This is a genomic window from Pseudomonas sp. IzPS59 (assembly GCF_014863505.1).
GTDB classification, from domain to species: domain Bacteria; phylum Pseudomonadota; class Gammaproteobacteria; order Pseudomonadales; family Pseudomonadaceae; genus Aquipseudomonas; species Aquipseudomonas kribbensis.
In genome coordinates, this window is the sequence record NZ_CP062251.1 from 3499700 (window position 1) to 3615042 (window position 115343).

Genomic DNA, 115343 nt, shown 5'->3' on the forward strand with positions numbered 1-115343 from the left:
CGCCAACGGCGTCACCCTCGGCCCGGAAGACGCCTATGTGCTGGTCAACGAAACCGGCGCCTACCGCATCAGCCGCTACTGGCTGACCGGACCTAAGGCCGGCACCCACGACCTGTTCATCGACAACCTGCCGGGGCTGCCGGACAACCTCGCGTTCAATGGCCGGGACCGTTTCTGGGTGGCGCTGTACACGCCGCGTAATCCGCTGCTCGATGGCACCGCCGGACACCCGTTCGTGCGCAAGATGATCGTGCGGGCGATGACCGTCGTGCCCAAACCGGTGGAGAAACGAGGGTTTGTGCTGGGGCTGGATCTGGACGGCAAGGTGATCGCGAACTTGCAGGATGCGAGCGACGGCAATTACTCGCCGATCACCACAGCGCGCGAGTACGGCGACTGGTTGTATTTCGGCTCGCTGAAGGCGACGCATATGGCGCGGATGCCGCTGGATGCAGCCTTAAAATGAGGCTTTGGAATTCGTGCTGAATCGGCTGACGCCATCGCTGCGATGCGGCGGGCCGACAAGCCAGCTCCCACAATTACTGTGTTGGTCGCAGAGTCTGCAAACGACGACAAACCCTGTGGGAGCTGGCTTGCCAGCGATGGCAGTCGGTTAGTTGCTGGATCGATCAAATTTGTCCGGGTCTTCGTCTTCCGGCAATTCGTCTTCCGGCCTTTCAGCTTCAGGATTCGCGGTGGTATGCGCCGGACTGTTGGGCTCGGGATGGGTGGGAACCGGGTCGAATGCACCCTGCTCTTCACTGGGGAATTTGGGATCGCTCATAAGGCACCTCGCAAAGAGCCGCTGATTGAAGACTCTGTACATTCGAGGTGCCCGTCGTGGCTGTCGTTCCAGTCGTGCACCATCGAAGGTCGATGGCGCGACTGACGGTCAGGTTCGAGCCTGCAATTGCTCGACGATCTTGTCTTTGACCTGCAAGCGTTTCTCTTTGAGTTTCTTCAGTGCGTCATCACTGGGCGCGTCCGAAGCTGCCGTCTCGGCCTTGACGACCTCGGCGTCCGCCTGGGAATACTTGTTGATCAGTGCGTCCAGATGTGGATCCTCGGTGCGTCGTTGCTGGATCTCTTCCTTCGTAAGCTTCAAGTCCTGATACAGGTCATGGGTCACCGGCATGGAACACCTCCGTCAATTGATCGGCAGCCGACGCGACCGATTGCGTCAGCCATTACCAGAATGGCCTTGGTTGTACCCTTCTGTCGACCACCTGTCAGACCAGCGGTGGCCGTTCGTCGCCCTGAGGCAAATACGATAAAACCTTACGCCGCAGCCTTCCCTCCATTGAGTAACACCCCCAAAACATCTGCGTGGAGAAACACCAATGGACGGATTCAACCTGCGTCATCTCGCCCTGGCGATCGCCTTGAGTACCGGCATGGGCAGCGCCTTCGCCGCGACCTCCAACAGTTTTGTCGATAACGCGGCGGCCGGCGGCATCGCCGAAATCGAAACCAGCCGCCTCGCTTTGGAAAAGAGCCAGTCGGCGGACATCAAGGACTTCGCCAACATGATGATCACCGACCACGGCAAGGCCAACGATGAATTGGCGGCCATTGCCCAGGCCCACGACATCAAGGCTCCGGACTCCACCACTCTGGTGAAACAGGCCAAGGAGAAGATCCTCGACATGCGCGACGAGTCTTTCGACGCCGCCTACGCCAACAACCAGGTCAAGGCCCACGAAGAAGCCATCGAGCTGTTCAAGAAAGAAGCCAACACCGTGACCGACGACCAGGTCAAAGGCGCCACCGAACTCAAGGGCTTCGCCCAGAAAATGCTGCCCGGCCTGGAAAAGCACCTGGCAGCCGCCAAGGAGCTGCAGGCCAAACACCCCTCCAAATAACCGCAAGACAGGCAAAGAGGCCGCCTCCACTGGACGCGGCCTCTTTTTATTGGGCATTCAAAGGTGCGAAAGATCGGCGTCACCGGCCACGCCAACTAGAGTTAACGGGGCATTCCTTGCGCCGGATCAAAAATATCCTCACAGGAACGAACAACTATTTCGAACGGCCAGGGTCATTCACTTCGCGCCGGTCATTTTCCGAAGAACCGGCCCCCAATTCGCAATGGAGCACGACGCACATGGCAGCACTGCAGAACAGCACACTCGATGCGATCAAAAACAAACAGGCACAACTGCTGGGCGAATGGATCAACGGACTGCAGGCCAGCGGCGCCACCCGCAATCTCAAGGAACACGACATACAGCAGCAGACCAGCGAATTCTTGCAACTGGTGGTCACTGGCCTGGAAAACGACAACGGCACCAACATTGCCGCGCCGGGCTGGGAAAACACTCGCCAGTTCCTCGAAAAGCTCTCCCACAGCCGTGCCCTGCTCGGTCAGGACTCGCAACAGACCGCCAGCTTCATCTTCTCGCTCAAGGGCCCGTTGTTCGCCCTGCTGCAAAACCATTACCAGGATCAACCGGCCCTGCTCGCCGAACAGCTCTGGGAAATCTCCGAACTGCTCGACGCTTTCGGCCTGCACACCATCCGCACCTTCCAGAAATCCCGTGAAGCGGTGATCAAGCGTCAGCAGGAAGAGTTGCTGGAGCTGTCCACCCCGGTAGTCAAATTGTGGGACGGCGTACTGGCGCTGCCGATGATCGGCACCCTCGACTCGCAACGCACGCAGGTCGTGATGGAATCGCTGCTGCAACGCATCGTCGACACCGGTTCGGAAATCGCCATCATCGACATCACCGGCGTGCCGACCGTCGACACCCTCGTCGCCCAGCACCTGCTCAAGACCGTGACCGCAATCCGCCTGATGGGCGCTGACTGCATCATCAGCGGCGTGCGTCCGCAGATTGCCCAGACCATCGTGCACCTGGGCCTCGACCTGCAGGGCGTGGTGACCAAGGCCAACCTGGCCGACGCCTTGAAGCTGGCCCTGACCCGCCTGGGCATCACTCTCGCCAAGACGGTTTAAGCGATGGAACGTATCCCGATTCTCCAGATGGGCGACTTCCTGCTGGTGACCATTCAGGTCGACATGCATGACCAGCTCGCCCTCACCCTGCAGGACGATCTGTCCGAGCGCATCAGCAAGACCTCCGCCCGCGGGGTGTTGATCGACATTTCGGCGCTGGACATGGTCGATTCGTTCATCGGCCGGATGATCGGCACCATCTCCGGCCTGTCGAAAATCATGGATGCCGAAACCATGCTGGTGGGCATGCAACCGGCCGTGGCGATCACCCTGGTCGAACTTGGTCTCAACCTGCCCGGCGTCAGCACCGCGCTGAATGTCGAGCGCGGCATGAAACTGCTTCAGGAACGAGTACGCCAGCAATGACGGTGCGCAGCAGCGGTACGCAACCGATCAACATCGAGCAGGACGTCGTGCTCGCCCGGCAACTGGCGCGCAAACTGGCCACCGAGTGTGGCATGCGCCTGATCGACCTGACCAAACTGGTGACCGCCGTCAGCGAGCTGGCGCGCAACACCATGGTGTATGGCGGTGGCGGCGACATGGACTGGCAAATCCTCGACGACAACCACAAGGTCGGCCTGCGCCTGACCTTCCGCGATGAAGGCCCGGGCATTCCCGACATCAAACTCGCGATGACCGATGGCTGGACTTCCGGCAGCGGTCTGGGCCTGGGCCTGACCGGCGCCAAACGGCTGGTGGACGAGTTCGAACTGGACACCGCACCCGGCAAAGGCACTCGTATAACGATCACCCGATGGACATGAACATCAGCGGGTCGTTGACCCAGGTCTTGCTGATCGAAGACAGCAGTCAGATCGGCCATGCACGGCGCACCGCCCAGCAGCTCGCCGAATCTCACGGCTTCGATGAACGTGATGCCGGGCGGGTGGCGCTGGTGGCCACGGAACTGGCGAGCAACGTGCTCAAGCATGCCGGTGTCGGCGAATTGCACCTGCGCGCCCTGCCCCGCGCCAACGGTTTCGGCATCGAGATGCTGGCGGTGGACCGGGCCAAGGGCTTCGATCTGGAAGCCTGCATGATGGACGGCTTTTCCACCGGCGGCACCCAGGGCATCGGACTGGGCGCGGTGGCGCGGCAGACCGAGGTCTTCGACGTGCATGCCGATGCCCGTGGCGCGGTGCTGCTCGCGCGCCTTTATCCACGCAATGACCAGACGCCGGACCTGCGCTACGGCGTCAGCCAGCACTCATTGCACAACGACCCGGCGTGCGGTGATGTCTGGCATCTGGCGGTGGATCGCAACAGTATCAGCGCGCTGATCGTCGACGGTCTGGGCCACGGCGAGGACGCCGAACGCGCGGCCCGTGCCGGGGAGAAAGCCTTCGCCCTGGATCCCTTCGCCGCCCCGGCGATGCTGATGGAAGACCTGCACCGGGAAATGATCGGCACTCGCGGCGGTGCCGTGGCGTTTGCGCAGTTCCATGCCGAGCGCGACAGCCTGAGCTTCGCCGGTATCGGCAACATCGGCGCCAGCCTCGTCAGCGCCGACAAATCCCGTGGACTGGCCTCGCACCCGGGGATCGTCGGCGGCCAATACCGGAAAGCCCGGCCCTTTGACTATGCTCACGTGAATGGACATCTATTGATCATGTACAGCGACGGCTTGCAGTCCCGTTGGAACCTTCAAGACTACCCCGGCCTGGTGCATCGCCATCCCGCCGTGATAGCCACCGTCCTGCACCGCGATTTCTGTCGCGGTCGCGACGATGTAACGGTGCTGGTCGTTGCCCTGGAGGCCGCCCATGGCTGAGTCCCCGACTTTGAGCAGCGCAGAACAGACCGCGCTGATCGCCCAGTTGCAGAGCGAAACCGCCGCGCTGCGCGAAGAACTCGACGAGACCAATCAGGGCGTGCTGGCCCTGTATGCCGAGCTCGACACCCAGGCCGAACAACTGCGCCAGGCCTCGGACCTGAAAAGCCGCTTCCTGTCGTACATGAGCCACGAATTCCGCACCCCGCTGGGTTCGATCCTGAGCATCAACAGCCTGCTGGCCGACGAACTCGACGGCCCGCTCAGCCCGGAGCAACACAAGCAGGTAGCGTTTGTCAGCAGCGCCGCCCGTGAACTCAGCGATATGGTCGACGACCTGCTCGATCTGGCGAAGATCGAGGCCGGGCGCATCACCATTTCCCCGGCGTGGTTCGACATGTTCGACCTGTTCGCGGCGTTGCGCGGGATGTTCCGGCCGATTGTCGACGCCACGGCGGTGGACCTGATCTTCGAAGAACCGGTCGGCCTGCCGCGCCTGTACACCGACGACAAGAAGCTCGCGCAGATCCTGCGCAATTTCATTTCCAACTCGCTGAAGTTCACCACTCGCGGCGAAGTCCGGGTCTCGGCACGGCTTGAAGGCCAGGACAAGGTGCGTTTCGCCGTCAGCGACACCGGCATCGGCATCGCCGCCGAGTTGCACGGCACCCTGTTCGAAGACTTCTCCCAGGTCGATTCGCCGCTGCAAAAACGCCTGCGCGGCACCGGGCTCGGATTATCCCTGTGCAAGCGTTTTGCGGAGCTGCTGGGCGGCGAAGTCGGCGTGGAAAGCGCACCGGGAGTCGGCTCGACCTTTTTTGTGATCATCCCGTTGGCGATCGCTCTGGAGAACGTCGATGAAACATGACATCCGCCTGTTGATCGTCGACGACAACGTCGCCACCCGCTACGCCCTGCGCCGACGCCTGGAGCGCCACGGCTACGAAGTGCTGGAGGCCGGCACCGGCGGCGAAGGCCTGGCGCTGATCGCCAGCGAAGCACTGGATGCGCTGATTCTCGACGTCAACCTGCCGGACATGAGCGGCTTCGATATTGTCCGTGAACTGCGCGCCGACCCCGGCACCGCCCTGCTCCCGGTGATCCATGTGTCGGCGGCGTCGATCCAGACCGGCGACATCATCACCGGCCTCGACGCCGGGGCCGACGCCTATCTGATTCACCCGGTGGACCCGGACGTGCTGCTGGCAACCCTGCGCACCCTGCTGCGGGTGCGCGACACGGAAAATGCCCTGCGCGAAAGCGAGGCGCGCTTCCGGGAAATCTTCGTCAATGTCTCGGCGCCGATTGCGGTCATCGACGCAACCCTGAAAGTCCACGAGTGTAACCACGCCTTTGCCCAACTGATCCAGGACAACCGCGACGCGCAGATCCTCGACGAGTGCTTTGCCGAAGATCAGGGCGCAATCCTCAAGGAATTGCGTCTGCGACTGGTGGATGGCGAGCGCTGGAAAGGCACGCTGAACATGCGCGTGCAGGGTGAAATCCGCGAAACCCAGTGGCAGATTTCCCCGTACCGCACACCGGAACTGAGCCTGGTGTTCGTCGAAGACGTCACCGAACACCGTCACCGCGAGCGCTCGCACCTGGCGCGGCTGGACGACACCACCACGCAACTGGCCAAGGAAGTCGCCGACCGGGTACGCGCCGAAGCACAACTGCTGCAAGTGCAGAAAATGGACGCGCTGGGCAAGCTCACCGGCGGCATCGCCCATGACTTCAACAACCTGCTGACCGGGATCATCACCAGCCTGGAACTGATCCAGAAACGTGTCGCCGATGCCCGTCTCGACAAAGTCCAGTTCTACGCCGATGCCGCACTGAATTCGGCGATGAGCGCCGCGTCACTCACCCACCGCCTGTTGGCCTTCGCCCGGCAACAACCGCTGGACACCCGGCCGGTGGACATCAACGATCACGTGCGTTCGCTCGAAGAATTGCTGGTGCGCACCATTGGCGAACGCATCGCCCTCAAGCTTGAGCTGACCACCAAACCGGCCATTGCCCTGGTCGATCCGATTCAACTGGAAAGCGCCGTGCTCAACCTCGTCATCAATGCCCGGGATGCCTTGCCGCAGGGCGGCAATATCTGGGTCAGCACCTATGCGGCGTACTCCCACGGCGACCCGAACCTGACCGATGGCTCTTACGTAGCGCTGTCGGTACGCGACGACGGCACCGGCATCGAGCACAGCCTGATCGACAAGGTGTTCGACCCGTTTTTCACCACCAAGCCCCTTGGCCAAGGCACCGGTCTGGGGTTGTCGACGATTTACGGTTTCGCCCGTCAGTCCGGCGGCGATGCACACATCCGCAGCGTGGCCCGGCGCGGCACCGAAGTGACCATCATGCTACCGGCCACCAGCGACCCGACCGCCGCCGATCTGGTGCCACCAGCGGTGGATCCGCAAGGTTCCGGCGAGCATGTGCTGATCGTCGAGGACATGCCGTCGGTGCGGCTGTTCGTCACCGAAGTGCTGGAGGATGCCGGTTACCGCTGCACCCAGGCCGGCGATATTGAAACCGCCCTGGAGCGCCTGCAGAACGATCCGTCGATCAACCTGCTGCTGACCGACGTCGGCCTGCCGCGCATGAGCGGTCGCGAACTGGCGGACGTCGCCCGGGGCTGGCGCAACGGGTTACCGATCCTGTTCATGACCGGCTACGCGGAAACCGCGATCAACCGTCAGGTGTTTCTCGGCGCCGGCATGGAGATGCTGGTCAAACCGTTCCAGATCAGCGAACTGCTGGACAAGGTGCGCCGCACGCTCGACGGCGCCTGATACACCGCCATCGCGGGCAAGCCCGCTCCCACAGAGTCTGATGTGTTCACGAATTTGTGTACGGCACAAAAACCTGTGGGAGCGGGCTTGCCCGCGATGAGGCCGGCCCTGACGACGCAGTTAGCGGCTCAAGGCCCGGGCAAGAAACGGTGCAGTCCGGCTTTTCTTGCTCGCCGCCACTTTCTGCGGTGTACCGGCCACAACAATCCTGCCGCCCTGATCTCCAGCGCCCGGACCAATGTCGATCACCCAGTCGCTCTGCGCCACCACGCGCATTTCGTGCTCGACCACAATCACCGTGTGCCCTGCGCTCACCAGATTGTCCAGTTGCTCCAGCAAGCGGTCGACGTCTCGCGGGTGCAACCCGGTCGTGGGCTCGTCCAGCACATACAACGTCGCACCCCGGGCATTGCGTTGCAGTTCGGTGGCCAGTTTGATCCGCTGCGCTTCGCCTCCGGACAGCTCGGTCGCCGGTTGTCCGAGGCGCAGGTAACCGAGGCCGATATCGCGCAGCACTTCCAGTGAGCGGCGGATCGCCGGTTGTTCGGCAAACACTGTCACCGCCTCGTCCACGGTCAATTGCAGCACCTGAGCAATGCTCAACCCCTGCCACTGAATCGCAAGCGTCTCGGGGTTGTAACGTGCGCCATGGCAGGTCGGGCACGGCGCATACACGCTGGGCATAAACAGCAATTCGACACTGACAAAGCCCTCACCCTCGCAAGTCGGGCAACGGCCCTTGGCGACGTTGAAGGAAAACTGCCCGGCGTCGTAGCCCGCCTCTTGCGCCTGAGGGGTGGCGGCGAACAGCTTGCGCACGTTGTCGAACAGCCCGGTGTAGGTTGCCAGATTGGAACGCGGCGTGCGGCCGATGGGTTTCTGATCGACCTGCACCAGTCGCTTGATCGACTCCAGCCCGGCGCTGATCTGGCCGCTACTGGCTTGCGGCGTGTCATCTTCCAGATTGATTTCTTCCGGCTCGGCGTCGCTGCTGCGACCGAGCTGCGCCCCGACCAGCTCCAGCAGCGCCTGACTGACCAGGCTCGACTTGCCCGAACCCGAGACCCCGGTCACCGAGGTAAAGCAGCCCAGCGGAAACTCGACGCTGAGGTTGTTCAGGTTGTTGCGGGTGACACCGTCCAGCCTCAACCAGCCCGAAGGTTTGCGCGCAGTTCGCGCTGACCGCTGTTGCTCGGCGAACAGGTAGGCGCGGGTCTGGGATTGCTCGATGGCTGAAAGCCCGGCAGGCGGGCCGCTATAGAGAATCTGCCCGCCCTTTTCACCCGCCGCCGGGCCGACATCGATCAGCCAGTCGGCGCGGCGCATGGTTTCCAGATCGTGCTCGACCACAAATACACTGTTGCCGTCGGCCTTGAGCCGCTGCAAGGCTTCGAACAACGCCTCGCCGTCAGCCGGGTGCAAACCGGCGGAGGGTTCATCAAGCACGTAAATCACACCAAACAGTTGCGAGCCCAGTTGCGTGGCCAGGCGCAGACGCTGCAACTCCCCGGACGAGAGAGTCGGTGTACTACGTTCCAGCGACAGGTAACCGAGGCCGAGATCGGTCAGGGTTCTGACCCGCTCCAGCAAGTCCTCGGCAATGCGCTGCGCCGCCAGGCGTTTTTCCAGCGACAGGTTGGGCGTGTGGCGCACGTCCGGTGCCTTGGCGTGGCCACTGGCGCCATGGGCCACGCGCTGCTGTCGGGCTTCACGGGTCTGGTTGTGGGTCAGGGTTTCGCCGGTTTCATCGGCGTGTTCCAGCCAGCTCGCGTCAGCTACCGGTTTCAAGACTTCGGCGACTTGCAGCAGCGGCATCCGGGACAACTCGCCGATGTCATGCCCGGCAAACGTCACCGACAGCGCCTCGCGCTTGAGTCGCTTGCCATCGCACAACGGGCACAGGCTGCCGAGCATGAATTGCGATACGCGCTTCTTCATCAGCGCACTTTGCGAATGGGTGAAGGTGTGCAGGATGTAGCGCCGGGCGCCGGTGAAGGTGCCCTGATAGCTCGGCTCCATCTTGCGTTCGAGGGCGACGCGGGTTTCCTCCGGCGTCAGCCCGGCGTACACCGGCACCGTCGGCGTTTCCTCGGTGAAGAGGATCCAGTCGCGCTGCTTTTTCGGCAGCTTGCGCCAGGGTATGTCGACATCGATACCCATGGTGACCAGGATGTCGCGCAGGTTCTGTCCCTGCCAGGCCAGCGGCCAGGACGCCACGGCGCGCTGGCGGATGGTCAGCTCCGGATCGGGCACCATCAGGGCTTCGGTCACTTCATAGACCCGGCCGAGCCCGTGACAATCGGGGCAGGCACCTTGTGGCGTATTCGGCGAAAAGTCCTCGGCGTACAGCATCGGCTGGCCGGGCGGATAACTACCGGCACGGGAATAGAGCATGCGGATCAGGCTCGACAGCGTGGTCACGCTGCCCACCGACGAACGTGTACTGGGCGTGCCGCGTTGCTGTTGCAGCGCCACTGCCGGTGGCAGACCGTCGATGGCGTCGACGTCGGGCACGCCGACTTGATCGATCAGCCGTCGCGCGTAAGGCGCTACCGATTCGAAGTAGCGCCGCTGTGCTTCGGCATACAAGGTCGAAAACGCCAGTGATGACTTGCCCGAGCCGGACACGCCGGTAAACACCACCAGCGCATCCCGGGGGATGTCGACATCAACGTTCTTCAGGTTGTGTTCACGGGCGCCGCGCACGCGAACCATGCCGACGGCGGAATTTGAGCTGCGCTTGGAAGTCATTGGCCAGCCTTGGTCAGGGGATTCAAAGCTCAGGCACTGAGCACTGAACGGATCATCTGCAACAACGCCTCGGGCCCGTAAGGCTTGCCGAGCAAATGGGTGTCGGGGCTGAGCTGATGATTGCGCGAGATGATGTCGCGGGTGTGGCCGGAGGTAAACAGCACCGCCACCGGCGGCATTTGCACCTTGGCCCAGGCAGCGAGATCGGAGCTTTTGATCAGCCCGGGCATGACCACGTCGGTGAAGATCAGGTCGACCCGGGCGCCCTCCAGCAGCATCTGCATGGCCGCGTCGCCATTCCCGGCGATCAATACCCGATAGCCTTCTTCGCGCAACAGCTCCACCGCCGAAGTGCGCACGGCTTCGTTGTCCTCGACCACCAGAATGGTTTCGTTGCCACCGGCCTGCTGACGGCGCACGCCAGGGGTCTCATTGATCAGCGGCCGCAAACTGCGCGGGAAATACAACCGCACCCGCGTGCCCTCACCGATCTGGCTGTCGATCTCGACATGCCCGCCGCTCTGTTTGACGAAGCCGAACACCATGCTCAAGCCCAGCCCCGTGCCCTGGCCATCGGCCTTGGTGGTGAAGAACGGTTCGAAGACCTGCTCCAGCATGTGCGGCGCAATACCGACACCGCTGTCACTGACCGAGACCCGCACGAAATCCCCCGGCACGATGCCCTTGCCGGCACAAAACGCCCGGTCCAGCGACATGTTGGCGGCGCCGAGGACGATGGTGCCCTCGCCTTTCATGGCATCCCGGGCGTTGATCGCCAGATTGAGAATGGCGTTTTCCAGTTGATTGCGATCGACGTTGATGTGCCAAGGCTCTTCCGGCAACTGCACATCGATCTGAATGGTTTCCCCCAGTGCCCGTTGCAGCAATTCGCCGACGCCTTCGAAGATCTGCCGTGGATCGCACACCGCCGGCGACAGCGGCTGGCGCCGGGCAAACGCCAGCAGTTGCGAAGACAGCTTGGCACCGCGCTCCACCGCCGCCAGCGAGGCGCTGACCCGGCGTTGCACGTTGGCATTGTTCGGTTCGTGCCGCGCCAGCAAGTGCAGGTTGCCGGCGATCACTTGCAGCAGATTGTTGAAGTCGTGAGCCACGCCGCCGGTGAGACCGCCGATGGCTTCGAGTTTCTGCGACTGACGCAGTTGCTCTTCGGCGTTAAGGCGTGCTTCCACTTCATCAGCCACGCGCTGCTCAAGGTTGCGGGTGAATTTGAGCAAGGATTCTTCAGCGGTCTTGCGTTCATGGATGTCGATCAGTACCCCGGGGAAACGGTACGGCTGGCCTCGTTCATCGAACTCGCAACAGCCGCTGGCCAGCACCCACAGATGGCTGCCGTCAGCGCGGATCACCCGGTACTCGGCGTTGTAGGGCTCGCCGGTGCGCACCGAATTTTCGACGCACTCCTGCACCCAGGGACGGTCATCGGGATGAATGTGCGCTTCGGCAATGTGCTGCGGCAGGTTGGTCAGGTCCTGATCCGGCGGAAAGGAGAACGTGCGGGCGAATCGCTCGTCCGCCGACAGCACGTTGTTTCTCACGTCCCAGACAAACGAACCGAGCAATGCCCCGGCATTCAGCGCCAGACGCACTCGCTCGTTGTCGGCGCGATAGGCATCTTCGGCAGCCTGGCGCAGGCGTTCGGACAGCACCAGTTCGGTGGTTTCCACCACCATCGCCATCACGCCTGCCGGAACTCCGGCGTCGTTGGCCACCGGACTGTAATAAAGATCGAGCCACACGTCCTCGGGCACGCCGTCGCGCAGCAGTACCAGATCCTTGTTGCGATATTCCAGGGTGCCGCCCGCCAGGCAAGTGTCGACCACATGTCGATTGAAATCGGCGACTTCCGGCCAGCCCAGTTCCACCGGTACACCGAGCAGGTACGGGTGACGCCCGCCGGCAAACCGCGAATAGGCATCGTTGTAGATCATGTAACCGGCGTAGCCCCAAAGCATCACCATCGGCAACGGCGAGGCGAGCATCAGTTGTACCGTGTTGCACAGGCTGGCCGGCCAGGTTTCGAGGGGGCCCAGATCCGTGCCGCTCCAGTCGAACGCACGGATTCGCCCGGCCATCTCGCCTTGCCAGCCGTCACACCCATGGCTATCGGATAAAAACTGCATTGGCTGCTTCAACGCCTTGTGGTTGATCCGGTTCAATCGCTGCGCGGTCAAGCGTCGCGCCCGTCTGTTTCGAGCGCACCGGGCAACGATGGTTTCATTAGAGGTATAGCCGATTTCACCCTTACCCGACGCTCAGACTTCGATCAGGTGTTTGAGCGGGTGGTAGCCGGTCTTGAGCTTCGCAGCCACGTCGAGAATCGCCTTCTGAATGCCGTCCAGATGCATGCAAGTCAGTTCGATGGCGGCGCTCTGGTTACCGGCCTCGATGTACTCGATCAGCCGCAGGTGTTCGTCGTCGCGACAGGCTTCGTGGCTATCGTCATCCAGTGCGGCAGCATACAGCGAAGCGCGGGAAATCAGCTTCTGGAACCAGTCGAGCAGCACCGGGTTGTTCAGGCTGCGGGCCAGTTTGAGGTGGAACTCGCCGAGCAGGTGAATCAGCCGCTCGTGGTCACCGGCCGCATGGGCTTCATCTTCCAGCAGCAAATGCTCGCGCAGGTCCTGCATCGCGGCGGAGTCCTTGCGCCGGCACAGCTCGGTGACGATGCCGATCTCGATCAGACGCCGGGTTTCGAACAGCGAACGGATTTCTTCATCGCTGGGCAGCGACACCGACGCACCTTTATTGGGCTCGGTGGTGACCAGTCCGTCGGCCTCCAGTTGCTTGAGCGCGGCGCGAACCGACGTGCGGCTGACATTGAACAATTCCGCCAGCGACGCCTCGCCCAGTTTCATTCCCGGGCGCAGCGAACGCTTGCTGATCGCCTCGTAAACCCCTTGGTAGACGCGGTCGACCGTGGTTTCCGTTTTCTTTTCGGTCATTTGAAAGCTCCTTCGATGCTGGCAACGCGACCCGGCGAAAGACTCAGCCAGGGAAATGGGGGTTGCACAAGCAGATTAATCCGGGTATTTCTAAATTGCATTCAGATATTGCATACAATAATTAGAGGATTGCACCATTATGGGTCAACCAATAGCAATTGAAGTGCGTAATGTCTCCAAACGGTACTCCGACGATCCCGGCCTCGCACCAGCCCTCGACAATGTCTCGGTGAACATCGCCGACAATGAGTTTTTCACCCTGCTCGGCCCCTCGGGCTGCGGCAAAACCACCTTGCTGCGCACCATCGCCGGATTCGAACACGTCAGCGACGGCGAGATCCGTCTGGCGGGCGAAACCGTGAATCACCTGCCGCCGTTCAAGCGTCGGGTCAACACGGTATTCCAGAGTTACGCGCTGTTTCCGCACATGAGTGTCGCGCAGAATATCGCCTTCGGCCTCGAGATGCAGGGTCTTGATCGCAAGACGATCCCCGGACGGGTCGACGAGATGCTCGCGCTGGTGCAAATGGAGCACCTGGCCGGACGCAAACCGGCGGAATTGTCCGGCGGCCAGCAGCAGCGCGTGGCTCTGGCCCGGGCCTTGGCGCCAAAGCCGAAAGTGTTGTTGCTGGATGAGCCGCTGTCGGCGCTGGATCTGAAGCTGCGCAAGGAAATGCAGGTCGAACTCAAGCGCGTGCAGCAGGAAGCCGGGATCACCTTCATTTTCGTCACCCACGATCAGGAAGAAGCCCTGACCCTGTCCGACCGGATTGCGGTGATGTCCGCCGGCAAGATCCTGCAGATCGGCACCCCGACCGACATCTATGAACGCCCGCAGCACCGTTTCGTCGCCCAGTTCATCGGCGATATCAACTTCCTCCCCGGCCAGCTCAAGCGTGGCGACCACAACCAGAACCTCTTCGTGCCCAACGGCATGCCGGTGGAAATCCCCTGCCCGCCACAAGGCGTCAATGGCAGCAGCGTGCAACTGGCGTTCCGGCCCGAGCGTTCGCAACTGGTCACGGCGGATCAGCCCCATCATTTGCGCGGTGTGATCGAGGCCGTGCTGTATGTCGGCACCGCGACGCTGTACCAGTGCCGCTTGAACAACGACATCAAAGTCATGCTGCGGGAAAACAACGAAGGCCTGAACCGTGGTCGTGCGGTCGGCGAGCCCGTGGCGGTGCACCTGCCGCCCCAGGCCTGCCTGTTGATGGAGGCCTGAGATGAGCGTCAGTAGCACTTCCCCCTCCCTCAACCGTGCGCTGTTGCTCAGCCCGGTGGTGTTGACCCTGCTCGCCCTGATCGCCATTCCGCTGGGGATCATGGGTTACATCAGCCTGCTGCCGCGCAACACCTACGGCGGCGTCGACTGGCAGGCCCAATGGCAACTGCAGAGCTACGTGCAACTGTTTTTTCAGGAAGGTTTCGACGGTGAACTGGAACTGAACTGGGTCTACGCCCAGGCGTTGTTGCGCTCGGTGTTCCAGGCCGGTGGCACCACGCTGTTGTGTTTTCTGTTCGGCTTTCCGGTGGCATTGTGGATGTCGAGCCTGACTCCGCGCCGGCGCAACCTGATGGTGTTGCTCATCACCATTCCGTTCTGGACCAACCTGCTGATCCGCAACTACGCGTGGCTGATCATCCTGCGCGAACAGGGCTGGGTCGCCCAGAGCCTCAACGCGCTGTTCCCGAGCGCCGGCGGCATCACCCTGCTCTACAACGACTTTGCCGTCAGCGTGGGTCTGGTCTACAGCTTCCTGCCGTTCATGATCCTGCCGATCTACTCGACCCTGGAAAAACTCGACTGGCGTCTGGTGGAGGCCGCCTATGACCTGGGCGCCAACCGCTGGCACGCGCTGCGCCGGATCATCCTGCCGCTGTCGATGCCCGGGGTGATTGCCGGTGCGTTGCTGGTATTCGTGCCGAGCCTCGGCGCCTTCATCACCCCGGCGATTCTCGGTGGCGGCAAAACCCTGATGATCGGCAACCTGATCCAGCAGCAATTCGGCACCGCACGCAACTGGCCGCTGGGCAGTTCGCTGTCGTTCCTGCTGCTGGGGATTCTGCTGTTGTCGCTGGTGCTCTACGCCCTCTACAGCCGCAGCGCGGCGAAAACCCTGAACCGGGGAGCGAAAGCATGATCTCTCTGCACCTGAAAAAACTCCCGGCGACCCGGGAAATCAGCCTGCTGATCCTCGCCTACCTGTACGTGCCGATCCTGGTGCTGATCGTCTACAGCTTCAACGCCAACCGCTCGGCGACGGTGTGGACCGAGTTCTCGTTCGCCTGGTACGGGCGGATCCTGGCCAACCCGTCGATCCAGACGGCGGCGCTGAATTCGATCATCGTCGCGACCATCGCCACCGTGTGCGCCACGGCGATTGCGCTGCTGGCGGCGCTGGCGACTTACCGGCCGTTCTACGGGCAGAAAATGGTCGAGGGCGGGATCAACCTGCCGCTGATCCTGCCGGAGATCGTCACCGCCGTGGCCACCCTGCTGCTGTTCATGGCGCTGGGGATCAAGCTCGGCCTGATGACGGTGATCGTCGCGCACATCGGCTTCTGCATTCCGTTCGCCTACCTGCCGATCCGCGCACGGCTCAATGATCTGGACAAGAGCCTGCTGGAGGCCGCCAACGATCTGTACGCCAACCCGTGGCAAGTGTTCCGTCGCGTGACCTTGCCGCTGTTGTGGCCGGCGGTGTTGTCCGGTTCGGTGCTGGCGTTCGTGGTCAGCCTCGACGATTTCATCATGACCTTCTTCGTCGCCGGCCCCGGCTCGACCACGTTGCCGGTGTACATCTTCTCGGCAATCAAGGCCGGCGTAACGCCTGAGATCAACGCGATTTCGACCCTGATGCTGGTGATTTCCATCGTGCTGGTGGTGCTGGCCTTCTGGCTCGGCCAACGCGGCAAACAACAATAAACCTGGAGCGCTCTCATGAAAGTCAAAAACATGCGTCTGGCAGTATCCGGTCTGGCCCTGAGTTGTTTCACCGCGTTCGGCGCCCACGCCGCCGAGCCCAAGGAATTGTTCTTCTACAACTGGACCGATTACTACCCGGTGGACCTGCTGGCCAAGTTCGAAAAGGAGACCGGGATCAAGGTCACCATGGACGGCTACGACAGCAACGAAACCCTGCTCGCCAAGTTGCAGGCCGGCGGCGCCGCGTATGACGTGATCGTGCCGTCGCAGTCGATCATGCAGACGCTGATCAAGCAGGACCTGCTGCTGGAAATCGACACCCCGACCCTGAGCAACTTCCAGTACGTCAAAGGCCCGTTCCGCGATCCGAGCTTCGACCCGGGGCGCAAGTTTTCGGCGCCGTACCTGTGGGGCACCACCGGTTTTTCCTATGACAGCGCCCGCGTACCCGGCGGCAAACTCGACGATTCGTGGAAAGAGTTCTTCGAGCCGCGCAAGGAACTGCAAGGCCAGCTCGCCGCCCTCGACACCTCCAGCAGCGTGATCAACGCAGCCAGCCATTACCTGAACGTCGACGAATGCACGGAAAACCCGCAGGACGCCAAGCGCATCCTCGAACTGCTGCAAAAGCAGAAACCGTTTTTGAAGATGTACAGCTCGGACAACACCGTCGACCGCATGGCCTCGGGTGAAGTGATCATGATGCAGAACTGGAACGGCTCGACGGCCCGCGCCACCTTGCAGAAGAACACCATCAAGTACGTTTACCCGAAAGAAGGCGTGGCGATGTTCCAGGACAACTTCGCCGTACCGAAAAGCGCGCCGCATCCGGGCAACGCGAAGATCTTCATCGACTGGATGATGAAACCCGAGAACGCCGCTGCCGTGTCCAACGCGATTGCCTATGCCAACGGGATTCAGAGCGATCAGTTGCTGGATGCGAAATGGAAAGTCATGGACGCGATCAACATGCCCGAGGAATACGCCTCGCGGCTGCGGCCGGAGAAGGAATGCAGCAACAAGGCGCGGGAGCTGCAGGATCGGATCTGGTCGAAGCTCAAGGGTTGATTGCCTGACTTGAACCGGTGGCGCGGCCATCGCTGGCATGCCAGCGATGAGGCCCACCCAGACAACATAGAAACAGAGGTATGAAATGTCCCACCCCCGCTGGCTCAGAAACATCCGCCCCTACGGCGCCCCCGGCGAAGACCTGCTGATCGAAAACGGCCGGTTCAGCCAACGCCGCCCGGCCTCCAGCACCCCGCTGGCCGCCACCGACATCGACGGCCAGAACCAGTTGCTCACCGCGCCGCTGGTGGAAAGCCACGTCCACCTCGACAAGACCCTGTACGGCCAGCCCTGGCGCCCGAACAGCGCCGGCCCGACGCTCAAGGACTACATCAGCAACGAGCGCCGCGTGTTGCGCGAAGTCAAAGCGCCGATTGCCGAACGCGCCGGCGCGCTGCTGGAAAACTGCATCGCCCGGGGTTCGCTGACCATGCGTTGCCACGTCGACATCGACCCGGAATTCGGCCTGCGTCACGTCGAAGCCATGCAGCAACTGCGCGAACGCTACAAAGACCTGATCGACCTGCAACTGGTGGTGTTCCCGCAAACCGGCCTGATCAGCCGTCCCGGCACCGCCGAGCTGATGCGTGAAGCAATGGCCCTGGGCGTGGAAAACGTCGGCGGGCTCGACCCCTGCGGCATCGACAACGACCCGATTGCGCAACTGGATTTCGTGTTCAAACTGGCCAGCGAATTCCAGCGCGGCGTCGACATTCACCTGCACGACAAGGGTGAACTGGGCCTGTGGCAGATCGCCCGGATCGCGGATTACACCGAGCGTTTCAACCTGCAGAACCAGGTGATGATCAGCCACGCCTATTGCCTCGGCATGTTGCCGTGGAGCCAGGTCAAACCCGTCGCCGAACGCCTTGCTGCACTTGGCATTTCGCTGATGAGTTCGGCGCCGGCGGACTGCGCAGTGCCACCGTTTCTGGCGCTGCGTGAAACCGGGGTCAACGTGTGCCTCGGCTCCGACGGCATCCGCGATGCGTGGTCGCCGATGGGCAACGGCGACATGCTGGAACGGGCGATGCTGCTGGCGTTCCGTTTCGACCTGGGCAAGGACGATGAACTGGCGGCGGCGTTCGAGGCGGCGACGGTCAATGGTGCTCGGGCATTAGGGATCGAGTGTTACGGCTTCGACATCGGCAAGCCTGCGGACTTTCTGTTGATGCCGGTCGAAACCCTCGGTGAAGCCGTGGTCGCGAGGCCTGTTCGTCAGGTCTATCGCGGCGGTGAACTGATCGCCAGTGGCGGTCGTCTGCTGGGCAGCCGTCTGTGAAACGGATCGGCCTGAAGGCCGGTTGCGTGGTCGGTTTCGACGGTACGCGACATGTGCTGTGGCGCGACGGCGAAGTGGTGTTTGCCGGCTCGCGGATCGAGTTTGTCGGGCGCGGTTACCAAGGGCCGGTAGATCAGTGGATCGACTACGGCAATGCGCTGATCGGCCCCGGCTTCATCGACCTGGATGCCCTCGGCGATCTCGATTCCACGGTACTGACCCTGGACAACGGCGATGAACGCGCCATGGGCCGCATGTGGTCGGCGGAGTATCTGGCGGCCGGCCCGCGTGAGTCGTTCAACCCGGAAGAAGAAGTCTTTAAATACCGCTACGCCTTCACCCAGTTGATCCGCAACGGCATCACCACGGCGATGCCGATCACTTCGATGTATTACCGCGAATGGGCGGAGACCTACGACGAGTTTGCCGCCGTCGCCGACGTGGCGGGCGAACTCGGGCTGCGCACGTACCTCGGCCCCTGCTACATGAGCGGCATGAGTTACTGGCGCGCCGACGGCAGCCTCGCCCACCACTGGGATGAGACGCGGGGTCTGGCCGGGCTCGACGCGGCCGAACGGTTTTTCAAGGATTACGACGGTGCCCATGGCGGACGGATTCGCGGCGCACTGCTGCCGGATCGCATCCAGACCTGCACCCCGGCGCTGTTGCAACGTACCTCCGCCCTGAGCCGCGAACTGAATGCACCGATGCGTCTGCACTGCTGTCAGGCGTCCGGTGAAGTAACGATGGTCGAGCAATTGCGTGGCACCTCGCCGCTGGGCTGGTTGCAGCAACTCGACCTGCTCACCCCGCGCAGTCTCTTGCCCCACGGCATCTACACCTCGGGCGATGACGATCTGCAACGGGTCATCGACGGCGGCGCGAGTCTGGTGCACTGCCCGCTGGTGTTCGCCCGCGACGGCGAGGCGCTGAACTCGTTTGGTCGTTATCGGGCCAAAGGCATCAACTTCGCCCTCGGCACCGACACCTGGCCGGCGGACTTGCTGGCCAACATGCGCCACGGTTTGAACATCGCCCGATTGATGGAGGGCGGCCCATCGCTGACCAGCAGCCTCGACCTGTACAACGCCGCAACCCTCGGCGGCGCCAAGGCGCTGGGCCGTGACGACCTCGGTCGCCTGGCACCGGGGGCCAAAGCCGACATCACCGTATTCAGCCTGCGCGGCCTGCATCTGGGTCCGCTGTTCGACCCACTGAAAAACCTGCTGCTGGCCGGACGCGGCGATGACTGCATCGCCAGTTACATCGACGGTCGTTGCGTGATGCACGACGGTCAGGTCAACGGCGTCGACTACCCCACACTGCAACGCCAGGCCCAGCGCCAATACGAAAAACTGATGCGCAGCCACAGCGACCGGGCCTTTGGCCGACCAGACTGGAAAACCCTGTTCCGGCCAGCCATTCCGTTCGCCGATGACTACAGCGCCGAAGCGCCACTGAGCGCCATCGATCCACTTCATTAGAGAACACTGCCATGCACAGCTTCGACTTCAGCCAACTGAGCCCACGGGAAAAATACAAGATCCTGATCGGCAGCGTGGTGCCGCGTCCAATTGCTCTGGTCACCACCATCGACGGCGAAGGCCGGGTCAATGCGGCGCCGTTCAGCTTCTTCAACGCGTTGTCGGCGGACCCGCCCATTCTCGCGCTCGGTGTCGAGAACTACGGCGACCAGAGCCCCAAGGACACCACACGCAATATCCAGATGAACCAGGAATTCACCGTCAACATCGTCAACGATGCACTGGTGGAAGCCATGAACGTTTGCGCCGTGCCGTTCGCGCCGGGCTTCGATGAGTTGACCGCTGCCGGCCTGACGGCGATCCCCGGCACCTCGGTCAAATGCCCGCGAATCGGCGAAGCACCGGTGGCGCTGGAGTGCCGGCGGATGATGGCGCTGAACATCGGCCAGTCGCGAGAGATCATTTTTGGCGAGGTGTTGATGGCGCATGTGCGCGACGAGTTGATCGACCCGAAAACCCTGTACATCGATCAATTGGGGCTGGATGCGATCGGGCGCATGGGCGGGCATGGTTATGCGCGGACCCGGGATTACTTCGATTTGCCGACCCGCTCGTTGCAAGCGTGGACGGAGGCGCCGGGGGGTGGCGAGCGGTTCTGGCCTGGCAAATAAAAAAGCGGCCCACCGAGGTGGGCCGCCGTGACAGGTCGATCAGTCAGTGCCGTACTTCGGCGACCGTGGCCCGTACAGCAGGCCTGCCGGATGTCCGGCCGACAGCAGTCGATTGCTGGCTACACCGGCAATCGGGTAGCCGGCATCGGTGGAGCTGTTGACGATCTGTTTCACCGCAGCGGTGATCAGCGCGCCGATCAGGCCGCCGCCACTGTTGTTGCCACCCTCTTCGCTCGACGCCCGGGCCGCACCGGTCCACAGGGTGGCACCGGTTTTCAGGTCCACCAGTTTGGCGCTGGCGGTCACTGCGGTTTCGCTGCTGATCACCATGTAGCGCGTGCCGTACTCGCTGACGGTAATGTACAGCGCCGCGTCGGCACCGAAGATTTCCTGCAGTTTGTTGACCGGCGCCTGATGGATGTCATCCGGCGTGGTCAGGCCGTTCTGGCGGAACGTCTCGTCGACCAAGGTAATCGGCAGCACGTAGTAACCGGCCTCGGCCAGCGGGAACGTCACTTGCGACAACAGGCTGTAGGACGCCTTGACGTCCGGCGAGGTGTTCAGCGGCGGCAGCACCAGAATGGACTTCGGACGCGCTTGCTTGTACGCCGAATAGTCCACGGTTTTCGGTGCGACGCAGCCACCGAGAACGGTCAGCGCCAGGCCGGCGGCCAGCAGTTTCAAGGCACGGGAGATCATTTGGCGTCTCCGGTCTTGGCGTTCTTGAGCAAAAAGTCCATGTAGGTGCCGGACTCGGGGAACAGGGTTTTCTCGGTGCGCAATTGCTGCACCATCTGATCGTCCTTGCCCATGCTCAGGTACAGCAGACCGAGGTGTGCGTGGTAACCCGGCGGTACGGGCTTGCCACTGGCGCGAATCTTTTGCAGATCGGCTTCCAGCGCTTCGGCCTGGGCCTCTTTCGGCGTTTCGCTTTTGAAGTATTCGTAGACTTGTGGCTGGTAGCCTTCCCACTGGTACAGGGTTTGCGGGCTGCTGCAACCGGCCAGCAAGGCGCTGGCGGTCAGGGCCATCAGCGACCGAGACAGGGACAGATTCATGGTGTGTTGCTCCTTGCGATGGGCGTCTATCAGTTGCCCGGTTTCCAGGCACCGGCGTTCATGCCATCAACCAGGCGATTGATCGCCTCGCGCATGGCCAGATCGAGGACTTTGCCGTTGAGGGTGGAGTCGTAGGCAGCGGTGCCGCCGAAGCCGATGATTTCGCGGTTGGACAAGGCGTATTCGCCGGCGCCCTGGGTCGAATACACCACTTCGGAAGTGCTGATGTTGACGATGTTCAGGTTGACCTTGGCGTAGGCGACCTGGGTCTTGCCACGGCCGAGAATGCCGAACAGCTGATGATCGCCGGTCTCTTTGCGGCCGAACTCGGTGACGTCACCGGTGACCACGTAATCGGCGCCTTTCAGACGCTGGGCCTGGCCCTTGATCGCCGCTTCCTGCTGGATCTCGCCCATGTTGTCGCGGTCGAGCACGGAGAAACGGTTGGTCTGCTGCAAATGAGTGATCAGGATGGTCTTGGCCTGACCGCCGAGACGGTCGACGCCGTCGGAGAAGATCCCGCGCATGTAGCTCGAGCGGTTGTCGAACTTGCCCACGGCCATCGGGATGCGGACACCGGTCCAGGCTTGAGTGGCGCTTTCCACCTTGGCCACCGGCAGTGCGCGGGAGCTTTCGGTGGCGCAACCGGAAAGCGAGCCGGCCAGGGTGCCGAGGACGGCAATCGCAACACCCGAGACCAACATCCGGGAGATCATTCTCACTGTGCATTCCTTCTGAAAAATGATGTGTCCCGGCACGGCAAAAATCGTGGGGGATCGGGAAAGGGCCGGCATTATGCCAAAGTGCCATCAGTGAGGACAGGTTTTTTTGACGCCAGTGAATTGGCTTTCGAATCAGCAGGTTTGTCAGTGGAAATCGCGGCTTTGCACCCGAATCCCGTTGAGCAACGGGCTGAGATCGCTCAAGCGTCCGGCAATCAAGTGCCGCACCTCGCCTTCGCGCTCCCAGCGACCATCGACCTTGAGCAGTTGCGAGCCGACCAGCACCTGGCGCTGGCGCTCGGCCAGATCGCGCCAGACCACCACGTTGACGTTGCCGAACTCGTCCTCCAGGGTCACAAAGGTCACGCCGCTGGCGGTGGCCGGTCGCTGGCGGCCGGTCACCAGCCCCGCCACGCTGACCGGCCGGCCGTGCTCGACCTCCAGCAACTCCCGGGAACTGCGACAGCGCCGCGCCCGCAACTCGTCGCGCAACAACGTCAGCGGGTGCGGCCCCAGCGTGGTGCCGAGGGTAGCGTAGTCGGTGAACAGATCTTCGCTGACACTCGGTGTGGGCAGCCGCACATCCGGCTCTTCCTGACTCGGCAACCCGGCAAACAGCCCGAGCTGCTTCTGCACCCCGGCCACCTCCCAGCGTGCCCGATGGCGATGCCCGGCCAGGCCCCGCAGCGCTCCTGAGTCCGCCAGCAACGCCTGGGCCCGACTGTCGAGCCCGGCCCGGTCACCCAGATCGGCGACATCGGCGAACGCGCCCCTCGTCCGAGCCTTTTCAATGTTCCGCGCATCCTCTTCGCGAAAGCCCTTGATCATCCGCAACCCCATGCGAATCGCCGGTTGCGCGCCGGTGATCGGCTCCAGGCTGCAATCCCAGTCACTGGCGCGCACGTCCACCGGACGGATCTGCAAATGATGCCGGCGCGCGTCCTGAAGAATCTGATCCGGGCTGTAGAAACCCATCGGCCAGCTGTTGATCAGCGCACAGGCGAACGCCGCCGGTTCGTGGCACTTGAGCCAGCAACTGGCATAGGTCAGCAAGGCAAAACTGGCGGCGTGGGACTCGGGAAAACCGTAACTGCCGAAGCCCTTGATCTGCTCGAAGATCTGCGCGGCGAATTCCGGGGTGTAGCCGTTTTTCTTCATCCCGGCCGCCAGCCGTTCCTTGTGCGGTTCCAGCCCACCGTGACGTTTCCACGCCGCCATGGAGCGCCGCAACTGATCGGCCTCCCCGGGGCTGTAGTCGGCCGCGACAATAGCGATCTGCATCACCTGTTCCTGAAACAGCGGCACGCCGAGGGTGCGTTTGAGCACCACCTCCAGCTCCGGGGACGGATAGGTTTCCTTTTCTTCCTTGTTCCGGCGGCGCAGGTACGGATGCACCATCCCGCCCTGGATCGGCCCCGGCCGGACGATGGCCACCTCGATCACCAGATCGTAGAAGTTTTGCGGGCGCAGGCGCGGCAGCATCGACATCTGCGCCCGGGATTCGATCTGGAACACGCCGATGGTGTCGGCGCGGCTGATCATGTCGTAGGTCGGGCGATCGTCAGCCGGGATGGTGGCCAGGCTCAGATCCTGGTTGCGATGACGGCGCAGCAGGTCGAAACAGCGACGAATCGCGCTGAGCATGCCGAGGGCGAGGATATCCACCTTGAGCAGCCCGACCGCATCGAGGTCGTCCTTGTCCCACTGGATGATCGTGCGGTCGGCCATGGCGGCGTTTTCCACCGGCACCAGGGTGTCCAGCGGCTGCTCGGAAATCACGAAACCACCGGGGTGCTGCGACAGGTGCCGGGGAAAGCCGATCAGTTGCCCGGTCAGGCTCAGCACCCGGTGCAGGATCGGGCTGTCCGGGTCGAAGCCGCTTTCGCGCAGGCGTTCCACGGGCGGCGTTTCATCGCTCCAGTGGCCGCAGCAGTCGGCCAGCGCGTTGATCTGGTCCGGTGGCAAACCCAGCGCCTTGGCCACATCGCGCACCGCGCCGGCAGCGTGATAGGTGCTGACCACCGCCGTCAGCGCCGCACGACGGCGGCCATAACGACGAAACACGTATTGCAGGACTTCCTCCCGGCGTTCGTGCTCGAAATCCACGTCGATGTCCGGCGGTTCGTTGCGCTCCCTCGACATGAAACGCTCGAACAGCAGCGTGGTGCGATCCGGGTCGATCTCGGTGATGCCCAAGGCAAAACACACCGCCGAGTTGGCCGCCGAACCGCGACCCTGACAAAGGATTTTCTGCTCCCGGGCGTAACGCACTACGTCGTGAACGGTGAGGAAGTAGCTTTCGTAGCCGAGCTCGGCGATCAGCTCCAGCTCATCGTCGATCTGTTTGAGCACCTTGGGCTGTGCGCCTTTCGGCCAGCGCCAGGCGATGCCCTCTTCTGTCAGGTGCCGCAGCCAGGAACTGGCGTCGTGTTCCTCGGGCACCAGCTCTTTCGGATACTGATAACGCAACTCGCCGAGGTCGAACGTGCAGCGGCGGGCCAGCCTCACAGATTCGTCGAGCAGGTTCTGCGGATACAACTCGCGCAACACATCGAGGCTGCGCAAATGCCGTTCACCGTTGGGGTGCAGGCGCAACCCGGCTTCGGCCACCGGAACGTGATGACGGATCGCGGTCATGGTGTCCTGCAAGGCCCGCCGGCCACGGGCGTGCATGTGCACATCACCGCTGGCCACGGCCGGAATTTGCAGTTCATCCGCCAGACTCTGCAGTGCGGCAAGTCGTTGCTGATCGTTCTGCCCGCGATGCAACTGCACCGCCAGCCACAGACGCTCGCCGAAGGTCTGTTGCAGCCAGCGGCCCTCTTCCACGTCATCGACCGTATCCGGCACCCACAGCACCAGCAACCCCGGCAACGGTTCGCTGAAATCCTCGCGAAGCACTTGATACTGGCCTTTCTGGGTGCGCCGTCGAGCCTGGGTGATCAAGCCGCACAGCGCCTGATAACCCTCGATGTTCTCGACCAGCAACACCAGTTTCGGGCCGTTCTCGATGCGGATTTCGCTGCCGATGATCAGCGGTAGCTCCACGGACCTCGCCGCCTGCCAGGCACGGACGATCCCGGCGAGAGTGCACTCATCGGTGATCGCCAGCGCTTGATAGCCGTGCTTTTTCGCTCGCTGAAACAGCTCCAGCGCACTGGAGGCGCCGCGCTGAAAACTGAAATTCGACAGGCAGTGCAGCTCGGCATAACCCTCGTTCATGCGAACCAGCCCTGCAGCCACAACGGGCCGCCCTCACCCACTGCCCGATACGCCCAGCCTTGCTGGCCGGCGCGGTTCTGGATCAGGTAATAGTCGCGGCGCACGTCGTCACCGTCCCACCAGCCGGACTCGATGCGTTCCGGGCCCATGAGGATGCGCGCCGAACCTTCGGGCACGGACTGCGGTTCACCCAGCAACCAGCCCGGACGCTGCACGCCGGGTAACGCAGCACAAGGCTGTTTATCATCGGCGTTCTGCCACGCGCACTCCGGGCGATGATCGGCCTGGAAGCGCAGGCCCTGCACCGCCTCATCCCCCAGCCGTGCGCGCAGGCGCTCGCGCAGTTGCTCCCAGGGCAAGGTCTGCTGCGGACGGTCGTCGAACAGTTCCTGAAACTGCGGTACGAAACTCGGCAGATCCTCGGCTCGCAGACGAAAACCGCGCACCGGGGCTTCGACCTGCACCTGCTCCAGTCGGCCACGGGCCAGCTCGAAGAGCATCGCCGGGTCGCGCTCGGCACTGAGCAGGCCGACCTTGATCAGCGTGTCCGGCAACCCGGCGTGTTCCAGATGCAGATCGAAGCGCTGCACGCCGCTGTCGCGCCCGCACAAGAACGCCGACAGATCGGAAGTCAGGCGGCGCAACGGGAACAGCAGCGCCTGATGGGACTGCACGTCGAAATTGAGTTCGATGCGCACATCGAAGCGATCCGGCGGCAGGTAGAACGCCAGCGCCAGCGGCCGTGCGCCGAACAGCGTGTCCAGATGCTTGAGCATCGGCGCCTCGAAACGCCGGGCCAGGGCCTGACGCGGCAGGCTCTGCACCTGATGGAGGTGGCGCAGGCCCATGCGCGACAGCGCCGTGGCCACCCCCGGATCAAGTCCGACACGGTCGACCGGCAGTTGCCCGAGGTGATGGCGCAGGGCTTCACCATCCGGCACCACCAGCCCGTCATAGGCGTTGGCCAACACCCGCGCCGCCACCGGGTTGGGCGCGGCGACGATGCGGTGACGAAAGCCCAACTCCGTCAGCTCGGTGCGTAATCGCGCTTCGAACTGCGCCCAGGAACCGAACAGCCCGAGGCTCGATTCGATCTCAAACACCACGGTACGTGGGTAATGCACACTGACCTGCGCACTGAAGCGATAAGCCCAGGCGGCGAGAAACTGCTGCCAATGCTCGACCTCGGCCGCGTCGTAATCGACGGTGGCGAACCCTTTGCTCATGGCCTGCGCAGCGGTCATCGACTGCCCCGGTCGCAAGCCCAGTGCCCGCGCCGCCGGATTGACCGCTTGCAGCACCCGGCGCTGGGCCGGGCCGCTGAGCAGCGCCAAGGGTTGCTCGGGATCGGGGCGTTGACGCAGCACGGCGTCGAGGGCCAATTGCGGGAACAGAATGCAAACCCAGCGCATGGCGACCTCAATGCCCCACGGCGAAGGCAATCGGTGCAGTGCGCGCCAGACCGCCCCGGCATTTGAGCACGCGCAATTGCGCCGGACGGGCATCGATGGCAATACGCAGCGCGGCTGGCGACGGGTTGACCGCTTCGCTCAATGGCCGCCACGCGAACGCCAGGGTCTGGCCGGTTTCCGCCGCCACCTGCAAACGGCGCAAGGCACGGTCATCGGCCTTGTGCGGCCAGCACAGCACCGCGCCGCAACTGCCCGAGCGCAGGCATTGCTCCGCCGCCCACAAGGCATCGCGCTCACTGGCCTGGATCACCGACAACTGCCGCAGATCGACCCCGGCATTGGCCCAGGCCTGCGGGTACGGCACGAACGGCGGCGCCACCAGCACGATGCGCTCGCCCGCCGCCGACAACCGCGCCAACGTTGGCCACACCAGTTGCAATTCGCCCACACCGGGCCCGGCCAGGAGGATTTCGCTCAGCGCCGCTTCCGGCCAGCCACCGCTGGGCAAGGCGGCGTCCAGCGCCGCATGCCCGGTGGGTTGCGGGCTGGCGGTCGGTGGCGCAGGCCGGCCCTTCCAGACCTGGCCGCCATTGAACAGCGTATCCAGCGCAACGACGGCACCCATCAGCCTTGCCTCACCAGACCGCAGAACACGCCTTCGATGGCCAGGTCCTGGTCGTCACGCACCACAATCGGCTGGTACGCCGGGTTGCGCGGCAACAGGCGAACCTCATCGCCGACCCGCTCGAAGCGTTTGATGGTGACTTCACCGTCGAGCCGCGCCACCACGATCTGGCCGTTGAGTGCTTCAGAATTGCGCCGCACGCCGACCAGATCGCCGTCGAGAATGCCGTCCTCGATCATCGAATCGCCCTGCACCCGCAACATGTAGTCGGGCGTGCGGGAGAACAGTGCCGGGTCGAGCATCAGCCGATTGTGGATGTCGGCGTCGGCGCCGATGGGTGCACCGGCAGCCACCCGACCGAGTACCGGCACGTCGAGCAGTTCCGGTCGCGCCGGCTGCCCGAGCAGGCGAATGCCCCGGGCCTGATGCGGATTGACCTCGATAAACCCGGCTTCGGTAAGCGCCAGCACATGCTTACGCGCCACGCTGCGGGAGGCAAAACCAAAAGCCTCGCTGATTTCAGCGAGGCTTGGGGGCTGACCGTGTTCGGCGATGCGTTCGCGGATAAAGGTCAGGATGGCGGTACGGCGGGGAGTCAGAGTCGTCATGGAGTACATTTGTACTCTTGTGGGAATTTCCTGACAAGCACCGCCAGTCAGCTCAAACCGCGCTCCGCCAGAAACTCCGCGATGTAATCAATGAACGCCACAACCTTGGCCGTCGCCCGCCGATGGCTCGGGTACACCGCCAGAATGTGCGGGCCGAAGCTGTCCGGGTCGATCTCGTAATCTGCCATGACCCGCACCAGTCGCCCGTCGGCGATGTACGGCGCGGCGCTCCACAGCGGCGTGTGCAGCAAGCCGCGCCCGGCCAAAGCGCTGGCCAGCAGCAGGTCGTAATTGTCGCTGCGCAACAGCGGCGCTGCCGGTTGCGCCAGGCTCAGGCGCTGGCCGTCGCGCTCGGCCCACCAGAATTCGCGGCTGAGCAACGGATGCCGGTACAGCAGCCATTCATGTTGATCGAGGGTTTGCGGCGTCACCGGCAAGCCCTTGCGCGCCAGGTATTCGGGGCTACCGCAAAGTGCCAGGCGATTGCTGCCAACCACCCGGGCAATCAGCCCCGGCAAGTCGTCATGGCCCTCGCGCAGCGCCAGGTCGTAGCCGCTTTCCAGCAGATTGACGAATTCGTCGCACAAATCCACTTGCAGGCTGATCTGCGGGTATTGCTGCAAAAAGCCGTCACACACCTGATCGAGAAACGCCCGACCGTAGGCCAGCGGCGCAGTGATTTTCAGACTGCCGCGCAGGCCGTGCTGCAACTGCTCGATTTCCTCGCTGGCCTCGTCGAGCCGTTGCAGCACCTGGCGTGCGGTTTCCAGATAGAGCCGGCCGATTTCGGTCAGCAGAATCCGACGCGTGCTGCGCTCGAACAGCCGCGCACCAAGTTCAGCTTCCAGATGATTGACCGCTTTGGTCAGGGCCGACGGGGTCTTGCCCAGTTGCTCGGCGGCGCGGCTGAAACTGCCGAGCTGCGCGGTGACCACGAACATTTTCAGTGCACCCAGCTTGTCCATGCTTTTTCCATTCAGGCAAAAACGTTTTTCGTGAGGGAGGCGTTCTGTCGGGCGTTGGCAGCCACTAATCTGGCCATCAGACGCAATAACAAGGAAATGTTCAATGAAAAGATTCATCCCGCATTTCACAAAAAATGTGCTTATCGCCGCTATGAGTTTTGCCTCGATGGAAGCCATGGCAGCTACCGATCTGGTGCTGCTCAACGGCAAGATTTTCACCGCCGACCGCGCTCAACCGCAGGTTCAGGCGCTGGCCGTGGAGAACGGCAAGGTGCTGAAAGTCGGCAGCGATGCACAGATCAAAGCCTTGATCGAACCCGGCACCCAAGTGATCGACCTTCAAGGCAAGGCCATGATGCCCGGCCTGATCGACAGCCATTCCCACGCGATTTTCGGCGGACTGGAAATGGTCTCGGCGAACATGGAAGACGAGGTGGTCGAACTCGACGAACTGGAAAAACGCCTGCGCGGCTGGCGTGACGACGGCAAGGCCCGGCACGGCGATGTGTTGAGCGTGGCTGGCATGAGTTCGGCGTATTGGGCCAAGGCTGAAGCCCTGGGCAAAATCTTCAACCACGGCGAATGGGCCAACGTGCCGGTGGTGTTCACCGGCAGCGATCACCACACCGCCTGGGCCAACAACGTGATGCTCAAGCGTGCGGGCATCGACGCCGCGCTGCTGAAAACCCTGCCGGATGCGGAAAAAGACACCGTCGGCAAACTGGCCAACGGTGAGCCGAACGGCTTTGTGGTCGATGCCGGTTGGGATCGGGTCGCCTCGAAAATGCCGGTACCGAGCCCTGCCGACCTGCTGAAGGCTGCGCAATCGGCGGTGCGTTTCAACAACAGCCTTGGTATCACCGCGTGGATGGATCCCGCCGCCAACGCCGCGCCGGGCGAGCCGGTGTTCGCCCTCAAGCCCACAGAGAAAACCGTCGGCGTGTTGCCGGCCTATAAGGCCTTGTCGGACAGCGGCGGCATGACCGCCCACGTCGCCGCGTTGCTGGTGGCCAACCCGAAAAGCGTCCCGGCCGATCTCGACACCCTCGACAAGGTTCGCCAGCAGTTCCAGGGCATTCCCAACCTGACGCTGCCGGGGATCAAGATCTTCGCCGACGGTGTGATCGAGTACCCGGCCCAGAGCGCGGCGATGATCGATCCCTACAGCAACTCGCACAAACAGGGCGAACTGCTGATCGATCCGCAGCACTTCGGCGAACTGGTCAGCGCCATCGATCAGCGCGGCTGGCTGGTGCATATCCACGCCATCGGTGACCGCGCGGTGCGCGAATCACTGAACGGCATCGCCCAGGCGCGCAAGGATCGGCAGAGCGGCGTGACGCACTCGATCACCCACCTGCAAATGGTCAATCCGAAGGAGTTCGCCCGCTTCAAGCCGCTGAACGTGATTGCCTCGATGCAACTGCTCTGGGCCAGCGCCGACGATTACACCACGGACATGATCAAGCCGTACGTCAGCGCTCTCGCCTTTCGTTATCAATACCCGGCGCACTCGCTGCTCAAACAGGGCGCGACAATTGCCGGCGCCAGCGACTGGCCGGTGTCCTCGCCGAATCCGTTCAACGCCATCGCCCAGGCCATCACCCGCACCGGCCCGCAGGGGGTGCTCAACGCCGACGAACGCCTGGACCGCGAAACCATGTTCTACGCCTACACCGTCAACGCCGCGCGGACCATCGGCCTGGAACAACAGATCGGCTCGCTGAGCCCCGGCAAACAGGCCGATTTCATCGTGCTCGATCGCGACGTGTTCAGCGTCGATGACAAGGCGCTGCATGACACGAAGGTGCTGCAGACCTGGTTCGGTGGTCGTCAGGTCTACGCCCCTACCCTCTAAGAACAATCGCCGTCCCCCTGCCCGACCCCGCGCCAGCCGCCGGGGTTCGGCGCAGCCTTGCCCGCTTCCTGCCCATAACAATCACAACATCGGGACTTCACATGAAAGCCATGCCTCTGCTCGCCCTCACGTCCTTGAGCCTGCTGCCTTTGAGCAGCCACGCGATTCCCCTGAACGATGATTTCGCCGTGCTGGTCGACCTGACCCTGGCCAGCGACTACCGCACTCGCGGCATCTCCCAGACCCAGAACGATCCGGCGGTACAGGCCGGTTTGACCCTGACCCACAGCAGCGGTCTGTACCTCGGCGCGTGGAGTTCGAACGTCGACTTCGGCGGCGGCCTGAAAACCCGTCAGGAAGTCGATTACTACGCCGGCTGGCTGTGGCAGGCCACCGAGGATGTGAGCCTGGATCTCGGCACCATTCGCTACGTCTATCCCAAGGAAAGCCAGTTCAATCAGACCGAGGTCTACGGGATTCTCGGCGTCTACGGGGTAAAGCTTGCGGCGTACTACTCCAGCGACGCGCCGGGCATCGACAGCAAACAGAGCTCGCTCTACAGCTACATCGGCTATGAAACCGAACTGCCATTCGAATCAGGGCTGAAACTGCGCTACGGCATCATGGACTTCAAGGACCCGCATCTGTACTCGGCGTCCGGTCATGGCGAGGAGTCCTACCGTGAGTGGGAAGTCAAACTGACCCACAACCTGGCCGGCGTGGTGCTGGGCCTGAGCTACATCGACACTGACCTCTCGCAAAGCCAGTGCCTGAGCAACTGGGGCTTCAAGGATGTGTGCACGGCGACGGTTGTGGCCAGTGTCAGCAAATCCTTCTGAGCCCCGGTTGATTGCGGGGAGCCTAGGGTTTGAGCTGCGCCAGGTACTGCCACGGATAGATCCCGCGTTGATGACCATCGCTGAACACCAGTTGCAGTCCGTAGCCCTGGGAATTGAGTTCGATCACCCGCACTCGATCATCCACCAGCGGAGCCGAACCCCGCAGGCGAAACGCCCGGCACTGCGAGCACGGGCACTGGCGGCGCAGTTCGGCGTGGTCGAGCAACTGCTCGCGGCCGTCCGGCCAGCTCAGCCGCAACCGGTGTTCACTTTGGGAATTGCCGATCGCCAGCGGATTCATTGCAGCTGACTCAAGGCAATCCGCACGGCTTTGCGCACTTCCGGGTCGCCGTCGTCCTGCGCGGCCTGCAACGCCGCCACGGCGCCGCGATCATTCAACTCGCCCAGCGCCAGCGCGGCTTCCTTGCGCAGGTTGCTGATGCGATGGCCGAGGGTGTCGATCAGGGCGTCGAGGGCCGGCACGTAACGCAAACGGCCGAGGCTGCGGGTGGCGCGCAGGCGAACCTGCCAGTAGTCGTCGGCCAAGGCTTCGATCAGGGCCGGGCCCGCGTCGGTGTGGCCGACTTTGCCGAGGGTGGTTGCGGCCTCCTCGCGCACTTGCCAGGCGTTGTCCTGCAAGGCCTGACGCAAGGCCGGCAGCACATCTGCGCCACTCGCCAGGCCCAGGGCGCCGGTGGCGGCGCGGCGGACTTCGGTGTCCGAGTCATCACTCGCCAATCGGGCCAAGGCTGGCAGTGCGTCAAGTTGTTTGAGCCAGCCGAGCACGCCCACGGCTTCGCGGCGGACACTGGCGTCGGCATCGCTTAACGCCTGAATCGCGGCAGGCGCGGCGCCGGGGAAACGCAACTCGCGCAAGGCCCGAAACGCGGCAATCCGCACACTGGTTTCGGCATGAACGGTCCACGGCAGAATCACCCTGCCCGCCGCTTCGGTCTTGAGCAGGCTCAGGCTCTGCGCCGCAGCGGCTTGCACCGCTGGCGACGGATCCGTCAGCGCCTGGCACAGCGCTTCTACCACCGGTTCGTCTTCCCAGGCTTCCAGCAAACGCGCCGCTTCGGCACGCACCTCCTCGGCAGGGTCTTCAGCCAGTCGCTCGACCAGCCAGAGCAGGCCGTCCGGCTCTTCGAGGTCCGCCAGATCGATCAGGGCAATCCGGCGTACACCCGCGTCATCGGCCGTCAGACGTGGTTGCAAGGCGAGAATGTCGTCGTTATCGGTCACAGCAAAAAATGAGGTCACAGGGCAAATCTCGGCAAGGTGTTTTCAGGAGGCAAACCGAGCGGGTTGAGGCGCGGCAGCGGTCGATGGTTGTCGTGACGCAGCAGGTCGAGGCAGTGGCGCTTGAGGCGCGAGAACTCGTGGCTGGTGACCAGTCCGGTGGTGCGTGGGCGGGGGAAATCCAGGCGCAGGTCTTCGATGATCCGTCCCGGCCGTGCGCTCATCACCAGCAAACGGTCGGCGAGGAACAGCGCCTCGTCGATGTCATGGGTGACGAACACCACGGTGGTTCGAATCCGCGTCCAGATGTCCAGCAGCAGCTCCTGCATGTTCACTCGGGTCAACGCATCCAGCGCGCCAAAGGGTTCATCCATCAGCAACAGCCGGGGCCTGTTGACCAGCACCCGGGCGATTTCCACCCGTTGCTGCATGCCGCCGGAGAGTTGATCCGGCCAACGTTCGGCGAAACCTTCGAGGCCGACCAGTTTGAGGATGTCGTCGGCGGCGCGATGGCGTTCGGCCTTGCCGATGCCGCGCATTTTCAGGCCGAACGCGACGTTGTCGCGCACCGTGCGCCACGGGAACAGGGTGTGATGCTGGAACACCATGCCGCGCTGCGGTGACGGGCCTGACACTTCGGCGCCGTCGACTTTCAACTGCCCGCCATGGGGTTGCAGATGCCCGGCCAGCGCGCCGAGCAAGGTCGATTTGCCGCAACCGGACGGCCCGAGAATGCACACGAACTGGCCCGGCTCGATCTGACAATCCAGCCCCTGCACCGCTTCAAACGCTTGCCGGCCTTCGCCGAGGACAATGGACAACTGGCGGATGTCGATCCGCCCTTCCGGGGTTTGCATCACACTCATCAGGCTTTTCCTCGTGGTCGGTGCCAGGGTGTGAACAGCCCGCCCAGGCGTTTGATCAGCAGGCTGCTGCCCATGCCCAACACGCCGATCAGCAACATGCCGACCACGATGTCGGCGTAGTTCTGGATGGTGTAGGACTCCCAGGTGTAGTAACCGATGCCGAACTGGCCGGAGATCATTTCGGCGGTCACCAGACAGAACCATGAGGTGCCCATGCCGATCGCCAGCCCGGTGATGATGCTCGGCGCAGCGCCCGGCAGGATCACTTCCAGCAGGATCGCCCGGCGCCCGGCCCCGAGGCTTTTGGCCGAGGCGATCAACCGTGGATCGACGCCTTCGACGCCGTGCACGGTGTTGAGCAGGATCGGGAACAGCGCGCCGGTGAAGGTGATGAAGACCATCGACAGCTCCGAGGACGGGAACATCAGGATCGCCAGTGGAATCCATGCGACGGCGGGGATTGGGCGCAGCACTTCCAGTGGCGGCAGCAGCAGGTCTTCGGCCCACTTCGAGCGGCCGATGGCCAGGCCCAGGGCGATGCCGATGATCAGCGCAGCGAGGTAGCCGGCGAAGACCCGACCGAGACTGGCGCTCAGGTGCTGGATGAGCTTGCCGGAGTCGCCGAGGCCGAGGGCGGCTTCGATCACGGCCAACGGGGTCGGGACGTTGGCGAAGGTGACCAGGCCGAGGTTCCAGTGGTGGCTGGCGGCTAGTTGCCAGAAGAGCAGGCAGAGCAGCAGCGAGGCTGCTCTTGATATCCAGCGTCCTTTTGAGATTTTCATGATTAGCGACTGACCACGGCCTGCGCGGTGGCATCAGTGAAATCAAACACCTTCCCGCCCTGCGCCGAAGCAAACTGCTGCGCCTGCCCCTTGAGCAAAAACGCGCTGAGGCGCCCCTTCGCATCACTGGCAAACCACGCCTGCTCCGCCAGCAACTTGATCCCGCTGTCACTCGCCTGGGCATACACCGCCCGAATGTTCTTGCCTTCCGACTTCAGGCCGGCCAACGCCGTGAACGCCTCTTCAGCCGAAGAATAGCGACGAACCTTGTCCTCCCCCCGCACCCAGATTTCCGCGACATGGCTGAAATCGCTGATGGCTTTTCCAGTCACCGCATCAACAGACTTCAACGGCGTCTGCGCGTAGTTGGCCAGTTGCGCGGTGTAATCCAGATTCGAGGCCTTGAACGCTGCGCGGATGTACTGATCGTCGATAAAGGTATTCAGGTCGAGCCCGCGATCGGCCTTCTTCAGCAACTTCAGCGTGTCGATGGCCGTGCCCACGGCCTGGCGGTATTCCGGCTTCCAGCTCAGGTCGCGGGTCTGCACGCCGAGCGGGCCGTGGAACAGGTAATTGACCTCGGCATCGACGCCGGTGACTTTGGCGATCAGTTCGCTGTACTTCTCCGGTTCGGCGGCCAGCAGTTGATTGGCCTCGATGCTTGCGCGCAGGTAGGCGACGACGATTTCCGGGTACTTTTTCGCGTAGGCCTGATCCACCAGCGCACCGTGGAAGGTTGGCGCATTGGCCTGGGCGCCGTCGTAGATCTTGCGGGCGAAACCACGGCTCGGGAACAGTTCGGCAAAAGGCACGAAGTCGGCATGGGCGTCGATCTTGCCGGCCTGCAATGCCGAGCCTGCAACCTCTGGCGGCTGGGCGATGATGTTCACATCCTTTAGCGGATCCCAGCCCTGCTCGGCCACGGCGCGCAGCAACATGCCATGAGCTGTAGAAGCGAACGGTACGGAGATGGTCTTGCCCTTGAGCTCGCTCAACGACTGCACGCCGGACGCGCTAGGCACCACGATGCCGTTGCCGCTGCCCTTGATGCTGCCCGACAGCACGCTGATGAACAGGCTGTGCTTGCCAGCGGTTTCAAACGCCACGCCGTTGAATGCGCCGGGGAAATCGGCCATGGCGCCGAAGTCGAGTTTGCCCGCGACCATCTCGTTGGTCAGCGGTGCGCCGCTGGTGAAGTTCTTCCACTGCACGTCGTACCTGGCGTCCTTGTAGGCGCCGTCGTGAGGCAGGTATTTGTCGAGCAGGCCCAGCTCACGGATCAACAGCCCGCCGGCGGCGCAGTTGATGGTGGTGTCCTGGGTGCCGATGGCGATGCGGATGGTTTCGGCCGAGGCCGACAGGGTGAACGAAGCCAGTACCAGACCGGCGATTGCTGCACGCAACATGGTTGAATCCCCTCGAATCATTTATAGGATGTTCGTCTCCGCCGCGATCAGGGCGCGGTGGGAAACGAGGGGTGTCTTGAATCAGGCGTCCGGTGTTGCCGGATAGCGTTTTAGCGGAGCAGGTACGGGATTTCGACTTTGACGGCGCCGGTCGGGCAATCCTTTTCGCAAGGCATGCAGTACCAGCATTCATCGAAGGCCATGTAGGCCTTTTGGGTGGCCGGGTTGATCGCCAGCAGGTCCATCGGGCAGACGTCCACGCACACGGTGCAACCTTTTTCGGCGATGCATTTGTCCTCGTCCACGGTGACGGGGGCATTGGAGCGGAAGAAGATTTCCTGGGCTTGATAGGCCATGGTCCGGACTCTCTCTAGTGATGGCTCAAGCGGCAAAAGCGCCGACCCGAAGGCGATCGTAGGCCTGCATTTCCTCGGCATCGAGCGGAATGATGTAAGGCTCGACGGCTTTCTTGAAACTGGTCATGCGCCCGTCTTCGCCCTTCTTCAGGTGGCAGTGGCAGAACCATTCGCGGTCGTCCCGTTGCGGGTGATCGACGCGATAGTGGTACAAGCCCCAGCGGCTTTCGGCGCGGAACAGCGAAGCGCGGGCAGCCATTTCGGCGCAGTCGCGGATCACGCTGGTTTCCATCGCGCGCATCAGTTCGTGGGCGTTGTTGGCCTTCATCTCGTTGAGATCGCGTTCGATGTCGCTGAAACGTTGCAGGCCGATTTCCATCTTCTTCGTCACTTTCGGCGGTTGCAGGTAGTCGTTGACGAAGCGCCGCAGCTTGTACTCGACCTGGGCCGGCGGCAGGCCGTGTTCGCGATCCAGCGGTGCGTAGACCCGGGCCTTTTCCTTGTCGATCTGCTCGGCATCCAGTGCGGAAAACTCTCGCCCGGCGACAAACTCCGCCGCATTGTGACCCGCAAACCAGCCGTAGGTGAACGCGCCGAGCATGTAGTTGTGCGGTACGGCGGCCATGTCACCGGCCGAATACAAACCTTTCACCGAGGTTTCGGCGCGCTCGTTGACCCACACCCCGGACGCCGAATGGCCGCTGCAAAAGCCGATTTCCGAAATGTGCATCTCGACCATCTGCGTGCGGTAATCGGTGCCGCGATTGGCGTGAAACTGGCCACGGCTCGGGCGCTCGTTGCTGTGCAGGATTTCCTCGATGTTCTGGATGGTTTCCTCGGCCAGGTGATCGAGCTTGAGGAATACCGGGCCATTGCCGCTCTCCAGTTCCTGGTGGAATTCCCACATCATCTGCCCGCTCCAGTAGTCGCACTCGATGAAGCGTTCGCCCTTGTTGTTGGCGGTGTACCCACCGAGCGGGCCGGTGACGTAAGCGCAGGCCGGGCCGTTGTAATCCTTGATCAGCGGATTGATCTGGAAGCACTCGAGGTTCGCCAGTTCCGCCCCGGCGTGATACGCCATCGCGTAACCGTCGCCGGCATTGGTCGGGTTTTCGTAGGTGCCCATCAGGTAACCCGAGGACGGCAGACCGAGTCGCCCGGCAGCGCCGCAGGCAAGAATCACTGCCTTGGCCTTGATCACATGGAAGTCCGCGGTGCGGCAGTCGAACCCCATCACGCCGTTGACGGCGCCCTCCTCGTCGGTCAGCAAACGGGTGCAGACCAGTCGGTTGGTGATGCTCACCCGCGCCCGTTTCAACTGGCGATACAGGACTTTCTTGATGTCGTGACCTTCCGGCATCGGCAGCACGTAGGCGCCCATGTGGTGGACTTTCTTCACCGCGTAATCGCCGGTTTCGTCCTTCTCGAACTTCACGCCCCAGCGGTCGAGTTCTTCGATGGTTTCGAAACTGTGCGTCGCGTAGGCGTAGACCGCTGCCTGATTGACGATGCCGTCGTTGGCGATGGTGATTTCCTTGGTGTACTGCTCGGGCGTCGAGTGGCCGGGAATGATCGCGTTGTTCAGGCCGTCCATGCCCATGCTGATCGCGCCGCTGCGCTTGACGTTGGCCTTGTCCACCAGCAGCACGCGCAGTTCCTTGTTCTTTTCCTTGGCCTTGATCGCCGCCATCGGTCCGGCCGTGCCGCCGCCGATCACGACGATGTCGTATTCCTGTTCGAGTGTCGTTCGACTCATGCCTGCTCCCCTTTTTGCCGGTCGATCCGCAGGCGGTACTGGAACGCATCGCCACGGTAGTAAAGGTGTTCGAAATCCAGCGGCTGGCCGTGGGCGTCGTGGGTCAGACGCTCGATGCGCATGATCGGCGAGCCAGCCTCGACGCTCAGCGCCTGGGTCAGGTCGCTGTCGGCCAGCACAGCGTCGATGGCCAGATCGGCGTGGCCGAGGGCGATACCGCAGTCGTTTTCCAGGATCAGGAAGATGTCGCGGGTGACCAGATCAGCCTTCTCCAGCCGTTCGCCGGCGGCTTTGGGCAGGTAGGTGATTTCCAGCGAGATCGGCTCGCGGTTGATCAGGCGTACGCGTTTGATCTGGGCGACGATTTCGCCTTCGGCAACCTGCAAACGCTCGGCGACCAGTTTGTCGGCGGCGATGAATTTGAAACTGCGCAGGCGGTTGATCACCTCGTAGCCACGGCCGGTCATGGACTCGGCGAGGCCTTGCAGGGTGCTGACGTTCTGGAAGGTCTTGGGCTTGGCGACGAAGGTGCCTTTGCCGTGGATCTTGAAGATCAGCCCTTCTTTCTGCAGATCGCCCAGGGCCTGGCGCACGGTGATGCGGCTGACCTTGAACAGCGTGCCGAGCTCGCTTTCGGACGGCATCTGGCTGTCTTGCGGGTATTCGCCGTCGAGGATGCGGGCGCGCAGTACATCGCGCAGTTGGGTGTGCAGCGGGACGCTGCCCAGGGAGAGAACGTTATCGGTCATCACGGGATCACTTGTTATAACGAGTTATGACGTGATCTTAGAGACGTTATGACAAGCTTGAGAAATACCGAATGAGCATAAGGTTAGACAGGTGGCGCAATTTCCTAATGTGGGAGCGGGCTTGCTCGCGAATGCGTCGCGTCAGGCACTATTTTGGTAACTGACACTCCGACTTCGCGAGCAAGCCCGCTCCCACATTGGTATTGAGTGCGACCAGGAAGTCAGTGACGCTTGAGGATCCGGTCCATGACCCAATCGGTCTTCAGGGCCTCTGCCCCGGTCGCCGGATGCTGCGATTCGCCGCGAATCTGCGCGTTCATGCCCAGCACGTGATGCCACTGGATGTGTTCGTGATGGGGGATTTCCAGGCTGATGTCCTCATCGGCGTGCAGCTCGACCGGATGCTCGTCGAACACCGAAAAGCCGATCCGACCTTTGCTGCCAATGATCTCGACCCGATCCTCGCGCCGGTCCGCGACAAAGCTCCAGCAGCCCATGCCCAGCGCGCCCGAGGCGAATCGCCAACTGGCGCTGACCGCATCTTCCGCCGCGTACAACCCGGCCTGACGCGCCGTGAATCCGGCGACTTCAACGATGTCGCCGAGCAGGTACTGGAACAGGTCGAACCCGTGGCTGGCCAGATCCGCAAAGTATCCGCCACCGGCCACCGCCGGATCGGTGCGCCAGTTGGCGCTGCCATCCAGATCCTTCGGCGACGGCGCCTTGGTCAGCGTCCAGCTCAGGTGCCGCACCTCGCCGATACGCCCCTGCTCCAGCCATTGCCGAACCTGCTGGAAACGCGGCAACGAACGGCGGTAATAGGAGACGAACAAGTGCAGACCGGCGTCGGCAAACACCTGCTGCATTTCGCGGCTTTGCCCGGCGTTGAGGGCCATGGGTTTTTCCACGCAGCAATGCTTGCCGGCGGCGGCGACTTTCAGGCTGTAGGCGTGGTGACTGTCGGGTGGCGTGGCGATGTACACCGCGTCCACCTCGGGGTCGTTGATCAGCGCATCGACGTCGGTGTAAGTCCGGGCGATGCCGTGGCGCGCGGCGTAATCGGTCACGGCTTCGAGGCGTCGCCCCATCACCGCCACCAACGCAGAACCGGGCGCCTTGTAGAAGGCCGGCCCGCTCTTGCGTTCAGCGACACTGCCGCAACCGATCATGCCCCAGCGCACCACGTTCATCGTAACGCCTTAGCCGATGCGCAGTGCGCGCAGGTCGAGGTGGCCATTTTGCAGCGGCGGGCACCAGTAGTAACCGCCAGTAATTGGCCGGCTGATGCGATACAGACCGTCAGTGATGCCGTCTTCCAGACCACTCATGCGGCGCAGTTGCGCTTCAAAGGCATCAAGGGAGAAACCGAACGCCAGGAACATCAGACCGGCGCGCTCACCTTCGATCCACGGCATCGAACGGCGCACGACGAAGGCTTCCGGGGCGAAGCTTTCCTGGGCGGTGCGTTTGACGTGGGCGGACACCGGGGCGTCGTCGATCTCTTCGTTGTCGCTCAGGCGACGGCCCATGATGTTGTCCTTGTCTTCGGCGGACAGCGCATGAAAACCCTTGAGGTCGTGCTGCCACTGCTGGATCGCGGCAAAGCTGCCACCGACCAGACCGTCGGCGCCTTCACTTTGCAGTGCGGCGGCGATGGCTGCTTCGTCATGAGGGTTTTCGGTGCCGTCTTCATAACCGGTCAGGTCATGGCCGTCCTTGTGGCGGAAGGCTTCCTGCATCTGCACCAGACGCAGCGCCGGGGCCAGTGCGGCCTCAAGTGCAGTGCTGCGGTTGAGCAGATCACCACGGTCGACGCCGTGCAGCCAGACCCACAGGGCGTGCTGGGTCGACGGGTTTTCCACGCCGACACCGGTCAGCGCCGGGAAGCTGCGCAGGCCGTCGATGTTCACATTCAGGGCCTTGGCCAGGGATTCACCGAAACCGACCACCGCCGACTTGCCGTCCACCAGGTTCAGCAGGTTGTCGATCGCCTGCGGCAGTGCTTCAACCGACTCGAGGGCAAAGAACAGGTGACGTGCTTGCGGCGGAACTGGGGTGGCGAGGATGCCCGGCTGGTAGTAACTCATGTGAACTCCTTGGGAAAGAGCGCGGAGTTTAACTGTAGCCGGAGGGTTTGTGTGGGATCAGATGACGCACTCGTTGCGCCACGCACTCGGGCTTTTACCGGTCCAGCGCTTGAACGCCCGCCGAAAACTGCGCACGTCGCTGTAGCCGACTTCCTCGGTAATCCGCTCGATCGGCATGTCGGGATTGGCCAGCAGACTCATGGTTCGCGCCTGGCGAACTTGCTCCAGCAACGCTTCGAAGGTCAGCGAGTGCTCGGTCAGCCGCCGACGCAAAGTGCGGCTGCTCATGTTCAGGTCGCCGGCAATCTTTTCGATATGACTGCCCCGGCTCAGGTCCCGGGCAATGGCGCGCTCCACGGCCTGGATCAGATCGAGCTTCTGATGGACTTGCGCGGCTTCCAGCTCCAGCAACTTGACTGCCTGACGCAACGCCAGCGAATGATGATTGGGCAAATTCACATCCAGCCATTGCACGTCGATCAGCATGCGGTTGTGCAGGCAGCCGAAGCGCACGTCCGGCCCCAGCAGCCGCCGGTATTCATCAACGTAATCCGGCGCCGCATGGACGAACTCCACGGCAATCGGCTTGAACGTCTCGCCCACCAATGCCCGGCCGTAGACCAGCAGGCTGGCGTAAAACTCTTCGACGGCGAATATCTGCACTTCAGCGAACGGCAGGCGACATTCCACATCGACGTACACCTGCTCGCCCACCACATCCACGCTGATCACCACGATGCCGCCGGACGTGTGCTGATGGCGAATGCCCAGCTCGAACGCATCGCGCAGGTTCTTGCACAGCGACAGCACATGCCCGAGCAACCCCAGTGTGCCAAGCACATTTTGCGCGCCGACCCACAGTCCCAGCCCCTGATTGGGCAAGGCCTTGAGCGCCCGCTGGATCATGGCCACGGCCTGGCGATAGGAAATCCGCTGCGACGGGTCCTGCAGATCCTCGACGTCAAAGCCCAGGCCACGGCACAGGGTCTGCGGCTCGATGCCCTTGTTCGCGGCGACTTCGGCCAGGGTCTGCAGCAGAAATGGCGACACCAGCGCCAGATCGAAGGTGGGGTCTTGGAGTTTTGCGTTCATGGGGGCTGACATTCCGGATCACGCTGAATTGTTATTTTTGTTACCGGTTATGTCGAAGGAAGTTAGCACAGGGTTGATGAAGTGTCCGCAGAAGCCCCCTTCCGTGTCCGCCAATACCCTGCCCCGGCGTGCGCCAAGGGCTTATTTCTATAGTGGCCGGGCGTCCTGCGCGCCGGCGGTGCGCCCAAACACAATAATAATGAGGACGGACATGACCCCGAACCGCGCGACATTCCCTGTGCGACTGGCGCTGAGCCTGCTCGGCTGCGCCACCACCCTGCCGGCGCTGGCCACCGAAGCCGGCGTCGACAACATCGGTCCCGGCACCGATGGCTTCTTCATGCTGCCGCTGGAGGTCGACAGCCTTCCCGAGAACATGGTCGCCTTCAACCTCTACTACAACCATTACAAGGCGACGAAGCTGAACATCAGCTCGTTCGGCGGCAAGGTACCGAATGTCGAAATCGAATCCACGGCGGTCATCCCGCGCATCGACTACCTGAGCCCGGTGCGGGTGTTCGGCGGCCGCCTCGCCGGCTACATCGCGCAGCCGTGGCTGAAGCAGGAAGTCTCGGTATTCGGCCAGAGCGACACCCGCGAAGGCATGGGCGATACCACCATCGCCCCGATCATCCTGTGGGATATGGGCAAGAACCTGACCCTCGGCGCCGCTCTGGAAATCACCGTGCCCACCGGCGAATACAGCGTCGATCGCCTGGCCAACACCAGCAACAACTTCTACACCTACAAGCCGCTGTTCTCCTTCACCTGGCTGCCGACGGAAAAGACCGAAGTCTCGATGAAGACCACCTACAGCTTCAACGAGAAGAACAAGGACACCGACTACAAGTCCGGGCAGATCTTCCACTTCGATTACTCGGCCAGCTACAAGATCACCGACGACCTGATGCTCGGCGTCAATGGCTATTACCTCAAGCAGACCACCGACGACAAACAGTTCGGCCACACCGTGCAGTTCGCCGGCCAGGACGTTGATGACGGCGTGCGCGGCCAGGTGTTCGCCATCGGCCCGGCGCTGCACTTCACCTTCCTCAAGTACGCCAGTGCGGAAATTCGCTGGGCCAGGGAGTTCGACGTGGAGAACCGGCCGGAGGGCGATATGTTGTGGGCGAAGGTGAGTATTCCGTATGCGTTCTGAGTGCATTTGTAGGAAAGCACGCCTGAATCTGTAGCCGGAAAACCTTAATAACGCTGGAGTGGAATAGGCCTACAGCGGCGGTCGAGATTGCCGGACAACGGAGGGAAACGTCCGGCAGATTTGAAAGGGGGGACTTGCAGATACTGGGTCCCGCTACCTCATGGTTCCTCAAGGGCTCATGGGGTGCATCGTCTGCCAGTGACGACAATGGGCCCTTCCCCCCTTAGACTGCTGAAATTGATCACGGAGATCACTATGAGCATATTGCATTCCCCGTTTTACTCTGACTTCGACTCCGAAGAAGAGGCAGAGAGCTACGATCGCTGGTTTCGTGCCAAGGTGCAGGAGGCACTGGATGATCCTAATCCGGGCATTCCCCATGAAGAAGCCATGATGCGGCTCGACCAACTATTAGAAGAGAGACGCAAGAATCGACGCGCTGCCGCTTGAATGGAGCGAACAAGCTCTGGACGATCTGGCTGACATTATCGATTACGTTGAACAATACAACTCAAACGCTTCAACGGCTCTGCAGCACAAGGTTGGTGCAGCAACGCAAAGGCTTTCATCAATTCCTTATGGTTACCGGTCCGGTCGAGTGCCAGGCACTCGGGAAATGGTGGTCAATCCGAACTATCTGCTGGTCTATCGAGTGAACGGGCGCATCAAAATACTGACGTTAGTCCACACCCGACGACAATACCCACGAACCTCATCAACCTAAAAAAAAGGGCGGCCAAATGGCCGCCCGAAGCGTACTACACGAGAGTCCTTTACAACGTCAGCTGCCCCCGCTCCTCCTCGGTCAGCTGCTGTTTCGCCTGTTCATCCAGCACCCCGGCGCCCAGCACCTGCACCGGGCTGTTGGGGTTGTAGCCCGGCGTCGGTGCACGGCTGGCGCCGTCGCGAGTCGGGGCCAGTTGTTCGTTGCCGAAGCTCAGCACCTGCACGGTGAACACCGAGGCCTGGTTCTGGCGCGACGCGGCTTGTTGCTGACGGGCGACGTCTTCCGCCGCCTGAGTCGCCGACGACGCAGCCGAGCTGGCCGAGGTGATGGCCCCGGTGTTGACCGCCGAAACCACCGGCACACCGGTCGCCTTGCCCTGCACCGAGATGTTGGCGGCGTTGACCACCGTCAGCGCGGCGATGTTGACGTTGCCCGAGACGCGAATCCCCGCCTCGCCCGCATCGATGGTGCCCAGCGGCGCGATCAGGTCGATGTCCCCCGGGGCCACTTCGGCAATCGGGTTAAGCGTGGCGATACCGGCGCCGGTGCTAGGCACCGATGGCGACAGGGTCACGTTGCCCCAGGTGTCGTACACGCGTTTCGGCGGGGTGTAGACCACGGTGGTTTTCGAACCGCGACCGGCGTTGATATCGCCCTTGGCGGACCAGCCGAGAATCGAGCCACCAAACGTCGTCATGATCCGGCTCTGCCCCAGCAGAATGCTGCCCTCGGAGTAGAGCTGAATATTGCCCGAGCCCTGGGTGATGATCCCCGCCGTGGACGGCGGCGCCGCGCCTTCGATGCCGAACACCTGACCGCCGCCCGGCGTGAGCATCTGGATGTCGCCACCGAACAGGGTTTTCACCCCTGCTCCGCCGTACATCGTGATATCGCCGTCATAACGGACCGGATTGCCGGCCACATCGGTAGTCGGGAACAGCGCCGCGATGGCGTTGCGACCGCGCAGGTAACTGCCTTTGCGCGGGCCGCCAACCTGGTTGTACTCCAGGCCACCTGCACGCAGTTCGGCGAAGTACACCTGACGGGCGAAGATCGCTTGTTCGGCACTTGGCAGCGCGGCGAAGAAGGCCTTCGCCTGTTCTGCGTTGCCGCTGAAGCCGTAGCCGAGGGTCAGCCAGCTCTGCAGTTCGTCCAGATAGGTCTTGACCACTTTGCCCGGCTGCATGGCAAGGGACAGGTTCGCATCAGCGAGATTGTCCCGGCTCAGGTAACGGGCGATGAAACGTCCGTAATCCGCACCTTGTGCACCGATGCCGGCCTGCAACACGACGCTGGCGCCGGGTCGACTGTCGCCCTGCACTATCGGCCCGAGGCTGGTGATGCTCGCGCGATCTTCCATGAGGATATTGCGCCCGGCATTGATGTCGAGCAGGCCGGGGCCGGCGATGTCGAAGCTGCTGTAGAGAATGTCGCGCCCCGCCGAGACCCGCGAAACATCACGCGCACCGTTGTGGACGAACAGGTTGCCCGAAGAGGCAATGGTTTCGCCGTTCCAGCCCAGATCCGACGGCGCAGCAGTCGGTTTGCCCAGGTCGGTGCCGGCCGCGACGATATCGCGCCCGGCCAGCATCCACACGGGCGCAGCCGCGACATACCAGGTGCGCAGTGAATTGCTGAAGCGCAAGGTTTCACCGCTGCGCACACCGACCAGATCACCAGCCAATGCGTAAAAACGTGCCGGTGCCTGCACACCGCTGGTGCCCGAATACGTGTCGGCACCAAATGCAAACAACGGATAACTCAGGTTCTGACTCGGCGCCACGCCATCAACGCTGTAATTGCTCAGGAGCGGCTTACTGCTTCCGTATTGCGCATAGCCGCTGAACGCCGGCGCGAACGGCGTGGCGGTGGCCGCCCGGCTGGCGCCGGACTGATCGATGGCATAGCCGCCGGCGTAGATCGAGTCGCCGGCCAGCATCTCCAGTTGGCCAGCGGTTGAAGGTGCCAGTACCAGCGAATAAGCCGATGCAGCTGGATACGCGCTGGAGACAGACACCGCAGACGTGCCGGCATAGATCGACCCCTGACCGGCCACGGCGCGCAAGATCGACGGGTAGACAAAGCGCAGATCGCTCGGCGAGCTGTTGCGATTCGTCAACGGCCCCTGGGTGCTGGTCTCGGCCAACTGGGTGCTTGGAGTCAGATTGCCCCCGACTGAAAACAGATCGATGGCGGTGTGATCGGTCCACAGCGAGAAGCCCGCCAGCCCGCCTCCGCCATGCACGACGCCGGCGGCATCGGTGAACGGCGTGCTGTTTTGCAGACGCACGCGCCCCGGGTCCGCCGCGCCACCGAGCACCAGATCGCCACGGGTGCTCAGGCGCATGCCCGAGTCACCGGGGATCAATACCAGACCACCGGTAGCAACGCCCAAGGTCGAGGTGAACGGGTCGAAGGCCCGGGTTTCACGCGCATCCTGCAACGCCGGTGCCGCACCGTATTGCAGGTTGATCGCGCCGAGTGCCCCGCCTGACAACTGCGCCGCGCCGCGCAGGTTGATCAAGGCACCCTGCAAATCATGGTTCGGTGAGCCATTGCCGTTCTGCCCTGTGCTTGCTTGCCGTGACGGGTTGAGCGTGCCGCCGATGCGGATATCCATGTCGCCGCCACCGGTCAATTGCAGGCTGCCGTCGCTGTCGACCCGTCCGGTGCTGCCGACCGCAACGATCAAGCCTTGGCTGCGCGGGTTCAACCCGGTGTCGCCCAACGGCCGGAGCATGCCGCCGTCGCCGCCGGCGCGCAGGCTGACGTTGCCGCCACCCAGCGCACCAAAACCCGTGAAGCCGACCAGATAAGGGCCGCTATCGGTACCCTGATCCGGTAGGGGTTGGGTCGCATAGCTGCCAAAGTTGATCCACCAGGCGGTCGGCACATCGCTGTTGCCGGTGCCCTGGCGCCAGAGCCAGTTGCCCACCGAGACGCTGGCAACCTGCTCGCGAAGCTTGGCCAGGGGGTTGAGGCTGCGACGGCCCACGGCGTCGCCGGACACCGAGCCGCCGGCATTGATCGTCAGGTTGCCGCCACCCTGCGGATACCAGGCCTGATACAGGCTGTCGCTACCGCCGTTGACCCATTTTTCATAATCGGCGCCCTGGCTCCCCAGCACCGAACCGTTGTCGGTCAAGGTGCCACGGCGCAAGTTGTAGCGCGGATCGACGTCGCTCGATTGAGTGCCGGCGGTGTAAACCCCGAACGGCGAGTCCATGCTCAGGTTGCCGGCTGCCAACAGGTCGAGATCGCCGGTGCCGGTGCGCAACACGCTGAACATCTGCGAGTGAGTCGTGGTGCTGATGCCGCCCTTGTTCGCTGCACAGGAAAACGGATCCGCATCACACCACCACAGGTCGGCTTCGGCCACCGGGGTGCCCGCCGGCATCCCCGCAATGTTGCCCTCAACCCAGAGAAATTTGGCCGGCACCAGGCAGGCGCCGGGGAACACGTCACACAAATACAGTTCATCATCGCTGACCACCGTGCCTTCCGGATAACCCATTGGGTTGCCGTCGACCCAGGTCGTGTCGAGTTTTTTCTCGGTCACTTTCAAGCCGTAGTGGGTATCGGCCAGGCGCAGGTTGCCGTCACTGGTCAGCGGTTTCAGTGCGCGGCTGTCGGCGGCATCCAGGTCGGAGCCGGCCACCAGACGCATCGACCACGACGTGCTGCCCGCCGGCAACATGCTCGCCACGGCCCAGTTACGACCCTGCTGAGTGGTGTTGGTGTAACCGCGCAGTTCAATGAAAGCCGTACCGTCAGCCAGCACCACATCGGTCATCGACGGAATCAGCGAGCCACGCAGCAGCGCCAGCGCACCGCTCAATTTGACCCCGGCAAGTACGTTATCCGCACCGAGCGTTCCCGGCAGCGGCACGCCTTTGGGCCAGCGCATGGCTTGCAGTGCGGTGGCCGTGTTCAAGCGGGTGCCGGCGCCCAGGCGACTGCCGATCGGCAAGGTCACGTCCTGTGTGAGCAGAGTGCCGGCCGCGTACAGCAAATTACCCGCCGAGTCGTGGATGGCGGCGGACAATACGCTGCCGGCATTCAAGGTGTACGCACCGGCCAGAACCGCCTGGGTCGGCAACAGTGTGCCGCTGGCGAAGGTGGCCGCCTGAATCGGCAAGTCGTAGTTCAAGGTGGTGCCGCTCGGGAACAGCGTGCCCTCGGCCAGCGTCACGCCGCTGCCCGGCACGATCAGATCGCCGCCGAACGGCTGCACGCCCGGCAGCAGTTTCCAGCCGGCGTCATCCACGGTTTCCGGCGGCGGCGCGAAACCGTCGTTGATACTGCCGTAGATATCGAGGTTGCCACCGGCCCGCATCACCAGACTTGCCGACTCACCGGAGCCATACAGCGCAGTTCTTTGCGTGTGCGGGTTGAGGCTCGCGTAGCGATAGCGCGACAGGTCGATATCGCCTTCGACCAGCAGATCGCCGTCGGCGGTCTTGCTGACGATTTCCACGCCAGGGCGCAGATGGAAGGCATCGCGGTAGGTCGCGTTGTTCAACCCTGCCAGTTTGCGTTGCAGCAGGTCATTGTTACCCAGTGCCGCGTTGATGAAGGCGTCGCTGTCGCCATGAATCCGATCGAACAACGCCTGATCAATCACCTGATACGGGCGGCCGCTCGCTGCCGGATCAACGCCGTCGCGGGCATCCGTGTAGCGGCGCACGGCGTTGAGGCCGATGGAGCGAGCGCCTTGGATGCTCAGCGCGCCATTGGCATCAATCGCGATATCACCGGCACCCAGACGCGGCGCGTTCAGCTCCAGGGTGCCCCGCGCACGACCATCGTTTTGCCCGGGCAGATTGCCCAACGCGGCATCGGTGCCGTGGCGCAAATCGATCCGCGCGCCGGAGGCCAGCGTCAGCACGCCGGCACCGGAGTCGAGCTCTACCATCGCCCGGTTCGGCGCATCGATGATCTTGCCGTAGCTGTCGACCCGCAGCACTCGACCGTGAGCGTCGAGGACCGAACTGCCGCCCAGGGTCAAACCGTTTTTGCCGGACAGACGGATGCTGCCGACCCGCTCGCCACTGGCATCGATAGTACCGGCCACGCTCAGATGGCCATTGTCCAGAGAGACATTGACCTCGCCGGCGCGAAGGCCATCGCCGATCAGCAGATCGCCCTGTTTGAACTGGAAGCTGCGGCTGCCGAACACCTGGCCGTCGTTCAAGCGCTGGTTGAGCGCGGCAAATTGCTGATTCAGATCGCCGCCCAGTTGCTGCGCACGAATCTCCACGCCCCCGGCCTTGTACGGCACCCAGGTGCCACCGGCATCGTAATGACCGCTGCTGGCACCGAGGATCTGGCCTTGCAGATCGACCACCCCGGCGCTCGCTCCCAGCGCCACCGCGCTGAGATTGCCGGCCTGATTGTTCTGCGCCGACAGGTCGATGCGCGAACCGGCCGCCTGACGGATATTGCCGCTGTTGCTGAAGAGCGATACGTCGCCGCCCCAGCTGTATTTGTTGACGTCGTTGAACGGCAAGGTGCGCCCGGCCAGATCCAGTTGTGCATTGCCGGACAGGGTCAGGTCATTCTCGGCCTTGACCACCAGTTTGCCGCTGGCCAGCGCAATCCGGCTGTCGAGGACAACATTGCGTGCATCCAGAGTCAGCTCCGCGCCTAGCGCATCGGCTGCCGCGCCGGTGGCGCTGCCGGTCAGGGTCAGGTTATTGCCCGCCTTGAGCGCGTTGATCGAAGCCGCTTCACCGGTCAGCAACGGCGTGCGCAACGTGAGGTTGCCGCCGCTGTAGGCGTAGCCCTTGACCGGGTCGTATGCGCCCTGCTCCTGATACACCGCAAGACTGCCCTTGTGATTGGCGGTGATGCGCTCGCTGGCGCTGAGGTTGACGTTGGCAAAGCCAAGCGTCAGACGGTCGTTCTGATCCAGGCCGCTGGGCTGCGGATTCGGCCCGTAGCCGAGCTCGATGCGCTGCGCTTCAACCTGCAGGGTTCCCTGCCCGGTGCCGGCGCCACCGCTGACCACGGCTCCCGGCGCCTGAGTGGCACCGTTCCAGGTCAGATTGGCGGTGCGCAAGGTGGCTACATCCTGGCTGCCGCCCTGGCCGTAGATCGCCGGGGTCGTCAGGATCAGATTCTGCAGTTTGCTCTGGCCGGTTTGCGGGTCCAGCGTATCGAGCGTGGTGGTGCCAAAGAAGTTGAACGAGTCGCGGGCGGTCAGGTTCAGCGACTCCAGGGCCGGTGCCCCGAACTGAGTGTCGCCCTGCAGCAAGCGGTTGAGCACGTTCTGGCTGAGGGTCAGACCGACCGGCACGCGTCCCGCCGCATCGACCAGGGCCTGTGTATTGCCAATATTGACCGCGCCGACCGCCAGGGTCAGGTGGCGGGTGCCGAAACGCACCGCCTCATCAAGTTCGAAGTGGTTGTCGGTGGCGGCGCTGATACTGCCGTTGGAATACAGGGTCGCAGGGGTACTGCACGGCGCCAGCGAGCAGGTGCCGATATGGATACTGCCGGCACCGGTCAAGTCGACGGCTTTCTCCGGCGCCAGCACACTGTTCCAGCCATTGGAAACCAGCAACAGGCTGGCCTGCCCCGGCTGATAAACAAAGCCGTCGGTGGAGTCGAACGAGACCTCGCCGCGCCCCAGGGTATTGATCCCCGCCCCGGCCTCGACGGTAATGCCGCCGCGGGTGTTCTGAGTGCGCAACATGACTTCCGGCGCCGAGAGGATCGCGCCTTCACGCAAGAAGATGTCGGTGCTTGAGCCGCCGTTGACGAAGGTCACGATATTGCCGCCAGCGCCGTAGTCCACGCTCGGCGCCGAGCCGATGGCCAGACGTCCGGCATTCAGACGGTTGAGGCTGTCGGCATACAGCGAGGCACCTTGAAAACCCGGCGTCGGCTCATGGCCTGCGCCCAGCACTTCGAGAACGCCGAGGGACGGATCGCGTACCACGGCCGTGCCCGTAACCCCGCCCTCGGCGGGCTGAAACAACACCTGGCCGTTGAAATCCAGGGCAATGGCAGGCTTTTCACCATGCTCCAGATTCAGACTCAGGGTTTTGCCATCCATCGGTGCCAGTGCCCGTGGTATTCCACGCCGCGCCGCATCACTGGTGATGAACTGGCTGTAGCTGGTTTCGTTGTATTGCGAGTAGCGGCGCAGCACATCGGCCGACGTCAGCGTCAGCGTGCTCGGCAGACTGTCACGCACGCCGGTATTGGCAATCGACATCCGGCCGCTGCTGGTCCATGAACCATTGCGCATTTGCAGCGCGCCACCCGTGGCCGCCGGCGTCGCCTGGCCGTTGACCTCGACCCGGAATGCCCCGGGCAACAAGGCGAATGTCGAAGGCAGCAAGGTATAGGTGCCGGCCGGCAAACCCGGCACGCCCGCACCGATCGTGACCTGTTGACCGATGCGCGGATCGACCGCGCCAGCCTCGGCGACCACCGGGGCATAGACACTCTGATTGCCCGGCAGGATTGCGTAGACCGGGTTGCTCGCCAGGCCCGGCAGGCTGAACGTGCCGTCAGCGGCGTTGCGCACCAGCGGGTTGTAGCGGGCATCGGTGGAACCGCCACGCCCGGAAACGAAACCGGCGCCGCGCAGATCGCCACCGCCCGACAGGTCAATCACCGCGCCTTGCGCGACATTCAGGTACTGCGACTGCACGGTCACCCCGGCCGTGGTGCCGACGATGCCCTTCAACACCACCGGGCTGCCGTTATAGCGGTAATCGATGCCGTCGGTCGTGCCGCCGTAAGGCATGACCAGTCCGGCGGCGCTGACCGACGTGAGACTGCCGGGCAACAACGTAACCTCACGGGTCTGTACCGACTTGCTGCTTTCACCCAGGGTAATCAGGCCGAGCGGTGCCCGCACCACCCCGCCTTGTTCGATGTGGCTGGCGGCGAGGATCAACTCGCCGAATACCGAGTAAGGCAGTGCAGCCGGGACGCCACCCTGAGCGAAAATGCGCAAGGTGCCATCGCTCGGATCGGTCTGCTGATGGAAGCCGGCGCGTACTCGGGCGTGAATCCCGCTCACCGGATAAATCTGTGCGGCGCCGAGGTTCAAGTCACCCGCCGTCCACAGGTCGGCATAGGTTTGCGTGGAAGAGCCGATGAACCGCAGGTCGCCCTGACTGGCCAGCGTGACGTCGGCAAAGCTGCGGCGACCGACTTCAAGGGCCGGCGCACCGAGTTGCAGGATATTGCCCTTGGTCCCGAACGACAGGCTGTTACCAATATCCAGCAGGTCGGCGCTGGCGGTGAACTGCGCCGCCGAGACGTCGGGCGTCGGCGCATGCATGACCCGAGGGCGGATAAAGGCAACGGAGTCGTAATACGCGCCCGGCCCCAGTAACCGCAGGTAAGGTGCAGACAGATTGATCCGCGCATTGCCGCTCGAACCCTCGGCCAGGGAAATCGCGCCGGCGTACAGGCTCAAACTCTGATTCAGATGCAGGTTGACGTCGCCATCGAACGAAATCAGGCCATTGCTCAGCAGGCCCAGATGATCGAAGCCGCCGGCCATCAAGGCATCGGCACTCAGCCGGGCACTGCCGTAAGTCAGCATGGGCGCGGCTTCCCCGGGTGCAAGATCGGCCGACAGGGTGGTCTTGCCGGCGCCCTGGCCGATGATGATTTCCCGTGGCCGCCGGACCTCGTTGCTGGCGGTATTGATACGATACAGCGGCGTTTCCAGGGCGATGTCCAGCCGTCCGCCACTGGCGCCGGCACCACCGGCTGTGGCGCGCAGGTCGCCATCGATGAACAGGCCGTTGTAGGAACTCAGGGAAATCCGCCCGCCGTCGGTGGCAACCGTGGTCGGCCCCTGCCCGGCAATGTCCAGCATCGCCTGGGTGCCCGAGGCATCAAGACGCGCGCCCTGGCGCACGATCACATACGCGTCGGCCGATGTCGCGGTGGCCTTCTTCGAATCGATTTCACCGCCAATGATGATGCTGCCGCCCTTGCCGACCTGGCCGTACACCCTTCCCAAGGCATCGACAGCCGTGGCGGCGCGCGCCGCTACATCGAGCACCGCGTGCTCACCGATCCAGATTGAGCGGTTGTGCGCCTGTATCGGCGCTTCCTGCTGGCTCTGGGCCGGGTCAATGTTGCCGAACTGCTGCTGGCGAATATCGATCGTGCCGCCCCAGGCCTGCAGCGTACCGTCAACGGTGATCTGCCCCGCCCCGCGCAAATTGATGCGCTGCCCCGGATCGACGCTCAGGCGTGAACCCGTGCCGAGGGTCAGTGTGGCATTGCCCGGATCGATCAGCCCCACGAGGGTGGGACCGGCCTGCAGCGACAGGCTGGCGCCGGCACGTTGGGTCAACAGCGCTTTGGTCGGGTTCTCCTGGTACAGCGTCGGTGTCCATAGTTCCAGCGCCGTGCGCGGATCACCGCCACTGACCCGGTTCGCAGCATCGTCAGTAAAACGATAGACCGGTGTGGTCACATCGATCTGCGTGTCGCGGGCCACTTCGAGGCCGTTCAGGCCAATCACGCTGTAGGCCGAAAAGCCTTTGTTGAACAGGCTCGGCGCCAATTGCAGCGTCGACTTCGCCGGCGCTTCGTCAGCCGCACCGATCATCACTTTGCTGGCCTGCACCAACAACGTACCGCCACCCGTCACGCCGTAGCCGCGCAACTCGCCATCAAGATTGAGTTGCGAAGTGCCGGCGGCACTGTTGGCTGCCGACTCCAGCGTGACACTGCCGCCCTTGGCGCCACGGGTCTTGCCGTTGGCCAGGATCGCCCCGCCGGACGACACATCGAGCAGGCTGCCGCTCTGGATATCGATGTCGCCGCTGCTGCGGATCGAAATCAACCCACCATCCAGCCAGGCCAGACTGGCCGCGTCGTCGGGGTTGGTGCGTTGATTGCTCCACAGCCCGCGGGTATCGAGTTGCACGCCACGGGCCACGGTGACCCGTTCCGGATGGCCAGCGGTCGGGGTGATTCGGGTGTCGGTAACGCTGCTGGTCTGCAACTGATTGAGCACGTTGCCCAGGCGGATACTGCCGCCACGGGCACTCAGGTCGGCATTGACCTGGACATCCGGCCCGTACAGGGTGATCTCGCCACCGGCATCGACCTGCAACGCGGCGTCCAGGGTAATGCGATCCTTGGCCGCGACCTTCAAGGTCCCGAGCCTGAAGCCGTTGAGTTGCCCGGCGTCGAGGAACAGCTTGCCCTTGCGTGCGTCGGAGACCGCTGTCAGCAGATCCCGGTCAACGCCGGCGAGCATCGGTTCGCCACCGATCTGCACCTGATCGAGCAGCGGGTTCAGCCCGTACAACAGGCCGCCGGCCGCCGCCACATACGCCGGGTCATAGCTGCCGACGATCAGCTGTGCGCGACGCGCCAGCGCGGTCTGGCTCTGTGCATAACCGTCCAGAGGCGCGCGCGGCGCCTGGGTCTGGCGCTCGCCCTGATACACCTCGCCGAGCAACTGCCCGTCGAGCACCGCATTGGTCGTGCCGATCACCAGTTGCCCGGCATCGCGACCCACGGTATAGCCGGACTCACGGCGCGATCGCGGGGCAATCAACGGGCTGTAGTAATAACTGGTCTGCCCCCAGCGTTCGCTGTTGTCTTCATAGCCTTTGTACAGACCGGTGTAGAGCATGTCCCCCGGTGCCCGCGAGACTTCGTACAAGCGCCCGTCGGCGCCACGCAACCAGCTCTGGCGGATCTCGCCGCTCTGCACATCGAGCGTGCCGCCAGACAGATTGATCAACGAGCCCTTCTCGGTGACCACATCGTTGCCGGCAAAACTCACCGCGCCCCCCTGGGCCATCCACTCGCCGATACTGTGGCCCTGAGTGCCAAGATAACCACCGACCTCAAGCAAGCCACCGGCGGTGTACCAGCGATCCGTCGCATAGCCGTTGGTGCCCGCCGGTACATACACCAGCTCACGCACATCGACCCACACGTCATTGCTGTTGAGCGCGCCTTTTTCGCGGTTGACCGACGCGTCGCGCTGCTCATTGCCCTGGACGTTGATTTTGATGTTGTTGGATTCCATCGCGACTTTCACGCCGATGGCCCCGGACACATCGATCAGCGCCCCGTCGCGCACCAGACTGCGTCGCCCTGCCGCCACGGCCACCTGGCCGCCGGTCGCGAGGGTGATCGAGCCGTTCTGGAACTCGACACTGCCGCCGCTCTGAATCTCGATGCGCGACTGATCGCTGCGCACCTTGTTGTTGGGGCCGACGCCGGTCAGCGCGGCTTTTTGTTGGCTGTCGAGCGCGGTCAGATCACTGCTGTCGAGCATGATCGCCGTGGCACTGCCCTGCTCCAGCGTGACACTGCCGCTGGTATCGGTCGCCGGGTTGAGCAGGTGAATGGTGCCGCGCGTGGCCACCGAAGTACTGGCCAGCAGCACACCGTTCTGCACGACTTCGTGGCCGGTCAGAGTGATGTCGCCGGTGGCGGCCTGGATCAAGCCGTTGTTGCTGACCTTGCCGGCACTGCTGCCACTGTTGAAGCCGGGAACCACTTCGCTGCCGAAGGTCGTGGAGAAGCCGTTGCCCTCGGTGCCCGAGCCTTTGCGGATGTAGAAGCGGTCACCGGCACCGAGCACGGTCTGGCCCTTGGCGGTGCTGATGCTGCCGTCGTTCTGCACTTCGCTGCCGAGCAACAGTGCGTAGCCGCCGGCATCGGTGGACGTCGCGGGGCCGGCAGTCTGGATCGATGCGCCGCGCTCGACCAGCACCTTGCCGGCAGCATCGGTGAAGGTCGGCTGGCTGCCGCTGCTGTCGAAATACAGGCCCCGGTCACGGAACTGAATGTCGGTGATGTTCGCCGCGGCGGCCACCAGGTTGCGCACGTTGACCTGGCTGCTGCCGCTGAACACGATGCCGTTGCGGTTGATCAGCATCACCGTGCCGGCGCCCTTGATCTGGCCCTGGATCTGGCTCGGGCGCGCGGCCGGATCGTTGACCCGGTTGAGCACTGCCCAATTGGCCTGCTGGGCGAATTCCACAGTGGTGTTGCGCCCGACGTTGAAGGTTTCCCAGTTGAGAATCGCCTTGTCGGCGGTCTGCTCGATGCGCACGTTGGTCTTGCCGTCGGCCTGGGTCTGCTGCGGGCCTTTGGCGTTCTGCCAGCCTTGCGTGAGGCTGTTATCGACTTGCAGACCGCCGGCGCCCAGACCGTCCGGTACCACCTGCACCGAACCCAGCGCTGCTGCGCGACCGGCCGCCTGCGCGGCTTGTTGCGCGGCAATCGCCGCGACCGTGTTGTTCAAGGTCTGTATCGAACGCTGCAACTGTTGGTTGGCCCGCTGTTGCTGCGCCAGCGGCGGGGTCATGCCCGGCAGCCCGCCGCTGCTCGGGCGGGCTGCCGCCGCTTGCTGTGCAGCGCCCTTGGCCGCGAACCAGTTTGAACTGAACGCCGTCTGCGCCTGCGCACCGCCCGCCACCAGACACAACGCCACGGCCTGGGCCAATGGCTTGAGCAGCCACAGCGCCGGGTCTATGGCATCACGTTTTAACGACTGAACACGGGTACGGCGACGGGATGGGCGAGCAAGCATCACTACGAGTCCTTTTGATTGCCGCAGGTCGGCGACAACCTGCTGTTACGACATAGGCGGTTGGCGAGGGACGCGACCGAACCCATGTCACACAAACTTCATGATTGAGGTGTAATTGCCCGCCCCGGCCATCCGTGACGAGCAAAAAAAATGGCAGCCCCGAAGGGCTGCCATTCGTGTTGCGGGTTAACGCGAAGCTTACAAAGGACGACCGATAGCGTTGCACACGCTGGCGTTGTTGATGTCCAGGTTGTTGCCGCTGGTGTTGGTGATGAAGTTGGCAGTGACGGCGTTTTTCCAGTTGGTCGGAACAACGCTGAAGCCGTGGCTGATGGTCGCTGCAGCGTTGCCCGGCACGCTGTAGTGAGTGGTCAGGAAGGATTTGATGTCAGCAGCCACGGTTGCATCCTTGTAGCACTGGCCGAAGATCAGGTTGGTGTAGGCAGCGATCGGGTAACCGCTGGATGGGTTGGCGACAACTGGTGCCCACTCAGCTGGGTTCGACGGTGTGGTTGGCAATGCAACCGAAGACAGCGCGGTGGTCACGTTGCCCGGAGTCGGCTGCACGCCGTTGACGCGCGATACCACGGCGTTGCTGCTGGCGTTCACGCCGTCCGGACCGACGTAACCGATGGAACCGTCAACCGCGTTCACCGCAACAGCGACGTCAGCAGTGTTGGCAACGCCGACGAAGCTCGATGGCAACGCGGTGCCGGCTGGCAGCAGCGAGTTGGCGAAGGTCGAGTTGACCGAGAACTTGGTCTTGCAGACGTTGTTCAGGTGACGGGTGAGGATTTCCGAAGTGCCGCTGGAAGTGGTGCGGTAAACCACACGAACCGGGGTGGCATCGGAGTTGCCCAGCAGTTGACCCCAAGTGGTTGCAGTACCCGAGAACACGTCGCACAGCTGCTGGCTGGTCAGGTTCAGAGCAGTCTGGCCGGATTTTTTGTAAGGGATGGCGACCGAAGTGGCGACCGATGGCAGTTGGATCAGCGGGCCGTACGAAGCACCGAAGTTGGTGTTGTAGGTGCTGATTTCCGAGGCGCTGAGGATCGAGTCGCTACCGGCGAAGTGTACCGAACCGGTGGCGCTGAACAGAGCCGAGTTGTTGGTCAGGAAAGCGGTCTTGCCAGTGCCGCTACCGGTGCCGGCGTAGGTGAAGTTGGCTGGCAGGATGCTGTTGCTAGAGCCTTTGTACAGAGCGGCAGGCAGAGTCGCGCCACCACCGGTAACGTTGGCGGCCATGGCCTGGGCGGAAGCCAGGGCAGCGACGGTCAGGGAAGCTGCGATCAGAGTGCGCTTGAACATGAAGAATCTCCTTTTCAACTAGGTTGGGAACACAGGTTTTCGGATGGCTTGCATGACACTGGGAGGACTCACCGCTGACCTTCGCAAGCGGGGTCCGTGGTTAAGTCGCACTGAGAAATTCGCAGTTTCCGGTGACAGATAAAGGAAAAAACCTCGGGAGGTGCGAGGTGATTTTCGAGGGATTTTCTCGGGTGTTCTCGCGGTTGTGCGGAGTGTCTACGGCAAGCTTTTCGAGGGAATCGGCCACAGCCCTTGAAGGGCCATTGCAGATGACAGAAAGGAGAACCCGAGGACGGTTGTTTCCGCGCTCGGGTGATAGTTGGACGAGAGGAAAAAAGATTGGAAAAGTTTACTGCACCAGCTGATTGATCTCGATGATCGGCAGCAGCACCGCCATGACGATCACCAACACCACCCCGCCCATCACCACAATCATCAGCGGCTCCAGCAACGCGGTCATACCCATCGCCCGGCGCTCGATATCGCGGGACAAGGTTTGCGCAGCGCGTTCGAGCATCGGCGGCAGCGCACCGGTTTTCTCGCCGCTGGCGATCAGGTGAATCAGCACCGGCGGGAACACGTTCTCCACTTTCAGCGCCGCCGCCAGGTTGACGCCCTCGCGCACCTTGGCGGTGGCCTCATTGACGCTCAGGCTCAAGCGATCATTGGACAAGGTCTGCCGCGCCGCCTCCAGTGCCCGCAACAACGGCACCCCGGCGCCGCCGAGAATCGCCAGCGTCGAGGCAAACCGCGCCGTGTTCAGGCCCAGCACAAACCGCCCGATCAGCGGCAACTTCAGCACCCGATGATGCCAACTCAAGCGCGCCGCCGGATTGCGCAGATACAGGCGCCAACTCCAGAACGCACCGGCCATGACGCCCGCGCACAACCAGCCCCACGCGCGGATGAAATCACTGGCATTGAGCATCGCCAGCGTCAGCCCCGGCAGATCCTGCCGCGCCTGGGAAAACGCGCTGACCACCTGCGGCACCACGTAGCTGAGCAGGAAAATCACGATGCCGATCGACACCAGCCCGACCACGCCCGGATAGATGAACGCGGTGAGGATCTTGCCGCGCAGGTTGTTGCGTTCCTCGATGTAATCCGCCAGCCGCTCCATCACCTGGGCCAGGTCCCCGGACTCCTCGCCCGCCGCAATCAGCGCCCGGTAAATCTCCGGAAAATCCCGTGGCCGCGCTGCCAGCGCTTCCGCCAGGCGCATGCCGCTGCGCACGTCGGCGCGAACGGCGCTGAGGGTATGGGCGATGTGCTTTTTTTCGGCCTGTTCGACCGTGGCGCTCAGTGCAGCCTCCAGCGGCAGACTGGCGCCGAGCAGGCTCGACAGCTGCCGTGTGGCCCAGGCCAGATCGTTGTCCGACAGCTTGGCGCTGAACAAACCACCGCCGCCATGCTGGGAGACGTTGCTCTCCTTCTCCACCGACAACGCCGTCAAACCACGACCGCGCAGCGCGCCAAAAGCGGCACCCTGACTCTCCGCCTCCAGATGCCCGGATTCGATCTTGCCGCTGGCATCGGCGGCTTCAAAACGATAGCGATTCATCAGGCGTCCCGTGTCACACGAAGGATTTCTTCCGGCGCCGTGGCACCGCTGCGAATCCAGCGCTCGCCGTCCTCGCGCAGGCTGAACATCCCGGCCTTGCTCGCCGCCGCACGCAAGGCCTGCTCCCCTGCCCCTTGGTGAATCAGGGTGCGGATGTCGTCGTCGATGCAGAACAATTCATGAATGCCGGTACGGCCGCTGTAACCGGTGTGATTGCACGCCGCACAACCCACCGGGCGCCAGGTGCCGGGCGTCGCCGGGTCTTCCTGTTTGCACTGATTGCACAACCGTCGCACCAAGCGCTGGGCCAAAACCCCGAGCATCGACGAAGCCAGCAGAAACGGCTCGACGCCCATGTCAATCAGTCGGTTGACCGCCGACACCGCGTCGTTGGTATGCAGGGTCGCGAGCACCAAGTGACCGGTCAGCGAAGCCTGCACCGCGATCTGTGCGGTTTCGAGGTCGCGGATCTCGCCGATCATGATGATGTCCGGGTCTTGCCGCAGAATCGCACGCAAGGCCAGGGCAAACGTCATGTCGATCTTGGCGTTGACCTGAATCTGGCTGATGCCCGGCAAGTCGTATTCCACCGGGTCTTCCACGGTGAGGATATTGCTCGTGCTTGCATCGAGCCGAGCCAGCGCCGCGTAAAGGCTGGTGGTCTTGCCGCTACCGGTGGGGCCGGTGACCAGCACGATGCCGTGGGGCTGGCGGATCAGGTGATCGAGTTTGGCCAGCACTTGCGCGTCCATGCCCAGGGTTTCCAGATGCAGACGTCCGGCCTGCTTGTCGAGCAAACGCATCACCACCCGCTCGCCATGGCCGGTGGGCACGGTGGAAACACGAATATCGATGGGCCGCCCCGCTACGCGCAACGCAATGCGGCCGTCCTGCGGCAGGCGTTTTTCGGCGATATCGAGCTGGGCCATGATCTTGATCCGCGACACCAGCGCGCCGTGCAACGCCTTGCGCGGCGAGACCACGTCGCGCAGGGTGCCGTCGACCCGGTAGCGCACCACCGAATGGGTTTCGAACGGTTCGATGTGAATGTCGCTGGCCTCGTCCCGCGCCGCTTGCGTGAGCAAGGCGTTGATCATGCGGATCACCGGCGCGCCGTCCTGGGTGTCGAGCAGGTCGGTGATTTCCGGCATGTCCTGCATCAGGCGGTCGAGGTCGACTTCGTTTTCCGCCGCACCGACCACCGCCGCCGCGCTGCCGGTGTCGGCATAAGCCGTGGCGAGCAGGCCGTCGAGTTCGTCGTCGCGCACCCGCTCAAGCTTCGCCGCGCCGAACTGCCGCCGTACTTCGCTGATCGACCAGCCCGGCGTCGACGGGCACACCGTCAGCACGCCGTCGCGCAGCAGAATCCGCTGCGCCTTGGCCCAGGCGTACGGCAAGTTGCTCATAACCGCGGGCCTGCTTCAATCGGCACAGCCTTGATGACCGCGCGAGGGCCGGAAGTCGGAACGGCTGCGGGCACACCCTGCGCAGCGGTCGGCAATTGCGGCGCCTGCATGTCCGGCATCGCCCAGCTGCGTTCCGGTTGCAGACCGCCCTGAGCACGGCGCATGAAGTCGTAACGGTTAAGCGTGATGCTGCGCCCCGCCGCGCTGTCGCGAATGATGTACGGGCGCAGGAACACCATCAGGTTGGTCTTGGTGATCGAGCGGCGCTCGTTGCGAAACAGCGCGCCCAGCCCCGGAATGTTCGAGAGCCACGGCACCGCGTCGTTGCTCTGGCTGTAGCCGTCCTGCAGCAGACCGCCGAGCACCATGATCTGCCCGTCATCGAGCAGGATGCTGGTGTCGATGGCACGTTTGCTGGTGACGATCCCCGCCGAGGTGGAGGCAGCCGAGGCGCGCTCGTCGATGCTGCTGACTTCCTGATAGATGTCGAGCTTCACCGTGCCGCCCTCGGAAATCTGCGGCCGCACGTTGAGCTTCAAACCGACCTCTTCGCGGGTCACGGTCTGGAACGGGTTGTTGCTGGTGCCCCCGCCGCCGGTGACGTAGCTGCCGCTGACAAACGGAATGGTCTGGCCGACGAAAATGCTCGCCGCTTCGTTGTCCAGGGTCAGCAGGTTCGGCGTCGACAGCACGTTGGTACCGCCCTTGCTCTTCAGGGCCCGGGCCAGCACTTTCAGGTCGAGGATCTTGCCGATGCCGGGGATGTCGACGGTGCCGTTGACGTAGCCGAGGTTCAAACCTTTGGGCAACACGTCGACACTGGTCTTGCCGTTGACGTTGATCCCCGAGCCGCCAAGGTTGGCGCCGCCGATCACGCCATTACCGGCCAGATTACCGGTCTGCCATTGCACGCCGAATTCGCTGGCGTCGTCCTCGCCGACTTCGACGATCAGGCTTTCGATCACCACTTGTGCGCGGCGCTGGTCGAGCAGGTCGATGACTTCGCGCAGGTTGCGGTACAGCGGTTCCGGCGCGGAAATCAGCAAGGTGTTGGTGGTCGCGTCCGCCTGAATGGTAACGCCGCCAGCGCTGAAGGCCACGTTCTGCTCGCTGCTTTGCGCGTTGCTGCTGCCACTGCCAGTGCTGCTGCCTTGGGCGTAGCTGCCGCCAGTGCTGCCGTTGTTGGTGGTCGAAGTGCTGCCATTGGTTTGCGTGCCGCTCTGGCCGTTCTGCCCACCGTTCGAATTAGTGGAACTGCCCATGGCGCTGAGCACCGAGCGCGCACTGTCGCTGGTGCCGCTGTCGCTTTCGCCGGTCAACAATCCGCGCAGCGCTTGGGCCAGTTTGCCGGCCTGGGCGTTACGCAGATAAACCACATGCAGATTGCTCGGATTGCTCTGGGCGTTGTCGAGTTTGTAGATCAGGTTGCGCGCCAGCTCCGTGCGCTCGGGGCTGCCGGCGCGGATGATGATGGTGTTGGAGCGCGGGTCACCGATCACCGCGATTTTCTGCGTCGGATCATTGCCCGGCGCGTCGAGCAGGTCGGCGACCATCGGCGCGATGTCGGCGGCGATACCGTTCTGGATCTGCACCACGTCGGTGTCGATGGCGCTCGGGGTGTCGATGCCCTGAATCAACTGCGCAACCCGCGTGAGGTTCTCGGCGTAGTCGGTGACGACGATGGTGTTGTTGCCCGGGTAGGCGTTGATCGGGTTGTTCGGCGAGACGATCGGGCGCAGCACCGGGATCAGGTTGACCGCGTTCTCGTATTGCAGGCGGAACGTGCGGGTGAGCATGCCGTTGCCAGCCGGTTTGTCGGCGCTGTAGATCGGCCCGCCGAGCAACTTGGCGTCGGCCTCCGGCACCACCTGTGCCACGCCGCCGACATCCACCACGCTGAAACCCTGCATGCGCAACGCCGCCAGCAACATGTCGTAGGCCTGATGCGCCGGCACCTGGCCTTCGGAGACCAGCGTCAGGTTGCCCTTGACCCGAGGATCCACCAGAAACTGCTGGCCGGTGGAGCGCGACAACGCCCGCACCACCGCTTGAATATCGGCGTCGACGAAATTCAGCGTCACCGGTTGATCGCCTAACGGATTGGCCGGCAACGTCGTGCCCCGGGTCGAACCGCCGCTGCGAGCGCGTTCGGTGATGTTGTGCAATTGCTTCGGCGCAGGTCTTGCCTGGGCCTGCGCACGCTCGCGGTCGAGCACCGCGTCGCCACTGCGCTGGGTGTTGGCCAGCGGCCGGCCGAGTTCGCTGTCCACCAGCAGCGGCGGTTGATTCGGTGGTGTGGTGTTGCTGCACGCGCTCAATGCCATCAACAGCATCGGCAACGCCATGCGTTTGGACCCTGACCCCTTCATGAAGCTTCCTTAGCGCCCAGCGCCTGATCCATGCGTACGGTGCCCGACAGAGTGCCGGCCGTGTCATCGGTCGCGGCGTCGTCTGCGCGTTGCAGACGGGCCTCGACCACTTGCAGTGAAAAATTCCGGGGTTGGCTCAGCAGCCAGTCGAGCACGGCGTCGGCGGGTGCGGCTTCGAAGGTCAACTGCCAGCCGGCGGACGCGGCCGCCAATTGGTAATGGCCGCCCAGTCCGCTGGCCTGCAAGGTCTGCTGCATCGACTGCTCCAGATTCTTCCCGTCTGGGCGCACGCTGACGTCGCGCAACAGCACTTCCAGCGCTTCGGCCTGGGCGCGCAATTTCGGGGTTTCGACTTGCGAGGCGGCGATCTTCTTCAGCGGCGGCTGAACCAACGCCACCCACACAAACAGTCCAACTAACAGCGCTGCCATGCCAGCGACCATGCGTTTTTCCCGCAGCGCCAACGGCTGCCAACGGGCCTGCAACTGAGCATTGAAGCGCTGCCAACCGGCGCGGTATTTCGCAAACGATGGGCTATTCATCTTCGGCTCCGCTGCTGTCGTCGTTGTCGGTGGCGGCGGTCGCCTCGCCGGCCGGGCGCAGGACCCAGCCGTCATCATTCGGGCTGATACTGATGCCGGCCTGGGCCAGCGTGCCTTGCCAATCCTTGTCATTGCCCGAACGCCGGGCCTCGGGCAGCAGGCTCAATTGCAGCGCGCCGTCGACAAATTCCAGCCGCTGCACCGTGCCGGCCATGGACGGCATGCCACTGCCGGCCTGCAACACCAGCCGCGTGAAGTCCTGGCCGGGCGCATCCGTCGCGCCCTGTTGGCGCGCCGCGATTTGCTGACGGGCCTGTTGCAGCGGATTGAGGATCACCGGCAACTCGGGAAACGCCTGTTTCACCCGCTGCGCCATCTGCGCCTTGAGCTGCTGGCCCTGCCCGGCCTCGCGGGCGGCGTACAGGTTCAAACCGATCACCCACACCGCTAGTGCCAGCGCGCAGCAACCGAGCGCCCTGCCCCAACCACGATGTTCGGTGCCCGGTTGCTGAAGGCCGCCGTGCAGACCCCAATTCGGCAATGGGCCGGCGTTTCGCTGTGTGTCGGGCAATGTTGATTGCACTGCTTCCGGCGCGCCGTCACCGATCCAGTGCGCCGGCAGACCGGTTTCCAGTAGCCACGCTTCGTCGATCATCGGCTGCACCTGCGCCGCATTCGGGCCGTGGCGCAGCAACAGGTGATTGTCGTGCAGGCAGCCGACGCCGCCCGCCATCACCGGCAAACTGTAGGCCGCCGGGTACAGGCCTTTGAGGTTCAAACCGAATTGCACGAGGTGCTGCAACTCCTTGCGTGCTACCCAGGCGATCTGCACCTGGCCGCTTTCATTGCGAGCACTGTGGGCGATGTGCATCTCGGCGCTGTCGCCGAGCATCAAGGCCTGCGCCGCACATTGCACCGCCGCAGCGGTTTTATTCGCGGGCAGCGGCGGCAGATCGATGCTCGCCAGCAGGCTGTCCGACGGGTGCAGAAAGCACACCAGCGGTTGCTTCGGCAGCGCGCCAAGCCGCACACGCTCCTGCCGCGTGACCTGCCCCTGACGATCCAGCCACGCGCCCTCCACTTCACTGTCGAGACTCAGCTCCGCCAGCGGCGGCAAATTCACGCGCAACTGGCTCATACGCCCACCCGCGACCAGATCACTTGCGGCAAACGATCCTGGCTGCGATGCAGCAACGCATCGAGGCTCACCCGCCGCTGATCCCGCCGCGCCTGCCCGCGCAGCCGGAACCAGTCGCTGGTGATGCCGACCTTGACGCTGGTGATCTCGAGTTGCGGCAGTCGCAGGCGATTGACGAAATCCCCGCGATTGATGAACCAGCGCCCGGCATCACGTTCATTGATCAACGCCTGCGCCCGCTCCAGCGACAGCCCCGGCACATACGCCGCCAGCACCGGCGCGGTGGCCGTATTGCCGTTGAGCCAGGTGGTCGCCGGAATCACCGTCAGGTACGGCGCCAGTTTCGCCAAAACCGCATCGTTGACCCCGTCGACACTGCGCAAATCATCAAGCGTACGCAGCATCGGCAAGGTCGGCGATTGCGGTTTGCGCGACGCGGACGGCGACGTGGCGCGCCCGCTGTCGAAGGTGTTTTTCGCCACAGGCTTGTCCACCACTTGGGCATTCAACAGGTGCGGATAAGAGCCGATCGCCCGCTGACTGATGCGCCGGCTCAAGCCGCTGCTGACACCAATCAACTCGCACAAGCGCTCGAACGCCTGCACCTGCGCGTCATCGATCCGCTCGTTGGCCACCAGATTGCGCAGGTTGAACTTGCCCTGCTCGTCCTCCAGCCGCCCCTCGAAACCCTGGGTGTTCAACACCTGCGCCCACGGTTGATCGAGTCGGGTCAGCGGATCGCGCTGCCGCGCATCCCACAACAATTGCCGGCTGATCTCCAACCCGCCATGCAACAGCCAACGGCCTTGCACGCGCAGTTGTTCGGCTTCCAGCGCCCGGGTCGAAACGCTCTGGCGGGTCAGCATACCGGCGGCGATCACCGCGACCACCGCCGCAATCAGCAGCGCACTGATGATCGCCATCCCCTGCTGGTTCGATTGGCTGTTCATGACCGGCCTTACAACTGCCAGGAACCGATGTCGGCATTCACGCCATCGCCGTCAGGCTGGCCGTCGGCGCCGAGGGAAAAGATGTCGATCTCGCCGTTCGCACCGGGATTGAGGTACTGATAAGGACGACCCCACGGGTCATTCGGCAGGCGCTCCAGGTACGAGCGCCAGTTAGTGTTCTTCGCATCGGCCGGCCGCTCCACCAGCACCTTCAGGCCCTGGCTCTGGCTCGGATAAGTGCCGTGATCGAGGCGATACAGTTTCAACGCCTGCATCAACCCGCCGATGTCCTGCTTCGCCGCCGTGGCCCGCGCCTGATCCGGCCGGTCGAGCACCTTGGGCACCACCATCGCCGCCAGAATCCCGAGAATCACCACCACCACCATGATCTCGATCAGCGTGAAACCCTGCTGCCTACGGGGCATCCGGCTCGGTCGACTGGGCTGTTTGAATTGCGCGATATCCATCTCGTCATTCCCTGGCTTGATTCGATTCGACGCGCAGTGTTGCAAGAAGATATGTCAGGGATGTTGAAAATCCTCGGGTGTTTTCGTCGTCAAGCCGTCAAGCACGGGCGTTAGCGTCAAGGGCTGCCCGACTGCCCGAGCCCCCGATGCGCACCCCCTCCCCGCAAGCCGGATTCACCCTGATTGAAGTGCTCGTCGCGCTGGCGATCATCGCCGTCGCCATGTCCGCCGCCGTGCGCGTGGCGGGGTTGATGACGCAGAGCAGCGGGGTTTTGCGGGATCGTTCGATTGCGATGATTGCGGCGCAGAGTCGGATGGCGGAATTGCGGTTGGAGGGGCGATTGCCGATGGGGGTCAAGGCGATGGAGTGTGATCAAGGGAGGTTGTTGTTGCGGTGTGAGCAGGTGATTGGGGGGGCGGAGAATGGGCGGTTGCTCAAGGTTGGTGTGCAAGTGTTTGATCGCAGCCAGGAGGGGCCGGCGTTGGCGAGGCTTGAAACGTTATTGAACCGGCCTCAGGACTGATGCCCGCTTCCGTTTAACCGTTTACTTCAATTCCGTTTAAAGACGTCAGACGTTACTTGATCAAGGCTACAGCGGCTTGCGTCATTACCTACGACTACGCCAGAATCCGCCGGCTTGTGCGTCTAGTACGCGGGTCTTATCGTTCCATGGTCACTGAAAACCAGTGATCGGGTTTGGTAGCCCGCAGCGCTGACGCATTGCGTCACCTCATGCAGTTGCATTCGTGCGACTGGATTTATGGTGGCCATGCTCAGGGCTTCTTCGGAAGCGCCGGTTCCAGTGCTCCGGTCTACCAACCTGCGTATGGTCGCCACCCCCTCGTTTGGTAGCGAGAGTGGCTGACTCCAATTCAATCAGTACTGGAGTTACATCAATGATCAAACCAACACCCAACCCACCAGAAACCGATCCGGTTTCACCTTACAAATTCCCCGACTCCCGAACCCTCAACGAAGCCGCCGAACGCGCCCTCGACCACTATCTCACCCCACAACAACGCATCATGGGCAGCCACCACAAACACGACCCCATGTACCTGGCCAACCCGGCTTACAACACTGAATCCCTGTTGGCCAATGCTAGCGAATCACTGGGATCGGCGAGTGAGATGCTCAACAACTTTGCTGCCACCCTGGAGCCTGCCCATCGCAAGACTGCGATAGGGATTGCGCAGTTGGTGATGTTGAGTGAGTTGGCGGTGAATCAGGCGTTGGATCATGTTGAGGTGAAGGCGTAAGCCTTTGACCGCTATAGCTCAATAGGCGGAAAGAAAATGGCGGAGGTTGTCAGGTGCAACTGACAGCCCCCGCCAAAGGGACGGTGAGACTTTTCCGGCACGTTGCGACGACACACTGAGATATCACTCATTTCTACCAGGCACGGTCGGCCGCTTTCGGCCAAAATCGGCCCGAACATGATGCCGACAGCATCAAATAGCTATTACATAAGAGGCATGATTTGCCTGATACTGCGTGCCGCGAATTGGCCTTAATCAGGAACCTTCTCTCATGGAAGATTTTTTGCAAACCGTGGCTCTGCTACGCGCGAGATATCAGCGCCCTGCGAACTTCAACCTCTTTTCCATACTCCGCAGCGCGAGTGACGAAGTTCGGCTTCACTCGCGCTTCCTCGCCTTTTTGCTCGACCCAAAGGCAACCCACAATCAAGGAACAGCGCTGCTGAATCTCCTATTGAAGCGACTGGGCATCCAGAACTTCGATTCAGAGAATGCGATTGTCGAAGTCGAGTACCAGAACATCGACATCTTGGTCCGCAACCAGTCCAAGCAGGCAGTGATCATCGAGAACAAGATCTACGCCGGCGATCAGGACGAGCAGCTCTGGCGCTACCACCAGCGAATGCAGGCAGAAGGCTATGGCGAGATTTGGACCACCTATCTGACCTTGGATGGCTCCGAGCCCAGTGAACAAAGTCGCAAGTCGCTGCCTGTAGTCCTTCTCAGCTACGAAGCTGAGATCATCGCTTGGTTGAAAGACTGTATCCCACTGGTTGCCCGCGAGCCCGGCGTGCGAGAAAGCGTTTTCCAATACATCGAACTACTCCAAAAGCTGACATCCAGTGACCAGGGTGAGATCTATATGAGCAAGCTAAAAGAACAGATCCTGCTTGGCGAGAATCTCTTCGTGATCGCCGACATCAACCATGCATTCAAGTCAGTATTGTTCGATCTACAATTTGATATTTGGGACCGCATGGCGGCTTACCAAGAGAGCCATTATCCCCAACTCGGCACGCCCGAAAATTCGGCCACGAAGGAGGCGATTTCCGCCTATTACAAGAAGGCCAAAAATAGCAAATACTTTGGCCTCACTTTCCCCTTCACGTTTATGAATGGTGGCGTGTACATCGCACTCGACCACCGCCTCTACGTTGGCTTCTACTGTGACGGTGAGCAGTTCTCGGAAGACCGGGAGCACCTTTTGGCGCTAAGTCGAGAGATCGCACCCAGCACTCGCAATTCGGGGAACCTGTTTTGGAAGTACTCTACGTTTAATGTGAACCTACATGCCCCTTCCAACGAGGACCTAGCCCTTCTCCGAGATCCGGAAACTAGGGAGGCAATTGCCGTCAATCTGATCAATGACGCTCACGAACTGTGGCACCGCGCTCACCAGCAGTTCGCCTGACCGCATTTGGCCTATTCCAGCCTGTCACAACAGGCTAAATCGACCCGATACGAGCGTTACCTAGCGGACATACGATGGACTGCTAGACGGTGTATTACTGAAAAACACACCTTCCTCAAAGGTCTCATCTGAGATTGCCCTTACATATTGATCGTTAGGCTGCTAAAAATGGATTGGCTAACATTCACCACAAAAATCGCCGAAGCCTTGGCTTGGCCAATTGCTTCGATCGTCATCTTGGTCCTTCTGAGGACGCACATAGCGGGACTCTTGCCTCTGTTGAAACGGGTGAAAGCTGGCCCTCTAGAAGCCGAGTTCGAGCGCGAACTGAAAGTGCTTCGGGATTCAACAGACCAGCAATTGATTCCCGCAAAGGGCTCGGACACCCTGCATCCCGTGGAAGAAAAGTTATACACGCTCGCTGAGGTCAGCCCTAGATCAGCAATTCTCGAGTGTTGGCAGCATGTTGAAATTGCCGCCCGAAAACGAATTCTTGAACTGGATCTTCATGAGGCAGGTCCAGAGCGTCGCCCAATCTTGGATGCCTATCGCTCATTGGCAAAAGCTCAGGTTCTTAATGCAGAAGGATTGGCACTGTTTAACGAATTGCGTACTTTAAGAAATCAAGCAGCGCATGTGGACGAATTCTACCCGTCCAAGTCTGCAGCATTGAACTACATTAGCCTGGCCAAATCACTCATCTTGCAGCTATCAAATCAGTAAATGTCGTTAAACTGCTTCTGGCCAAAAGCGGACATCGATTAACGGCGGATATCGGCTATAAGGGAACAGCAGAGAATGAAACTTAATCCATCCCTTTATTGAACCTAAGTTACTTACTAGGCAATTTTGTGCATAGCTTCTAGAAGAGTTTGACATTATGCTATTGATACATTGGACTCGTAAAGCTAAGGCATTGCGACTCTGTTAACTTAATCGTTAGGTATCACCGATTCCCATGACTGAATCTTCCGACACCCCATTCTTCGCCGCACCAGAAAACTTGGAGTCCCTCCGACTCTACTCCCGAACACTAAGAATTTTTTCAGCAACGTCTGATTCCGAAATGGTCGCAAAAACACTGCTGAAAATCATCGAATTGATGATTTCAAACGCTGCTCGATTCGATGAGTATTGCACTGCAAATATCGAGTGGATCGGTGATAGCTTCATGCGCGAGGTCAGAGAATTCCCAAATACTCCGGAAGAAAAAAAATCTGAGATAATTACATCAAACTTCACGTCAGCGTTCCGCTTCTTGTGCGAGTTAGAGTTTGTGCAGCCTGCGGAACCGAGCCATGAAGTCCGGAAAATTGGACTATTCGTTGATGAAAACTTTGAACTATTCACCGGTAACGACCGAACGCAGATCACATTCGCAAGACACTCTATGCCGGTACAAGTGGCGAAAAAACTACTTAACGATCCTGCGATTGCGGAGTTTCGGAAATTCTCGCAAACCGTCAAAGAAGCATCGAGCCTCAAAGCAGATTGGGACTCTGAGCTCGAAGAGAGACGGCTACATGTTGAGGCCATTCAACAGGGACTAAAAAACGTAACCTCGTCCTACAACTTCGTGGGTCTTGTTGATGGGTTTCGCCAGTTGGCAATCTCAAAGCGCACGGAGCGCAGAATCGCTTTCTGGTCGTTGATCTTGCTTGCAGTTGTCATGACAACTCCACCAGTCGTCCAGATTTCTTATGTGTTTACTCATCTAGATGCCATTGAGTCGAAAAAAGGGCTGCTGCTTTACACGCTTCCAACGATTCTCGCAATCGAAATAATCCTCATCTATTTCTTCCGTGTTGTCCTTGCTCAGTTCCGATCAGTCAAGGCACAAATTCTTCAACTAGATCTGCGAATCGCCCTGTGTCAGTTCGTCCAAAGCTATGCAGAGTACTCGAAGAAGATACGGAAGGATGACCCGAGCGCTCTCGCAAGGTTTGAAGCCATTGTTTTCAGCAGTCTCGTCTCAGAAAGCGAAGGTATCCCCTCTACCTTTGACGGTACTGAACAACTTGCGAACCTCATCAAGAGCGTCCGAGGAACTTAGCGTGGTCGAGAGTTAGACAGAGCACCATTTACAGGAAGAGGGCGCTGATATCTTTTGTAAAAAACGATTCAGCCCCTTCCATTTTTGTTAAGGATGGAGAGTAGCAATGCCCATTACTCAGAACACACCGTTATCTGCTTTGGCCGGAATGATTTCTGCCGCGATTACTGCATACAACACTGGTAATCAAACGGGAAACTACAACCACATCTACAATATATTCATCACCGCAAGGCAAAGCGGTATTGCTGGACATGGAGGGCTCTATGACTGGATTCATCTTGGAAATGCAACCGCCACCATTTATGCTCTTTTGGCCAATTTCGGAATGAACAGGCAAGGTTCAGCTCTCGTGAGGCCTCATATAATGGCACATACACTTAAAAATCTTCCGCGATTGTCTCTTCAATGGATTGAGCACATCACATTACCGATCTCCGCGCCATGCAACACCATAAATCCTAATACAGGTAAAAGTTTATCAGTGGAACTGGATTTACTTTATACGACGCTCTCGACCCCCGGCGTTATTACTGAAAGTGGCGGTTTTGTTGCAGCAAGCAAGACTATGCATTGTCTTTTTCCAAATCTCGCACCAATGATTGATGGGCGTCACTCGGGGCTTTCCTACTTTCATATCCTGCAAAGTACATACGATCCCCCTTTGGGGATAAAAAACTGGGCTGGCTGGTTAGGTGCGCCATTGCTGGGCGTACCTAATCCAAGCCCTAGAGGGGCTGGTCGGTACAATTGGGATGCTGCAAGATTCTTGGCTGCAATTGCTGTTAACCAACATATCTATGAAATATGGCAGCAACAAAATGGAAATCCAGGCCTGCAGACATTCCTTGCTCTTGACTCGACACCAGGCACGAGCGGAATACCGAGAATTATTGATAAACTACTGTGGTAAACAAAATAAAGAGCGTGATTTATTTACTGAAAACTAATCAGTAGCGAGCTCAATACGGCAAAAAATACTAGGTAAAATTCATGACCGACGATTCGATCCCAGAACGATTAAAAAAGAATTCAAATATATATATTTATTTCCTGTCACTTTATTTTATTGCGGTGGGCACTCTTTATTTATGGGGATATTGGTCGCTATTTGGAGTGAATATTTTAGAATACCTTACTCTCGCCGACATAGTTAAATCAACGGCATATCCTATCGCTTCCATCTTTATATCTCTGGCGGTTGGCGTGGTGCTTGCAGAGATCTCAAGCGTCAAAAAAAAGCTTCCACCCGAAGGTGGACGCAACACAGTTGTAGGTCGATTCCTTCGCAAACACAAAACCTTACTGGTCATCCTGTACATTGCCGGGACTCTAGCCATATTAGTTTTTGGCCCAATTGAAAAATGGCTATTATTAGCAACGTTACTGGGCACTCCAATTGCGATATATGCAAGATCTGGGAATTTTCTTGCATATCAGATCCCAGCCGAGGCACCTCGCAGCGTGTGTTTGTTTTTACTCGCCACGTTGCCACTCTTTGCCTTTGGCCTAGGAAAAATTGGAGCAAATTCTGTTCTGGAAGGAAAAGCATTCTATTACGTAATTGATAACGACTCTATAACACCCAACTCAGAGCCGAGCCAGAGGACTCGCTTTATCGGTCGCGCAGGTGATTTTGTTTTTTTCTGGGAACCAAAAGAATCAACAATTTCATTTTTTAAACTTGAAGCAGGAACATCATTGAGACTTGGGAAATTCGGGCATAGTATTTAATCGCTACGCAACCTTAGATAATTCAAAGAAAAACAAAGGGAAAAACAAAGGGGAGTGATTTATTTTTACATATAAAGCAAATCAGCCCCCTTTTCACTTGTGGCGGTTCACATTCGATCCAATAGTCGCCTGCGATTAATTTTTGTACAGAGGCGTTTCGTATGGCATCACTATGCCAGAGCCATCAAGCTTTTCCTCTTCATAGTGGATGGCGAGTGATGTATACATGATTGCATAACGTACTTTTTTCATAAGCCTCAATGTCTGATCCCGAAGTTCCTTATCCGTGATAATAAACGGGTAGCCTTGCATATCGTAGCTCTCATCAATTAGACCCTGATCAGATCTAATCTTCTCTCGAATAGCTTGTCGCTCGGCCTTAGGAACTCCACTTTTGAGAATTTTATTGTTTCGTTCTATTCGCGCAAGGACTTCCGCATGTTTTGTTTCAGCCAACTCCCTATCGAAAGGCTTGGTGACTTTATATAGGTCATCCATTACAACTCTGAAACCGCCGTGTTCTAGCTTGTTCCTGATATCAGCCAATTTGGTAGCGTTTGAGTCCATCCAATAATCATGCCCTTCGGTTTCATCATCATTTATCTCCCTAGACAGCCAGTACAGAGCCAATAGGTAAGGATTGTTAGAATCTATAAAGCTCTGCTTAACCTTATTCCTATCAGCATACCAAACATTTGAAAAATAAACTCTAGATACCGGCCCCGGATTTAGGTATTTGAAAAGTAACACAGCTAGCTTGTCGAAGCAGGAGTACAGCAGTCGAAATGAGATCTTGATCTGTTCGATATCTCGGCGATAAATACAATAATCTAGCGAGTTAACGAGAAACAGGTCATTGTTCGCATAATGCGAGATATCTCGTCGTGCATATCTACTTTCAATTACCTCGTAATAAGTGAACCTGGCATGCGCATACTGGTGTTTTATTTCAGAAAACCCACCGCCCAACCATAAGCTTTCAGTCAATCCAATAAGTGGATTAATTGAATAGCGTACACTGGGCAGCCCCATCACGTCCTGAGCGGCTACAGGCTCAGTTGTTATTTCGTTTAAGTCGTTAATGAAAAGAGCATTCTCCAAGCACCATTTTTTATACGAGCGTTCCTTATCCGACTTACCCTTCAGTCCTTTTAAAACAGAAATATGTGGGAATTCCTCACAAATTGAATCGAAGTTTTGATTGAAATAACTGACAAATTCCACATATGGGGTGGCAGCCTCTATTACTTTAAGATGATCAGCATCAAATAGGAGTTCTTTACATTCATATACGTATTTCAGAATGGGATAGGCTTCTTTTTGAAAATATATAGCATGCCCTTCATCGTACAAGCTCCTTGATATCTCAAGCAAAACTCTTCCCCTTGAGAAGTAAGCTAGGGGATTGTTGAATATTGCTATGGCTCTATCGCACTCTATTAACGCTTCAAAAAATCTACCTTGACTGTATAGTGCGTTTGCTAAATTCGTATAAACCCTGCTTTTAAAATCATCGCTGAGCTCCGAAAAGCCTTGCTCGTACTGTGATTTCTTGTAGAACTTAACCTGAAGCCCAACCTGTTCATCCCAACAGGAGTCAAGGCAATCCGAGAGAACGGAATGCCCGTTCCCAATAATGTAGTAATTTTCAGAGCGAGCTTTAGAGCTGTGATAATCCCTGCTTTCCAATAAACCAATAAATTCCTTTAGCGCCTCATATTTACGTCCGATGATTAATTCATCCATTTTCGCAGCATCCAGACTCACGCTTGCTTCTTCCATATTACCCACGCATGCAGTAAACAAATTTAAACTAGCGGCCCTGCCAATCATTGTGCTGTGAGCATTTGTTTGCCCGCTCAAATCACAGATAAATTACCGCTATCAATCCCATTCTTGATAGCTTATGCGAACATTGTGGTACTTGCCCGAGTAGTAATTTTACGATGCTTGAAAAATTGAGGACTAACCAGGCTTTAAGCAGACGTAAATTTTCAGCTTCTGACCGCGAGCTGCTCACGGTAATCGGCTGCTAATGGCCGAATGCGGGCATTTACGACACGCTTCCTTCGGTTGGTCAAAAGCAATCAAGCACGCCCCCCCGGCGATCCATTACCCATCGCCAAACTGAAACACCCAAATAACTCCCCCATGAAAAATCACGGCCTAACCAACCTAGGCATCTCCACCCCCTCCCCCAACCTCTCCACCTCCAACCGCACCCTCTCCCCACCCTGCTCAATCACCACCCCATCCCCCTCCACCGCCACCAACTTCACCCCAGGACTCACCCGCTCCCCCTGCAAAAAGCTCCTCGGCGGCCCATCGTTCAGGCTAAGTATCGCCACCGCCCCCCGACTCCCCGCCATCACGCCGCTGACTTTGATCTCCACCGGCGCCGTTCGATTGGAAAACCACTGCAACGCCGGGTTATCGCTGCGCGCAGCGAGCAGTTGCGGCGTAGCCGCCGGGGTGTGGGATTCGGCGGTGGTCAGGAGCAGGGATGACCAGGTGGCGATGCCGACCAGGGCGGCCAGCAGTGCGGTGGCCTGGATGAGTTGGGGGGGTGAAAAGCGTGCGGTGAATCTCATGGGCTGAATCTCCTTTTAGTCCCGGTGACCAGACTACGCGGCAATTCTCACGGTTTTATTTCACACGCCTTACATGTTGGCCGTGCAGGATGGTTTTTTGGGACGGGGCTGGACGCAAGGGAGTGCGCAATCGATGAACCGGTGCAGGCAGCAGGGTTTTACGTTGATCGAGTTGATGGTGGTGCTGGTGATCATCGGCATCGCCAGTGCGGCGATCAGTCTGAGTATCAAGCCCGATCCGTTGCAGTTGCTGCGCAAGGACGCCGAGCGCGTGGCGCAGTTGCTGCAGATTGCCCAGGCTGAGGCTCGCGCCGATGGCCGGCCGATTGCGTGGTTGAGCGATGGCAAGGGGTTTCGGTTCAGTCGGCGCAGTGACAGTGGCAAGGGCTTTGATCATTTCGATCAGGACCCGCAGTTGCGGCCGCGCCCCTGGCAGAGTCCGAAGCTGGAGGTGCGGGTGGAGCCGAAGCAGAAAGTGGTGCTGAACGCGGAGTGGATCAATCCGCCGCTGCAGTTGACGCTGTCTGACGGGCTCAATCGGTTGAGTGTGCTGCGGGATGCTTCGGGCCGGATTAGCGTGCAATGAACAGACAACACGGTTTTACGCTGATCGAGGTGATGGTCGCGATTCTGTTGATGGCGGTGGTCAGTCTGATTGCCTGGAAGGGGCTGGACAGTGTTACCCGCGCCGACAAGCATTTACAGGCCAGTGGTGAGCAGAGCGACAGCCTGTTGCGGGCGTTGAATCAGATGCAGCGGGATGTGGAGATGCGTGCCGGGATCGAGCTGACGGAGCCGAAGAAGGTCGGCACCGAGGATGAACCGGCGACGGCGCCGCCTGCCGTTACGGTGCGCAGCAGTGACAGCAAGGGGATTCGGCTGGACATCATTCGTAGCGCGGCGGATCAACCGGGGGCGTTGCAGCGGGTGCGCTGGTGGCTCAAGGGGGACACGTTGTATCGCGCGGTGGCGCCGGCGCGCAGTCGATATCCGTTGCCGGCGCCGACGGCTGGGGTGGCGGTGTTGGGTGAGGTCAGTGATTTGCAGGTGCGGGTTTGGGAGGCGGACAAGGGGTGGCGGCAGTTGAGTGGGAATCGGCGGGAGGATCCGTTGGGGTTGGAGGTTCGGTTGACTCGGCAGACACCGCAAGGGCCGGAGAAGTACCGGCAGGTTATGGGACCCTTGCAGTGATTAGCTGAGGACGACTACGCCACCCGGCAACTCGGTGCATTTGACGCCGTAGGCATCGCGGATCAGCGCGCCTACGCCGGCCAGTTGATCGAGGGAGAACCGCGCCTGCACCCGGCGCTGGCCGAGTTCGCGGTTGAGCAGCAGCAACATCCCCGGACGATAGCGGTTGATCTCGTCGATCATCTGGCTGAGGCTCGTGCCGTTGAACACCAGCACCTGCTGACGCCAGTTCATCACCGCCGCCGTGTCGACGCTTTGCACGGTGCCAACCTGTTGCGCGTCATAGGTCAGTTGCTGGCCCGGTTCCAGGCGCAGGCTGCGGCCTTCGACTTCCACGTCCACCGCGCCATCGAGGCACGTCACGCACACCTGCTGATCAAGGTTGCGCAGGTTGAACCGCGCCCTGCTCGCCCGCAACCAACCGCCACCGGCCTGCATCGCCATCGGCAGCCGCGCGGTCTGCACTTCGACTTCACCGCTGACCAGTTCAAAGCCTTGCACGCCCTCATCCACCGAACGCTGGTTGATGCGGGTCTGGGTGTTCAGTTCCAGGCTCAAGCCATCGGCCGGTTCGACGCGGCGTTGCTGGCCAACTTCGGTGATGTAATCCGCTCCGAGCCCGGAGAATCCGCCCGGAATCGTGCCGCGCACCAGCAGGAACGCCGCCGACGCGGCAATCGCGCCACCAAGAAAGGCCCGGCGTCCAAACCGTCGTGGTGCCCGCAATTCTTCCGCCGCCGGTTGCAGTAGATGCCACAGCGCCTTGCACTCTTCAAATGCGCGGGCGTGTTCGGGGCTTTGGGCGCACCACTGGCGCAGCGCTCGGGCGTCGGCGACCGTGGCGCGGCCGGAGGTCAGCAGGATCAGCCAGTCGCGGGCTTCGCTTTGCAGACGCTCGGCAGGCGTGGGCTCGGCAGGTGTCAGACGGAAGATGTTCAAACGCACAGGTACTCGACGGGTTGATCGGGAGCTTCATTCACTAGACGGTTTTCCGGCCCCGCGACCGAACCGCTGAAACACTTTTCTTTCCAGTTTGGCCGCGCAGTGTCCGAGGGCAGCCTTGATTTCCTTCTCGACCATGCGCGTGGAGATGCCGAATCGCTGGGAGATTTCCAGGTGCGGCGCTTCTTCCAGCCGTGCGGCGATGAAGATTCGGCGGCGCCGGGCCGGCAGTTCGTAGAGGGCGCTGAGCAGGGACTGGATTTCCTTTTGGCCGCCGACCACGCGCATCGGGTCCAGCGCTTCGTCGCTGACTTGCAGCAGTTCTTCGACTTCGCTGCCGGTGAGCAGCCGCGCATCGGCCTGGCGGCGGTCGGCGGCGATGTTCAGGGCCATGCGATAGAGGTAGGCGTTGGGCCGCAGCAGGTTCGGCGGCGCTTCCATGCGGTCGACCCGCAGGTAGGTTTCGTGCAGCACGTCGTTGGCCAGGTCCTCCGAGCCGAGACGGCGTCGCAGGCGCACCCGAAAGTCCTCGTAGGACGTCAGGAACAGCTGGACCATCGAACTTTGTCCGGCGTCTTTCATCCCCCGGAAACTCCTTCCCATTGTGTGCATTCCATGCGCTTTCCTGACGATTCGGGTAACAACAGCAACGTGACTGGCTGGCGCAATGCGCCGGGTGTGGGCCGGTCGATCTTGAGCGTGTGAAAACTGTCTACCAGCGCTGCATCGCGCCGAACATCGCCGGTGGTGGTGACCAACCGGTTGTGCTGCACCACGCCGTCGCGACCGATCCACAGTTGCAACACCGCGCGAAAACTGCCGGGCCGGGTCAACGGCGAGCGGCACAGGTTGCGTTCGATGGCCGCCTGCACCGCCGTGGCGTAACTGCGGTTGACCGCGACGCTGGCGGGGATCGGTTTCTCCGCCGGCAACGGCACATCCTCGACTTGCGCCACCTGCAAGGTGAACGCGTCGTCGCGGCTGTACTTGGCCATCAACCCGCTGCCGCCGAGCATCCGCCGCAGCGCTTCGGCGGCGGTGAATTCGCCATCCACCGCCAACGAACGCCGACCGCGACTCAACTGGCTGTCGACCAACACCGCCATGCCGGTGGCGCGGCTGAACTGATCGAGGGCGCGGGCCAGTTCCTGAGCCGGGATGTGCAAGGTCAAGCGCATCGTCGCCGGCACCGGATCGGCGCTGGCGCGGCTCAAAAACAAGCCAAGCAGCAGCCCCAGACAGAGCTGGTGCATGAACGCTGAGCGCGCAAATTCGTCCTTGGCACGGCCTCGCTGCACGGCTGATGTACCCCTGAAAACCGTCATCCTGAGGGCTGTTTATGAATCTGGTGTGACGGCCACTGCAAAAAAACCATCACGGGATCGGCGCGCCCGTTGCACTAGACTCTTGAGTTAGAGCGGTCCCTTCGGGCCGGCCAGGAGGCACACATGAAATCACTGTGGACATTGGCGCTGAGCGGGCTGTTGTTGACGCTGTCGGGCGGCGTGCATGCCGAGCAGGCAGTGGGTTGCGTCGAAGTGACCGTGGGCGGTTACAAGGCGCCGAATTACGACTGCCTGAGCCAGCAGATGGGCAACAACCCCGACGGCGCGGCGGCTGCGCAGAAGAATCAGGAAGCGATGAATGTGCCGGTCAACAAGCGCCCGCCGAATCAGGTGGGACTGGCGACGCCGGCGGCTACCAGTACGCGGATGGGCAATACGTTTGGCACGTCGGTGAAACCGCAGCGGCCACCGAACTGACTGATCGACTGTGGGAACTAGGCTCCTCCGGGCGGCGATCCGACGATAGCGTCCTGTCAGTCAACATTGATCGCACAGACAAACCGCCATCGCTAGCAAGCTAGCTCCCACAGGGTTTTGTGTTTGGCATTGATCAATGGTCTGCAGGGACTTGCCGAAAACTCACCGCCAGGCGATTCCAGCTGCTGATGGTGCTGACGGCCATGGTCAGGTCCACCAGTTCGCCTTCGTTGAACTGTGTTCGCGCTTGCTCATAAACGTCGTCCGGCACATGACTTTCCGCCAGCAGCGTCACCGCGTCGGTCCAGGCCAGTGCGGCCCGCTCGCGCAGGTTGAAGAAGCCGCTGTCGCGCCAGACCGCGATGGCGTACAGCCGCCGGTCCGTCTCCCCTGCCCGCCGCGCTTCCACCGAATGCATGTCGGTGCAGAACGCGCAGCCGTTGAGTTGCGAGGCGCGGATCTTGATCAGGTGCAGCAATGGCGCCTCGATGCTCAGGCTGCTGGTCAGCGCTTCCAGGGCAATCATTGCTTTCATGGCTTTGGGTGAAGCGCTGTAGTAATCCAGACGCGGGGACATGGGCGGGTCTCGGGCAGCAGAAGAGTGATTTCACGGTAAGCGCTGACAGGCCAGCGTTACAGCCCCAATTGCACGGAAAACCGGCAGACCACTGATCCCAGTCAAACACAGTACTTGTGGGAGCTGGCTTGCCAGCGATGGCGGTACATCTGCTGGCATCTATGTTGAATGTGATGCCCCCATCGCTGGCAAGCCAGCTCCCACAGGGTTCTGCGCCAATTTTGGGTATTTGCACTACGCAACTTCTGCCCCGCGTGCATTCGGGAGTAATCTGGCGGGCGCATAACCCATTGCATTTGCCCCCAGGAGCCCCGTCGGTATGGAACTTCATGTCGTGATCAACGGCCGCAAGGATCTGGCCGGTCAGTTGTATCAGCAGCTGCGCGGCGCCATTGAATCCGGGCGTCTGGCCGCCGGCACGCAACTCCCGCCGAGCCGCTTGCTCGCCGAGCAACTGGGGATTTCGCGCAAGACCATTTCCGACACCTACGCGCAGCTGACTTACGAAAACTTCCTCACCGGCGTCATCGGCAAAGGCACCTACGTCAACGCCCGCTCGACACCGGTGCAGCGCAAGCAAAGCCATTCCGAGCTGGCCAGTTCCGAGGTGATCGAGAGCTGGTGCAACCTGCCGGTGTTCCTGCGCCACCCGACGCTGGAAGGTTCGCTGCGCTACGACTTCATCGGCGGCGCCACCAGCAAGGGCCAATTCCCCCACGATGACTGGCGCCGCTGTGTGTCTCATGCGATGCGGCAAATGGCGGGTTCCAAGGGTTTCTACAGCGTGGCGGAAGGCTTGCCGGCGCTGCGCAATGCGATTGCCCGGCACATCGCGTTTTCCCGTGGGGTGAACTGTCAGGACGAGGACATCGTGGTGTGCAACGGCGCGCAACAGGCACTGGACCTGATCGCCCGGGTGCTGCTGCGCCCCGGCAGTCTGGTGGCGATGGAAGATCCGGGTTATCCGCCGGCGCGGCTGCTGTTCGGCACCCATGGCGCCACCGTGGTCGGGGTGCCGGTGGATGCGGAAGGGATTCAGGTGCAGCACATTCCCAACGGCACGCGGTTGATCTATGTGACGCCGTCGCACCAGTTCCCGCTGGGCATGCCGATGAGCCACGCCCGACGCGAGGCCTTGCTGGCCCGGGCCTACGAGCTGGGCGCGATCATCATCGAGGACGACTATGACAGCGAATTCCGCTACGAGGGCCGGCCGACCGATTCACTGCACAACCTCGATCAGCGCGGCATCGTCGCCTACGTCGGCACCTTCTCGAAAACCCTGCTGCCAGAGCTGAGATTGGGCTACGCGATCCTGCCGCCAGCGATCCTCGAAGCGGTGATCCGCGCCAAGCAGCTCACCGACCTGCACGCCTCTACCCTGCCGCAATGGGCGCTGGCCAAGTTCATCGCCGAGGGCTGCCTGCTCAAGCACATTCGCCGCTGCCACACCATTTACGCCCAGCGCCGCGAGCGAATCCTGGCGCGTATGGCCACTGACCTGTCGCCATGGCTGGAGGCCGTGCCGGCCAGCGCAGGCTTTCATATGGCGGTGTTCTGCCGGGTGCCGATCGACTTGCCGCTGGTGATCGAACTGGCGAAAAAAGTCGAAGTCGGGCTGTACGCCATCGACGGCTTCTATTACCAGCAGCCGGCCCGAAGCGGGATGTACTTCGGTTTTGGTGCCATCGAGACGCTGGATATCGATATCGCGCTGGACCGCCTGCGCGACATTCTGCAACAGGTCGCCGGGTAGATTGGTCTAACGGATTACCCGCCGATTGGTTATTGGTGATCCGGGGGTGCAGGCCTATTCTGCACAGGCGTTATCCCTCAATGAGCAGGATTCGTCCGGCCTGATTCAGGAGTGTGAGCAATGTCCAACGAAGTGATCAACACCGTACAGGTGCAGGCTGCGGCCGGCCGCTCCGAGGAGCTGGGCAGGCAGTTGCAGAAGATCGTCGAAACCCTTCGCGAAACGCCGGGCTGCGATTCCTATCTGGTCGACCGTTGCCCTGACGACAGCCATCGCTGGACGGTCAGTGCCCGTTGGCAATCGGAAGCGGCGATGCAGGCGCACTTCAACCGGCCTGAGGCTCAGGGGTTTATTGATTTGATCGATAGTCGGCTGGCCAATAGCGTGGATTTCAACTCATTTCCTATCGTTTGACTTACTGACGCCATCGCTGGCAAGCCAGCTCCCACAAGGTTTCGTATCGTTCACAAATCATTTGAACGACACAAAAACCTGTGGGAGCTGGCTTGCCAGCGATGGCGTATCTGAATGCGCTGAAATCCCCCGTATTGGTCACCCGATCTTCCCGAATATTGGCCGTTTGAATGCATCACGTCGCGGACTACTGTGAAGGCCGACTCCCCCACTTCACAGGTGACCCGCCATGAAACTCCTGCACATTTTCGCCGCCGCTCTCGCCCTGTCTGTTTCTGCCGCCGCCATGGCCCACGATGCCTCCGAGAAGGTCTCGGTCCTGCAAGACCAGATGCTGAAAAACGTCCCCGGCAAGAAAGCCATGATGATCGAAGTCGACTACAAACCCGGCCAGTCCTCCATCGCCCACAAACACGACGGCACGGCCATGGCGTATGTGCTCGAAGGCGAAGTGACTTCCCAGGTCAAGGGCGAACAAGCGATCACCTACAAGAAGGGCCAGTTCTGGTACGAACCCGCCGGCTCCGAACATCTGGTGTCGAAAAACGCCAGCAAAACCAAGCCAGCAAAGTTGCTGGTGTTCATGGTGCTGTCGCCGGACGAGCAAGTGTTGATCCCATTGAAAAACTGATGGTTGTTTAACCAGCCATAAATAAAAGGCGCAAATTGTTGATTTGCGCCTTTTTTATTTCTCGCGGCAATTAGTCAAAAACGCTTACAGCCAATAAAACTATTGCATGACAGTCATTCAGCAAATTGTCAGGTTGTTTTCAGTTTGGCGGGAGTAGTCTGAGGCAACTGTCGCCGATTCTATTTAATGAACCCCGACATTCCTGACTTTCCGACTGAAGTTGCTTCACGGGAGACTCACCATGAAACTTGCCTTTGCCAGTACCTTGGCGATATCGGTTTTAGCGTTGTCCGCCTGTTCAGTTCCTACCGCCCCCAAAGCGGTTTCCTCCCTCGACACACTGTTCACTCAACCCGTCGGGCGCAGCAGCGCCGCCCAGGTGAAAAGCGGCCCCGGTGTCTCGCTGGGCGTCGTCTACAGCCCGAGCACCCAGACCAATCGTGAATACCTGCGCGAGTATCAGGCCAGCGCCGGCACCGGTTTCGGCCAGAGTTTGCTGGTGCAGCCGATCCATGACGCCTACGTCGCCACTTCGAAACCGGACATGGCCGTGGACTGGGTGAAAGCCTCGCTGCAACGCCAGTTCGGCTCGGTGACGGTATACCCGGACATGCAGAGCCTACGTGCGGCCAATCCGGATGTGGTGGCGATCGTCGATACTCACAGCCAGTTGATTACCTCGCGCAGTTCCGACATCAAGGCTGATGTGAGTGCGGACTTTTATGACGGGAAGTTGAACTACATCGGGACGGCCAAGGGGTCTGAGGCGAAAGAGTTGACGCCGGTCTGGGCGGACTTCAAGCGCTCAGAGGAGATTGTTGCGGATATTAATCAGCAACAGGAAGTTCAGGTTCGGGCGTTGCAGAAGTTTGACCAGTCGCTCAGTAATTTACTGACCAGGCCGGCAGATAAAGTGTCGATGCTTGATAACAAACAAGCACACAACTTGCAGTGACAAATAGGGCCTCATCGCTGGCAAGCCAGCTCCCACAGGTATCGGGTGCACTAGAATATTTGTGGGAGCTGGCTTGCCAGCGATGAGGCCAGATAAAACAACACAAATCCATCAGCCATAAAAAAGCCCCCGCATCTCACAATGCGGGGGCTTTTTCATTCAGCAGCTACTCAAGCAAGCTCAAGCTCCGCAGTCGCCGCAGCAGGCACGACCGCCTGACCGCTCAGCGCCACGTCGTTCAGCTCACGGTTGGCCACCGCGTACATGGCGTAGTCGGTGCCGCTGGCGGCACGGATTTCCACCAGCATGGCGCGCCAGCGCTGGATCATCGCGTCGTGTTGCGCCATCCACAGCCCCAGACGCTCTTCCACGTCCAGGTTGCCGCCGCCCGCTTGCAGAACGGCGATGGTGATCGCGCGTTGCTGCCAGTCGACGTCGTCGCGGAACGCTTCACGGGCCAGGGCCTGCCAGTTGTTTTCAACCGGCAAGGCGCTGATCTGCGAAATGTACCAGGTGATGTCCAGCGCGCTGCCCACGGCGAAGTACGCCTTGGCCACTTCGGCTGGGTCCTGACCGGTCACGTCGGCCGCTTCGATGATCGGCAGCAGCGTGTAGAGGTGGGTAGTCCCCGCCACCATACGCGCCAACAGTTCCGGTACACCGGCTGCGACGTAAGCCTGATAACGCGCCTGCCAGTTTTCGCGGATTTCGCCGCTCAGCAGCTCGTCCAGTTTCAGGCCCAGCTCCTTCAGGTGCGGACCGAAATGCGCGACGTCACGGGCAGCGTTCTGCTCGTTGCGACGGGCACGCAGGAACCAGCGCGTGGCGCGACGGCCCAGACGCATCAGCTCGTCCATCAGCTCCAGTTGCACGTCAGCGGAGACCTGGTAGTCCAGGGCTTCAATCTGACGGAACCAGTGCGGGAGGTGGAAGATGTCACGCACGATCACGTAGGCGCCGGCAACGTTCGCCGGAGTCATGCCGGTGGACTCTTTGAGTCGCTGAACGAAGGTGATGCCCATGTGGTTGACCAGATCGTTGGCGATCTGGGTGCTGACGATCTCGCGCTTCAGACGGTGACGACGCATGGCATCGGCGAACTTGCTGACCAGGCTCGGCGGGAACGCGGTTTCCATGTCGCGGGTCAGGTAGTCGTCGTCCGGCACCCGCGAGTCCAGCAGCTGCTGCTTGAGGTCGATCTTGCTGTACGAGATCAGTACCGACAGTTCCGGACGCGTCAGGCCTTTGCCGGTCGCGGCGCGCTCGGTGAGCTGCTCCTCGGTCGGCAGGTACTCGATGGCGCGGTCCAGCTTGCCACGGCCTTCCAGGTCGCTCATCAGGCGTTTGTACTCGGCTGCACGCTCGTAGGCACGGCGGGCAGCCAGGGACAGAGCCTGGGTCTGCTTGTAGTTGTTGCCCAGCACCAGACCACCGACTTCGTCGGTCATGCTCGCCAGCAACTGATCGCGTTGCTTGCCCGTCATGTCGCCGGCCTGAACCACTTCGTTCAGCAGGATCTTGATGTTCACTTCGTGGTCGGAGCAGTCCACGCCACCGGCGTTGTCGATGAAGTCGGTGTTGGAACCGCCGCCATTGAGACCGAATTCCACACGACCCAGTTGGGTCATGCCGAGGTTACCGCCCTCGCCCACCACTTTGCAGCGCAGTTCGTTGCCGTTTACGCGCAGCGCATCGTTGGCCTTGTCGCCGACATCGGCGTGGCTTTCGCTGCTGGCCTTGACGTAAGTACCGATACCGCCGTTCCACAGCAGATCCACCGGCGCCTTGAGCAAGGCGTTCAGCAGTTCGGTCGGGGTCAGCTTGTCGGCCTGGATGTCGAAGCGCTCTTTCATCTGTGGCGAGATGGCAATGCTCTTCGCGCTGCGCGAGAAGATACCGCCGCCTTCGGACATGATGCTGGTGTCGTAGTCGGACCAAGCCGAACGCGGCAGGTCGAACATGCGCTGACGCTCGACGAAGCTGGTGGCCGGGTTCGGGTTCGGGTCGATGAAGATGTGCATGTGGTTGAACGCGGCAACCAGTTGCAGCTTGTCAGACATCAACAGGCCGTTACCGAACACGTCGCCGGCCATGTCGCCGATGCCGACCACGGTCACGCTGTCTTCCTGGACATTGATGCCGCGCTCGCGGAAGTGGCGCTGTACGCCAACCCACGCGCCTTTGGCGGTGATGCCCATCTTCTTGTGGTCGTAACCGGCCGAACCACCGGACGCAAACGCGTCACCCAGCCAGAAGCCGTAGTCGATGGCGATGCCGTTGGCGATGTCGGAGAAGGTTGCAGTGCCCTTGTCCGCTGCGACCACCAGGTACGGGTCATCGTCGTCATGACGCACGACGTTGACCGGCGGAACCAGTTTGCCGTCCTTCAGGTTGTCGGTGATGTCCAGCAGACCCGAGATGAAGATGCGGTAGCAGGCGATGCCCTCGGCCGCGATCTCGTCACGGCTGCCACCCAGTGGCAGGCGACGCGGCAGGAAGCCGCCCTTCGCACCCACCGGCACGATGACCGAGTTCTTCACTTGCTGGGCTTTTACCAGGCCCAGGACTTCAGTACGGAAGTCTTCTTCACGGTCGGACCAGCGCAGACCACCACGCGCAACGTTGCCGAAGCGCAGGTGCACGCCTTCGACGCGAGGCGAGTAAACGAAGATTTCGAACTTCGGAACCGGCTTCGGCAGCTCAGGGATCAAGTGCGGGTTGAACTTGAAGCTGAAGTACGACTTGTTCTGGCCGTTGGCGTCGGTCTGGTAGAAGTTGGTACGCAGGGTCGCTTTGATCAGGTCCAGGTAACGACGCAGGATGCGGTCTTCGTTGAGAACTTGAACGTCGTCCAGCGCGGTCAGGATCGCTTGTTCCAGACGCAGTTGCTTGTCGTCCAGATCATCGCTGCCCAGTTTGCGCGCCAGGTAGAAGCGGGTCTTGAACAACCGGGTCAGTTCACGAGCGATGTCGGTGTGGTTGTTCAGGGTGCTGGCGATGTAGCCGAGGTCGAAGCCCAGACGGATCTGCTTCAGGTAGCGAGCGTAGGCACGCAGCAGCGCGACGTCGCGCCATGGCAGGCCGGCGGTCAGTACCAGGCGGTTGAACGCATCGTTTTCGGCGTCGCCGCGCACGATGTGGACGAACGCGTCCTGCAGGGTGTCATTGAGCTGCTGGATGTCCAGGTCCATGCCTTCGGCGGCAGTGAACGCGAAGTCGTGGATCCAGAACTCGCGACCGTTGTTGTGACGCAGGCGATACGGGAACTCGCCCAGCACGCGCAGGCCGAGGTTTTCCAGGATCGGCAGCACGTCGGACAGCGCCAGCGGGGTATCGGCGTGATACAGCTTGCAGTGCAGCTCGCGCGGGCCGGAAGCCAGCGGCTGGTAGAAGCTCATGGCCAGCGGCTTCTTCTCGCTCAGGTTGAGCAGGTGCTGCATGTCGACCACGGCCGAGTGCGCAGCGAAACGCTCGCGGTAACCGGCCGGGAAGCCTTTAGGGAAGTCGGCCAGCACGTTGGTGCCGTTGGCTTCGCCGAAGGTTTCGACGGTCAGTGCGGCGTAATCGTCCTGCCAGCTGCGGCAGGCCTGGATCACTTCGTTTTCCAGTTGCAGCGGGTCGATGTCGATGCGGTTTTTCGGGTCGACGCGCAGGATCAGCTGCACGCGGGCCAGCACGGACTCGGAGAAGAAGGTCCAGAATTCGCAGTCGGTCGCCTTCAGGCGCTCCATCAGCACTTGCTGGATTTTCTGGCGAACTTCGGTGGAGTAGATGTCGCGCGGCACGTAGGCCAGGCAGTAGCAGAAACGACCGTACGGGTCTTTGCGCAGGAACACGCGGATCTTGTTGCGTTCCTGGATCTGCACGATCGACATCACGGTGCTGAACAGTTCGTCGACCGGGGTCTGGAACAGGTCGTCACGCGGCAGCACTTCCAGAACCTGGGCCAGTTCCTTGCCCAGGTGAGCCTTGGCCTGGAAGCCGGAGCGACGCTCGATCTCTTCGACCTTGCGGCGGATGAACGGGATGACACGTACGCTTTCGCCATACACCGACGAGGTGTACAGGCCCATGAAGCGGTGTTCCTTGATGACCTTGCCGTCGGCGTCGATTTCACGGATCGACACGTAATCCGGGTAGGCCGGACGGTGGACGCGGCTCGGGTGCGCAGCCTTGGCGAACGACAGCAGCGTCGGTTCGCGCAGGTAGTTCACGGCGTAGTCTTCGATGTGGCGGTCTTCGTTGGTCAGACCGGTGCGCAGCATCTTGGTCAGGCCGAGGAACGAATTCTGGTCGTATTCGATGTGGCCGCCATCGGCCTGATCGACCACGGTGAATTCTTCGTAGCCGAGGAAGGTGAAGTGGTTGCCCACCAGCCATTCCAGGAAGCTCTTGATTTCGTTCTTCTCGCCGGCATCGACGGCGAATGCGCTGTTGTCGAGCTTGGTGAGGATTTCCTGCACCTTGGCCTTCATCGGCTCGAAATCGGCGACCGCGACGCGGACTTCACCCAGAACCTGTTCCAGTTCCTTGCTCAGCACATTCAGCTCGGCCGCGTTGGCGCAGCGGTCGATTTCCAGGTACATCAGCGACTCGTGCAGGATGCCTTCGCCGGTGGTGCCCTTCGGCAGGATTTCCAGCAGTTCGCCCTTGCTGCCACGACGCACGCTGAGCACGGTGGTCTGCAGGGTGTGGATGCTGTAGCCGCGGCGGTTCAGCTCGGTGCGCACCGAGTCAACCAGAAATGGCAGGTCGTGGTGCAGCACTTCGACCGCGGTGTGGGTCGATTGCCAGCCGTGACGTTCGTAATCGGGGTTGTAGACGCGCACTTGCGGTTGCGCGTGATCGAAGCGCTCAAGCAGGCGCCACGCAGAAAGAGTACAGCCAGCGAGGTCGGAGAGGCGACGTTGGGTCAGCTCGTCCAGGGAAATGATGCCGAAGAATTGTTCAGCGAACAGCGCCACTTGTGGCAGTGCCTGTTCACTGATGTGCTGCGCCAGTGCCGCTTGCAGTTGGTGCTGGAAGTCGGCTTTGCTGGCTGCGGTGAAGAACGCCATCTGTGGTACTCCGCTTGGGCTTGTTATTGATGGAAAGCGTCGCGTACAAAACCCCTTTCGGGGCGTTCCGTCGCCCTGTTCCTGAATCTCGGGCAGAGGAAACAGGGTGACAGGTGGGTGAAGCTGGACGAGACACTCAGGTCACATTCACCTTCCATGAATGGGCATCTGCAAAAACGACTGCCGGGCGCCGCTCGCGGGGCCATGGCAATGCCTTTACGGGTGCTCATCCGTTGCGCAGCTTAATGGGTGCGACAATGTGTCTGCTTGCGGTGCTGCGACATATTCGGTCATTGGCACGTAAACCCGGGCAGGCGCATCGGTAAACACTAGCATTCATGGGACGGAACGCCGGTCTGAATCCCCGGTTTTACGGTACAGGCGTGCCAGAAATGACCATTGACCTGTGTCGCGTTCACGACACATCCTCTGACACTCTCACATGCAGAAATTCCCGGGGGCTGGCAGAATCGCGCCCAATTGCGACCAACAAGCCCGTCGAGGCAGGAATTCCCCATGCAAATGACCACCGCCCTTTTGATCGTCAACCCGTGCGACGACGAAGAAGACAACATGGCCATGCTCTGCTGCCACAGCGACAAGGGCGAAATGTTTCTGATGAGCCGCTATCCGGACGAGGACGAGCTGGAGATCACCCTGGATGGCGAACCGTCCACTCTCGACGGCGTGAAGGTCACCCTGACCAAGACCCTGTTGAAGATCGAAATCGCGGCGGCGGATGCCGATGCGCTGAATGGCGATGATGTACTGGAAATCACCTACAACCCGGACATGGTGGATCTGGCCGAGGTCGAGGAAACCCTGAAGAACATTCTTGATGGTACTGGCACCTTTATCAGCCAGATTTGAGGGTGTCTTTACTGACCTCATCGCTGGCAAGCCAGCTCCCACAGTGACCGGTGTGTCGCACAAATCGCATCTGCACCGCTGATACCTGTGGGAGCTGGCTTGCCAGCGATAGGGCCGGAACTGCTGCCCCACCTTTCCCTGTCTACAAATTTCCAACAATTGCCCCGGTCATTTCCCGCACTTTGCGCAAAATGCCGTTAGTCGCCACCCCCTGCGATGGATTAAAGTAACGCCCCCAGCCCCGGCGTTATCCGAACGCCTGTGGCCACCCTTTCCAGGAACAGTCATCGATGGAACATCGTGAAGCGCTGCTGGCGCTGCGAACCTTTCTTTCAACGCAGATTCTCGGCCAGGAAAAACTCATCGAGCGCTTGCTCATCGCCCTGCTCGCCGACGGCCACATGCTGGTCGAGGGCGCTCCGGGTCTGGCCAAGACCAAAGCGATCAAAGAGCTCGCCGAGGGCATCGAAGCCCAGTTCCATCGCATCCAGTTCACCCCGGACCTGCTGCCGGCCGACATCACCGGCACCGAGATCTATCGCCCGGAAACCGGCAGCTTCGTGTTCCAGCAAGGCCCGATCTTCCACAACCTGGTGCTGGCGGACGAAATCAACCGTGCGCCTGCAAAGGTTCAGTCGGCCTTGCTTGAGGCCATGGCCGAGCGCCAGGTCAGTGTCGGGCGCAGCACCTATGAGCTGTCGCCACTGTTTCTGGTGATGGCCACGCAGAACCCGATCGAGCAGGAAGGCACCTATCCGCTGCCTGAAGCGCAGCTCGACCGCTTCCTGATGCACGTGAAAATCGGTTTCCCGGACGCCGCCGTCGAACGGCGGATCCTGCAACAGGCCCGGGGCGAAGCCCTGAATGGCGAGACCAAGCCCGAGCGCCGGGTCAGCCAGCAGGCGATCTTCGCCGCGCGCAAGGAAATCCTCGGTCTGTACATGGCGGACGCCGTGGAGGAATACCTCGTGCAACTGGTCATGGCCACGCGCAACCCGGCCAAGTTCGATCCGGAAATGGCCGAGTGGATTGCCTACGGCGCCAGCCCCCGTGGCTCCATCGCTCTCGACCGCTGTGCCCGCGCCCACGCCTGGCTGGCCGGTCGCGACTTCGTCAGCCCGGAAGACATCCAGGCTGTGCTGTTCGATGTATTGCGTCACCGCATCATTCTGTCGTTCGAGGCCGAGGCCGCCGGCATCGACCAGGATCGGGTGGTGCAACGGATTCTCGACGTCGTAGCCGTCGCTTGACCCCCATGAACGCCTCCCTGCCGTCCGAACCCGGTATCCGCATCTCCCTCGCCGAACTGATCGAGATGCGCCACCGCGTGCGCGAAGTGCAGCTGTTTTCCACGCCGAGCCAGCGTAGCCCGCTGATCGGCCTGCACCACTCGAAATTCCGCGGCCGCGGCGTCGACTTCGATCAGGTGCGGGTCTATCAGGCCGGCGACGACGTGCGCACCATCGACTGGCGTGTGACCGCACGCACTCAGGAGCCACACACCAAGCTGTTCCATGAAGAACGCGAACGACCGATTTTCATCATGGTCGAGCAAAGCACGCGGCTGTTCTTCGGCTCCGGGCTGATGTTCAAATCGGTGCTCGCGGCGCAGGCTGCGGCGCTGATCGGCTGGGCCGCGCTGGGCCACAACGACCGGGTCGGCGGACTGGTGTTCGGCGACAACGAGCATTACGAGATCAAACCGCGTCGCAGCAAGCAGAGCCTGCTGCAACTGCTGAACCGGCTGGTGAAGGTCAATCAATCGCTGCACAGCGAACGGGAGCCGGATCGCGATGCGTTTGGCGTCGCCCTGCGCCGGGCCCGCGAAGTATTGCGTCCGGGCAGTCTGGTGATCGTAATCTGTGACGAGCGCGCCTTGAGCGACAGCGCCGAGCAGCAACTGAGCCTGCTGTCGCGCCATTGCGATCTGCTGATGCTGCCGCTATCCGACCCGCTGGACCACGCCCTGCCCGCCGCCGGGCTGCTGCGATTCGCCGAGCGCGGCGCACAACTGGAACTGGACACGCTCAACTTCGACCTGCGCCAGACCTACCGCGCCCAGGCCGAAGCGCGCATCGCTCGCTGGGAATTGCTCGCGCAGAAACTGCGGGTGTTGCTGATGCCGTTGAGCACCCAGAGCGAAATGGTCGAGCAGATGCGCGAGTTCCTCAATCCGCAGCGCCCGGGGAACGTTCGATGAACGGCCTCGAACAACTGCAACCGCTGATTTCCCCGCCACCGATTGCCTTCTGGCCTCCGGCGCCGGGCTGGTGGTTGCTGCTTTTGCTGCTGCCGCTGATCGGCTACGCGTTGTGGCGTCTGCGCCGTTTCATTCCGATCAAGAAAAAACCCGTCGTGCGCGCCGAAATCCCGCTTGATCCGGTGCGCATCGCTGCGCTCGCCGAACTGGCGCAAATGGTCAAACCCTACGACGGCGCACCGGCTGGCGCATGGCTGCAGCAGCTCAACGGCCTGCTCAAACGCCTGTGCCGCAACCATTACCCCTACAGCCAGAGCCATACGCTCAACGGGCGCAAGTGGCTGGCGTTCCTCGACAATCGTTGCCCTGCCGCCGGCCTGACTCGCTGGATGGTGCTCGTCGAGGGCGCGTACAAGCCCGAATGCAAACTCGACGACAAGGCCATCGCCGGTCTGACGCAAGCCGTCGATACGTGGATCCGCAAGCATGTTTGAGTTCGCCTGGCCGTGGATCTTTGTGCTGTTGCCACTGCCGTGGCTAATGCGCCTGGTGCTACCGGTGGCCGACAGCGGCGAGCCGGCATTGAAAGTAAGCTTCCTCGGTGATCTGGAAGGCCTCGCCCGCCGCCGCGCCCGGGCCAATCTGCCGGCCTGGCGCCAACAGGCGCCGTTCATGCTGCTGTGGCTGTTTCTGCTGATCGCCGCCGCACGCCCGCAATGGCTCGGTGAGCCTTTGCCGATTGCTGCGAGCGGTCGCGATCTGCTGGTGGCGGTGGACGTGTCCGGTTCGATGGACTTTCCCGACATGCAATGGAATGACGAAGACGTCAGTCGCCTGTCGCTGGTCCAGCATTTGCTCGGTGACTTCCTGGAAAGCCGCGACGGCGACCGGGTCGGTTTGATCCTGTTCGGCAGCCAGGCTTATCTGCAAGCGCCGCTGACGTTTGACCGGCGCACCGTACGCGTGTGGCTCGACGAAGCGCGGATCGGCATCGCCGGCAAGAACACCGCCATCGGCGACGCCATCGGTCTGGCGCTGAAACGCCTGCGCATGCGCCCGGCGCAGAGCCGCGTGCTGATTCTGGTGACTGACGGCGCCAACAACGGCGGAGAGATCGAGCCGCTGACCGCCGCAAAACTGGCGGCCAACGAAGGCGTGAAAATCTATCCGATCGGCATCGGTGCCGACCCGGAAGAAAGCGGCGCCACGGCACTGCTCGGCGGCAACCCGACCCTCGACCTCGACGAGCCGGCACTCAAGGCCATTGCCGACGCTACCGGTGGCCGTTATTTCCGTGCCCGCGACGGCAAGGAACTGCAAGCGATCAAGGACACCCTCGACCAACTGGAGCCGGTGGCCCAGCAACCGACCCAGGCGCGCCCGGCTCAGGCCTTGTATCAATGGCCGCTGGCATTGGCGTTGCTGTTGAGCATGTTGCTGGTCGCCCGCGAATTGTGGCCGGACAACCCGCTGCAACGCCTGTTCACCAAGGAGCTGTATCTGCAAAGCCCCCTGCCTGACTGGCGCGAGCGCCTCAAGCGCCTGCGTTTGCGGAGGCGCCGATGATCGCCCTCTGGCCGCACTGGTTCCGTCCATGGTGGTTGCTGCTGTTGCCGCTGCTCGGCTGGTTGATCTGGCAGCTCTGGCACCGGCAGAAACGCGCCGGACGCTGGCAGATGATTCTGCCGCCGGCGTTCCATGCCGCGTTGCTCAGTGGCGGCAGCGGTCGCGACAGCAAACTGCCGTGGGTTGCATTGGGCGTCGCGTGGTTGCTGACGATCCTGGCGCTGCTCGGGCCGAGCTGGGAACGGGTTGAACAGACCAGCCAGAAACCAGCGGATCCGCTGGTGGTGGTGCTGGAACTGACCCCGGAAATGCTCGCCACCGACTCGCCGCCGACCCGTCTGGAACAGGCCCGGCGCAAGCTGTTCGACCTGCTGAAAGCACGCAGCGATGCACAGACCGCCATCGTCGTATATGCCGGCAGCGCCCACACGCTGGTGCCGCTGTCGGATGATCTGGCGACCAGTCGCAATCTGCTCGATGCCCTCAAGCCGTCGCTAATGCCGGAGAGCGGCCATCGCGCCGATCTTGCCGTGAGCAAAGCGCTGACCTTGCTGGAACAAGGGGCGCTGGGTCAGGGCCGCATTCTGCTGATCGGCTCTTCGCTTTCGGAAGAAGAACGCCAAGGCATTCGCCGCGCACTGAGCGGGCAATCGGCGCAGCTGCTGATGCTTGGCATCGGCACCGCCGAGGGCGCGCCGATTGCTCAGGAGGACGGCAGCTTCCTCAAGGACGCCCAGGGTGCGATCCGCGTGCCGCAACTCGACAGCCCAGGCCTCGGTGCCTTCCTCAATTCGGTGGGTGGCGAGTACCACAGCGCACGGCTGGATGAATCGGACTTGCGCAGCCTCGGCCTGCTCGATGGCCCGCGCAGCCTGCGCAATGACGGCCAGACCCTGCGCCTCGATACCTGGGCCGATCAGGGTTACTGGCTGCTGTTGCCGCTGTTGCTGCTCGCCGCCTGTGCCGGGCGCCGTGGCTGGTTGTTCTGTCTGCCGTTGCTGTTTTGCCTGCCGCAACCGAGCTACGCTTTCAATTTCGAAGACCTGTGGCTGCGCCCCGACCAACAGGGTTTGCATCTGCTGAAGCAGAAGCGTCCGGCCGAGGCCGCGCAACACTTCGAAGACCACCAATGGCAAGGGCTGGCGTTGTACGAGGCCGGCGATTACAGTGGCGCCGCCGAGCGTTTCGCCGAGGGCAGCGATGCCCGCGCCCACTACAATCGTGGCAACGCACTGGCGAAAAGCGGTGAGCTGGAAGCGGCGATCGACGCCTATGAACAGGCCCTGGAATTGCAGCCTGACTTGCGCCCGGCGCTGACCAACAAGGCGCTGGTGGAAAACCTGCTCAAGCAGAAAAACACTCCGCCACCGACCGAGCCCGAGAAGCAACCGACGCAGCAAAACGTGCCGGGCGACGAACCACCGCCCGCCACCGCGCCGCCACCGGCGATCAAGAATGACGCGCAAAGTGAGGCCCAGCCTGCGGAGTCGGCCAACGAACCGCCGCCGACTACCCCGCCACAGCCAGGCCCCAACGAATTGCCGGACAGTGCGCCGGACGCGGAGCAGAACACGGCCCCGACGCTGAGCCCCGGCGAGGACAACCTCGAAGGCGAGCAGCGTCAGGCACTGGAACAATGGCTGGGCAAAATCCCGGACGATCCGGGCGAATTGCTGCGACGCAAATTCTGGTACGAACAGCAACAACATCAGGATCAGGAAAACACTCGATGACCCGTTTCACCGCTCTCTTGCTACCCCTGCTGATCTGCACGGCCACCGCTCAGGCGGCCGAGCTGACGGCCAGTGTGGATCGCAGTCGCCTGAACTCTGGCGAGACGGTGGAGCTCACCCTCGAATCCAACGATGTCACGCAGTTCGGCAAGCCGGACCTGACCCCGCTGGAACCACTGTTCGAAGTGCGCGGCACGCGCCAGGTCAACCAGCTGAACACCCTCAACAACGAGAACCGCGCCACTACGCGCTGGATCATCACCCTGTTGCCGAAACAGAACGGCAGCGTTGAGATTCCGTCATTGAAACTGGGTGAAACCCAGAGCCAGCCGATCACCGTGCAGGTGGTGGAAAGCGACGTAACCGAAGATAAGAATGTGCTCGACCCGGTGTTCATCGAGTCCAGCCTCGACCAGAGCAGCGTCTATGTGCAGGCCCAGGCCGTCCTGACCTTGCGCATCTACCATTCGGTGTCGCTGTACGACGACAGCAGCGTCACGCCGTTGCAGATCACCGATGCACGAGTCGAACAGCTGGGTGACACACGCACCTACGAAAAAGACATCAACGGCGTGCGTCACGGCGTGATCGAAATGCGCTACGCAATCTTCCCGCAACACAGCGGTTTGCTGACCATCACCCCGCAAACCTTCAGCGCCACACGGGTGGACACCCAGCCTGCCAAGGACGCCAACGCACAGGGGCCGAAACCGGGCAAAGTGTTGCGAGTGACTTCTACGGAAATCCCGCTGACGGTCAAACCCAAACCGATCACTTATCCGGCCGACGCGCCGTGGCTGCCGGCCCGCAGCCTGAGCCTCAGCGAAAGCTGGAACCCGGAACCGGATCACTCTCAGGTCGGCGACTCCCTAACCCGCAGCCTGACCCTCAAGGTCGAAGGCCTCGCCAGTTCGCAACTGCCCGCCCTGCCGGCCACCGAAGCCAACGGCCTGCGTCGCTACCCGGACCAACCGGTGCTCAACAACCAGAGCAGCGAGCGTGGCCTGATCGGCAGCCGTGAAGAGCGCGAAGCCCTGGTGCCGAGCCGCAGCGGTTCAATCGAACTGCCGACCGTGGACGTGGTGTGGTGGAACACCTTCGAAGATCACCTGGAACACACCAGCCTGCCGGCCCGTACCCTGCAAGTGGTGAACAACCCGAGCCTGCAGGTCGACACCCCGGCCGGCAGCGCACAATCCTTCAACACCGCCGACAGCGAAGCGCTGTGGTGGTGGAAACTCAGCACACTGATCCTGGCCTGCACCACCCTCCTCGGCTTCGGCCTCTGGTGGCGCGCCCGCTGGCAACCGGCAATCCTGCGCGCCGCCCAAACCGGCCCGAGCCCGCGCACGCTGCTCGACGACATCAAACGCGCCAGCCAGGCCAACGACCCGCAAGTTACCCGCCAGGCGCTCGACGCCTGGGCACGTCAGCAGCCGGAAACCCTGGCGGACATGGCGGCGCGTTTTGTGCCGCTGTCGGATGCGCTTGATGGGCTGAACGGCGCGCTCTACAGCGAGACCGGGCAGCATTGGCAGGGTGAGGATCTATGGCGGGCGATCCGGACGATTCCGACGGCGGAGCGGGTGCAGGATCCGGTTGGGGATAGTGGGTTGCCGCCGCTTTATCCGAAGTAAGCGAAAGAACACCGGCAAACGACATCAAACGATGCCGCACGTCGCGCTCGAATTCGCTTCTGGCAAGATCAGCAGACCACTCGACGTGGTTTGCCCTCCTCCTTCATTTGCTTGTAAGCAGATGCTCGAGATTCAACACCGACACCCGTCCTGCCTGGTTGTTTTCCTGCTTTGCTCGCTCGATGGCCGACGCAATCAGAGCGAGGCACTTTCCCGCTTCCACACCTGAACTTGTCATCGACCTGATGGCGTCCAGCGCCGCGTACCTGACGGTTTCGCCTTCGTGAAACATGACATCCAGCAATACAGCCCGAACGCGTTCTTCAGCAACGTCCCCCATGGATTCGCACATGCATTCAAAAGGGGACAGATTTATTAATCAAATAAATCTGCCCCCTTTTTTCTTTTGCCCCCTTTCTTTCATCAAGTTAACTTTTTACAAGTTTATAAAGCCGCGACCTCAGCATATCAAACTCATTATTCTCTACAACTAATGCCTGACCACCGCTATAAAGAACAAGATCACTCAGAGAGCCCATCCCACCATACATAGATACCAACTTCGACGAGGCATACTTAGGATCGCTGTGAAAATCTTCCCGAACTCCCTCAAGAGCCGCCGCCCACCCCACCACGCGCCCACCCCCGACACCGCGAAGAAGTTCAATCATTCGTTTAAGAGTCAAATCAATATCTTTTAGGTTCATTTCAGCGGACTCGAACTGATTACTTCGACACCCTTAATTAACCAGGGTTTTTCAACTACAATCTGCTGTGTTCCACCAACGTACAACCCACCTTGAGATCCAACCTCGCCAATATACACCTTGGTACCTGCCGGTATTTTTATCTCAAATGCAGTGTCGATTGGCGACTTCGCGCCTCCTGGCCACTCCGGCAAAACAGCCTTATCAATTCTTGACTGCAAAACACCAGATGGCGATTCAGTACTAAAATACTGCCCCAGAGGCTGATCGAGAGTACCAGCTCGGTAAAGAACGGTATCCTTTTCGAGTGTGACAACAGTGTAACGTCCGCCAGAAAAAGTTCCAGCAATGTCATCGTTCAATGGTCCAGGTTTGATTGCCGTGTAGGTACCCTCGACTAACCCCAGACCTTTTGAGCCACCAGTCCCCTCCTTTGTGCCACTCCCTCCGCCTTTCGTCCCACCCTTCCCACCTCCAGGCACCTTGATCGTCGGCGCGATGGCGGACACGCTCTGCGCCAGACCTTCAACAGCCGCCATCGCCAATTCATGACTGATACCGAGCGTCTGGACCAGCGTGTCGGCAATAGCTGCAACCGTATGCCCGGCGGTAATACCCGCCAGCATGTTCTGGAAGCCATAGTTTTCGGTGATCAGCAGATCAAAGAGGTGAGCGGCTTCAGGTGATGCAGAAGCGGCCAGGTCTTTGAGTTTCTGGGCTTTGCTCTCCGCGTCGGCAACCAGACTGGAGAAGGGACCGCATCGATCCGGATTGGATGCACACTGTGCGACCGCCTCAATATCCTGTTTCTGGCTCAGCTCATGGTATTCGCCATAAGCCTTGTTTGCGCAGGTCGAGTCGTTTCCGCAGTTAATCATCTCCTTCGCAGCGCGCTCAAGATCCGAGTGCGACAGGTAGTTGTACTGCGTAGCCGTGGCCGCAATGTTCGCAGCGATATTGGGGTCGGTCCCGGCAAGCACAGCAGAAAGCACGGCCATCAACTGCGACATCGCCAACAGGTTGGCTTTGGACTGACCGGCCCCCGGCATATTCGGATCGTAATCGGCAGGCAGTATCAAATCCGCCAGGTATTGAACCATGGCCTCGTTGGCGCCACCCGCCAGAGCTCCGGTCTTGAAGTCTCCGCCCATGGCCATGGATTTCAGACCACCCACAAGCGCGTGCGCTGCAATCTTGGTCGGGCTTCCATCCACCAGATTCAAATTGCCGATTTTGTTGGCCGCCAGAGCACCGCCGATGTCGATAACAGCACCCAACATATTGTTGATGAAGTTATCGCCCAGGCTGCCGCCCTGCAGAGCTGTCTGGGCAAGCGTGTCGGCACTGGTCTTGAGAACCACCTGCCCTGCGCTGTTCCAGTCGAACCCGAGTTCGGTCGGGTTGTAACCAAGACCTGTACCGATCCCGCCCAGCATCCCGGAAAGCACATAGCTCTGGATGTTGTCGCTGCTGAAGACGTCTTTGAGCACCGAGCCCAAATCACCTTTGTTGCTGATCGCACTATTGGCGGCGGTGGTCTCGACAGCGATCAGAATCGCATTAGCAAAACCTGCGGAGAACGTTCCTGCCGTGGCACCAATCAAGCCTGCGCCCGCCCCCCCGGTAACCGCAGCGAGCATAATGGCAAGGACCAGTTGAGCAGCTACACCCAGGCCGGAGTTCGAGTACTTGAAGCTCTTGTGAATTTCCTCGACACGTCGCCAGTCAACGTCGCCTCGCAGTTCCGCCTCTTTGAGCCAGGCCAGTTTTGGATCAGCCGCGACCATGGTGTCGATGGTCTGACTGACACTTTGCTGGTCGATCTTTTTGATATCGATCTTCAAACCGTCAACAGCTTTGATGACGAGTTTGCCGTTGGCTGTCAGCTCGCTTTGACGCAGGGTTTCATCCGTATTGCCCTTGCCTTTTGCCGAATTCCATCCCGCGTTGCTGTTGCTCTTGGTATGGCTCTCATCGTGTAGATCCTTGACCCCTTCAAATGTGATGGAGCCACCACTGTCGAGCGTGATGTCGTGACCACTATCCAGCTTCGCCACTTGATAGCGCTGATCACCGGTACTTTTCAGGGTCAGGTCGCCACCCGAGGTGATCTCACTGCCCACGTGCGTGATGTTGGTGACTTCATCACGCTTGGTTTTGAGGCTGCCGAAACTGCCCTTTTTCTTCATGTCGTACAGCGAGTAATCCGAGTCCTGTTTGGCCAGGATCTCCAGATTGTTCCCCGCCACCAGATAAGCCTCATCGCCCGCCGTCACACGGCTGGACACCACACTGAGGTCTTTGCCCGCATCCAGCCTGACGTCGCCGCCAGCCGAAATACCGGACATGACCTGGCTGACATGATCCTCCTGGACCGTGAGCTTCTTGCTCTTGGACAGCGAGTGGGTTTCGTCCGCCGCCGATGTGATCAGCAAGTCTCCGGTGGCCTTGATCGATGCATCGCGCTTGGCATCGATCTGGCTCGCAACAACGGCGATATCGCGTTTGGCATCGGCCTTGAAGTCGCGCCCGGCGTCGATCTCGGCACCCAGTTGGGTGACGTCGCTGCTGTTGTGGCGGTCGTCCTGGAAAACGCTGTTGTTGACCTGGACGGATGAAACGTTGATGTCGCGCCCCGCATTCAGGATCGTGTCCTGGCCACTCTTCATCACGCCGCCGGCGACGTTGATATCTTTGGCCGCCTTGATGGTCAGGTCATTGGCCGCTTCGATCCTTGCCGCGTTGTCGGCGTAGTCATGATGCTGGGTGCCAAACCGGGTGCTGTTGTCGGAGGAGGTGATCGTGCGTTCATTGATCACGTCCCCGGTGCGAGTGGTCAGGTTCACATCGCGGCCGGTGATGATGCCGCCGGACTTGTTGACGATATTGTTGGTCGCCAGCAGATCCAGACGGTTACCCGCCTCGATCAGGCCACTGTTGACGATGTCCTTGCTGGCCGTCGCCGACAGGTTGTTCGTCGCCTTCAACGTCCCGACGTTGTCGAGGTTGCCGCCGGCAATCAGCGTCACATCGTTACCGGCAATCAGCGCGCCGGTCGGGCCGAGGCGGCCGTTGGCCTGGGCCAGGTACAGCACCGGCACCAGCACTTTTTCGCCGTTCACTTCGTGCTCTTCGAGCCAGACGATGTCGTGGGTCAGCGCCGCCACCTGTTCGGCCGTGAGGCCCACGCCCACCGACAGGTGGAGGGAGTCCTTGCTGGCGATGGCGTTGTCCATCAGGTAGCGGAACATGTCCTCGTTGTTGCTGCGACCGTCGATGAAGGCCTGGCCGGTTCGGGCGGTCACGGCTTGCTGGACCAGACGCTGTTCGAACAGGCCGTCACCGAGGCGTTTGGCGCTCTGATCGGGGTCGTAACCCAGCTTGCCGAGCAAATAGTCCGAGCTCATGAAGGACTTGAGGTTGGTCAGCGCCGGGTTGGTCTCGATCAGGTATTTGTGGCCGTTGGCCGGGGCCTTGGTGTCCGGCAGGCCGGTTACGCGAGTGACCGGTCGAGTGTCGACCGACTCCCGAGCATCATTGCCCAGGCCGCTACGGCCCGGACCCGCTGGCGTTACCGGGAGATTCACGTCGAGCGTGCTGGCAACCGCCTTGACCATCGTCGGGTCACGTCTGAAGGTGTCGACGGCGCGGGTGCTGTCAGAGACCGGCGCGGGCGTGTCGACCAACAAGCTGCGCGGGCCACCGCTGCTGCCTGCGACCAGATGCTGCTCGGCGTTGACCGACTCGCCGGCCACGGTCCAGGTCGGTGATGGTCCGGTGGCGACGACCGGGGCAAGATCACTGGCCCCCTCGGTGCTCATACGGAACAGGCCTTTGTCGCCGGTTGGCAGGGAGAAGCCCGGCAGGGTCAGCGGGTTGACTTGCTGTTGCGCCAGATCAGGCGGCAACTGGCTGTTGACCCGGATGACGGTTGTGCCGGTCGCGCCCACGTTAGTGTTGCCGACCTTGTTGGCACCGCCGGTGGAGCCGTAATCCTGATGGATGACGCTGTTTTTCAGATCCTGGGTGGCGGTGATCGATACATTGCCGCCAGCCTGGATGACGGCGTTGCGACCGGAGTTTACGCTGCTTCCATCGCGCGCGACTTCCTTGTCGTCCCTCAGCTCAAAACCCTGCAATCGGGTCGGCATTTGCACCAGGTTATTGGCGTCGTACTGAGATTGAAGGCTGGTGTTACCCCACGTGTATCCGGACAGGGTAAGGTCGCTGACCCCCTTGTTCGTCACGGAATCCTTGATCGTGATGACACGGATCATGCCACCATCATGGCCTTTCTCACGTTCGGTGCCGGAGGCCACGACACCCTGAGCGAATTGGCCAGTGCCGTCGATGTAGTAGACGTTGGGAAAATCAGGGTTGTTGCGCTGGTTGTACGCCACCACCTCAGGCATGAAGGTGTTGAACGAGCCCGAGTCGATTGCACCGGTGCGATAGATACGCGTCCGTTCGACGCTGCCACTGACCGCGCCGACGTTCCTCATATTGGTGGCGTTGATGGTGATGTTGCCCGACGCACTGAGGGTACTTTTGCTGTTGAGGAATTCACCGCCGTTGAAAACGAAATCGCTACCGGCCCTCAACAACGAGGACGCCGTGGTGTCGTTGTCCTGACCGCCCTCGAACACTTCACGGGCAATCAGGTTGACGTCGTAGGTGCCACCCGAACAATCGCCACACTGCACGGCGATGAAACCGGACACCAGCTTGCGATTCAGAGCGAAGTTTTGCGTACCGTCATCGCCGGAAGTACGGTTGGCGAAGTTGGCTGCGTCGATCTTGAAAGTCTTGCCACTTTCCATCGAGCCCGACAGGTTCGAGACCTGGCTGGCCTGCGCAGTGCCATAGCCTTTGATGGTCACGTAGCCCAGACCGTAGAAGTCGCCGTTCTGGTTCGTCAGACTGCCGACACTCAGGGTCATGTCGTTGCCGCTGAAAATCAGCCCGCGATCATTGAGCAAACTGCCGGTATTGATGTTCAGGTTCTGCGCCGCGCCCAAGGTGCCGTAGTTGGCGACACTGCCGGCGTTGACCGTCAGATCTTCACTGGACGTGATGCGGCCCGAGTTGATGAGTGCCCCGCCGGTACTGATCGTCGACGATGCGCCGCTGGCAATGCTGCCGGCGCCGCCGATGTTCAGTTGCGCGGCGGAAAGGTACATACCCCGCTGACTCGACATCCGGCCGTTGCCGCCATAGGCCCCGGTCAGTTGCATGTCGATGTTGCCATCGCTGGCGATCAGACCGTCGTTGCTCCAGTTGCCTCCGCGTATCTGCAACAGGTCGGAGGCCAGCAGTTTGCCGCTGGCACTCTGGCTGAATTGCCGGACATTCACGTTCAGGCGTCCGGCCTGGATCACGCTGGAGTTGTTCCAGGTGTCGGCCGTCAGATCAAGCAGCCCGCCCGTGGTGATGCTGCCACCTGCGCCAAGCACATTGGCCGTGGAGATATCGAACCGGCCGCGTCCGACATGGTTGAGCTGGCCGCCCTCGTTGAGGAAGCTACCGACGGCCAGCGTCATATCGGTGTTGGCGGTTTCCAGCACACCATTGCGGTTGTCGAGCAGACCGCCAATCTGGAACTCGGTCTTGCCGTCAGTCCCCAGCGAGCGCAGGCGACCATTCTGGTTATTGACGCTGGCGGCTTTGACGGTCAATTGGCTGTTGCTTTCAATGACACCCGCGCCGTTGCCCAGTGCACCGCTCAAACCGAAGTCGATGCGTTGACCGGCGATCTGCCCGGCGCCGTTGTCCAGGCTCGAGCCCGTTACGCCGACCAGTCCCTTGGCATAGATCACGCCATTGCGGTTATCGAATGCGGCGGTAGTAATGTTCGCGTCGGTGCCTTGCGCAGAGAGACGCCCGCCGTTGTTGTCGAGGCCGGCGAGTGCCGACAGCTTCAGGCTCTGCGCCTGGATGACGCCACCCTGGCGGTTGTTGTTCAGGTCGAAACCGTTGCGCAGTACGCCGACAGTTCGCGCCTCGAGTGCGCCCTTGATGCTGGACAGAATCCCGCCACGGTTGTCGATGTTGGCCGCGCTGACAACCACATTGCCCTCTTGGGCGATGACTTTGCCGCTCTGGTTATCGAGGTCGCCCGCGATATCGAGGGTCAGGCCGGTCTGGCTCTGGATCGCCCCTTTGCCATTGGAGAGGCTGGCGGCTTTGAGCTGCAAATCGGCGTTCTGGCTGTAGATCAGGCCGTCGCCATCGTTGCGCACCGCTGCACTGGCGGTGATCTGCAATTGATCCTTCGCCGCAATGGTGCCGGCGCCGCCGTTGTCGAGCGAGCCGGTCAGCAGTTGCAGTGTGCCCTGGCTGGCGATCTGACCGTTGCGGTTGCTTAAATCCGTGACGCCTTTGATCACCACCGGGCCTGTGCCGGCCAGTTTGCCGGCGTTGTTGTTCAACTGCCCCGCCAGGTTCAGGGTGATCGCATCGTTGGAAGCGAACTTGCCGGCGCTGTTGTCCAGGCTCGAAGCGCTGGCGTTGATCGCCCCAAGTGCGTTGATGGAGCCATCGGCGTTGGTCAGCGCAGCGCTGGCGATGTCCAGTGCGGCGCCGCTGTTGATCAAGCCGCCCTGATGGTTGTCGAGTGCCCCATTGAGCGTGAGGGTCTGCCCCGCCACGCTGCTGAGGATGCCCTTGTTGCTGTTGTCCAGACTGCCGGCCTTGACGTCCAGATTGCCTTGCGCGACCAGTGCGCCAGCGCCGCTGTTGAGCAGCGCGTCCTTGAGCTCGACGCTCACGTCACCATTGCGGCTGGACAGCGTGCCGTTGTCGCGGTTGTCCAGACTGTCACCGTTAACGCTCAGTGCCTGCCAACCCGACATCAGGCCATTCCGGTTGGTCAGCGTGGTGCCGCTGATCTTCAGTTTTTCGCCGCTGATCAACTTGCCGGCACTGTTGTTCAAGACCCGCCCGATGACATCAAAACCCAGGTTGCTGGAGATTTCGCCTTCCTGGTTGTTCAGGTCGCGCAGGCGTTTGAGGGTCAGCGGTCCCTTGGCGGTCAGCAAGCCGTTGCGGTTGTCGAGATCGCCATGGGTCAGATCCACGGTTACGGCTTTGTCGCCCAGCAGACGCCCGCCGTTCTGGGTCAGCGAGGTCAGGGTCAGATCGATGTCACCGCTGGCGGAGACTTCGCCACCGTTGCTGGAGTCCAGGGATTTCGCCGTCAGCGACAGGCTGCCCTGACTGTTGATCAAACCTTTGTCGCGGTTGTTCAGCGCCATGGCATCGAGCGTAACGGCACTGACGCCCTGCAATATGCCGCCCTGGTTGTTCAGGTCGGCAGTGCGAACGCGTAGCGCCTGCGCCGCACTCGTCAGGCCATCGCTGTCATTGCGCAACAAGCCGTCTACGGTGAGGTCGAGGTCGCCACGGCTGATCAGGCTACCGCCGCTGTTGTTCAGGCTGGCACTGTGTGCATCGATGGTGGCGGCGCCGATCAGGCCTTTGACGTTGTCCAGTGCCTGGGCGATGCGCAGGGTCAGACCCTGAGTGCTCAGAACTTTGCCGTTGCTGTTGTCGAGGTTCTGCGCGGTGAGGGTGAAGGCTTCGCCGCTGGAGATTTGCCCGCCCTGGTTGTTCACGCCATTGAGTTGCTTGAGCAGCAGACTGCCCGGGCTTTTGATAAGGCCGTTCTGGTTGTTCAACTGTCCGTTGTTCATGTCCAGGATCAGACTGGAATTGCTGAACAGCTTGCCGCCCTGCTGATCGAGCCCGGTGACCGATGCCTTCAACGCACCTTCGCTGGCGATCTGGCCGCCATCACGGTTGATGACCTGGCCGGCAACAAGATTGAGCGTATCGGCACTGCTGAGTCGACCGGTGCTGTTATCAAATGCCCCCGTGGTGACGGTGACGGCCTTGCTGGCACTCAGGGTGCCGGCCTGGCGGTTGTCGAGGCTGCTGCTGGAGAGGATCAGAGCCCCATCGGTAACTATCGCACCGCCCTGGTTATCAACCTTGCCGCTGCTGTCGAGCATCAGGTCCGAGGCACTGGACAGGCTGCCCCTGACGTTGGTCAGTTGCGAGGTTTTGACGGTCAACAGGTTTTCGCTGCTGACGTTGCCCTGGCTGTTGTCGAATGCACCGGTCAACGTCAGGTCCATGGCCTGCTGGCTCAGCAATTCGCCGCCCGTGTTGTCCAGCGAACCGCCCTGTACACCGAAGGTTGTGCCGGCACTGATCAGACCCTTGTTGCGGTTGATCAACTGTTCGACGGTCAACGTCAACGCCTGGCCGGTAAAGATTTTGCCCGCGTCGCTGTTATCAAGCTTTTTACCGGTGACCTGCAGATCGCTGTTGGTGCTGATTTCACCGCCACGGTTATCCAGGTCAGCGACATTCAAGGTCAGGGACTTCGTCGAGCCCACCAGACCGTTCAGGCGGTTGTCGAGCGCTTCGGCATCGATTTTGAGCACGCCTGTAGCGATCAACTGGCCGTGCTGGTTGTCGAGTTTTTTCGCCTGCACCGTCGCATCGGACTTGCCGACGATGTTGCCGGCACGGTTATCCAGAGTCTGATCCGTGGTGAGCGTCAGTTTGCCATCGCTGCTGATCAAGCCCTCGCGGTTGTCCAGGCTGTCGCTGTGGCTATCCAGCGATGCCGCGGAAATGACACCTTTGGTGTTGTTCAGCGCTTGTGCGATACGCACGACCAGACCTTGCTGGCTCAGCAATTTGCCGTTGCTGTTATCGAGGTCATGGGCAGCGAACGTGAAGGCTTGCTGGCTGGAGATCTCACCACCCTGGTTGTTCACGCCATTGAGTTGCTTGAGCAGCAGTTCGCCGGGGGCGTTGATCAAACCGTTCTGATTGTTCAACTGACCCTGGTTCAGATCGAGACTGAGGCTGGTTTTGCTGAACAGCTCACCACCCTGCTGATCGAGCCCTCGCACCGAAGCATTCAGGGCGAGTTGACTGGCGATTCGACCTTTCTGGTTGTTGACTTGCGCCGCAGTGAAGTCCAGCGAGCCGCCGCTGATAATCCGGCCACCCTGGCTGTTGTCGACGTCACCGGTGACGATCCGGCTGGTGTCCTTGCCGGAGATCAGGCCTTTCTGACTGTTATCGAGGCTGGCGCTGTCGAGTGTCAGGGTGCTGTCGGTGCTGATGGCACCGTTGCGGTTGATGAGCGCGCCGCCACTGGTCAGCGCCAGGGCGCCGGCGCTGCTCAGGCTGCCGGTGCTGTTATCGATCCGCCCGGCATTGATGGTCAGTTTGCCTTCGCTGCTGATCAGGCCTTGCGTGTTGATCAGTGCATCATCGAGTGTAATCAGCAGCCCTTTGAGGCTGTCGAAGGTGCCGCCGCTGTTATCAAGCGATTGGCCGCTCAGGGTCGTTGCACCCTTTGCTGCGATCAGGCCTTTGTTCTGGTTGATCAGCCTGGCGACGATCAGCCCCAGATCGGTATCGGTCAGAATCTTGCCGCCATCGCTGTTGTCCAGTCGCTGGCCCTTGATGTTCAACAGCAGGCTGCTGGAAATCTCGCCCGCCCGGTTGTCGATGTCGTCCACCGCAACGGTCAACGCTTTCTTGCTGCCGACCAGGCCGCCATTGCGGTTGTCGAGTGTGCTGCCGGTCAGGCTCAGATTGCCCTGCGCGACCAATGCCCCACCCTGCTGTTGCAGGAGGCCGATCGTGGCGAACAAATCGCCTTGGCTGGAAATCCGTCCTGCGGCGTTCTGCACTTCGCCGGCCTTGATGCTGACCGCACCCACCGCACTGACCAGACCCTTGGTGTTGTCCAGCCGCGTACCTTCGTAGGCAACGCCGGCCTTGCCGATGATCAGCCCGTTGTCACGGTTGTCCAGGCGGTCGACCGTCAGCGTCGATGCCCCATCGGCCTGGATCAGCCCGCCACGGTTGTCCGCCGTATCGCTGCGCAACTGCAGCGTACCCTTGCCGGAAACCTTGCCATCACGGTTATCGAGATGCCCTGCCCGCACATCGATAGCGCCTTTGGCGGTGATTTCACCCTTGTTGCGGTTGTCGAGCAGACCACTGACCCGCACCACAAGTCGCCCGTCACTGACCACCACCCCGGCGTCGCGGTTATCGAGGCTGCCGGCCTTGAGGTCGAGTGCCACCGCAGAACCGAGCACACCGTCGCGGTTGTCCAAAGCGGCGCTCAGATCGATGTTCAGCCCAAGATCGCCCAGAACCTGACCGCCAACGTTATTCAACGCCGTACCGTTGAGTCGCGTGACCCCGGTACTGGAAACCTCGCCACCGCTGTTGTTCAACTGACCGATGGTGGCTGTCACGCCACCCTTGCCGTTGATCAAGCCACGTGTATTGAGCGCCTGATTGGCGGTGACGTTCAGCGCACCATTGCTCAGCACCTGACCGTCATTCTGGTTGTCCAGTGTCCCGGCAACCACATTGAGGTTTTGAGCCGCACTCAGGGTGCCACCCTGGTTGCTCAGGACCTGCGTGGCATTCACCGCAAGATTGCGACTGGCCACGATGCTCTTGCCGTTGTTGACGACAGTTTGCGCACTCAGGCTCACATCACCGTTGGTATTGCGACCGCCATCGGCATTCACCCCGGCTTCGATGACGCCACCGTTGGTGATTTGCCCACCGGCGCTGAGGTTGATGCTGTCCCGGGCCGCGAGGGTTTGCTGGTTGTTCAGGTTGCCTTGGGTTTGCACATTCAGTGCCGTACCCGCATAGATCGGACCACGCGCATCGAGGCTGGCGGCTTTGACGTTGACTGCGCCGGTGGCCGAGGTATCGACCATGCTCAATTGACCGTTGGCGTCGAGCTGGATGTCGCCACCGCTGGCAATCAGCTTGCCGTCGAGCTTCACCCCGACCCCGGCCTCGGTGCCGACCAGTTTGATCGCCCCGGCGTACATGCCACCCAGTGCCGAGGAATCGATGGCCAGTTGTGGCTTGGCACTGCCATCATCGGCGCGGGCCGTGGCATTGAGGTTGTCGGCGTTGACGTCGTTGCGACCGGCGATGATGGCGAGGTTTTTCGCCTGAATCTCGGCGTTGATCTTTGCACTGCGGGTGATGATTTCGAAACGGTCTACGTTGGTCGCATTGAGCCCGGCGCCTTCGATGGCGACGGTGCCCTGATCGACCTGGAACCGGTCCAGCCGACCGCTGCCATCGAGCACCGGTTTGCCAGTGGTGAGGGTGACGCGCGGCGTATTGATGAAACCGCAACCGTTGCAACTGATGCCGTACGGGTTGGCAACGATGACTCGCGCCGACTGCCCTGCCACTTCGGTGTAACCGCGTAGCTGGCTCGGGCTGCCGCCGATGACTTCGTTGAGAATCGCCTGGGCCGACCCGCTGTTCTTCAGGTGCGGGTTGTCAATGATGTAGCCGCCCAGTTGGGTGGACGAAGCCTGACTGGAACCGTTGTTGAGGATGACGCCCTGGGCGCTGACGTTGTACTCATGGAACTGGTTGTGCGACAGGCCGCTGCCGTTGGGCGTGGCGATGTTGATGATCTGTACGCCGTTGCCGGCGCGGTCGAGAGTGGTGCCCGGGTTGGCCACCACGATGCCGTCGGCCTGGGCCCACATCGGTTGCCAGAACATGACGTTGGCCAGCAGAAACGCCAGCCCGCGCTTGGGCATGCCCCAAAAAGTATCGCGATGTTTTACGGTCGCGGATGGCAGGCGAGCGAGGAAGGCGAACTGACGAACGTCCATGTAGAGGGTCTCGATGCAGCAAACAGAAATGGGCAGGCAGACCGCAGGCGCAGCGCTTCCCGACAGGCATTCACACGACGCCGGTCGACCGAGAAGTGAGTAAGAGGAAAAGTTGCCGGGGCAACCTGGATGTAGCGGGATCGGTCACGGAGCAGGCCGCGACACATCTGCCAGCTCCCTCATAGCAGCACACTGATGTCACAATAGTGGCGCGATATTAGATGGCCACTATTTTGGCGTCAATTAATGTGTGAGGCCGCGCAAGGTTGCCGACGAACGGTAGTAATACAGTCATACTTTTCAGGAGATGGCTTCTAAATTCCCCGATCGGCCCACCTGTCCCAATAATCTGTAAACTCCCCTTCTTTCGCCGCTTCCACATCCACGCGGCCATCACCTTTTTATATTGCGGAGTCAGCCTTGCGTCTGTTTCACACCTCCGACTGGCACCTTGGGCAAAACCTGCACGGCCAGGAGCGCGATTTCGAGCACGCCTGTTTTCTCGAGTGGCTGCTGCGCCAATTGAAGCTGGCGCAACCGGACGTGCTGCTGATCGCCGGCGACATCTTCGACACGGTGAATCCGCCGGTCAAAGCCCAGGAACGCCTCTACGATTTCATCGTCAGTGCCCACGAACAGCAGCCGTTGCTGACCATCGTGATGATTGCCGGCAACCACGATTCAGGCTCGCGGATCGAACTGCCCGCACCGTTGATGCGGCGTTTGCGTACCCATGCGTTGGGTCGGGTGCTTTGGCTGGATGACGGGCAGCTGGATGCCGAGCGTCTGTTGTTGCCGCTGCCGAATGCTTCCGGCGAGATCGCCGCGTGGTGCCTGGCGCTGCCGTTCCTGCGACCTGCCGAAGTGACCGGCGCGCATCTGGGCGACAACTATTTGCGCGGCATCGGTCAGGTGCATGAGTGGCTGATCGAAGCGGCAAACACCAAGCGCCAGCCGTGCCAGGCGCTGATCGCCATCAGCCATGCGCACATGGCCGGCGGTTCGGTGTCGGAAGACTCCGAACGCAGCCTGATCATCGGCAACGCCGAAGCCCTGCCGGCCAGCCTGTTCGGGCCGAGCATCAGCTATGTCGCCCTCGGCCATTTGCACAAGCCACAGAAGGTCAATGGCGAAGAACGGATTCGCTACAGCGGCTCGCCGATTCCGTTGTCGTTTTCGGAAATCAGTTATCAGCACCAGATTCTCGACGTTGTGCTCGACGGCGAAACCCTGGTCAGCGTCGAGCCGATACTGATCCCCCGCTCCGTCAACCTGCAACGCCTCGGCCCTGCGCCGCTGGCGGAAATCCTGTTGCAACTGGCGGACCTGCCGAACATTGATCTGCTGGCCGAAACCCGGCGCCAGCCGTGGCTGGAAGTGCGCGTGACCCTCGACGAGCCGCAACCGGATCTGCGCCATCAAGTCGAAAGCGCCCTGCAAGGCAAGGCTGTACGACTGGTGCGAATCGCCGCCGAATACGCCGGCAACCGTGGCGCTGACGGCGCCGAGGACGGCAGCGCTCTGATCGAACTGGACCAGCTCACACCACAGGAATTGTTCAGCCGCGCCTGGCTCGACAATTACGGCACCGAGGTCGACGAGCAAACCCTCAAGGACTTCGCCGAGTTGCTGCAAGACGTACAAATGGAGGGCGAGCAGCCATGAAGATTCTCGCCATTCGTTTGAAGAACCTCGCCTCACTGGCCGGCCCGTTCGAGATCGACTTCACCGCTGAACCGCTGGCCAGCGCCGGTCTGTTCGCCATCACCGGCCCCACCGGCGCCGGCAAAAGTACCTTGCTCGATGCCTTGTGCCTGGCGCTGTTCGGCGCCGTGCCGCGTCTGAACAACACCGGGCGTGACGCCAAGGTGCCGGACGCCGACGGCGAAATCGCCACCGGCGACCCGCGTACCCTGCTGCGACGCGGCACGGGCGAGGGGTTTGCCGAAGTGGATTTTGTCGGCGTCGATGGCCGCCGCTATCGCGCGCGCTGGGAAGCCAACCGCGCCCGGGAAAAGGCCGGCGGCAAGTTGCAGGCCAGCCGTCAGAGCCTGCGCGACATCGATCAGGATCAACTGCTCGCCAGCCAGAAAGGCGAGTACAAGGTTCAACTCGAAGCCGCGCTGGGCCTGAACTTTGAACAGTTCACCCGCGCCGTGCTGCTGGCCCAGAGTGAGTTCAGTGCGTTCCTCAAGGCCGATGACAACGACCGCAGCGAACTGCTGGAAAAGCTCACCGACACGGCGCTGTACACCCGCCTCGGCCGTCGCGCGTTCGACAAGACCAAAGAAGCGCGCGAAGCCCACAAACAGTTGCAGGATCAGGCCAGCGGCGTGACCCCACTGCCGCCCGAGGCCCGCGCCGAACTCGACGAACGCTTCAACGCTGCCCAGCAGCAATTGAAGTTGCAGCAGGCGCAGCTCAAACAGCTTGAGCAGCAGCACACCTGGCTCAAGGATCTGCACCTGTTGCAGGACGCGCAGAAGGCGGCCGCCGAGCAACTGCAGAGCGCCGAACATGAGCGCGAAACGCTGGCTGGCGAACGCTTGCGACTGACGCGCCTTGAACAGCTCGCCCCGCAACGGCACCAGTTCGCCCGCAAGGCTGAAATCGACGCACGACTGACGCCACTGGCGGCGCAAATCAGCGCGCACACCCAACAACAAGGTGAGCTGACTGAACGTCAGACTCAACTTGAACAAGACCTGAGTGCTGCACAAATCGCCCTGACCGAAGCGCAGAAGCAACAGAGCGAAAGTGCACCGCTGTTGCGTCAGGCCTTCGATGAGCAAAGCACCCTCACGCGTCTGGCCAAGGATGTTGCTTCCGGCACCGAGGCAAAGCAGGCCGCCGAACAGGCCAGCACTGAGGGCCAATGCGCAATCCAGACCCTGCTCGATCAGCAAAAGCAGGTTGCCGAGCGCCTCCAACGCATTGCCGCCGATCTGGAGAAAAGCACTCATCTGGCACCATTGAGCGAAGCCTGGAACGCCTACCGCGACCGTTTGCAGCAACTGATGCTGATCGGCAACCGGTTGAACAAGGGCGAAAGCGAACTGGCAAGTCTCGAACAGAACGCCGCCCGCGCCACCGAAGAACTGGCCTCGCAAAAACAGCAGCTTGAAGTGCTGTTCAAAGAGGCCGGCGCCGAGCCGGACGCCGTCGCCGAGCAGATCGGTATCCTCGGCACCCTGTTGCAGGACAACCGCAAGCAACAGCGAGCCTTCGAAGACCTCACACGCCTTTGGGCCAGTCAGCAGGAACTCGACAAACGAGGCGCCGAGCTGCAACAGCGCCAGCTCGATGCGCAACAGGAGCGCGAGCGCCTGACCCAGGACGGGGTGAAAACCAAGTCCGAACTGACCATCGCCGAACAGACCCTCAACGTCACCCGTGAACTGCTCGAACGCCAACGCCTGGCCCGCAGTGCCAGTGTCGAAGAGTTGCGTGCGCAGTTGCAGGACGACCAGCCTTGCCCGGTCTGCGGCAGCAACGAGCATCCGTATCACCAGCCGGAAGCCCTGCTGCAAAGCCTCGGTCGTCACGATGAAAGCGAACAGGCCAACGCGCAGCAAGCGGTCGATCAACTGAAGGAAAAACTCACCGAACTGCGTACCAGCGTCAGTGGCGTGATTGCTCAACAGAAAGAGTTGCTGCAACAACAGGAACAACTGGCGGTACAACAGCAAGCGCTGACGCCGAGCATCGAGTCTCATCCGCTGGCAACCCAGTTGCTGAATCAGGACAGCGACAAGCGCGCGGCCTGGCTGACGCGCCAGAACGATCAACTGAACCAGAGCATCACCCAGGACGAACAGCGCCAGACTGCCCTGCTCACCCTGCAACAGGATGCGGCGCGCCTGACCCAGCAATTGCGTCACGCCGAAACCGCACACCAGCAAGCCACCCAGCACCTGAGCAATCAGCAGCGCGAGTTGAATGCCGACCGCCAGCGTCTGGACGAAGAACTCGCAGCCTTCGCCACACTGCTGCCCTCCGAAACTCACGAAGCCCTGCGCGCCGAACCGGCCGCGACTTTCATGCAGCTTGACCGGCAGGTCGCCGAGCGACTGGCGCAAGTCGATCAGCAAAAAGAAGAACTGGCCGAACAGCAACAACGCCAGCAGACGCTTGAGAAAGAACAGGATCGTCAGCAGAGCCGTGTACAGCAGTTGCAAACCGCTGAGCAACAGCTCAACGCGCTGACCGCTCAACAACAGGCCAGCCAGGAGAAACTGGCGCAATTACTGGGCGATCACAATTGTGCCGAGCACTGGCAGCAGCAGCTTGAACTCGCGGTGGAACAGTCGCGCAACGCAGAGTCCACCACGACACAGGCACTGCAAGGCGTGCGCACGCAACTCGTGCAAATCGCCACCGAACTCAAGGCGCAGCAAGAGCGTTTGCAGGCGCTGGAAACCGAAGACCGTGATCTGGCGGGCAAGATTGCCGACTGGCGCGCCCGCCATCCGGAACTGGATGACGGTGGTCTCGAAGAGCTGTTGCGGGTCGATGAGGCGCAGGTCGGCGAGCTGCGCGAGCGTTTGCAGCGCAACGAAAAAGCCCTGGAACACGCCAAAGTGCTGTTGCAGGAGCGTGATCGCCAGTTGCTCGAACATCAGGCGCAGCACAACGGCCACCTCGAAGCCGAACAGCTCATCGCGGCCCTCGCAGACCTGCAGAATCAGTACGGCGCCAGTGAACAGCTCTGCGCCGAACTGCGCGCCGAACAAGTCGAAGATCAGCGCCGGCAGAACGCCAACTCCGCGCTGGCGCAGCAGATCGCCGACGCCTATGCCGAATATCAGCGCTGGGCGCGCCTCAATGCCTTGATCGGTTCGGCCACCGGTGACACGTTCCGCAAGATCGCACAGGCCTACAACCTCGACCTGCTGGTGCATCACGCCAACGCGCAACTGCGCCAACTGGTCAAACGCTATCGCCTGAAGCGTGGCGGCAGCATGCTCGGCCTGCTGGTAATGGACACCGAAATGGGCGACGAACTGCGCTCGGTGCATTCGCTGTCCGGCGGCGAAACCTTCCTGGTGTCGCTGGCCCTTGCATTGGGTCTGGCTTCGATGGCGTCGAGCACGCTGAAGATCGAATCGCTGTTCATCGACGAAGGCTTCGGCAGCCTCGATCCGGAATCCCTGCAACTGGCCATGGACGCCCTCGACGGCTTGCAGGCACAGGGCCGCAAGGTCGCGGTGATTTCCCACGTGCAGGAAATGCACGAGCGGATTCCGGTGCAGATTCAGGTGCAGCGCCAGGGCAATGGCTTGAGCACCTTGGAGGTGAAATGAACACGCTGTATTCGTTCCGCCGCTGCCCGTACGCGATGCGCGCGCGGATGGCCCTGCGTTATTCAGGCGTGCCGGTGGACATCATCGAAGTCAGCCTCAAGGCTAAACCGGCCGAGATGCTGGCGATTTCGCCCAAGGGCACGGTGCCGGTGCTGGATGCCGGTGGACAGGTGATCGATGAGAGCCTGGAGATCATGCGCTGGGCGCTGGCGCAGAATGATCCGGATGACTGGTTGCTGGGTGGCGATTCAAGGATTGCCGAGTTGATCGAAGCCAACGATCAAGTGTTCAAGGTGCATTTGAATCGCTACAAGTACTCCGAGCGTTATCCGGAGCAACCGATGGAGGTTTATCGCGCCGAAGGTGCGCTGTTCCTGCAGAAGCTCGATGAGTTACTCGAGAACCGCGACTACTTGCTGGCCGATCATCCTTGCCTGGCTGATATCGCGCTGCTGCCCTTCGTTCGCCAGTTCGCCCATGTCGATCGTGACTGGTTTGCGACGACGCCGTATCAGCGATTGCAGGTGTGGTTACAGCACTTTCTCGAGTCGGACCTGTTTACCGCCATCATGAAAAAGTAAGCGCCTTACGCCAGTACCTGGCACATGCCGATGGCCGAGCAATCCACTTGGAATGGTCCGAGAAAACTCACTTCGGTTTTCACCGGTGGATTGCCGGCCAGCAGCCCCAGCGCATTGGCCCGTTCGATGTTGTGCGCAATGGTGTGGTTGGCCTCTATGGCACGGGCCAGCCCGCCGACCGAGCCCTGGCCGAATCCCAGCAGGGAGGCGCCATTGGTCA

88 protein-coding genes (2 of these 88 running past the window's edge) are annotated in these 115343 nt (G+C 61.4%); 44 read left to right on the forward strand and 44 right to left on the reverse strand.

Annotation, left to right across the window (positions count from 1 at the left end):
• Positions 1–466 carry the 3' end of an SMP-30/gluconolactonase/LRE family protein gene (locus IF189_RS15605; RefSeq protein WP_413038530.1) on the forward strand. 551 nt of this gene lie to the left of the window's left edge, so only the last 466 of its 1017 coding nucleotides appear in the window; the start codon falls outside the window, past its left edge; it ends in the stop codon at positions 464–466.
• A gap of 147 nt (positions 467–613) precedes the next feature.
• Here IF189_RS15605 and IF189_RS15610 read toward each other — a convergent pair whose 3' ends face one another.
• Positions 614–784 (reverse strand): hypothetical protein, encoded by a 171-nt coding sequence (locus IF189_RS15610; RefSeq protein WP_167748747.1) that lies wholly within the window; start codon positions 782–784, stop codon positions 614–616.
• Positions 785–892: 108 nt separating this feature from the next.
• Positions 893–1135, reverse strand: a complete 243-nt coding sequence (locus tag IF189_RS15615; RefSeq protein ID WP_085710111.1) for a YdcH family protein — start codon at positions 1133–1135, stop codon at positions 893–895.
• A gap of 205 nt (positions 1136–1340) precedes the next feature.
• Between IF189_RS15615 and IF189_RS15620 the strand changes: the two genes are divergently transcribed.
• The 7 genes from IF189_RS15620 to IF189_RS15650 all read left to right on the forward strand — a co-directional run bounded on the left by IF189_RS15620 (position 1341) and on the right by IF189_RS15650 (position 7528).
• Positions 1341–1862, forward strand: coding sequence for a DUF4142 domain-containing protein (locus IF189_RS15620; RefSeq protein ID WP_192551844.1), 522 nt, complete (start codon positions 1341–1343; stop codon positions 1860–1862).
• A gap of 239 nt (positions 1863–2101) precedes the next feature.
• Entirely contained in the window at positions 2102–2953 is an 852-nt protein-coding gene (locus tag IF189_RS15625) for an STAS domain-containing protein (RefSeq protein ID WP_134826508.1), read from the forward strand.
• Positions 2954–2956: 3 nt separating this feature from the next.
• Complete coding sequence (locus IF189_RS15630; protein ID WP_007959463.1) at positions 2957–3319, forward strand: STAS domain-containing protein; 363 nt, start codon at positions 2957–2959, stop codon at positions 3317–3319.
• Entirely contained in the window at positions 3316–3720 is a 405-nt protein-coding gene (locus IF189_RS15635; RefSeq protein ID WP_085710114.1) for an anti-sigma regulatory factor, read from the forward strand. Before IF189_RS15630 ends, IF189_RS15635 begins: the two co-directional genes overlap by 4 nt.
• Positions 3717–4727 carry an ATP-binding protein gene (locus tag IF189_RS15640; protein WP_134826545.1) on the forward strand — a complete coding sequence of 337 codons (1011 nt, stop codon included), beginning with the start codon at positions 3717–3719 and terminating at the stop codon, positions 4725–4727. The genes IF189_RS15635 and IF189_RS15640 overlap by 4 nt, the downstream gene beginning before the upstream one ends.
• Positions 4720–5595, forward strand: a complete 876-nt coding sequence (locus IF189_RS15645) for a sensor histidine kinase (RefSeq protein WP_134826507.1) — start codon at positions 4720–4722, stop codon at positions 5593–5595. Before IF189_RS15640 ends, IF189_RS15645 begins: the two co-directional genes overlap by 8 nt.
• A complete protein-coding gene (locus IF189_RS15650; protein ID WP_192551845.1) occupies positions 5585–7528 on the forward strand; it encodes a response regulator in 1944 nt (647 codons plus the stop codon). The genes IF189_RS15645 and IF189_RS15650 overlap by 11 nt, the downstream gene beginning before the upstream one ends.
• Before the next feature lie 120 nt (positions 7529–7648).
• Here the strand turns inward: IF189_RS15650 and IF189_RS15655 are convergent, their stop codons facing one another.
• From IF189_RS15655 to IF189_RS15665, 3 genes are all read right to left on the reverse strand, one after another.
• On the reverse strand, positions 7649–10279 hold the full coding sequence (locus IF189_RS15655) for an excinuclease ABC subunit UvrA (protein WP_192551846.1): 2631 nt from the start codon (positions 10277–10279) through the stop codon (positions 7649–7651).
• A 29-nt stretch (positions 10280–10308) separates the two neighbouring features.
• Positions 10309–12420 (reverse strand): hybrid sensor histidine kinase/response regulator, encoded by a 2112-nt coding sequence (locus IF189_RS15660; RefSeq protein ID WP_134826504.1) that lies wholly within the window; start codon positions 12418–12420, stop codon positions 10309–10311.
• Positions 12421–12552: 132 nt separating this feature from the next.
• Positions 12553–13242: a GntR family transcriptional regulator gene (locus IF189_RS15665; RefSeq protein WP_085710119.1), complete on the reverse strand. Its 690-nt coding sequence runs from the start codon at positions 13240–13242 to the stop codon at positions 12553–12555.
• Between the two features lie 139 nt (positions 13243–13381).
• Between IF189_RS15665 and IF189_RS15670 the strand changes: the two genes are divergently transcribed.
• The 7 genes from IF189_RS15670 (at position 13382) to IF189_RS15700 (ending at position 20676) form a co-directional block, all read left to right on the forward strand.
• Positions 13382–14467 carry an ABC transporter ATP-binding protein gene (locus IF189_RS15670; RefSeq protein ID WP_134826503.1) on the forward strand — a complete coding sequence of 362 codons (1086 nt, stop codon included), beginning with the start codon at positions 13382–13384 and terminating at the stop codon, positions 14465–14467.
• 1 nt (position 14468) lies between these two features.
• Positions 14469–15386, forward strand: coding sequence for an ABC transporter permease (locus tag IF189_RS15675; protein ID WP_085710121.1), 918 nt, complete (start codon positions 14469–14471; stop codon positions 15384–15386).
• Positions 15383–16171 (forward strand): ABC transporter permease, encoded by a 789-nt coding sequence (locus tag IF189_RS15680; protein WP_085695903.1) that lies wholly within the window; start codon positions 15383–15385, stop codon positions 16169–16171. The genes IF189_RS15675 and IF189_RS15680 overlap by 4 nt, the downstream gene beginning before the upstream one ends.
• Before the next feature lie 15 nt (positions 16172–16186).
• Positions 16187–17239, forward strand: a complete 1053-nt coding sequence (locus IF189_RS15685; protein WP_192551847.1) for an extracellular solute-binding protein — start codon at positions 16187–16189, stop codon at positions 17237–17239.
• 85 nt (positions 17240–17324) lie between these two features.
• A complete protein-coding gene (locus IF189_RS15690; protein ID WP_192551848.1) occupies positions 17325–18521 on the forward strand; it encodes an amidohydrolase family protein in 1197 nt (398 codons plus the stop codon).
• Positions 18518–20005 carry an amidohydrolase family protein gene (locus IF189_RS15695; RefSeq protein WP_134826500.1) on the forward strand — a complete coding sequence of 496 codons (1488 nt, stop codon included), beginning with the start codon at positions 18518–18520 and terminating at the stop codon, positions 20003–20005. Before IF189_RS15690 ends, IF189_RS15695 begins: the two co-directional genes overlap by 4 nt.
• 11 nt (positions 20006–20016) lie before the next feature.
• Complete coding sequence (locus IF189_RS15700) at positions 20017–20676, forward strand: flavin reductase family protein (protein ID WP_114883506.1); 660 nt, start codon at positions 20017–20019, stop codon at positions 20674–20676.
• Between the two features lie 39 nt (positions 20677–20715).
• Here IF189_RS15700 and IF189_RS15705 read toward each other — a convergent pair whose 3' ends face one another.
• The 8 genes from IF189_RS15705 to IF189_RS15740 form a co-directional block, all read right to left on the reverse strand.
• Complete coding sequence (locus tag IF189_RS15705) at positions 20716–21375, reverse strand: DUF799 domain-containing protein (RefSeq protein ID WP_192551849.1); 660 nt, start codon at positions 21373–21375, stop codon at positions 20716–20718.
• Positions 21372–21734, reverse strand: a complete 363-nt coding sequence (locus tag IF189_RS15710; protein ID WP_085710128.1) for a DUF4810 domain-containing protein — start codon at positions 21732–21734, stop codon at positions 21372–21374. The genes IF189_RS15705 and IF189_RS15710 overlap by 4 nt, the downstream gene beginning before the upstream one ends.
• 29 nt (positions 21735–21763) lie before the next feature.
• The gene (locus IF189_RS15715) at positions 21764–22450 is read right to left on the reverse strand and encodes a CsgG/HfaB family protein (RefSeq protein ID WP_167748751.1); all 687 of its coding nucleotides are present in this window, start codon (positions 22448–22450) and stop codon (positions 21764–21766) included.
• A 150-nt stretch (positions 22451–22600) separates the two neighbouring features.
• Complete coding sequence (locus IF189_RS15720) at positions 22601–25678, reverse strand: error-prone DNA polymerase (RefSeq protein WP_134826498.1); 3078 nt, start codon at positions 25676–25678, stop codon at positions 22601–22603.
• Positions 25675–27090: a Y-family DNA polymerase gene (locus IF189_RS15725; protein ID WP_192551850.1), complete on the reverse strand. Its 1416-nt coding sequence runs from the start codon at positions 27088–27090 to the stop codon at positions 25675–25677. Before IF189_RS15725 ends, IF189_RS15720 begins: the two co-directional genes overlap by 4 nt.
• 7 nt (positions 27091–27097) lie before the next feature.
• Positions 27098–27715, reverse strand: a complete 618-nt coding sequence (imuA, locus tag IF189_RS15730; RefSeq protein WP_114883514.1) for a translesion DNA synthesis-associated protein ImuA — start codon at positions 27713–27715, stop codon at positions 27098–27100.
• Entirely contained in the window at positions 27715–28332 is a 618-nt protein-coding gene (gene lexA / locus IF189_RS15735) for a transcriptional repressor LexA (protein ID WP_192551851.1), read from the reverse strand. Before lexA ends, imuA begins: the two co-directional genes overlap by 1 nt.
• A gap of 38 nt (positions 28333–28370) precedes the next feature.
• Entirely contained in the window at positions 28371–29288 is a 918-nt protein-coding gene (locus tag IF189_RS15740) for a LysR family transcriptional regulator (protein ID WP_192551852.1), read from the reverse strand.
• 103 nt (positions 29289–29391) lie between these two features.
• Between IF189_RS15740 and IF189_RS15745 the strand changes: the two genes are divergently transcribed.
• The gene (locus tag IF189_RS15745) at positions 29392–31146 is read left to right on the forward strand and encodes an amidohydrolase (RefSeq protein WP_192551853.1); all 1755 of its coding nucleotides are present in this window, start codon (positions 29392–29394) and stop codon (positions 31144–31146) included.
• Between the two features lie 101 nt (positions 31147–31247).
• Positions 31248–31985: a TorF family putative porin gene (locus IF189_RS15750; RefSeq protein WP_192551854.1), complete on the forward strand. Its 738-nt coding sequence runs from the start codon at positions 31248–31250 to the stop codon at positions 31983–31985.
• A gap of 22 nt (positions 31986–32007) precedes the next feature.
• Here IF189_RS15750 and IF189_RS15755 read toward each other — a convergent pair whose 3' ends face one another.
• The 11 genes from IF189_RS15755 to IF189_RS15805 form a co-directional block, all read right to left on the reverse strand.
• Positions 32008–32286, reverse strand: coding sequence for a DUF971 domain-containing protein (locus IF189_RS15755; protein ID WP_192551855.1), 279 nt, complete (start codon positions 32284–32286; stop codon positions 32008–32010).
• Positions 32283–33245, reverse strand: coding sequence for a HEAT repeat domain-containing protein (locus IF189_RS15760; protein ID WP_134826491.1), 963 nt, complete (start codon positions 33243–33245; stop codon positions 32283–32285). The genes IF189_RS15755 and IF189_RS15760 overlap by 4 nt, the downstream gene beginning before the upstream one ends.
• Complete coding sequence (locus tag IF189_RS15765) at positions 33242–34090, reverse strand: ABC transporter ATP-binding protein (protein ID WP_192551856.1); 849 nt, start codon at positions 34088–34090, stop codon at positions 33242–33244. The genes IF189_RS15760 and IF189_RS15765 overlap by 4 nt, the downstream gene beginning before the upstream one ends.
• Positions 34090–34872, reverse strand: coding sequence for an ABC transporter permease (locus IF189_RS15770; protein WP_192551857.1), 783 nt, complete (start codon positions 34870–34872; stop codon positions 34090–34092). Before IF189_RS15770 ends, IF189_RS15765 begins: the two co-directional genes overlap by 1 nt.
• 2 nt (positions 34873–34874) lie before the next feature.
• Positions 34875–36278 carry an ABC transporter substrate-binding protein gene (locus tag IF189_RS15775; protein ID WP_192551858.1) on the reverse strand — a complete coding sequence of 468 codons (1404 nt, stop codon included), beginning with the start codon at positions 36276–36278 and terminating at the stop codon, positions 34875–34877.
• Between the two features lie 110 nt (positions 36279–36388).
• On the reverse strand, positions 36389–36634 hold the full coding sequence (locus IF189_RS15780) for a ferredoxin family protein (protein WP_007959413.1): 246 nt from the start codon (positions 36632–36634) through the stop codon (positions 36389–36391).
• 25 nt (positions 36635–36659) lie between these two features.
• Positions 36660–38390: a fumarate reductase/succinate dehydrogenase flavoprotein subunit gene (locus IF189_RS15785; RefSeq protein ID WP_192551859.1), complete on the reverse strand. Its 1731-nt coding sequence runs from the start codon at positions 38388–38390 to the stop codon at positions 36660–36662.
• Positions 38387–39139, reverse strand: a complete 753-nt coding sequence (locus IF189_RS15790; protein ID WP_192551860.1) for a GntR family transcriptional regulator — start codon at positions 39137–39139, stop codon at positions 38387–38389. Before IF189_RS15790 ends, IF189_RS15785 begins: the two co-directional genes overlap by 4 nt.
• A 221-nt stretch (positions 39140–39360) precedes the next feature.
• The gene (locus IF189_RS15795; protein ID WP_192551861.1) at positions 39361–40329 is read right to left on the reverse strand and encodes a Gfo/Idh/MocA family protein; all 969 of its coding nucleotides are present in this window, start codon (positions 40327–40329) and stop codon (positions 39361–39363) included.
• Between the two features lie 9 nt (positions 40330–40338).
• Complete coding sequence (locus IF189_RS15800) at positions 40339–41226, reverse strand: Dyp-type peroxidase (RefSeq protein ID WP_134826484.1); 888 nt, start codon at positions 41224–41226, stop codon at positions 40339–40341.
• Between the two features lie 57 nt (positions 41227–41283).
• Positions 41284–42318 carry an AraC family transcriptional regulator gene (locus IF189_RS15805; RefSeq protein ID WP_192551862.1) on the reverse strand — a complete coding sequence of 345 codons (1035 nt, stop codon included), beginning with the start codon at positions 42316–42318 and terminating at the stop codon, positions 41284–41286.
• A 211-nt stretch (positions 42319–42529) separates the two neighbouring features.
• Here IF189_RS15805 and IF189_RS15810 point away from each other — a divergent pair, with 211 nt between their 5' ends.
• The 3 genes from IF189_RS15810 to IF189_RS15820 all read left to right on the forward strand — a co-directional run bounded on the left by IF189_RS15810 (position 42530) and on the right by IF189_RS15820 (position 44201).
• On the forward strand, positions 42530–43477 hold the full coding sequence (locus tag IF189_RS15810; RefSeq protein WP_134826483.1) for a transporter: 948 nt from the start codon (positions 42530–42532) through the stop codon (positions 43475–43477).
• Between the two features lie 255 nt (positions 43478–43732).
• A complete protein-coding gene (locus IF189_RS15815) occupies positions 43733–43927 on the forward strand; it encodes a stability determinant (RefSeq protein WP_085710147.1) in 195 nt (64 codons plus the stop codon).
• A gap of 37 nt (positions 43928–43964) precedes the next feature.
• Positions 43965–44201 (forward strand): type II toxin-antitoxin system RelE/ParE family toxin, encoded by a 237-nt coding sequence (locus tag IF189_RS15820; protein ID WP_240789134.1) that lies wholly within the window; start codon positions 43965–43967, stop codon positions 44199–44201.
• A 49-nt stretch (positions 44202–44250) separates the two neighbouring features.
• Here IF189_RS15820 and IF189_RS15825 read toward each other — a convergent pair whose 3' ends face one another.
• The 9 genes from IF189_RS15825 to gspG form a co-directional block, all read right to left on the reverse strand.
• Entirely contained in the window at positions 44251–56751 is a 12501-nt protein-coding gene (locus IF189_RS15825; RefSeq protein ID WP_192551863.1) for a filamentous hemagglutinin family protein, read from the reverse strand.
• Between the two features lie 198 nt (positions 56752–56949).
• On the reverse strand, positions 56950–58059 hold the full coding sequence (locus IF189_RS15830; protein ID WP_134826481.1) for a substrate-binding domain-containing protein: 1110 nt from the start codon (positions 58057–58059) through the stop codon (positions 56950–56952).
• Between the two features lie 349 nt (positions 58060–58408).
• Positions 58409–59620 (reverse strand): type II secretion system inner membrane protein GspF, encoded by a 1212-nt coding sequence (gspF, locus tag IF189_RS15835; protein WP_192551864.1) that lies wholly within the window; start codon positions 59618–59620, stop codon positions 58409–58411.
• Positions 59620–61026 carry a type II secretion system ATPase GspE gene (gene gspE / locus IF189_RS15840; RefSeq protein ID WP_192551865.1) on the reverse strand — a complete coding sequence of 469 codons (1407 nt, stop codon included), beginning with the start codon at positions 61024–61026 and terminating at the stop codon, positions 59620–59622. Before gspE ends, gspF begins: the two co-directional genes overlap by 1 nt.
• Positions 61023–63395 (reverse strand): type II secretion system secretin GspD, encoded by a 2373-nt coding sequence (gene gspD / locus IF189_RS15845; RefSeq protein ID WP_192551866.1) that lies wholly within the window; start codon positions 63393–63395, stop codon positions 61023–61025. The genes gspE and gspD overlap by 4 nt, the downstream gene beginning before the upstream one ends.
• The gene (gspM, locus tag IF189_RS15850; protein ID WP_192551867.1) at positions 63392–63937 is read right to left on the reverse strand and encodes a type II secretion system protein GspM; all 546 of its coding nucleotides are present in this window, start codon (positions 63935–63937) and stop codon (positions 63392–63394) included. Before gspM ends, gspD begins: the two co-directional genes overlap by 4 nt.
• A complete protein-coding gene (gspL, locus tag IF189_RS15855) occupies positions 63930–65075 on the reverse strand; it encodes a type II secretion system protein GspL (RefSeq protein WP_192551868.1) in 1146 nt (381 codons plus the stop codon). Before gspL ends, gspM begins: the two co-directional genes overlap by 8 nt.
• Positions 65072–66025, reverse strand: a complete 954-nt coding sequence (gene gspK / locus IF189_RS15860) for a type II secretion system minor pseudopilin GspK (protein WP_192551869.1) — start codon at positions 66023–66025, stop codon at positions 65072–65074. The genes gspL and gspK overlap by 4 nt, the downstream gene beginning before the upstream one ends.
• 8 nt (positions 66026–66033) lie before the next feature.
• Positions 66034–66492, reverse strand: a complete 459-nt coding sequence (gene gspG / locus IF189_RS15865; protein WP_192551870.1) for a type II secretion system major pseudopilin GspG — start codon at positions 66490–66492, stop codon at positions 66034–66036.
• A gap of 146 nt (positions 66493–66638) precedes the next feature.
• Here gspG and gspI point away from each other — a divergent pair, with 146 nt between their 5' ends.
• From gspI to IF189_RS15900, 7 genes are all read left to right on the forward strand, one after another.
• Complete coding sequence (gene gspI / locus IF189_RS15870) at positions 66639–67016, forward strand: type II secretion system minor pseudopilin GspI (protein WP_192551871.1); 378 nt, start codon at positions 66639–66641, stop codon at positions 67014–67016.
• 373 nt (positions 67017–67389) lie between these two features.
• Entirely contained in the window at positions 67390–67752 is a 363-nt protein-coding gene (locus IF189_RS15875) for a DUF6124 family protein (protein WP_085668252.1), read from the forward strand.
• Positions 67753–68023: 271 nt separating this feature from the next.
• On the forward strand, positions 68024–69163 hold the full coding sequence (locus IF189_RS15880) for a PD-(D/E)XK nuclease family protein (protein WP_192551872.1): 1140 nt from the start codon (positions 68024–68026) through the stop codon (positions 69161–69163).
• A 168-nt stretch (positions 69164–69331) separates the two neighbouring features.
• Positions 69332–69886 carry a hypothetical protein gene (locus IF189_RS15885; RefSeq protein ID WP_192551873.1) on the forward strand — a complete coding sequence of 185 codons (555 nt, stop codon included), beginning with the start codon at positions 69332–69334 and terminating at the stop codon, positions 69884–69886.
• 235 nt (positions 69887–70121) lie between these two features.
• Entirely contained in the window at positions 70122–71216 is a 1095-nt protein-coding gene (locus tag IF189_RS15890; protein ID WP_192551874.1) for a hypothetical protein, read from the forward strand.
• Between the two features lie 106 nt (positions 71217–71322).
• Positions 71323–72129, forward strand: a complete 807-nt coding sequence (locus tag IF189_RS15895; protein WP_192551875.1) for a hypothetical protein — start codon at positions 71323–71325, stop codon at positions 72127–72129.
• Between the two features lie 80 nt (positions 72130–72209).
• Entirely contained in the window at positions 72210–72950 is a 741-nt protein-coding gene (locus IF189_RS15900) for a hypothetical protein (protein ID WP_192551876.1), read from the forward strand.
• Positions 72951–73085: 135 nt separating this feature from the next.
• Here IF189_RS15900 and IF189_RS15905 read toward each other — a convergent pair whose 3' ends face one another.
• Positions 73086–74732, reverse strand: a complete 1647-nt coding sequence (locus IF189_RS15905; protein ID WP_192551877.1) for an LA2681 family HEPN domain-containing protein — start codon at positions 74730–74732, stop codon at positions 73086–73088.
• Between the two features lie 377 nt (positions 74733–75109).
• Positions 75110–75541, reverse strand: a complete 432-nt coding sequence (locus tag IF189_RS15910; protein WP_192551878.1) for a type II secretion system protein N — start codon at positions 75539–75541, stop codon at positions 75110–75112.
• Positions 75542–75674: 133 nt separating this feature from the next.
• Between IF189_RS15910 and gspH the strand changes: the two genes are divergently transcribed.
• Both gspH and IF189_RS15920 read left to right on the forward strand, forming a co-directional pair.
• Complete coding sequence (gene gspH / locus IF189_RS15915; RefSeq protein ID WP_192551879.1) at positions 75675–76127, forward strand: type II secretion system minor pseudopilin GspH; 453 nt, start codon at positions 75675–75677, stop codon at positions 76125–76127.
• Positions 76124–76732: a prepilin-type N-terminal cleavage/methylation domain-containing protein gene (locus IF189_RS15920; protein WP_192551880.1), complete on the forward strand. Its 609-nt coding sequence runs from the start codon at positions 76124–76126 to the stop codon at positions 76730–76732. Before gspH ends, IF189_RS15920 begins: the two co-directional genes overlap by 4 nt.
• On the opposite strand, the gene IF189_RS15925 is transcribed toward IF189_RS15920, so the two are convergent.
• Genes IF189_RS15925 through IF189_RS15935 form a run of 3 tightly spaced genes read right to left on the reverse strand, consistent with a single transcriptional unit; the run spans position 76733 to position 78927 of the window.
• The gene (locus IF189_RS15925) at positions 76733–77671 is read right to left on the reverse strand and encodes a FecR family protein (protein ID WP_114886713.1); all 939 of its coding nucleotides are present in this window, start codon (positions 77669–77671) and stop codon (positions 76733–76735) included.
• 33 nt (positions 77672–77704) lie between these two features.
• Positions 77705–78256, reverse strand: coding sequence for an RNA polymerase sigma factor (locus IF189_RS15930; RefSeq protein ID WP_011334580.1), 552 nt, complete (start codon positions 78254–78256; stop codon positions 77705–77707).
• Entirely contained in the window at positions 78253–78927 is a 675-nt protein-coding gene (locus IF189_RS15935; protein ID WP_192553588.1) for an STN domain-containing protein, read from the reverse strand. The genes IF189_RS15930 and IF189_RS15935 overlap by 4 nt, the downstream gene beginning before the upstream one ends.
• Positions 78928–79122: 195 nt before the next feature.
• Here IF189_RS15935 and IF189_RS15940 point away from each other — a divergent pair, with 195 nt between their 5' ends.
• On the forward strand, positions 79123–79437 hold the full coding sequence (locus tag IF189_RS15940; protein ID WP_025109823.1) for a hypothetical protein: 315 nt from the start codon (positions 79123–79125) through the stop codon (positions 79435–79437).
• A gap of 133 nt (positions 79438–79570) precedes the next feature.
• Here IF189_RS15940 and IF189_RS15945 read toward each other — a convergent pair whose 3' ends face one another.
• Positions 79571–80014 carry a carboxymuconolactone decarboxylase family protein gene (locus tag IF189_RS15945; protein WP_192551881.1) on the reverse strand — a complete coding sequence of 148 codons (444 nt, stop codon included), beginning with the start codon at positions 80012–80014 and terminating at the stop codon, positions 79571–79573.
• A gap of 319 nt (positions 80015–80333) precedes the next feature.
• On the opposite strand from IF189_RS15945, the gene IF189_RS15950 reads away from it, so the two are divergent.
• From IF189_RS15950 to IF189_RS15965, 4 genes are all read left to right on the forward strand, one after another.
• Positions 80334–81770, forward strand: coding sequence for a PLP-dependent aminotransferase family protein (locus IF189_RS15950; protein ID WP_192551882.1), 1437 nt, complete (start codon positions 80334–80336; stop codon positions 81768–81770).
• A 120-nt stretch (positions 81771–81890) separates the two neighbouring features.
• Positions 81891–82184, forward strand: a complete 294-nt coding sequence (locus tag IF189_RS15955) for a putative quinol monooxygenase (protein WP_085711307.1) — start codon at positions 81891–81893, stop codon at positions 82182–82184.
• Between the two features lie 229 nt (positions 82185–82413).
• The gene (locus tag IF189_RS15960; RefSeq protein WP_134826465.1) at positions 82414–82815 is read left to right on the forward strand and encodes a cupin domain-containing protein; all 402 of its coding nucleotides are present in this window, start codon (positions 82414–82416) and stop codon (positions 82813–82815) included.
• Positions 82816–83056: 241 nt separating this feature from the next.
• The gene (locus IF189_RS15965) at positions 83057–83770 is read left to right on the forward strand and encodes an ATPase (RefSeq protein ID WP_192551883.1); all 714 of its coding nucleotides are present in this window, start codon (positions 83057–83059) and stop codon (positions 83768–83770) included.
• A 170-nt stretch (positions 83771–83940) separates the two neighbouring features.
• On the opposite strand, the gene IF189_RS15970 is transcribed toward IF189_RS15965, so the two are convergent.
• Positions 83941–88827, reverse strand: a complete 4887-nt coding sequence (locus IF189_RS15970; protein WP_134826463.1) for an NAD-glutamate dehydrogenase — start codon at positions 88825–88827, stop codon at positions 83941–83943.
• A gap of 516 nt (positions 88828–89343) precedes the next feature.
• On the opposite strand from IF189_RS15970, the gene IF189_RS15975 reads away from it, so the two are divergent.
• From IF189_RS15975 to IF189_RS16005, 7 genes are all read left to right on the forward strand, one after another.
• Positions 89344–89697, forward strand: coding sequence for a hypothetical protein (locus tag IF189_RS15975; RefSeq protein ID WP_085711311.1), 354 nt, complete (start codon positions 89344–89346; stop codon positions 89695–89697).
• 290 nt (positions 89698–89987) lie between these two features.
• Complete coding sequence (locus IF189_RS15980; protein ID WP_007913915.1) at positions 89988–90947, forward strand: AAA family ATPase; 960 nt, start codon at positions 89988–89990, stop codon at positions 90945–90947.
• A 5-nt stretch (positions 90948–90952) separates the two neighbouring features.
• Positions 90953–91897 (forward strand): DUF58 domain-containing protein, encoded by a 945-nt coding sequence (locus IF189_RS15985; RefSeq protein WP_085711312.1) that lies wholly within the window; start codon positions 90953–90955, stop codon positions 91895–91897.
• Positions 91894–92391 (forward strand): DUF4381 domain-containing protein, encoded by a 498-nt coding sequence (locus tag IF189_RS15990; RefSeq protein ID WP_085734027.1) that lies wholly within the window; start codon positions 91894–91896, stop codon positions 92389–92391. The genes IF189_RS15985 and IF189_RS15990 overlap by 4 nt, the downstream gene beginning before the upstream one ends.
• Positions 92384–93463, forward strand: a complete 1080-nt coding sequence (locus tag IF189_RS15995) for a vWA domain-containing protein (RefSeq protein ID WP_192551884.1) — start codon at positions 92384–92386, stop codon at positions 93461–93463. Before IF189_RS15990 ends, IF189_RS15995 begins: the two co-directional genes overlap by 8 nt.
• Positions 93460–95196, forward strand: coding sequence for a tetratricopeptide repeat protein (locus IF189_RS16000; RefSeq protein ID WP_192551885.1), 1737 nt, complete (start codon positions 93460–93462; stop codon positions 95194–95196). The genes IF189_RS15995 and IF189_RS16000 overlap by 4 nt, the downstream gene beginning before the upstream one ends.
• On the forward strand, positions 95193–96833 hold the full coding sequence (locus IF189_RS16005) for a BatD family protein (RefSeq protein WP_192551886.1): 1641 nt from the start codon (positions 95193–95195) through the stop codon (positions 96831–96833). The genes IF189_RS16000 and IF189_RS16005 overlap by 4 nt, the downstream gene beginning before the upstream one ends.
• Positions 96834–96936: 103 nt before the next feature.
• On the opposite strand, the gene IF189_RS16010 is transcribed toward IF189_RS16005, so the two are convergent.
• The 3 genes from IF189_RS16010 to IF189_RS16020 all read right to left on the reverse strand — a co-directional run bounded on the left by IF189_RS16010 (position 96937) and on the right by IF189_RS16020 (position 109239).
• On the reverse strand, positions 96937–97173 hold the full coding sequence (locus IF189_RS16010; protein WP_134826459.1) for a hypothetical protein: 237 nt from the start codon (positions 97171–97173) through the stop codon (positions 96937–96939).
• 88 nt (positions 97174–97261) lie between these two features.
• Positions 97262–97540, reverse strand: a complete 279-nt coding sequence (locus IF189_RS16015) for a DUF6966 domain-containing protein (RefSeq protein ID WP_134826458.1) — start codon at positions 97538–97540, stop codon at positions 97262–97264.
• Complete coding sequence (locus IF189_RS16020; RefSeq protein WP_192551887.1) at positions 97537–109239, reverse strand: filamentous hemagglutinin N-terminal domain-containing protein; 11703 nt, start codon at positions 109237–109239, stop codon at positions 97537–97539. The genes IF189_RS16015 and IF189_RS16020 overlap by 4 nt, the downstream gene beginning before the upstream one ends.
• Positions 109240–109659: 420 nt before the next feature.
• On the opposite strand from IF189_RS16020, the gene IF189_RS16025 reads away from it, so the two are divergent.
• The 3 genes from IF189_RS16025 to IF189_RS16035 are packed head-to-tail and all read left to right on the forward strand — an operon-like array spanning position 109660 to position 115123.
• Positions 109660–110904, forward strand: coding sequence for an exonuclease SbcCD subunit D C-terminal domain-containing protein (locus IF189_RS16025; protein WP_192551888.1), 1245 nt, complete (start codon positions 109660–109662; stop codon positions 110902–110904).
• On the forward strand, positions 110901–114542 hold the full coding sequence (locus IF189_RS16030; protein ID WP_192551889.1) for an AAA family ATPase: 3642 nt from the start codon (positions 110901–110903) through the stop codon (positions 114540–114542). The genes IF189_RS16025 and IF189_RS16030 overlap by 4 nt, the downstream gene beginning before the upstream one ends.
• Positions 114539–115123 (forward strand): glutathione S-transferase, encoded by a 585-nt coding sequence (locus IF189_RS16035; RefSeq protein ID WP_192551890.1) that lies wholly within the window; start codon positions 114539–114541, stop codon positions 115121–115123. The genes IF189_RS16030 and IF189_RS16035 overlap by 4 nt, the downstream gene beginning before the upstream one ends.
• A 5-nt stretch (positions 115124–115128) precedes the next feature.
• Here IF189_RS16035 and IF189_RS16040 read toward each other — a convergent pair whose 3' ends face one another.
• Positions 115129–115343, reverse strand: the 3' portion of a protein-coding gene (locus IF189_RS16040) for a hypothetical protein (protein WP_085711324.1). Its footprint extends 43 nt past the window's final position; only the last 215 of its 258 coding nucleotides appear in the window; its start codon lies beyond the right edge, outside the window; its stop codon occupies positions 115129–115131.

What these genes read in the sequence shown, in the direction of transcription:
- IF189_RS16015 (WP_134826458.1), bottom strand. Translation starts at nt 97,540, where the DNA reads ATGAACCTAAAAGATATTGATTTGACTCTTAAACGAATGATTGAACTT.
- IF189_RS15650 (WP_192551845.1), top strand. Translation starts at nt 5,585, where the DNA reads ATGAAACATGACATCCGCCTGTTGATCGTCGACGACAACGTCGCCACC.
- IF189_RS15665 (WP_085710119.1), bottom strand. Translation starts at nt 13,242, where the DNA reads ATGACCGAAAAGAAAACGGAAACCACGGTCGACCGCGTCTACCAAGGG.
- IF189_RS15965 (WP_192551883.1), top strand. Translation starts at nt 83,057, where the DNA reads ATGAAACTTGCCTTTGCCAGTACCTTGGCGATATCGGTTTTAGCGTTG.
- IF189_RS15715 (WP_167748751.1), bottom strand. Translation starts at nt 22,450, where the DNA reads ATGATCTCCCGGATGTTGGTCTCGGGTGTTGCGATTGCCGTCCTCGGC.
- gspH (WP_192551879.1), top strand. Translation starts at nt 75,675, where the DNA reads ATGAACCGGTGCAGGCAGCAGGGTTTTACGTTGATCGAGTTGATGGTG.
- IF189_RS15795 (WP_192551861.1), bottom strand. Translation starts at nt 40,329, where the DNA reads ATGAACGTGGTGCGCTGGGGCATGATCGGTTGCGGCAGTGTCGCTGAA.
- gspE (WP_192551865.1), bottom strand. Translation starts at nt 61,026, where the DNA reads ATGAGCAACTTGCCGTACGCCTGGGCCAAGGCGCAGCGGATTCTGCTG.
- IF189_RS15680 (WP_085695903.1), top strand. Translation starts at nt 15,383, where the DNA reads ATGATCTCTCTGCACCTGAAAAAACTCCCGGCGACCCGGGAAATCAGC.
- IF189_RS15610 (WP_167748747.1), bottom strand. Translation starts at nt 784, where the DNA reads ATGAGCGATCCCAAATTCCCCAGTGAAGAGCAGGGTGCATTCGACCCG.
- IF189_RS16010 (WP_134826459.1), bottom strand. Translation starts at nt 97,173, where the DNA reads ATGGGGGACGTTGCTGAAGAACGCGTTCGGGCTGTATTGCTGGATGTC.
- IF189_RS15950 (WP_192551882.1), top strand. Translation starts at nt 80,334, where the DNA reads ATGGAACTTCATGTCGTGATCAACGGCCGCAAGGATCTGGCCGGTCAG.
- gspD (WP_192551866.1), bottom strand. Translation starts at nt 63,395, where the DNA reads ATGAAGGGGTCAGGGTCCAAACGCATGGCGTTGCCGATGCTGTTGATG.
- lexA (WP_192551851.1), bottom strand. Translation starts at nt 28,332, where the DNA reads ATGTACTCCATGACGACTCTGACTCCCCGCCGTACCGCCATCCTGACC.
- IF189_RS15810 (WP_134826483.1), top strand. Translation starts at nt 42,530, where the DNA reads ATGACCCCGAACCGCGCGACATTCCCTGTGCGACTGGCGCTGAGCCTG.
- IF189_RS15615 (WP_085710111.1), bottom strand. Translation starts at nt 1,135, where the DNA reads ATGCCGGTGACCCATGACCTGTATCAGGACTTGAAGCTTACGAAGGAA.
- IF189_RS15690 (WP_192551848.1), top strand. Translation starts at nt 17,325, where the DNA reads ATGTCCCACCCCCGCTGGCTCAGAAACATCCGCCCCTACGGCGCCCCC.
- IF189_RS15740 (WP_192551852.1), bottom strand. Translation starts at nt 29,288, where the DNA reads ATGGACAAGCTGGGTGCACTGAAAATGTTCGTGGTCACCGCGCAGCTC.
- IF189_RS15675 (WP_085710121.1), top strand. Translation starts at nt 14,469, where the DNA reads ATGAGCGTCAGTAGCACTTCCCCCTCCCTCAACCGTGCGCTGTTGCTC.
- IF189_RS15775 (WP_192551858.1), bottom strand. Translation starts at nt 36,278, where the DNA reads ATGTTGCGTGCAGCAATCGCCGGTCTGGTACTGGCTTCGTTCACCCTG.
- gspF (WP_192551864.1), bottom strand. Translation starts at nt 59,620, where the DNA reads ATGAATCGCTATCGTTTTGAAGCCGCCGATGCCAGCGGCAAGATCGAA.
- IF189_RS15975 (WP_085711311.1), top strand. Translation starts at nt 89,344, where the DNA reads ATGCAAATGACCACCGCCCTTTTGATCGTCAACCCGTGCGACGACGAA.
- IF189_RS16005 (WP_192551886.1), top strand. Translation starts at nt 95,193, where the DNA reads ATGACCCGTTTCACCGCTCTCTTGCTACCCCTGCTGATCTGCACGGCC.
- IF189_RS15815 (WP_085710147.1), top strand. Translation starts at nt 43,733, where the DNA reads ATGAGCATATTGCATTCCCCGTTTTACTCTGACTTCGACTCCGAAGAA.
- gspK (WP_192551869.1), bottom strand. Translation starts at nt 66,025, where the DNA reads ATGAACAGCCAATCGAACCAGCAGGGGATGGCGATCATCAGTGCGCTG.
- IF189_RS15755 (WP_192551855.1), bottom strand. Translation starts at nt 32,286, where the DNA reads ATGAATCCGCTGGCGATCGGCAATTCCCAAAGTGAACACCGGTTGCGG.
- IF189_RS15805 (WP_192551862.1), bottom strand. Translation starts at nt 42,318, where the DNA reads ATGAACGCAAAACTCCAAGACCCCACCTTCGATCTGGCGCTGGTGTCG.
- IF189_RS15920 (WP_192551880.1), top strand. Translation starts at nt 76,124, where the DNA reads ATGAACAGACAACACGGTTTTACGCTGATCGAGGTGATGGTCGCGATT.
- IF189_RS15625 (WP_134826508.1), top strand. Translation starts at nt 2,102, where the DNA reads ATGGCAGCACTGCAGAACAGCACACTCGATGCGATCAAAAACAAACAG.
- IF189_RS15750 (WP_192551854.1), top strand. Translation starts at nt 31,248, where the DNA reads ATGAAAGCCATGCCTCTGCTCGCCCTCACGTCCTTGAGCCTGCTGCCT.
- IF189_RS15645 (WP_134826507.1), top strand. Translation starts at nt 4,720, where the DNA reads ATGGCTGAGTCCCCGACTTTGAGCAGCGCAGAACAGACCGCGCTGATC.
- IF189_RS15770 (WP_192551857.1), bottom strand. Translation starts at nt 34,872, where the DNA reads ATGAAAATCTCAAAAGGACGCTGGATATCAAGAGCAGCCTCGCTGCTG.
- IF189_RS15700 (WP_114883506.1), top strand. Translation starts at nt 20,017, where the DNA reads ATGCACAGCTTCGACTTCAGCCAACTGAGCCCACGGGAAAAATACAAG.
- IF189_RS15705 (WP_192551849.1), bottom strand. Translation starts at nt 21,375, where the DNA reads ATGATCTCCCGTGCCTTGAAACTGCTGGCCGCCGGCCTGGCGCTGACC.
- IF189_RS15905 (WP_192551877.1), bottom strand. Translation starts at nt 74,732, where the DNA reads ATGGAAGAAGCAAGCGTGAGTCTGGATGCTGCGAAAATGGATGAATTA.
- IF189_RS15980 (WP_007913915.1), top strand. Translation starts at nt 89,988, where the DNA reads ATGGAACATCGTGAAGCGCTGCTGGCGCTGCGAACCTTTCTTTCAACG.
- IF189_RS15895 (WP_192551875.1), top strand. Translation starts at nt 71,323, where the DNA reads ATGCCCATTACTCAGAACACACCGTTATCTGCTTTGGCCGGAATGATT.
- IF189_RS15890 (WP_192551874.1), top strand. Translation starts at nt 70,122, where the DNA reads ATGACTGAATCTTCCGACACCCCATTCTTCGCCGCACCAGAAAACTTG.
- IF189_RS15985 (WP_085711312.1), top strand. Translation starts at nt 90,953, where the DNA reads ATGAACGCCTCCCTGCCGTCCGAACCCGGTATCCGCATCTCCCTCGCC.
- IF189_RS15880 (WP_192551872.1), top strand. Translation starts at nt 68,024, where the DNA reads ATGGAAGATTTTTTGCAAACCGTGGCTCTGCTACGCGCGAGATATCAG.
- IF189_RS15995 (WP_192551884.1), top strand. Translation starts at nt 92,384, where the DNA reads ATGTTTGAGTTCGCCTGGCCGTGGATCTTTGTGCTGTTGCCACTGCCG.
- gspL (WP_192551868.1), bottom strand. Translation starts at nt 65,075, where the DNA reads ATGAGCCAGTTGCGCGTGAATTTGCCGCCGCTGGCGGAGCTGAGTCTC.
- IF189_RS15800 (WP_134826484.1), bottom strand. Translation starts at nt 41,226, where the DNA reads ATGAGTTACTACCAGCCGGGCATCCTCGCCACCCCAGTTCCGCCGCAA.
- gspG (WP_192551870.1), bottom strand. Translation starts at nt 66,492, where the DNA reads ATGGATATCGCGCAATTCAAACAGCCCAGTCGACCGAGCCGGATGCCC.
- IF189_RS15930 (WP_011334580.1), bottom strand. Translation starts at nt 78,256, where the DNA reads ATGAAAGACGCCGGACAAAGTTCGATGGTCCAGCTGTTCCTGACGTCC.
- IF189_RS15780 (WP_007959413.1), bottom strand. Translation starts at nt 36,634, where the DNA reads ATGGCCTATCAAGCCCAGGAAATCTTCTTCCGCTCCAATGCCCCCGTC.
- IF189_RS15970 (WP_134826463.1), bottom strand. Translation starts at nt 88,827, where the DNA reads ATGGCGTTCTTCACCGCAGCCAGCAAAGCCGACTTCCAGCACCAACTG.
- gspI (WP_192551871.1), top strand. Translation starts at nt 66,639, where the DNA reads ATGCGCACCCCCTCCCCGCAAGCCGGATTCACCCTGATTGAAGTGCTC.
- IF189_RS16020 (WP_192551887.1), bottom strand. Translation starts at nt 109,239, where the DNA reads ATGGACGTTCGTCAGTTCGCCTTCCTCGCTCGCCTGCCATCCGCGACC.
- IF189_RS15745 (WP_192551853.1), top strand. Translation starts at nt 29,392, where the DNA reads ATGAAAAGATTCATCCCGCATTTCACAAAAAATGTGCTTATCGCCGCT.
- IF189_RS15960 (WP_134826465.1), top strand. Translation starts at nt 82,414, where the DNA reads ATGAAACTCCTGCACATTTTCGCCGCCGCTCTCGCCCTGTCTGTTTCT.
- IF189_RS15945 (WP_192551881.1), bottom strand. Translation starts at nt 80,014, where the DNA reads ATGTCCCCGCGTCTGGATTACTACAGCGCTTCACCCAAAGCCATGAAA.
- IF189_RS15990 (WP_085734027.1), top strand. Translation starts at nt 91,894, where the DNA reads ATGAACGGCCTCGAACAACTGCAACCGCTGATTTCCCCGCCACCGATT.
- IF189_RS15660 (WP_134826504.1), bottom strand. Translation starts at nt 12,420, where the DNA reads ATGCAGTTTTTATCCGATAGCCATGGGTGTGACGGCTGGCAAGGCGAG.
- IF189_RS15825 (WP_192551863.1), bottom strand. Translation starts at nt 56,751, where the DNA reads ATGCTTGCTCGCCCATCCCGTCGCCGTACCCGTGTTCAGTCGTTAAAA.
- IF189_RS15725 (WP_192551850.1), bottom strand. Translation starts at nt 27,090, where the DNA reads ATGCGCTGGGTTTGCATTCTGTTCCCGCAATTGGCCCTCGACGCCGTG.
- IF189_RS15885 (WP_192551873.1), top strand. Translation starts at nt 69,332, where the DNA reads ATGGATTGGCTAACATTCACCACAAAAATCGCCGAAGCCTTGGCTTGG.
- IF189_RS15790 (WP_192551860.1), bottom strand. Translation starts at nt 39,139, where the DNA reads ATGACCGATAACGTTCTCTCCCTGGGCAGCGTCCCGCTGCACACCCAA.
- IF189_RS15635 (WP_085710114.1), top strand. Translation starts at nt 3,316, where the DNA reads ATGACGGTGCGCAGCAGCGGTACGCAACCGATCAACATCGAGCAGGAC.
- IF189_RS15710 (WP_085710128.1), bottom strand. Translation starts at nt 21,734, where the DNA reads ATGAATCTGTCCCTGTCTCGGTCGCTGATGGCCCTGACCGCCAGCGCC.
- IF189_RS15875 (WP_085668252.1), top strand. Translation starts at nt 67,390, where the DNA reads ATGATCAAACCAACACCCAACCCACCAGAAACCGATCCGGTTTCACCT.
- IF189_RS15655 (WP_192551846.1), bottom strand. Translation starts at nt 10,279, where the DNA reads ATGACTTCCAAGCGCAGCTCAAATTCCGCCGTCGGCATGGTTCGCGTG.
- imuA (WP_114883514.1), bottom strand. Translation starts at nt 27,715, where the DNA reads ATGGGTGCCGTCGTTGCGCTGGATACGCTGTTCAATGGCGGCCAGGTC.
- IF189_RS15785 (WP_192551859.1), bottom strand. Translation starts at nt 38,390, where the DNA reads ATGAGTCGAACGACACTCGAACAGGAATACGACATCGTCGTGATCGGC.
- IF189_RS15640 (WP_134826545.1), top strand. Translation starts at nt 3,717, where the DNA reads ATGAACATCAGCGGGTCGTTGACCCAGGTCTTGCTGATCGAAGACAGC.
- IF189_RS15620 (WP_192551844.1), top strand. Translation starts at nt 1,341, where the DNA reads ATGGACGGATTCAACCTGCGTCATCTCGCCCTGGCGATCGCCTTGAGT.
- gspM (WP_192551867.1), bottom strand. Translation starts at nt 63,937, where the DNA reads ATGAATAGCCCATCGTTTGCGAAATACCGCGCCGGTTGGCAGCGCTTC.
- IF189_RS15830 (WP_134826481.1), bottom strand. Translation starts at nt 58,059, where the DNA reads ATGTTCAAGCGCACTCTGATCGCAGCTTCCCTGACCGTCGCTGCCCTG.
- IF189_RS16035 (WP_192551890.1), top strand. Translation starts at nt 114,539, where the DNA reads ATGAACACGCTGTATTCGTTCCGCCGCTGCCCGTACGCGATGCGCGCG.
- IF189_RS15910 (WP_192551878.1), bottom strand. Translation starts at nt 75,541, where the DNA reads ATGAGATTCACCGCACGCTTTTCACCCCCCCAACTCATCCAGGCCACC.
- IF189_RS15935 (WP_192553588.1), bottom strand. Translation starts at nt 78,927, where the DNA reads ATGCACCAGCTCTGTCTGGGGCTGCTGCTTGGCTTGTTTTTGAGCCGC.
- IF189_RS15940 (WP_025109823.1), top strand. Translation starts at nt 79,123, where the DNA reads ATGAAATCACTGTGGACATTGGCGCTGAGCGGGCTGTTGTTGACGCTG.
- IF189_RS16000 (WP_192551885.1), top strand. Translation starts at nt 93,460, where the DNA reads ATGATCGCCCTCTGGCCGCACTGGTTCCGTCCATGGTGGTTGCTGCTG.
- IF189_RS15630 (WP_007959463.1), top strand. Translation starts at nt 2,957, where the DNA reads ATGGAACGTATCCCGATTCTCCAGATGGGCGACTTCCTGCTGGTGACC.
- IF189_RS15720 (WP_134826498.1), bottom strand. Translation starts at nt 25,678, where the DNA reads ATGAACGAGGGTTATGCCGAGCTGCACTGCCTGTCGAATTTCAGTTTT.
- IF189_RS16030 (WP_192551889.1), top strand. Translation starts at nt 110,901, where the DNA reads ATGAAGATTCTCGCCATTCGTTTGAAGAACCTCGCCTCACTGGCCGGC.
- IF189_RS15955 (WP_085711307.1), top strand. Translation starts at nt 81,891, where the DNA reads ATGTCCAACGAAGTGATCAACACCGTACAGGTGCAGGCTGCGGCCGGC.
- IF189_RS15765 (WP_192551856.1), bottom strand. Translation starts at nt 34,090, where the DNA reads ATGAGTGTGATGCAAACCCCGGAAGGGCGGATCGACATCCGCCAGTTG.
- IF189_RS15685 (WP_192551847.1), top strand. Translation starts at nt 16,187, where the DNA reads ATGAAAGTCAAAAACATGCGTCTGGCAGTATCCGGTCTGGCCCTGAGT.
- IF189_RS15670 (WP_134826503.1), top strand. Translation starts at nt 13,382, where the DNA reads ATGGGTCAACCAATAGCAATTGAAGTGCGTAATGTCTCCAAACGGTAC.
- IF189_RS15900 (WP_192551876.1), top strand. Translation starts at nt 72,210, where the DNA reads ATGACCGACGATTCGATCCCAGAACGATTAAAAAAGAATTCAAATATA.